General features: G+C 62.1%; 112 protein-coding genes and 2 pseudogenes (2 of these 114 cut by a window edge). 57 read left to right on the top strand and 57 right to left on the bottom strand.

The window, feature by feature from the left end; translation table 11 throughout:
- From AB7828_RS07765 to lptF, 7 genes are all read right to left on the bottom strand, one after another.
- Nucleotides 1-1,198, bottom strand: partial view of an HdeD family acid-resistance protein gene (locus AB7828_RS07765; RefSeq protein ID WP_441229846.1) — the 5' portion only. It extends 116 nt beyond the left edge of the window; only the first 1,198 of its 1,314 coding nucleotides appear in the window; the start codon lies at nt 1,196-1,198; its stop codon lies off the left edge, out of view.
- Between the two features lie 246 nt (nt 1,199-1,444).
- A complete protein-coding gene (gene rsmA / locus AB7828_RS07760) occupies nt 1,445-2,317 on the bottom strand; it encodes a 16S rRNA (adenine(1518)-N(6)/adenine(1519)-N(6))-dimethyltransferase RsmA (protein WP_089263949.1) in 873 nt (290 codons plus the stop codon).
- Entirely contained in the window at nt 2,314-3,318 is a 1,005-nt protein-coding gene (gene pdxA / locus AB7828_RS07755; RefSeq protein ID WP_231080478.1) for a 4-hydroxythreonine-4-phosphate dehydrogenase PdxA, read from the bottom strand. The genes rsmA and pdxA overlap by 4 nt, the downstream gene beginning before the upstream one ends.
- Nucleotides 3,319-3,360: 42 nt before the next feature.
- A complete protein-coding gene (locus AB7828_RS07750) occupies nt 3,361-4,290 on the bottom strand; it encodes a SurA N-terminal domain-containing protein (protein ID WP_414716906.1) in 930 nt (309 codons plus the stop codon).
- A gap of 94 nt (nt 4,291-4,384) precedes the next feature.
- Complete coding sequence (locus AB7828_RS07745) at nt 4,385-6,835, bottom strand: LPS-assembly protein LptD (RefSeq protein ID WP_441229845.1); 2,451 nt, start codon at nt 6,833-6,835, stop codon at nt 4,385-4,387.
- Between the two features lie 50 nt (nt 6,836-6,885).
- Complete coding sequence (gene lptG / locus AB7828_RS07740) at nt 6,886-7,983, bottom strand: LPS export ABC transporter permease LptG (RefSeq protein ID WP_231080480.1); 1,098 nt, start codon at nt 7,981-7,983, stop codon at nt 6,886-6,888.
- Nucleotides 7,980-9,149 (bottom strand): LPS export ABC transporter permease LptF, encoded by a 1,170-nt coding sequence (gene lptF / locus AB7828_RS07735; protein WP_068731073.1) that lies wholly within the window; start codon nt 9,147-9,149, stop codon nt 7,980-7,982. Before lptF ends, lptG begins: the two co-directional genes overlap by 4 nt.
- A 504-nt stretch (nt 9,150-9,653) precedes the next feature.
- On the opposite strand from lptF, the gene AB7828_RS07730 reads away from it, so the two are divergent.
- From AB7828_RS07730 to AB7828_RS07720, 3 genes are all read left to right on the top strand, one after another.
- Nucleotides 9,654-11,156, top strand: a complete 1,503-nt coding sequence (locus AB7828_RS07730; RefSeq protein ID WP_441229844.1) for a leucyl aminopeptidase — start codon at nt 9,654-9,656, stop codon at nt 11,154-11,156.
- A gap of 9 nt (nt 11,157-11,165) precedes the next feature.
- Nucleotides 11,166-11,618 carry a DNA polymerase III subunit chi gene (locus AB7828_RS07725; RefSeq protein ID WP_175366132.1) on the top strand — a complete coding sequence of 151 codons (453 nt, stop codon included), beginning with the start codon at nt 11,166-11,168 and terminating at the stop codon, nt 11,616-11,618.
- 84 nt (nt 11,619-11,702) lie between these two features.
- Nucleotides 11,703-12,296, top strand: coding sequence for a hypothetical protein (locus tag AB7828_RS07720; protein ID WP_246297406.1), 594 nt, complete (start codon nt 11,703-11,705; stop codon nt 12,294-12,296).
- Between the two features lie 40 nt (nt 12,297-12,336).
- Here the strand turns inward: AB7828_RS07720 and AB7828_RS07715 are convergent, their stop codons facing one another.
- From AB7828_RS07715 to AB7828_RS07705, 3 genes are all read right to left on the bottom strand, one after another.
- Nucleotides 12,337-14,199 (bottom strand): ABC-F family ATP-binding cassette domain-containing protein, encoded by a 1,863-nt coding sequence (locus AB7828_RS07715; protein ID WP_439077380.1) that lies wholly within the window; start codon nt 14,197-14,199, stop codon nt 12,337-12,339.
- Between the two features lie 85 nt (nt 14,200-14,284).
- On the bottom strand, nt 14,285-14,461 hold the full coding sequence (locus tag AB7828_RS07710) for a hypothetical protein (protein ID WP_175366131.1): 177 nt from the start codon (nt 14,459-14,461) through the stop codon (nt 14,285-14,287).
- 180 nt (nt 14,462-14,641) lie between these two features.
- Complete coding sequence (locus AB7828_RS07705; protein ID WP_068731077.1) at nt 14,642-14,905, bottom strand: sulfur globule protein precursor; 264 nt, start codon at nt 14,903-14,905, stop codon at nt 14,642-14,644.
- Nucleotides 14,906-15,184: 279 nt separating this feature from the next.
- On the opposite strand from AB7828_RS07705, the gene ndk reads away from it, so the two are divergent.
- Both ndk and AB7828_RS07695 read left to right on the top strand, forming a co-directional pair.
- On the top strand, nt 15,185-15,607 hold the full coding sequence (gene ndk / locus AB7828_RS07700; RefSeq protein ID WP_068731078.1) for a nucleoside-diphosphate kinase: 423 nt from the start codon (nt 15,185-15,187) through the stop codon (nt 15,605-15,607).
- An 83-nt stretch (nt 15,608-15,690) separates the two neighbouring features.
- The gene (locus AB7828_RS07695; protein ID WP_089263957.1) at nt 15,691-16,524 is read left to right on the top strand and encodes a TerC family protein; all 834 of its coding nucleotides are present in this window, start codon (nt 15,691-15,693) and stop codon (nt 16,522-16,524) included.
- A gap of 75 nt (nt 16,525-16,599) precedes the next feature.
- Here AB7828_RS07695 and AB7828_RS07690 read toward each other — a convergent pair whose 3' ends face one another.
- Nucleotides 16,600-17,754 carry an autotransporter outer membrane beta-barrel domain-containing protein gene (locus tag AB7828_RS07690; protein ID WP_441229843.1) on the bottom strand — a complete coding sequence of 385 codons (1,155 nt, stop codon included), beginning with the start codon at nt 17,752-17,754 and terminating at the stop codon, nt 16,600-16,602.
- Between the two features lie 463 nt (nt 17,755-18,217).
- Here AB7828_RS07690 and AB7828_RS07685 point away from each other — a divergent pair, with 463 nt between their 5' ends.
- A complete protein-coding gene (locus tag AB7828_RS07685) occupies nt 18,218-18,418 on the top strand; it encodes a cold-shock protein (RefSeq protein WP_441229842.1) in 201 nt (66 codons plus the stop codon).
- A 119-nt stretch (nt 18,419-18,537) separates the two neighbouring features.
- On the opposite strand, the gene AB7828_RS07680 is transcribed toward AB7828_RS07685, so the two are convergent.
- On the bottom strand, nt 18,538-18,921 hold the full coding sequence (locus AB7828_RS07680) for a hypothetical protein (RefSeq protein WP_093758309.1): 384 nt from the start codon (nt 18,919-18,921) through the stop codon (nt 18,538-18,540).
- A 285-nt stretch (nt 18,922-19,206) separates the two neighbouring features.
- On the opposite strand from AB7828_RS07680, the gene AB7828_RS07675 reads away from it, so the two are divergent.
- The gene (locus tag AB7828_RS07675; RefSeq protein WP_441229841.1) at nt 19,207-21,174 is read left to right on the top strand and encodes an adenylate/guanylate cyclase domain-containing protein; all 1,968 of its coding nucleotides are present in this window, start codon (nt 19,207-19,209) and stop codon (nt 21,172-21,174) included.
- A gap of 57 nt (nt 21,175-21,231) precedes the next feature.
- Nucleotides 21,232-21,813, top strand: coding sequence for a TetR/AcrR family transcriptional regulator (locus AB7828_RS07670; RefSeq protein ID WP_441229840.1), 582 nt, complete (start codon nt 21,232-21,234; stop codon nt 21,811-21,813).
- Here the strand turns inward: AB7828_RS07670 and AB7828_RS07665 are convergent, their stop codons facing one another.
- Both AB7828_RS07665 and AB7828_RS07660 read right to left on the bottom strand, forming a co-directional pair.
- Entirely contained in the window at nt 21,814-22,764 is a 951-nt protein-coding gene (locus AB7828_RS07665) for a fatty acid desaturase (protein WP_441229839.1), read from the bottom strand.
- A gap of 20 nt (nt 22,765-22,784) precedes the next feature.
- On the bottom strand, nt 22,785-23,822 hold the full coding sequence (locus AB7828_RS07660) for an alpha/beta fold hydrolase (protein WP_441229838.1): 1,038 nt from the start codon (nt 23,820-23,822) through the stop codon (nt 22,785-22,787).
- A gap of 336 nt (nt 23,823-24,158) precedes the next feature.
- Between AB7828_RS07660 and AB7828_RS07655 the strand changes: the two genes are divergently transcribed.
- Nucleotides 24,159-24,983, top strand: a complete 825-nt coding sequence (locus tag AB7828_RS07655; RefSeq protein ID WP_441229837.1) for an alpha/beta fold hydrolase — start codon at nt 24,159-24,161, stop codon at nt 24,981-24,983.
- Nucleotides 24,984-25,039: 56 nt separating this feature from the next.
- Here the strand turns inward: AB7828_RS07655 and purN are convergent, their stop codons facing one another.
- Nucleotides 25,040-25,693 (bottom strand): phosphoribosylglycinamide formyltransferase, encoded by a 654-nt coding sequence (gene purN / locus AB7828_RS07650; protein ID WP_441232210.1) that lies wholly within the window; start codon nt 25,691-25,693, stop codon nt 25,040-25,042.
- Between the two features lie 4 nt (nt 25,694-25,697).
- Nucleotides 25,698-26,771, bottom strand: coding sequence for a phosphoribosylformylglycinamidine cyclo-ligase (purM, locus tag AB7828_RS07645; protein ID WP_441229836.1), 1,074 nt, complete (start codon nt 26,769-26,771; stop codon nt 25,698-25,700).
- 168 nt (nt 26,772-26,939) lie between these two features.
- Here purM and AB7828_RS07640 point away from each other — a divergent pair, with 168 nt between their 5' ends.
- The 5 genes and pseudogenes from AB7828_RS07640 to AB7828_RS07620 all read left to right on the top strand — a co-directional run.
- Complete coding sequence (locus AB7828_RS07640; RefSeq protein WP_068731090.1) at nt 26,940-27,494, top strand: CDP-alcohol phosphatidyltransferase family protein; 555 nt, start codon at nt 26,940-26,942, stop codon at nt 27,492-27,494.
- A gap of 46 nt (nt 27,495-27,540) precedes the next feature.
- Complete coding sequence (locus AB7828_RS07635) at nt 27,541-28,218, top strand: DnaA ATPase domain-containing protein (protein WP_089263968.1); 678 nt, start codon at nt 27,541-27,543, stop codon at nt 28,216-28,218.
- Nucleotides 28,219-28,374: 156 nt separating this feature from the next.
- The gene (locus AB7828_RS07630; RefSeq protein ID WP_320444374.1) at nt 28,375-30,576 is read left to right on the top strand and encodes an RNA degradosome polyphosphate kinase; all 2,202 of its coding nucleotides are present in this window, start codon (nt 28,375-28,377) and stop codon (nt 30,574-30,576) included.
- A 12-nt stretch (nt 30,577-30,588) separates the two neighbouring features.
- Complete coding sequence (gene ppx / locus AB7828_RS07625; protein ID WP_175366120.1) at nt 30,589-32,094, top strand: exopolyphosphatase; 1,506 nt, start codon at nt 30,589-30,591, stop codon at nt 32,092-32,094.
- 138 nt (nt 32,095-32,232) lie between these two features.
- A pseudogene (locus AB7828_RS07620) lies at nt 32,233-32,523 on the top strand (hypothetical protein); the annotation flags it as partial.
- A gap of 13 nt (nt 32,524-32,536) precedes the next feature.
- Here the strand turns inward: AB7828_RS07620 and rnd are convergent.
- The 3 genes from rnd to AB7828_RS07605 form a co-directional block, all read right to left on the bottom strand.
- Nucleotides 32,537-33,685 carry a ribonuclease D gene (gene rnd, locus AB7828_RS07615; protein ID WP_309945700.1) on the bottom strand — a complete coding sequence of 383 codons (1,149 nt, stop codon included), beginning with the start codon at nt 33,683-33,685 and terminating at the stop codon, nt 32,537-32,539.
- 101 nt (nt 33,686-33,786) lie between these two features.
- Nucleotides 33,787-35,262 carry a protein adenylyltransferase SelO gene (locus tag AB7828_RS07610; RefSeq protein ID WP_441229835.1) on the bottom strand — a complete coding sequence of 492 codons (1,476 nt, stop codon included), beginning with the start codon at nt 35,260-35,262 and terminating at the stop codon, nt 33,787-33,789.
- A gap of 50 nt (nt 35,263-35,312) precedes the next feature.
- A complete protein-coding gene (locus tag AB7828_RS07605) occupies nt 35,313-36,992 on the bottom strand; it encodes a methyl-accepting chemotaxis protein (protein ID WP_441229834.1) in 1,680 nt (559 codons plus the stop codon).
- On the opposite strand from AB7828_RS07605, the gene AB7828_RS07600 reads away from it, so the two are divergent.
- From AB7828_RS07600 to AB7828_RS07585, 4 genes are all read left to right on the top strand, one after another.
- A complete protein-coding gene (locus tag AB7828_RS07600; protein WP_158596856.1) occupies nt 36,964-37,191 on the top strand; it encodes a hypothetical protein in 228 nt (75 codons plus the stop codon). The genes AB7828_RS07605 and AB7828_RS07600 overlap by 29 nt on opposite strands.
- 309 nt (nt 37,192-37,500) lie before the next feature.
- Entirely contained in the window at nt 37,501-39,273 is a 1,773-nt protein-coding gene (gene aspS / locus AB7828_RS07595) for an aspartate--tRNA ligase (RefSeq protein ID WP_441229833.1), read from the top strand.
- 67 nt (nt 39,274-39,340) lie between these two features.
- On the top strand, nt 39,341-41,650 hold the full coding sequence (locus tag AB7828_RS07590) for an NADP-dependent malic enzyme (protein WP_089263974.1): 2,310 nt from the start codon (nt 39,341-39,343) through the stop codon (nt 41,648-41,650).
- Between the two features lie 197 nt (nt 41,651-41,847).
- Complete coding sequence (locus AB7828_RS07585; RefSeq protein ID WP_089263975.1) at nt 41,848-42,303, top strand: DoxX family protein; 456 nt, start codon at nt 41,848-41,850, stop codon at nt 42,301-42,303.
- A gap of 7 nt (nt 42,304-42,310) precedes the next feature.
- Here the strand turns inward: AB7828_RS07585 and AB7828_RS07580 are convergent, their stop codons facing one another.
- The 4 genes from AB7828_RS07580 to AB7828_RS07565 all read right to left on the bottom strand — a co-directional run bounded on the left by AB7828_RS07580 (nt 42,311) and on the right by AB7828_RS07565 (nt 46,287).
- Nucleotides 42,311-42,868 (bottom strand): dihydrofolate reductase family protein, encoded by a 558-nt coding sequence (locus AB7828_RS07580; RefSeq protein ID WP_175366116.1) that lies wholly within the window; start codon nt 42,866-42,868, stop codon nt 42,311-42,313.
- 22 nt (nt 42,869-42,890) lie between these two features.
- Nucleotides 42,891-43,835 (bottom strand): polysaccharide deacetylase family protein, encoded by a 945-nt coding sequence (locus tag AB7828_RS07575; protein ID WP_068731103.1) that lies wholly within the window; start codon nt 43,833-43,835, stop codon nt 42,891-42,893.
- Nucleotides 43,836-43,985: 150 nt separating this feature from the next.
- The gene (locus tag AB7828_RS07570) at nt 43,986-44,561 is read right to left on the bottom strand and encodes a glutathione peroxidase (RefSeq protein WP_089263978.1); all 576 of its coding nucleotides are present in this window, start codon (nt 44,559-44,561) and stop codon (nt 43,986-43,988) included.
- A 97-nt stretch (nt 44,562-44,658) separates the two neighbouring features.
- The gene (locus tag AB7828_RS07565) at nt 44,659-46,287 is read right to left on the bottom strand and encodes a L,D-transpeptidase family protein (protein ID WP_441229832.1); all 1,629 of its coding nucleotides are present in this window, start codon (nt 46,285-46,287) and stop codon (nt 44,659-44,661) included.
- Nucleotides 46,288-46,516: 229 nt separating this feature from the next.
- On the opposite strand from AB7828_RS07565, the gene AB7828_RS07560 reads away from it, so the two are divergent.
- A complete protein-coding gene (locus AB7828_RS07560; RefSeq protein ID WP_093759059.1) occupies nt 46,517-47,032 on the top strand; it encodes a CreA family protein in 516 nt (171 codons plus the stop codon).
- A gap of 36 nt (nt 47,033-47,068) precedes the next feature.
- Here the strand turns inward: AB7828_RS07560 and AB7828_RS07555 are convergent, their stop codons facing one another.
- Nucleotides 47,069-47,314, bottom strand: a complete 246-nt coding sequence (locus AB7828_RS07555; protein WP_441229831.1) for a hypothetical protein — start codon at nt 47,312-47,314, stop codon at nt 47,069-47,071.
- Between the two features lie 333 nt (nt 47,315-47,647).
- On the opposite strand from AB7828_RS07555, the gene AB7828_RS07550 reads away from it, so the two are divergent.
- From AB7828_RS07550 to AB7828_RS07535, 4 genes are all read left to right on the top strand, one after another.
- Nucleotides 47,648-47,809: a hypothetical protein gene (locus AB7828_RS07550; RefSeq protein WP_170849659.1), complete on the top strand. Its 162-nt coding sequence runs from the start codon at nt 47,648-47,650 to the stop codon at nt 47,807-47,809.
- Nucleotides 47,810-47,857: 48 nt separating this feature from the next.
- Complete coding sequence (locus tag AB7828_RS07545; protein ID WP_093758326.1) at nt 47,858-48,244, top strand: hypothetical protein; 387 nt, start codon at nt 47,858-47,860, stop codon at nt 48,242-48,244.
- A 176-nt stretch (nt 48,245-48,420) separates the two neighbouring features.
- The gene (locus AB7828_RS07540) at nt 48,421-48,870 is read left to right on the top strand and encodes a nuclear transport factor 2 family protein (RefSeq protein ID WP_441229830.1); all 450 of its coding nucleotides are present in this window, start codon (nt 48,421-48,423) and stop codon (nt 48,868-48,870) included.
- Complete coding sequence (locus AB7828_RS07535) at nt 48,870-49,706, top strand: SDR family NAD(P)-dependent oxidoreductase (RefSeq protein WP_244558278.1); 837 nt, start codon at nt 48,870-48,872, stop codon at nt 49,704-49,706. The genes AB7828_RS07540 and AB7828_RS07535 overlap by 1 nt, the downstream gene beginning before the upstream one ends.
- Before the next feature lie 15 nt (nt 49,707-49,721).
- Here the strand turns inward: AB7828_RS07535 and AB7828_RS07530 are convergent, their stop codons facing one another.
- From AB7828_RS07530 to pdxR, 3 genes are all read right to left on the bottom strand, one after another.
- Nucleotides 49,722-49,967 carry a DUF6719 family protein gene (locus AB7828_RS07530; protein WP_089263984.1) on the bottom strand — a complete coding sequence of 82 codons (246 nt, stop codon included), beginning with the start codon at nt 49,965-49,967 and terminating at the stop codon, nt 49,722-49,724.
- Nucleotides 49,968-49,980: 13 nt separating this feature from the next.
- Nucleotides 49,981-50,133, bottom strand: a complete 153-nt coding sequence (locus AB7828_RS07525; protein WP_165826841.1) for a hypothetical protein — start codon at nt 50,131-50,133, stop codon at nt 49,981-49,983.
- A 121-nt stretch (nt 50,134-50,254) separates the two neighbouring features.
- On the bottom strand, nt 50,255-51,748 hold the full coding sequence (gene pdxR, locus AB7828_RS07520) for a MocR-like pyridoxine biosynthesis transcription factor PdxR (protein ID WP_441229829.1): 1,494 nt from the start codon (nt 51,746-51,748) through the stop codon (nt 50,255-50,257).
- A 118-nt stretch (nt 51,749-51,866) separates the two neighbouring features.
- On the opposite strand from pdxR, the gene AB7828_RS07515 reads away from it, so the two are divergent.
- Nucleotides 51,867-52,574 (top strand): pyridoxamine 5'-phosphate oxidase family protein, encoded by a 708-nt coding sequence (locus AB7828_RS07515; protein ID WP_441232209.1) that lies wholly within the window; start codon nt 51,867-51,869, stop codon nt 52,572-52,574.
- Between the two features lie 41 nt (nt 52,575-52,615).
- On the opposite strand, the gene AB7828_RS07510 is transcribed toward AB7828_RS07515, so the two are convergent.
- On the bottom strand, nt 52,616-53,398 hold the full coding sequence (locus tag AB7828_RS07510; protein ID WP_441229828.1) for a cobalamin-binding protein: 783 nt from the start codon (nt 53,396-53,398) through the stop codon (nt 52,616-52,618).
- 113 nt (nt 53,399-53,511) lie between these two features.
- Between AB7828_RS07510 and AB7828_RS07505 the strand changes: the two genes are divergently transcribed.
- Both AB7828_RS07505 and AB7828_RS07500 read left to right on the top strand, forming a co-directional pair.
- Nucleotides 53,512-53,910: a PaaI family thioesterase gene (locus AB7828_RS07505; RefSeq protein ID WP_089263986.1), complete on the top strand. Its 399-nt coding sequence runs from the start codon at nt 53,512-53,514 to the stop codon at nt 53,908-53,910.
- Between the two features lie 173 nt (nt 53,911-54,083).
- Nucleotides 54,084-54,716, top strand: coding sequence for a GNAT family N-acetyltransferase (locus tag AB7828_RS07500; RefSeq protein ID WP_089263987.1), 633 nt, complete (start codon nt 54,084-54,086; stop codon nt 54,714-54,716).
- An 89-nt stretch (nt 54,717-54,805) separates the two neighbouring features.
- Here AB7828_RS07500 and AB7828_RS07495 read toward each other — a convergent pair whose 3' ends face one another.
- Both AB7828_RS07495 and AB7828_RS07490 read right to left on the bottom strand, forming a co-directional pair.
- Nucleotides 54,806-55,105: a hypothetical protein gene (locus AB7828_RS07495; RefSeq protein ID WP_089263988.1), complete on the bottom strand. Its 300-nt coding sequence runs from the start codon at nt 55,103-55,105 to the stop codon at nt 54,806-54,808.
- Nucleotides 55,106-55,231: 126 nt separating this feature from the next.
- On the bottom strand, nt 55,232-55,915 hold the full coding sequence (locus AB7828_RS07490; RefSeq protein ID WP_089263989.1) for a DUF2161 domain-containing phosphodiesterase: 684 nt from the start codon (nt 55,913-55,915) through the stop codon (nt 55,232-55,234).
- 128 nt (nt 55,916-56,043) lie between these two features.
- Between AB7828_RS07490 and AB7828_RS07485 the strand changes: the two genes are divergently transcribed.
- Nucleotides 56,044-56,523, top strand: coding sequence for an MgtC/SapB family protein (locus AB7828_RS07485; RefSeq protein ID WP_093758331.1), 480 nt, complete (start codon nt 56,044-56,046; stop codon nt 56,521-56,523).
- Nucleotides 56,524-56,787: 264 nt separating this feature from the next.
- Nucleotides 56,788-58,893, top strand: coding sequence for a DEAD/DEAH box helicase (locus tag AB7828_RS07480; RefSeq protein ID WP_439064028.1), 2,106 nt, complete (start codon nt 56,788-56,790; stop codon nt 58,891-58,893).
- A gap of 141 nt (nt 58,894-59,034) precedes the next feature.
- Here the strand turns inward: AB7828_RS07480 and fabG are convergent, their stop codons facing one another.
- From fabG to AB7828_RS07460, 4 genes are all read right to left on the bottom strand, one after another.
- Complete coding sequence (gene fabG / locus AB7828_RS07475) at nt 59,035-59,715, bottom strand: 3-oxoacyl-ACP reductase FabG (protein ID WP_441229827.1); 681 nt, start codon at nt 59,713-59,715, stop codon at nt 59,035-59,037.
- Nucleotides 59,716-59,727: 12 nt separating this feature from the next.
- On the bottom strand, nt 59,728-60,945 hold the full coding sequence (locus tag AB7828_RS07470) for a multidrug effflux MFS transporter (RefSeq protein ID WP_441229826.1): 1,218 nt from the start codon (nt 60,943-60,945) through the stop codon (nt 59,728-59,730).
- A 46-nt stretch (nt 60,946-60,991) separates the two neighbouring features.
- Entirely contained in the window at nt 60,992-62,140 is a 1,149-nt protein-coding gene (locus AB7828_RS07465) for an MFS transporter (RefSeq protein ID WP_441229825.1), read from the bottom strand.
- 225 nt (nt 62,141-62,365) lie between these two features.
- The gene (locus AB7828_RS07460; protein WP_068736841.1) at nt 62,366-62,953 is read right to left on the bottom strand and encodes a TetR/AcrR family transcriptional regulator; all 588 of its coding nucleotides are present in this window, start codon (nt 62,951-62,953) and stop codon (nt 62,366-62,368) included.
- A gap of 199 nt (nt 62,954-63,152) precedes the next feature.
- On the opposite strand from AB7828_RS07460, the gene AB7828_RS07455 reads away from it, so the two are divergent.
- The 4 genes from AB7828_RS07455 to AB7828_RS07440 all read left to right on the top strand — a co-directional run bounded on the left by AB7828_RS07455 (nt 63,153) and on the right by AB7828_RS07440 (nt 69,553).
- Entirely contained in the window at nt 63,153-64,361 is a 1,209-nt protein-coding gene (locus AB7828_RS07455; protein ID WP_093758336.1) for an efflux RND transporter periplasmic adaptor subunit, read from the top strand.
- Between the two features lie 126 nt (nt 64,362-64,487).
- Nucleotides 64,488-67,718: an efflux RND transporter permease subunit gene (locus tag AB7828_RS07450; RefSeq protein WP_093758337.1), complete on the top strand. Its 3,231-nt coding sequence runs from the start codon at nt 64,488-64,490 to the stop codon at nt 67,716-67,718.
- A gap of 193 nt (nt 67,719-67,911) precedes the next feature.
- Nucleotides 67,912-68,619, top strand: a complete 708-nt coding sequence (locus tag AB7828_RS07445; RefSeq protein WP_093759064.1) for a GrlR family regulatory protein — start codon at nt 67,912-67,914, stop codon at nt 68,617-68,619.
- A gap of 67 nt (nt 68,620-68,686) precedes the next feature.
- Complete coding sequence (locus AB7828_RS07440; protein ID WP_441229824.1) at nt 68,687-69,553, top strand: tetratricopeptide repeat protein; 867 nt, start codon at nt 68,687-68,689, stop codon at nt 69,551-69,553.
- Nucleotides 69,554-69,558: 5 nt separating this feature from the next.
- Here the strand turns inward: AB7828_RS07440 and AB7828_RS07435 are convergent, their stop codons facing one another.
- On the bottom strand, nt 69,559-70,032 hold the full coding sequence (locus AB7828_RS07435) for a ClpXP protease specificity-enhancing factor SspB (protein ID WP_441229823.1): 474 nt from the start codon (nt 70,030-70,032) through the stop codon (nt 69,559-69,561).
- A 148-nt stretch (nt 70,033-70,180) separates the two neighbouring features.
- Here AB7828_RS07435 and AB7828_RS07430 point away from each other — a divergent pair, with 148 nt between their 5' ends.
- Complete coding sequence (locus AB7828_RS07430; RefSeq protein WP_441229822.1) at nt 70,181-70,462, top strand: hypothetical protein; 282 nt, start codon at nt 70,181-70,183, stop codon at nt 70,460-70,462.
- Nucleotides 70,463-70,479: 17 nt separating this feature from the next.
- Here the strand turns inward: AB7828_RS07430 and AB7828_RS07425 are convergent, their stop codons facing one another.
- The 7 genes from AB7828_RS07425 to AB7828_RS07395 form a co-directional block, all read right to left on the bottom strand.
- Nucleotides 70,480-71,061 carry a CPBP family intramembrane glutamic endopeptidase gene (locus AB7828_RS07425; protein WP_320444345.1) on the bottom strand — a complete coding sequence of 194 codons (582 nt, stop codon included), beginning with the start codon at nt 71,059-71,061 and terminating at the stop codon, nt 70,480-70,482.
- 199 nt (nt 71,062-71,260) lie between these two features.
- Nucleotides 71,261-72,289, bottom strand: a complete 1,029-nt coding sequence (locus tag AB7828_RS07420) for a Bug family tripartite tricarboxylate transporter substrate binding protein (protein WP_441229821.1) — start codon at nt 72,287-72,289, stop codon at nt 71,261-71,263.
- Nucleotides 72,282-73,421, bottom strand: coding sequence for a mandelate racemase/muconate lactonizing enzyme family protein (locus tag AB7828_RS07415; RefSeq protein WP_120292421.1), 1,140 nt, complete (start codon nt 73,419-73,421; stop codon nt 72,282-72,284). Before AB7828_RS07415 ends, AB7828_RS07420 begins: the two co-directional genes overlap by 8 nt.
- A gap of 7 nt (nt 73,422-73,428) precedes the next feature.
- Nucleotides 73,429-74,382, bottom strand: a complete 954-nt coding sequence (locus AB7828_RS07410) for a hydroxyacid dehydrogenase (protein WP_309945745.1) — start codon at nt 74,380-74,382, stop codon at nt 73,429-73,431.
- Between the two features lies 1 nt (nt 74,383).
- Nucleotides 74,384-75,289, bottom strand: a complete 906-nt coding sequence (locus AB7828_RS07405; RefSeq protein ID WP_120292425.1) for a fumarylacetoacetate hydrolase family protein — start codon at nt 75,287-75,289, stop codon at nt 74,384-74,386.
- Between the two features lie 16 nt (nt 75,290-75,305).
- The gene (locus tag AB7828_RS07400; RefSeq protein WP_441229820.1) at nt 75,306-76,445 is read right to left on the bottom strand and encodes a mandelate racemase/muconate lactonizing enzyme family protein; all 1,140 of its coding nucleotides are present in this window, start codon (nt 76,443-76,445) and stop codon (nt 75,306-75,308) included.
- A gap of 57 nt (nt 76,446-76,502) precedes the next feature.
- Nucleotides 76,503-77,477 (bottom strand): Bug family tripartite tricarboxylate transporter substrate binding protein, encoded by a 975-nt coding sequence (locus AB7828_RS07395; RefSeq protein WP_441229819.1) that lies wholly within the window; start codon nt 77,475-77,477, stop codon nt 76,503-76,505.
- 121 nt (nt 77,478-77,598) lie between these two features.
- Between AB7828_RS07395 and AB7828_RS07390 the strand changes: the two genes are divergently transcribed.
- Complete coding sequence (locus AB7828_RS07390) at nt 77,599-78,303, top strand: GntR family transcriptional regulator (RefSeq protein WP_441229818.1); 705 nt, start codon at nt 77,599-77,601, stop codon at nt 78,301-78,303.
- A gap of 9 nt (nt 78,304-78,312) precedes the next feature.
- On the opposite strand, the gene AB7828_RS07385 is transcribed toward AB7828_RS07390, so the two are convergent.
- Entirely contained in the window at nt 78,313-78,774 is a 462-nt protein-coding gene (locus AB7828_RS07385; protein ID WP_441229817.1) for an MEKHLA domain-containing protein, read from the bottom strand.
- 330 nt (nt 78,775-79,104) lie between these two features.
- On the opposite strand from AB7828_RS07385, the gene AB7828_RS07380 reads away from it, so the two are divergent.
- Complete coding sequence (locus AB7828_RS07380; RefSeq protein WP_441229816.1) at nt 79,105-80,088, top strand: Bug family tripartite tricarboxylate transporter substrate binding protein; 984 nt, start codon at nt 79,105-79,107, stop codon at nt 80,086-80,088.
- Between the two features lie 30 nt (nt 80,089-80,118).
- Nucleotides 80,119-80,913 carry a class II aldolase/adducin family protein gene (locus tag AB7828_RS07375; RefSeq protein ID WP_068736808.1) on the top strand — a complete coding sequence of 265 codons (795 nt, stop codon included), beginning with the start codon at nt 80,119-80,121 and terminating at the stop codon, nt 80,911-80,913.
- A 232-nt stretch (nt 80,914-81,145) separates the two neighbouring features.
- Here AB7828_RS07375 and AB7828_RS07370 read toward each other — a convergent pair whose 3' ends face one another.
- The 3 genes from AB7828_RS07370 to AB7828_RS07360 all read right to left on the bottom strand — a co-directional run bounded on the left by AB7828_RS07370 (nt 81,146) and on the right by AB7828_RS07360 (nt 83,589).
- Complete coding sequence (locus AB7828_RS07370; RefSeq protein WP_441229815.1) at nt 81,146-81,463, bottom strand: NIPSNAP family protein; 318 nt, start codon at nt 81,461-81,463, stop codon at nt 81,146-81,148.
- 33 nt (nt 81,464-81,496) lie between these two features.
- On the bottom strand, nt 81,497-82,471 hold the full coding sequence (locus AB7828_RS07365; RefSeq protein WP_441229814.1) for a Bug family tripartite tricarboxylate transporter substrate binding protein: 975 nt from the start codon (nt 82,469-82,471) through the stop codon (nt 81,497-81,499).
- A 218-nt stretch (nt 82,472-82,689) separates the two neighbouring features.
- Nucleotides 82,690-83,589, bottom strand: a complete 900-nt coding sequence (locus tag AB7828_RS07360) for a helix-turn-helix domain-containing protein (RefSeq protein WP_441229813.1) — start codon at nt 83,587-83,589, stop codon at nt 82,690-82,692.
- A gap of 334 nt (nt 83,590-83,923) precedes the next feature.
- On the opposite strand from AB7828_RS07360, the gene AB7828_RS07355 reads away from it, so the two are divergent.
- Both AB7828_RS07355 and AB7828_RS07350 read left to right on the top strand, forming a co-directional pair.
- Nucleotides 83,924-84,346, top strand: coding sequence for a group III truncated hemoglobin (locus tag AB7828_RS07355; RefSeq protein WP_089264012.1), 423 nt, complete (start codon nt 83,924-83,926; stop codon nt 84,344-84,346).
- An 84-nt stretch (nt 84,347-84,430) separates the two neighbouring features.
- The gene (locus AB7828_RS07350) at nt 84,431-84,652 is read left to right on the top strand and encodes a hypothetical protein (RefSeq protein WP_184517314.1); all 222 of its coding nucleotides are present in this window, start codon (nt 84,431-84,433) and stop codon (nt 84,650-84,652) included.
- Nucleotides 84,653-84,746: 94 nt separating this feature from the next.
- Here the strand turns inward: AB7828_RS07350 and yghU are convergent, their stop codons facing one another.
- Nucleotides 84,747-85,619 carry a glutathione-dependent disulfide-bond oxidoreductase gene (yghU, locus tag AB7828_RS07345; protein WP_441229812.1) on the bottom strand — a complete coding sequence of 291 codons (873 nt, stop codon included), beginning with the start codon at nt 85,617-85,619 and terminating at the stop codon, nt 84,747-84,749.
- A 197-nt stretch (nt 85,620-85,816) separates the two neighbouring features.
- On the opposite strand from yghU, the gene AB7828_RS07340 reads away from it, so the two are divergent.
- Entirely contained in the window at nt 85,817-87,064 is a 1,248-nt protein-coding gene (locus AB7828_RS07340) for an MFS transporter (RefSeq protein WP_441229811.1), read from the top strand.
- A 20-nt stretch (nt 87,065-87,084) separates the two neighbouring features.
- Here the strand turns inward: AB7828_RS07340 and AB7828_RS07335 are convergent, their stop codons facing one another.
- Together AB7828_RS07335 and blaBJP are read right to left on the bottom strand one after the other, a co-directional pair.
- Nucleotides 87,085-87,489 carry a GFA family protein gene (locus AB7828_RS07335; protein ID WP_092143724.1) on the bottom strand — a complete coding sequence of 135 codons (405 nt, stop codon included), beginning with the start codon at nt 87,487-87,489 and terminating at the stop codon, nt 87,085-87,087.
- Between the two features lie 96 nt (nt 87,490-87,585).
- Nucleotides 87,586-88,473: a BJP family subclass B3 metallo-beta-lactamase gene (gene blaBJP, locus AB7828_RS07330; protein WP_441229810.1), complete on the bottom strand. Its 888-nt coding sequence runs from the start codon at nt 88,471-88,473 to the stop codon at nt 87,586-87,588.
- Nucleotides 88,474-88,651: 178 nt separating this feature from the next.
- Here blaBJP and AB7828_RS07325 point away from each other — a divergent pair, with 178 nt between their 5' ends.
- Complete coding sequence (locus AB7828_RS07325; RefSeq protein WP_439064013.1) at nt 88,652-89,635, top strand: zinc-binding metallopeptidase family protein; 984 nt, start codon at nt 88,652-88,654, stop codon at nt 89,633-89,635.
- 199 nt (nt 89,636-89,834) lie between these two features.
- Here AB7828_RS07325 and AB7828_RS07320 read toward each other — a convergent pair whose 3' ends face one another.
- The gene (locus tag AB7828_RS07320; protein WP_441229809.1) at nt 89,835-90,818 is read right to left on the bottom strand and encodes a Bug family tripartite tricarboxylate transporter substrate binding protein; all 984 of its coding nucleotides are present in this window, start codon (nt 90,816-90,818) and stop codon (nt 89,835-89,837) included.
- A gap of 997 nt (nt 90,819-91,815) precedes the next feature.
- Here AB7828_RS07320 and AB7828_RS07315 point away from each other — a divergent pair.
- Nucleotides 91,816-92,106, top strand: a complete 291-nt coding sequence (locus tag AB7828_RS07315; RefSeq protein WP_441229808.1) for a hypothetical protein — start codon at nt 91,816-91,818, stop codon at nt 92,104-92,106.
- 84 nt (nt 92,107-92,190) lie between these two features.
- Here AB7828_RS07315 and AB7828_RS07310 read toward each other — a convergent pair whose 3' ends face one another.
- Nucleotides 92,191-93,522 (bottom strand): aspartate aminotransferase family protein, encoded by a 1,332-nt coding sequence (locus AB7828_RS07310; RefSeq protein WP_439061675.1) that lies wholly within the window; start codon nt 93,520-93,522, stop codon nt 92,191-92,193.
- A 147-nt stretch (nt 93,523-93,669) separates the two neighbouring features.
- On the opposite strand from AB7828_RS07310, the gene AB7828_RS07305 reads away from it, so the two are divergent.
- Nucleotides 93,670-94,218, top strand: coding sequence for a cupin domain-containing protein (locus tag AB7828_RS07305; protein WP_093758353.1), 549 nt, complete (start codon nt 93,670-93,672; stop codon nt 94,216-94,218).
- Nucleotides 94,219-94,239: 21 nt separating this feature from the next.
- Here the strand turns inward: AB7828_RS07305 and AB7828_RS07300 are convergent, their stop codons facing one another.
- The gene (locus AB7828_RS07300) at nt 94,240-94,866 is read right to left on the bottom strand and encodes a TetR/AcrR family transcriptional regulator (protein ID WP_441229807.1); all 627 of its coding nucleotides are present in this window, start codon (nt 94,864-94,866) and stop codon (nt 94,240-94,242) included.
- 239 nt (nt 94,867-95,105) lie between these two features.
- Between AB7828_RS07300 and AB7828_RS07295 the strand changes: the two genes are divergently transcribed.
- From AB7828_RS07295 to AB7828_RS07280, 4 genes and pseudogenes are all read left to right on the top strand, one after another.
- Entirely contained in the window at nt 95,106-95,381 is a 276-nt protein-coding gene (locus AB7828_RS07295) for a hypothetical protein (RefSeq protein ID WP_441229806.1), read from the top strand.
- 23 nt (nt 95,382-95,404) lie between these two features.
- Nucleotides 95,405-96,616, top strand: a complete 1,212-nt coding sequence (locus AB7828_RS07290) for a patatin-like phospholipase family protein (protein WP_441232208.1) — start codon at nt 95,405-95,407, stop codon at nt 96,614-96,616.
- Nucleotides 96,617-96,670: 54 nt separating this feature from the next.
- Entirely contained in the window at nt 96,671-97,171 is a 501-nt protein-coding gene (locus AB7828_RS07285; RefSeq protein ID WP_231080521.1) for a hypothetical protein, read from the top strand.
- A gap of 76 nt (nt 97,172-97,247) precedes the next feature.
- A pseudogene (locus AB7828_RS07280) lies at nt 97,248-97,397 on the top strand (cupin domain-containing protein); the annotation flags it as partial.
- Nucleotides 97,398-97,402: 5 nt separating this feature from the next.
- On the opposite strand, the gene AB7828_RS07275 reads toward AB7828_RS07280, so the two are convergent.
- Entirely contained in the window at nt 97,403-97,651 is a 249-nt protein-coding gene (locus AB7828_RS07275; RefSeq protein ID WP_441229805.1) for a DUF2442 domain-containing protein, read from the bottom strand.
- A 203-nt stretch (nt 97,652-97,854) separates the two neighbouring features.
- Between AB7828_RS07275 and AB7828_RS07270 the strand changes: the two genes are divergently transcribed.
- The 5 genes from AB7828_RS07270 to AB7828_RS07250 all read left to right on the top strand — a co-directional run bounded on the left by AB7828_RS07270 (nt 97,855) and on the right by AB7828_RS07250 (nt 102,877).
- Nucleotides 97,855-98,214, top strand: coding sequence for a hypothetical protein (locus AB7828_RS07270; RefSeq protein ID WP_441232207.1), 360 nt, complete (start codon nt 97,855-97,857; stop codon nt 98,212-98,214).
- Between the two features lie 220 nt (nt 98,215-98,434).
- Nucleotides 98,435-99,691, top strand: coding sequence for an amidohydrolase/deacetylase family metallohydrolase (locus tag AB7828_RS07265; RefSeq protein WP_309945776.1), 1,257 nt, complete (start codon nt 98,435-98,437; stop codon nt 99,689-99,691).
- Nucleotides 99,692-99,937: 246 nt separating this feature from the next.
- On the top strand, nt 99,938-101,410 hold the full coding sequence (locus AB7828_RS07260) for an amidase (RefSeq protein ID WP_441229804.1): 1,473 nt from the start codon (nt 99,938-99,940) through the stop codon (nt 101,408-101,410).
- A 69-nt stretch (nt 101,411-101,479) separates the two neighbouring features.
- On the top strand, nt 101,480-102,427 hold the full coding sequence (locus AB7828_RS07255; RefSeq protein ID WP_441229803.1) for a Dyp-type peroxidase: 948 nt from the start codon (nt 101,480-101,482) through the stop codon (nt 102,425-102,427).
- A 48-nt stretch (nt 102,428-102,475) separates the two neighbouring features.
- Complete coding sequence (locus tag AB7828_RS07250; RefSeq protein WP_441229802.1) at nt 102,476-102,877, top strand: DUF1330 domain-containing protein; 402 nt, start codon at nt 102,476-102,478, stop codon at nt 102,875-102,877.
- A gap of 42 nt (nt 102,878-102,919) precedes the next feature.
- Here the strand turns inward: AB7828_RS07250 and AB7828_RS07245 are convergent, their stop codons facing one another.
- Nucleotides 102,920-104,383, bottom strand: a complete 1,464-nt coding sequence (locus tag AB7828_RS07245; protein ID WP_120292476.1) for an L-lactate permease — start codon at nt 104,381-104,383, stop codon at nt 102,920-102,922.
- A gap of 107 nt (nt 104,384-104,490) precedes the next feature.
- Nucleotides 104,491-105,168: a nitroreductase gene (locus AB7828_RS07240; protein WP_089264031.1), complete on the bottom strand. Its 678-nt coding sequence runs from the start codon at nt 105,166-105,168 to the stop codon at nt 104,491-104,493.
- Nucleotides 105,169-105,432: 264 nt separating this feature from the next.
- Here AB7828_RS07240 and AB7828_RS07235 point away from each other — a divergent pair, with 264 nt between their 5' ends.
- The 6 genes from AB7828_RS07235 (at nt 105,433) to AB7828_RS07210 (ending at nt 112,436) form a co-directional block, all read left to right on the top strand.
- Nucleotides 105,433-105,891 carry an ester cyclase gene (locus tag AB7828_RS07235; RefSeq protein ID WP_441229801.1) on the top strand — a complete coding sequence of 153 codons (459 nt, stop codon included), beginning with the start codon at nt 105,433-105,435 and terminating at the stop codon, nt 105,889-105,891.
- Nucleotides 105,892-105,955: 64 nt separating this feature from the next.
- The gene (locus AB7828_RS07230; RefSeq protein ID WP_441229800.1) at nt 105,956-106,492 is read left to right on the top strand and encodes a hypothetical protein; all 537 of its coding nucleotides are present in this window, start codon (nt 105,956-105,958) and stop codon (nt 106,490-106,492) included.
- A 54-nt stretch (nt 106,493-106,546) separates the two neighbouring features.
- Nucleotides 106,547-107,818, top strand: a complete 1,272-nt coding sequence (ihpA, locus tag AB7828_RS07225) for a divalent metal ion exporter subunit IhpA (RefSeq protein WP_441229799.1) — start codon at nt 106,547-106,549, stop codon at nt 107,816-107,818.
- Nucleotides 107,815-108,825: a divalent metal ion exporter adaptor subunit IhpB gene (gene ihpB / locus AB7828_RS07220; RefSeq protein ID WP_441229798.1), complete on the top strand. Its 1,011-nt coding sequence runs from the start codon at nt 107,815-107,817 to the stop codon at nt 108,823-108,825. The genes ihpA and ihpB overlap by 4 nt, the downstream gene beginning before the upstream one ends.
- 21 nt (nt 108,826-108,846) lie before the next feature.
- Complete coding sequence (locus AB7828_RS07215) at nt 108,847-112,068, top strand: efflux RND transporter permease subunit (RefSeq protein WP_441229797.1); 3,222 nt, start codon at nt 108,847-108,849, stop codon at nt 112,066-112,068.
- A complete protein-coding gene (locus tag AB7828_RS07210; RefSeq protein ID WP_441229796.1) occupies nt 112,068-112,436 on the top strand; it encodes a hypothetical protein in 369 nt (122 codons plus the stop codon). Before AB7828_RS07215 ends, AB7828_RS07210 begins: the two co-directional genes overlap by 1 nt.
- Before the next feature lie 65 nt (nt 112,437-112,501).
- Here the strand turns inward: AB7828_RS07210 and AB7828_RS07205 are convergent, their stop codons facing one another.
- Nucleotides 112,502-113,299: a lytic transglycosylase domain-containing protein gene (locus AB7828_RS07205; protein ID WP_441229795.1), complete on the bottom strand. Its 798-nt coding sequence runs from the start codon at nt 113,297-113,299 to the stop codon at nt 112,502-112,504.
- Between the two features lie 180 nt (nt 113,300-113,479).
- On the bottom strand, nt 113,480-113,525 hold the final stretch of the coding sequence (locus tag AB7828_RS07200) for a hypothetical protein (protein WP_441229794.1). 518 nt of this gene lie beyond the right edge of the window; 46 of the gene's 564 nt are visible here — the last part of the coding sequence; the start codon falls outside the window, past its right edge — the gene reads right to left on this strand; the stop codon is at nt 113,480-113,482.

Genomic DNA, 113,525 nt, shown 5'->3' with positions numbered 1-113,525 from the left:
CATAGTCGAGGATCAGGCCGGGCGTCCATGCCATTGCTTCGGCGCGGCGTCGCAATACGCTTGCAACCCACAATTCGGGCGTGGCCACGGCCTGGAAAAATGCACGCCAAGGCCGATCGGTGCGTCCAAGCACACCTTCGAGTGCCGCATCGAGCGCGTGTGCCACGGCGGTCGAGCAGTTGCGGCTGGTGAGGTTATAGGTCGTATCAACGCGGTATGTGCGCCAGAAGTGGCGGACGCGAACGCGGTCGATGCGCGTGAAACGGATATGTTCAGTGGCCTCGCACCATCCTTCTGCTTCCTCGGCATAGCTCGGCTGAAAACGGCCGGGCAGGTCGTTCTCGACGCCGGCACGCAGCACCCGGCCGAACTCGTCCGGTGCCCGGTCGATTTCGACGGCGGGGTAGTGGCTGACATAGACATTGGGCGCCAGCTCAAGTGCCGCATGGCCGGTAGAAACAATCCCATTGGCATCAACGGCGGCAATGTAGCGATCCATCAGCGGACGGCGCCGCGCGCTGCGGCCCGGACCTGCGGGTGTCCAGACATGCACGACGAGATCGTCCTTGCCGGCATCATCCGGCGTGGCGGGCACCCACAATGCGGTCGGAAACGCGCCGCCCACCAGCATCGAGATCGGTGCATCCGGTGGCAATCGCCGCAAGCGATTTGCCAGCAACGTCGTGCTCAGTCCCGACACGATCAGGAGCGCGCCGATGTTAAAGCCGATCGTGCCCTCGTACCAGGTCGGCCATGGTTCCAGCGTGGTGGCGGCCAGCATCAGTTCGATCACGCCAGCACCGATTGCCATCCGCCAGTTCTCGAAGCGCACCACCCAGGCACTGACGATGCGCGCGCTGCCGTCGAGCAGCAGCACGCCGCCCAGCAGCATCGCGATCAACAGGTTGGAATGACGCGGCTGCGCGATGATAATAACGGCCGGTACGATCAGGATAACGGCCTTGGCGAATTGATAGGGCCGGCGCGTGACGGCAAGCAGCGCAGCCAACAGGCTGACAATGCCTTCTAGCAGCAGCAGGTAGCCGAAATAGTGCGGTCGCACGATCGTGCTGCCATCGAACGCGTCGATCACGATAGCGAGGCCCAAGGCGGCCCACAGCACGCCGATCGCAAGCAGCAACCGCCAGCGCCGTTGCACCACTTCCGCGCCCAGCAGGAGGAGCAGCAGACGTATCATCGGTTGCCCATGATCCCAGTTTCCAGGGCCAGATATAGCCAGCGGATGATTAATGTTTTTATGCGAGGAGCCCGGCTCTGGTCGGCATCTATGCTACGATGGGACTGATGTGGGGCGCAGGCGCGCTGATCGGCCCGGTCTTCGCCGGCGTTGCGATGCAGGGACTGACGCACGGACTACCAATGTTCGTGGCGTTCGTTTGCGCCTGCTTCAGGTGCGCGGCAATCTGCAGTCCTGCGCGCGACATCAGGGCGCCGGCGTGATGCTCTTTGTCTTTCTGATCTCTGATAATTCGCGTGCCATTGCGACAAAACCTGACACCGGAACCGTCTCGGCACGCCGGGTAACATCGACATCGGCAGCTGCGGCGAGCCGCTCCGGATCGACGCCGAGGGACTTCAGGCTCTGCCGCAGCATCTTGCGGCGTTGGTTGAAGGCTGCGGCCGCCACCTGTTCCAGCAGGCGTCGTTCGCAGGCCTCTGGCTCCGCGCGGGGAACGAGGCGCACGACCGATGACGTCACCTTCGGGGGCGGCGTGAAGGCGGCCGGCGAGATGTCGAACAGGATTTTGGTGTCGGCGCGCCAGTTCGACAGCACACCGAGCCGACCATAGGCCTCGTCATCTTCGACCGCAACGATGCGTTCGGCGACCTCGCGCTGGAACATCAGCACCATCATGTCGTACCAGGGCGGCCACGGCTCGGTGCACAGCCAGTCGATCAGGAGCTGCGTACCGATATTATAGGGCAGGTTGGCGACGATCTTGGCGCGCTCGCCCGATAGCATCGGGCGCGGATCGAAGGTCTGGGCGTCGCCGATGACGATCTCGAGCCGACCAGGATAGTGCGCGGCGATTTCCTTGAGCGGGCCGAGCGCGCGCTCGTCACGCTCGACGGCGATGACGCGCCTGGCGCCCGTCGCCAGTAATGCACGGGTGAGGCCGCCGGGGCCGGGGCCGACTTCGATGACCGTGCAATCTTCCAGCGGGCCGGCGGCGCGGGCGATGCGTGCGGTGAGATTGAGATCGAGCAGAAAATTCTGGCCGAGCGATTTGCGCGCCTGCAGATCGAAACGTTTGATGACGTCACGCAGTGGCGGCAGATCGTCGATCCCGCTCATGCGGATTGCGTCGCGGCCATGCGAGCTGCGAGTTTGAGCGCGGCGATCAGGCTCGACGGATTGGCGCGTCCGGTGCCGGCAATATCGAAGGCCGTGCCGTGGTCCGGCGAGGTCCGGATGAAGGGAAGGCCGAGCGTGACGTTGACGCCATCATCGAAAGCGATGGTCTTGATCGGGATCAGGGCTTGGTCGTGATACATGCAGATCGCGCAGTCATAGGTCGCGCGGGCTGCCGGATGGAACATGGTGTCGGAGGGCAAAGGCCCGCGTGCGTCGATGCCTTCGTTCTGCAATACGGTGACCGCGTGCATGATGAACGCCTGCTCCTCATCTCCCATCGAACCGTCTTCTCCGGCATGCGGATTGAGGCCAGCAATTGCCAGTCGTGGCCGCTTGATGCCGAAACGGGTCTTCATGTCGTTGACCACGATGCGTGCGGTGGCAGTGATCAGCGGGCCGCTCAGTTGGGCAATAGCATCGCGCAGCGAGACATGGATCGTGACCGGCACCACGGCCAGTTCGGGCGACCACAACAGCATCACCGGCAGCGGGACCTTTCCGTCGCGGGCGGCAAGCTCGGCGAGAAATTCGGTGTGACCTGGATGGGTGAAACCGGCGCGATAGAGCACACTCTTGGCGATCGGATTGGTCACGACGGCGCCGGCATGGCCGGCTTCCACGTCCGCGACCGCCTGACGGATCGAGGCAATGGCTGCGGGTGCGCTGGACGCGTCAGGACGACGGGGAGGCGCGGTGACCGTCTGCCCGATCGACACCACCGGTAACGCGTCAGCAAACGTCTCAGCGGCACCGGCGGGCGTTACATCGGCCAGCCTGACGTCGAGGCCGAGCGTCTTGGCACGTTCCGCCATGAAGTCTCGGTCACCAAGCAGATAGAACGGGGGCAGGTCGAGTTCGTGCCGACGCAGCCAGGCAGCGATGGCAATGTCCGGGCCGATGCCGGCCGGTTCGCCCAATGTCAGCGCAAGAGGTTTGGTCATGGTGCCGCCCTAAGCCAGTCGCGGCCTAAGCCGGATCGGAAACTACCGATATTCGATCATCGCCGCTTTGCGCACTTCCTGCAGGTAGGATTTCGACTTCGCTTCGAATTTGTCGGCAAACATCTTATCGCGGACTTCCCGCTTCTTCGGTGTATCGACCTTGGTTGGCTTGCGCGCGCACAAGGCGACCATTTCGACACCCTGGCGGGTCACTTCCGGAGGCGTGAGACGTCCGATCGGGGTCTTGTCGAGCAGTTCTCGCAGCGACGGCGGCAGATCGGCAGAGGTCTTGACGACCGTATCGCGGATGGTCGCATTCTGCATCGACTTGAAGGTACGGTTAGCGTCTTCGCAGCTCTGGATACGCTCGCGTAGCCCTTCGGCTTCCTTGTGCCGCGCTTCCATCATGCCGGACGCCGCTCCGCGGGGCACGACCAGCACAACCGGTCGCATCTGATATTCGAACGCTTCGGTCATCGCGTCGCCGCCGGCGCTCTGGACGGCTGCATCGACTTCCTTTTCGCCGACCTGCAGGCTCTGCTTGAAGCGCCCGCGGACAATCGCGTTCCAGACCATGTCGGCCTTCAATCGGCTTTTCAGCGTGTCCGGGCGGATGCCTTTGGACGCCAGTGACTGCACCAGCTGATCCGGCGTGAGGCGCATGCGCGAGCTCATGTTCTGAAATGCGCCGTCGACTTCCGAAGCACCGGGATCGACGCTGTATTTCTTGCCTTCCTTGATCTTCACCTTTTCGCTGATCAACTCCTCGATCACGTCCTGGCGGCTGTTCGTCTTCGCGCCGGACAGTGCATTCAACTTGGTGCGTTGCTCGATATCGAAATTGGTGATGGGCTCGCCATTGACCATAACGGCGACGGATTGGGCCCGAGCCGGCGATCCCGCGCAAATGAAAAGGGTAACTGCCGTCGCCAAAGTGGCTTGCAGAACGCGTCCGGAAATCATCGTACCCATCATTGTCTAAACCGCGGTGTCAAAGCTCTCTTGAAAGCAGAATTCGCATACATCGCGACGGAAAACGGATATTTCACGGCACAAAGGACCGATACTAGTAAGTGCCGCCGGTTCCGCTCGCAGACGTGGTATTGCCAATTGTTCGCAAGCCAAGCTGGAACATGAATGTATGGCTCAGAACGGGCGGCGTGCTCAGGTTACTCACGTAGTTGTAGGACGTGACATAGTTGACGCCGAGCACGAAACAATCGTCAACATAGCCGGCACCGACCGTGTACTGGTTGATCTTGTTGGCCTCGAGATCCCAGCGCGCACCACCGGTGACCACCCAGTTCGATGCCAGTTTGATCGAACCGGTACCGAGAAGGCCTTCGCGGCGAGTGAGGTAACCGAGATCAACCTGCGGCGCATAGTTGCCGTAGAGCATGCTGATCGACCAGCGGTCGAAGCTGGCGCGACCCTCCGCCTCAAAGCGCGAGATGTTGCCGGTTGCCTCGTCGATGCGAGCGCGGGTGCTGAAGGTGTAGGTGCGGTTCGGTGAATAGGCGACGCTGGCGACATAGTCGGACCGTGCCTTGGCCAGTCCCGAGTCAACGCCGGTATTGATGACGTCGGCCACGGCGAACGAGTTCAGACCGAACAGCTGATACGACTGCCCGAACAGGACTTTGACGGAGCCGCCGCGGTCGAACTGTGTGGTAGCCTGCACGCCCACATTGGCGCGGCCACCGCCTTCGACCCGGTCGTAGCCGGAGAACTTGTTGACGCTGAACAGGTTGCTGGCGTCGAAATTCAAGCTCTGCGCGTCTTCATTCGGCAACTTACCGGCATAGGTTTCGTTCGGACGAATGATAACCTGCGCGATCGGCTCGAGGGTGGTTGTACCCCATGGCTGAACGTTGATGAACGGATAGCGATATTCGAGTCCGACGGTGGGCATTACCCGCAACGCGGTCGTGTCGCCGGTCGGCAGGAAGTTGGACACGCCGGGCTGGTTCGAGATCGACGCGTCGATCGCATCGACGCGCAGGATCGCGAACGGAGTGAAGATCTGGCCGAACGAGTCCGTGTAGGACCGACGCCACTGTGCTTCACCGGTCACACGGGTATAAGTGCCAGGAACGCCGTTCATCAGGCAATTGGTTGGCGTCCGTGAGGCCGTATCCGCTGAGAGAATATTGCAAGGGCTCAAGCCGGTCAGTGGATCAATCTTACTGTTGATTGCAGTGAACGAAGCCTGATCACGGCTCAGGCTGGTCATGTTGAACTTGTAACTGAACTCGCCGCCCAGAATGTTCTGGTTGAGCACATTGTTGTAATCGATCACCGGGTGAATGACCGGGACCTGGCTCTGGCTGCCGGAGAAGCTCAGGTAGTAGATCGTGCGAGCATCGAAGAAACTGCGCTTGCCAACGCCTGTCAGATAGAGTTGCGAAACGGCTTCCGTCTGCAGATTCAAAAACGAGGCATAGGGATCCCGGTACATCGACAGCCGGTAGTCCTGCAGGAAGTTGTAATCGCTGAGTGCGACCGCGTCCCAGCCCCAGACCCATTTGTCGTTCAGCGCGAACTGGCCTTTGGACTCGACTCCGCCGCGCCAGTCTTTGTCGCCGACCGTGTTGGCGAAGGCGCTGCGATCCTGCTGATTGATGCCATAGGCACGGATCTGGTAGGCGCCATCCATCAGGCGCTGCCGGAACTCTCCTTGCATCAACAGGCCCTGCTTGCTGGTGTAGCGTGGCGAGATGGTTGCATCGTAATCAGGCGCGATTGCCCAATAGAACGGGGTTTCAACGCCGAAGCCTGTATTGGTGTTCTGCGTGAAGCCCGGCATCAGGAAGCCGGTCTTGCGCTTCACCGTCGGATCGGGCGTCGAAAAATACGGGATATAGGCGAGGGGCACGCCGAAGAACTCGATCCGGGCGTCCTCGAAATACATCATCTTTTCGGTCTGGTCGTGGATGACACGGGCACCCTTGACCTGCCACAGCGGCGGCTTCTTCGGATCTTCCTTACAGGCGGCGCAGGCCGTGTAGACACCGTTCTGGAACACGGTGTAGTTGCCGGCGGTGCGCTCGGCGCGTGTCGCGGCCATGCGCGTCGCATCGGCGGTATCGACGCGCAGCGAATCCACGAAACCGTCGCGGTAGTCGTCGCTGAGATCGAGCAGGTTGGCATAGGTGATCTTGCCGTCGGCGTCCGTCATGCGGACATTGCCTTCGGCGTGCAGGCGCTTGGTCTTCTGGTCGTAGATGACCTTGTCGGCTTCGACGGACGTACCGTTGTAATACATCTGCACGCTGCCGACTGCGGCGACGCGCGAGTTGTTATAGTCGTAATTGACCTCGGTGGCCTGCACCAGCATCTGCCCGGTCTGGGCGGCAGGCGGCGGCTTAGGCCGGGTGGCGGGGCGATTGTAGGTGAAACTCTGGGCAGCCGCCGGCGTTGTCGTCGCGACGCCAAAGCCAGTCGAGAGACCCAAAACGGTTGCGAGCACCGGGGCCAGTACGCCAGACGTGCAAAACCGGTCACCGCGCGTGGTCATGCGCAGCTTCCAATCAAATGCCTGCTCACGGAGGGCGGCAAACACAGCCACTATCCGTCCTCCTGGTACAACAAGGCCAAAAAGCCGGTGAGGCCGCCCACACACACAGGCAGCCACGCCGCAGCAATCGGATGCATCAACTCAGCCTTGCTCAAATCTTCCGTAACTTTCGACAGGACGTAGAGCAGAAAGCCTGCGCCCACGCCACTCAAAACCATCTTCTGGACACCGCCCATCCGAAAGAACCTCAGGCTCACGGAAGCAGCCAGCATCACCATCGCAACCAGCAAAAACGGCTGTGCGATAAGCTTATGATACTGCAAGCGATACCCCGCCGTCGCGAAACCCGAACTCTCTGAGGATTTGATATACGAAGGAAGTTGCCAAAATGACACTGTTTCGGGGGTCGAAAAACTGTTTCTGACCTGCAGCGGGGTCAGGGTCGTGGCCAGGTACATGCTGTCCTGCTCGACCACGGGCGAATCGAGGGTGTAGCGTCGCACCCCTTTGAACAACCAGCGGCCGGGCTCCAGCGATGCCTCGCGAGCTTCGATCCGTTCCTTGAATTGGGATTCGGTGTCGAACCGGAACACGGTCAGGCCGGTCAGGCGGACGCCTTGCTGCTCGCTGCGGGCGGCATTGATGATGGATTGGCCCTCGCGGTTGACCTGGTTGATCCAGAAGCCGGAGGCGTCCTGGACGCCGCCGCCCGGCGCATCGCCGAACATCTGGGCCTCCATCCGCTTCGATTCCTCGCGCAGGTTGGCCGACAGGGGATTGTAGCCCACAGTCGCCAGCACGCCCAGGACGAGGGCGCTGGCCAGTGCAGGGGAAATAAACTGCCAGGCCGAAACGCCGGCGGCGCGGGCGACCACCAGTTCGAGCCGCCGCGATAGCGCGAGATAACAAGTCATGGCGCCGATCAGGATGCAAAACGGCATCATCTTCTCGAGCAACTGGGGTACCCGGTACAGCGATGTCTGCGCCACCATCAGAGCGGAGGCCGAGGCCAACCCGGAGGTGCGCCTGACCATCTCGATGTAGTCGACCAGCACCAACAGCATGAAGATACTGGTGAACACGCCCAAGGCCGCCACCAGGAAGCGACCGGCGAAATACCTGCCAATGGTGTTGGTGATCATGCTCATGCGGCGGCCGGCCGTCGGAAGAGGCGCAACAACCGCTCGTTGGATCTGTTGATTGCTTCCACCAGCTTCGCCGGCGGCTCCACGACAATCCCGGCTGAGATGATCCAGAAGCTGACGCCGATCGCTGTCGCCAGCAGGGCATATTGAAGCGGTGCGGCGAAGTCCGATTTCGCTGCCACGACGGAACAGGCAAAGCCCGCCATGCGCAGGCCGAACACCGCGGCAATTGCGCTGCCCATCGAGAAGTTGCGGCTCTGCCGCGTCGTCCGTGGTGAGCCCAGGAATGCAAAGGTCAAGGCGGCAAAGGCAAGCGGATAGATCGGCGCCATCAGGCGGTCGTGCATCTCGGCGCTGAACTGCCGCGGCACCTGCTTGTAAAGCGGGTCATCCACGGGCGGCACCATCAATTCCCAGAGATATCGTTCACGAATTCCGTAGGTGACGTCCTGGCTGCGATTGGAGAACTTCGACATATCGAAAGCGTAGCGGCCGAACGCTACCATGGCGGGGTCGGTCTTGCCTGTCTCGAAACGCTGCAGATTGCCGTCTTCCAGGATCAGGAACGAGCCATCCTTGTTCTTCAGCACCGTGCCATGGTCCGCGATAATGGTGACGCGCTCCTTCGGGTCGCGGCGATCATCCACGAAGATGCCAACCAGTAATCCGCCGGGCTGACGCTCCCGGACGCGGATAGTCAGGTTCTGGTCGAGCTGTGCGAAGCGGCCTGGCTGCAGGATATTCGCCAGAACATCGGCCGTGATCTCGGCGTCCCAGCGCTTCAGCCGGCGCATACCATCCGGTGCCAGATATGAGCCAATGAAAGCCACGAGCAACGATACGACCATTGTCGCGAACAGGAAGGGACGAAACAGCCGTCGCGGCGACAGGCCGGCGGCATTCATCACGATGATTTCGGAGTCGGTCGCGAGCTTGGTCAGGGTGTGGGACACCGCGATCATCAGGGCGATTGGAGCAATGATCAGAACGAGAACGGGAATCGCCAGGCTGGTGACGCCGAGGAAGGTCAGAATGGTCTGACCCTGGCTCGTCATCAGGTCGATTCCGCGCAACGCTTGCGTGATCCAGATCACACCCGTCAGGCTGACCAGAACCACCGCAAACGACGCCAGCGTCGTGCGGAAAATATACCTGTCGATAGACCCCATCGGTCCGATCAATCCCCATTCCGGCCATTAAAGCCGCCCGCATGCCCAATCCCGCAAGGGGACCCCCAAAAGGACATGCCGCGATCCTCACAAGCCCATCATCTCACTTAGCATCCCTTTGATTGGTCAACAAAATGGCCGGGGGATGGCTCGCTCAAGATATGGTTAATTATGTGCCTGATGTGTCCCTTGGGCCACTGAAATGCTTCGCAACCCGCGTGGCGACGAGGAGGCGTATCCGTCGGTGGGGCCTATTCGTTGGCAAGACCGTCGCCTAAGGCCAGAGTCGACACATTCGGACACAGGCAATGCCCGAATCGTGGGTTACGGGCGGTTTGGTTTCCCTCGGGGGAAACACAAGAAACTATCGATCCTTGGCGGTTTCGGTCAGAACCTGTCTTGACGGTTCACGCCGCGACGACAACAAAACACTTGAACCCCGCCGCACTGACCGGATTCCGCGCCGACCCCTGCGACAGCCCTGATCTTCTGGAGGAATTTGCCATGTCCGACGCCGTCAAGGTCGGCTTCGTCCCGTTTGCCACTGCTGCGCGCGGTGCTCTTGTGGTGTTCTGCGACGAAGCGCTGAAATTCGGTCCTGCTGCGACCAAGGCTCTCGGGGACGCCGCAGCAACTGTGAAGCGCGCGGCTACAACCAGCAAGTTCAAGGGCAAGAGCGCGTCGACGCTCGACATCCTGGCCCCAGACGGCATCAAGGCGTCCCGTCTCATCGTGATCGGCACCGGCAAGCCGGCCGATCTGAAGGAGACCGATCTGCTGAAATTTGGCGGCGTGCTCGCCGGCAAGGTCGGCGGCAACAATGAGGCGGTGACCGTCATCGCGGAGCTGGCTTCGGGTGCAATGACGCCGGAGCAGGCGGCATCGGTCGCCTCCGGCGTATTGCTGCGCGCCTACAAATTCGATCGTTACAAAACCAAGAAGAAGGATGCCGACGAGACGCCCGGCAGCGTCGCGGTTTCGTTGTCCGTCGGTGACGTCGCTGCAGCCAAGAGGGCCTTTGTGCCGGGCAATCATATCGTCAACGGCGTCGTGCTGGCCCGCGAACTCGTGAATGAGCCGCCGAATGTGCTGTTTCCCGCCGAATTCGCGCGCCGCGCAGGTGAGTTAAAGAAGCTCGGCGTCACGGTCGAAGTGCTCGACGTCAAGGCGATGACCAAGCTTGGCATGGGCGCGCTGCTCGGTGTGTCCCAGGGATCTGTGCGTCCCGGCCGCATGGTGGTGATGCGCTGGAACGGTGGCAAGAAGGGCGAGCAGCCCGTCGCCTTCGTCGGCAAGGGCGTCACCTTTGATACCGGTGGCATCTCCATCAAGCCGGCCGGCAGCATGGAAGACATGAAGGGCGATATGGGCGGCGCAGCCTGCGTCGTTGGCCTGATGCATGCACTCGCGGGCCGCAAGGCCAAGGTCAATGTGGTCGGCGCCATCGGCATCGTCGAAAACATGCCGGATGGCAACGCGCAGCGTCCGGGCGACATCGTGACGTCGATGTCCGGTCAGACCATCGAAATCATCAACACCGACGCTGAAGGTCGCCTCGTACTGGCCGATGTGCTCTGGTATGTGGCGAAGAAGTTCAAGCCAAAATTCATGGTCGATCTGGCGACGCTTACCGGTGCGATCATGGTCGCGCTCGGTACCGAATATGCTGGCATGTTCTCCAACAATGATGAACTCGCAGAGCGTCTGTCCACCGTGGGACAGACCACCGGCGAACGTGTCTGGCGGATGCCGCTCGGTCCGGAATACGACAAGCAGATCGACTCGCAATTCGCCGACATGAAGAACACCGGCACGCGCAATGGCGGCTCGATCACTGCGGCGCAGTTCCTGCAGCGTTTCGTCGACGATACGCCGTGGGCGCATCTCGATATCGCCGGCACCGCCATGGGCGCGCCGAAGACAGAGATCAATCAGAGCTGGGGCTCGGGTTACGGCGTGCGGCTGCTGGATCGGCTTGTGGCCGACTATTACGAGGCGAAGAAGTAGTCCGACACGATGACCGAGGTCCTGTTCTATCACCTGCAGAACATGACGCTGGAGAGCGTGCTGCCGCCGCTGCTCGAGAAGTCACTCGAGCGCGGCTGGCGTGTCGTCGTGCAATCCACGTCAGAAGAACGCGCCGATGCGCTCGATGCGCATTTGTGGACCTATCGTGATGATTCATTTCTGCCGCACGCCACCTGGCGTGTGGCGGACGCTGCGGATCAGCCGATCATTCTCGCGATCGAAGAGGGGAATCCCAATCGTGCCCAGGTCCGGTTCCTTGTGGACAGCGCAGCAGTGCCGGCGGATGCCGACGGCTATGAGCGCATGGTGCTGGTATTTAACGGTGACGATTCCGATGCGCTCGCTGCAGCGCGAGCAGCCTGGACTGATTGTAAGGCGAGGGGCTTTACGGCCACTTACTGGCAGACCGATGAACGTGGCCGGTGGCAGCGCAAGAATTAGCTGCCGATTGGCGATCTGCTGCAATTAATGATAATTGTAGATTTCCTCACCGGTATCTGCCGCTGTGTCATGGTGGTGCCGCAAATGAATGATGTTACAGGCGCTTATCGCCTGTCTTGGGGTTGCGTAATCGTGCGACAAGAAAAGCTTCATCGAAACGGTCTGCTCGTGCTGCTGCTTGCTGCGCCATTGCTTGCTGGCTGCGCCGGCGTGGGCGGTGACGCATTCTCCACGGACCTGCTGTCCAAGGATGCCGACTGGTTCTCCAAGCCAGGTCGCGTGTTCATCAAGAATGTTTCGATTGAGACGCCGCCGCTGTCGCCTGAGCAGGCCGTCAGTCCGCAGGATCTCATCAGCGCTGACGGTGCGTGCCCGGGCATGGCGCCGCGTGATGCCAACGCGCTTGCCGATGGTACCGCAGGTGCGCCGGTTCAAACTGGCGTCGTGGCGCTCGGCCATACCGAATGCGACGTGGCGCGTGGTGCAGGCGCACCCGACAATGTCAGTCTCTCGACCAGCCCGCGCGGCGATCGCGTTGCCGTGCTGACCTATCTGCGCGGTCCGCGCGCTGGCATCTATACGTTTACCGCCGGTCGTCTGACCGTGGTCGAACGCGGTCCGGAAGTTGAGCAGCCGAAGACCGCGCGTCCGAAGGCGAAGAAGCGCGCCGCGACCTGATCTTTTCGTGATGATGTCGAAGTAAGCGACGGCTGCGTTTTCAGCCGTTCGCTTCTTCATGCAGAGAACTCGCGCTCAGCCATTGCTCTTCGGCGCGTTGCAATGCGTCCGCCGCAGCGGCGCGCGCTTTGGTGAGTTGCGTGGCCTGCTTCGGATCTTTCTTGAACAGGTCAGGCAATGCGAGCGCAGTATCGATCTTGGCGATGATGGCGGTGATCCGCTCCATCTCGGATTCTGCTTCGGCGACCTGCTGCTTGAGCGGGACCTTCTTTTCTTTAGGCTTCGCCAGCTTTTCGCGGTCCGTGTTTGCGCGGTCGCGTGTCGGCGCGCGCATGCCGCGGGCTTGCATGACGACTTTGCGATAGTCGTCGAGATCGCCGTCGAAATTGGTGACGGTGCGGTCGGCCACGACCCAGAGCTGGTCTGCGCAGGCCTCGATCAGATAGCGATCATGCGAGACCATGATCACCGCGCCAGGGAATTCGTTGATCGCTTCGGCAAGTGCCGCACGGCTGTCGATATCGAGATGGTTGGTCGGTTCGTCCAGGATGATCATGTTCGGACCGTAGAAAGTCGCGAGCCCCAGCAGTAACCGCGCTTTTTCGCCGCCGGACAGGCTTTTTACGATCGTATCTGCGGCTTTGCCGGAAAAGCCGATATTGCCGGCACGCGCGCGGATTTTCGATTCCGGCATGTCGGGCATCAGCTTGCGCACGTGATCATAGACGGAGTTGTCCATCACCAGCTCGTCGAGCTGATGCTGGGCGAAGTAAGCAATCGACAGTTTGTCGGCGCGCGTAATCGATCCCGAAAATGGCTTCAGCTTGTTTGCCAGCAGCTTGACCAGCGTCGACTTACCGTTGCCGTTGGAGCCGAGCAGGGCAATGCGATCCTCGGTATCGATGCGAAGTGTCACCTGATTGAGCACCGGCTTGCCGGGCTCATAGCCGACCGACACATTGTCCACCGCGAGAATCGGCGGCGACAGGATCTTCTCGGGCGCAGGGAAGACGATCTCGCGCACGTCTTGCGTTACTAGCGCCGAGATTGGCTTCATGCGCTCAAGCATCTTGACGCGCGATTGTGCCTGACGTGCCTTGGAGGCCTTGGCCTTGAAGCGATCGACGAAGTCCTGCAGCCGCTTGCGCTCGGCTTCCTGACGCTTGACGTTCTTGGCGTCGAGCGCCTCTTTGTTGGCGCGGAACTCTTCGTAATTTGAGTAAGTCCCGCGATAATGCACGAGCTTGCCACGGTCGAGATGCAGGATCTCGTTCACCGACGTATCGAGCAGGTCGCGGTCATGGCTGATGACGATGACCGTGCGCGGATAATTAGCGAGATGGTCCTCGAGCCACAGCGTGCCTTCGAGATCGAGATAGTTGGTCGGTTCGTCCAGCAACAACAGATCCGGCGCCGAGAACAGCGTCGCTGCAAGTGCCACGCGCATGCGCCAGCCACCGGAGAATTCAGAACAGGAGCGCAACTGGGCTTCCGCCGAAAAGCCAAGGCCGCTCAGGATCGCTGCGGCGCGAGCGGGCGCGGAATGCGCATCGATATCCACAAGGCGGGTCTGGATGTCGGAAATGCGCTCCGGATCGGAGGCGGTCTCGGCTTCCTTCAGCAGTGCGTCGCGCTCGATATCGGCTTTCAAGACGACGGAGATCAGGCTTTCGGGGCCGTCCGGCGCCTCCTGGGCGAGGCTGCCAATACGCCAGCGGGGCGGAATCGAGATACTTCCGGTTTCGGTGGCCAGATCGCCGCGAATGGCGTGAAAAAGCGTCGATTTACCGACGCCGTTGCGGCCGACGAAACCCACGCGGGCTCCCGGCGCAATCTGTACCGTGCTCTCGTCAATGAGCAGGCGTCCGGCAATCCGGATCGAAATGTCTGTGATGGAAAGCATGCGGGGTTGTCACCGCTGCGACGCACAAAGGCAACCCCGATTTGCTCGCTGCTGGTGCGAGGAAGGTCAATTATGCCGTCAGCGGCTACCGCTTTTCGTCCTGCTGCCGCATCCGGTCGATCAACGTCTGGAGATGGGAGGGCAGGGTGTCATCATCCGACCCGATATCACGGCGCAACCGCTCGCCGATGGCATTGCAGATCGCCACGCTGGTGGTGCGGTCGATGTGTTCTTCGCCATCATTGATGAACTGGTTCTGCATTGTCTTCCCGGCGCTCGTGGCAGTTGAATGACACTAAGGCAAGTCGTCCGGGCCGAAATTGTTTCAAGATTTATGGATTTGAGGCTGTTTGAGTCAAAATTCGATGAATCGTTGATGGATCTGCCAAGAAAAAGCCCGGCCGAGGGAACGGCCGGGCGGTATTTCTCTGCTCGTGGAGCGTCAGTAGCAGCGATTGACCAGTCGCCAACGCGGTCCCCACGGGGTCGGAACGACCCGGCGGACGAGACATCCGCCGCCGCCATAGCCGTAAACCGGCCCGCCGACGAAGCGTGGTCCGCCCCAGCCGCGATGCCAGCCGCCGCCATGCCAGCCACCGCCGTGCCATCCGCCGTGGCCGCCCCAGGCAGAAGCCGAGGTCGGAGCCAGCGCCGCGGCGCCCAATGAGGCCGCTGCAACCAAAGTCAGTGCGATCTTGCGGAACATTCTCATCTCCTCTGGTACGGCGCGTGTTGCGCCTGCCGTGAACATGGCACCGGGGGCAAATGCCGTTGGCCGGGGTCATTGCAGGCAGTCTAGGAGGAGGAAGCTGAACCGGATCGCGCCAATCCTGTCAGGAATGGTTCATGTGGATGACATCTAGGTAATTTCGAGCGCCGGATCTGCCAAAATAGGGCCTGCGACATTTGGACGGATCGCTTGCCGTTCCCGGATAGCGTCGATATAAGCCGCCATCTTCCAGCGACTGTTATTCAAGGATAAATCATGGCTATCGAGCGTACCTTTTCGATTCTGAAGCCCGACGCGACCGAGCGCAATCTGACCGGTGCGATCAACGCGCTGATCGAAAAGGCCGGCCTGCGGATCGTCGCGCAGAAGCGCATCCGCATGACCCGCGAACAGGCCGGCACTTTCTACGCCGTTCACAAGGAACGCCCCTTCTTCGGCGAACTGGTGGACTTCATGACCTCGGGTCCGGTTGTCGTGCAGGTGCTGGAAGGCGAGAACGCCGTCCTCAAGCATCGCGATGTGATGGGCGCAACCGATCCGTCCAAGGCTGCTGATGGCACCATCCGCAAGCTTCACGCCAAGTCGATCGGCGAGAACTCGGTGCACGGTTCGGACGCTCCGGAAACTGCAGCGATCGAGATCGCACAGTTCTTCTCGGGCAACGAGATCGTCGGCTAAACTTCCAGCCGAATTGACGACCGGTCGGCGCGCGGGGGCGCGCCGGCCTTTCCAATCAAAACGAACAAACAAAGGGGCGCGCTGTGGACTGGTTGCTGCATATTCTCGATCCGGCGACGATCAAGTCGGTTTTCGTTCAGTTTCAGGTCGAAATGCAGCAGCCCGCATTTTGGGTAGCCGTCGGCAAGATCATCTGGATTAACGTTCTGCTGTCTGGCGACAACGCCCTCGTGATCGCACTGGCCTGCCGTGGTCTGGAACCGAAGCAGCGCATGTGGGGCATGATCCTCGGCGCCGCTGCCGCCGTGATCCTCCGTATCATCTTCACCGGCATCGTCGCCTCGCTGATGGCGCTGCCCTATCTCAAGCTGGTGGGCGGCCTCGCACTGATCGTCATCGCAGCCAAACTGCTGGTACCCGAACCGGAAGAAGAGGACGGCGTGAAGGCCGCCTCGCATCTGTGGGCCGCTGTGCAGATCGTGGTCGTAGCCGACATTGTCATGAGCCTCGACAACGTCATTGCAGTTGCTGCCGCAGCCAATGGCAGCGTGCCGCTGCTGATCCTCGGCCTTGCCATCAGCGTCCCGCTGATCGTCGCCGGCGCGGCGCTGATCATGGCGCTGCTGACCCGTCTGCCCGTTCTGGTCTGGCTCGGTGCGGCCCTGCTGGGCTGGGTCGCCGGCGAAGTGATCGCGACGGATCCTGCGGTTCTGCCGCTGATGCACAGCTTCTTCAGCGGTTCGGTCGGCACTGGCCTCGACAGCCTGATGTCATCGCTGGGCCTTGGCGTTCGTTTCACCAATGGGGGACATGGTGGCGAGATCGTCTGCGGTCTGATTGGTGTCGCTGTGGTGCTCGCTGTCGGAACGTTGTGGCGTCGTCGCAGCATGGCAGGGCACGCCGAGCAGGCGGCCTAACTCAATAAAAACGCAAAGCGGGCGAGGGGCATTTGCCTTTCGCCCGCTTTTTTTGTTTCTGGAATCTGACGGTTTCTAGAACTTGAATTCGACGCCCAGCGTTCCTTGGTGGGACTGCGAATAGGCGCGGAACTTGCCGTCATAATTGAGATAGAGACGCGCGGTGTTGCTGAGGCTCAGCGACGCCGATGCGCCGGCGTCTGCGCCGTACTGGCTTTCGCCGATCCCCTGAACGGTGATGCTCTCGGAACCCAGGCTAACCGTGACGTTGCTAAAGCGCTGATGCACGTTGTCGACGAATTTGGCATAGCCCGACAGATCCAGAATCTTCTGATCAAATATCCAGTAACGGCCGACTTCTGCGCCAATCAGGATACGCGCACGCTCGGCTGAGGCGCCGCTCGCGTTGACAGGATTGAGGCCGCCAAGCTCCTGCATCGCGCCGGTTGTCGCGCGGGTGTATTCGAAGGCAGCCTTGGGCACGATCCGTGCCTGTTCGTAACTCCAGTAATAGCTCAGCTCAGTGAGCGCGCCGTCGATCCGCGCATTGTAGCCGGCGCTCGCGAGCCCCAGGCCCGTGTCGCGGCGCGAGGTGATGTCGCCGAAGCCGTGCACCAATGCGATTGCCCAGGTCCATGCACCTTGGTCAACCGACGCATTGAGGCCGATTTGCGTGAGGTCGAGCGTCGCTGATTGCAGCGCCAGCGGAACGTCGATCGTGGTGTGGCTCTGGTCCACCGACAGCCCGACATTGACACCCGGCATCAGCCGCGCGCCGATCCCGGCGACGCCGCCGATGGTCCGGCGCTTGTCGCCGACGAAATCCCCGATCGTGCCGGTATGGGCGCCGACACCATAGAACTCGGCCCAGCTTCGGAAGCGCGGCGTCTCGGTGGTCTCCGACGCACCGCCGCCGCCGGGATTGGCGCGCGACGCGCGGTTGAAGCCGTAGCTCGCCTGATCGCCGAGGCGCCGCAGGAACTGGCTACCGAGATCGCCAATGGCAATACCTGCGGATTGCCCGGCATTGAAGTCGGTCGATGATGGCAGCGGTGCGGCTGCTGGCGGTGGCGTCGTCGGTGGCGGCGTGGTTGGGGGCGGCGCGACCTGGGCGGATGCAAGCGAAGGCGCAACGACAAGGGCGACGGCAAGGCCGAGTACAATGGTCCGGCGTTGCCGACTGGCAGCCGGGCGCCTGTCCGTTTGGGCGTATCGCGATGGATCGCGCATTGTTACTCGTTTCGAAATTGTCGCTGCAGTGCCGTTCGACTGCGGCAGAGCATACGCGATCCAATGAGCATTGCCGCTGCGCATTGAGCGCCTCCGGTGGCGATTGACGCGTATTGTTGTGCGATTGCCACAGCGGATTCGTGTCGCTTTTCATCACGTTATGGCCATTCACGCAGAGCGGGCCGACGATGTTTCAATCCGGTGCGTCTGCTCATGGGTCCGGTCAGCGGCTTTCGATAGGTACGCTTGAACGCGGCCGGTGATATCAAAACCTCTGCCGTAAAAAGCCAAAGACTTGCGTAGCCAAAATTTTCATGTTGGAATTCTTGCGCAATCGGATTGAGGCCGTTCGACTGTGCGTTTTGCGAGCAGGACATTCAGCAGACACCGGGAAGCCCGCATGTGGCGTGGTACGCATGATGCGTGGCCGCGTCTTTTTTGTATCTAGATCGGGAGACAGACGATGCAGAAGGGCACCGTCAAATGGTTCAACCCCGCCAAGGGTTATGGCTTCATCAAGCCGACTGTCGGCGACAAGGATGTCTTCGTGCACATCTCCGCCGTCGAGCGCGCGGGCCTCACCCTTAATGAAAATCAGACCATCGAATACGACTTGGTGGAAAATCGCGGCAAGGCGTCTGCCGAGAACCTCAAGGTCTCATAACCGAGTTTTGCTGTGCCGGCCCTGACATATGGGCCGGCCGACTGATGTAACTCCGGCGCAAGCCGGGCCTTTTGTAGCTCCGGTGCGGATCGCGCCGAGCGGGCGAGGTTATGCCCGCACTATCGCTTCTTTGGCTTCTTCGCCTTTTTGGCCGTTTTCTTGGCGGGTACAGCCTTCTTGGCGGCCTTGTCCTTTTCGGCGTTCTGAGCCTTCATCGCTTGCGCTGCTTCTGCGATCTGAAGTGCTTCAACGGCCTTACGCATCGATCGTGCATAGCTATCGGCGGCATTATCGGCGGACATCTGAAGGCGCTTGGCGGCGGCCATGCCTTGCTCGGTCGCGTCCTTCGCCAGTTGCTTGAAACGGTCCTTGGCGGTCTTGTCCTTGGCCTTGGCGGCCAGGCCCGCATAGCGATCGCGTTGTGCCTTGACAGCTGCCATCAGTGTCTTGTTTTGCTGCTTAGCAGTCTGCCGGATGATCACACCCAGATCGGCGCCCGTCATTCTTCATTTCCTTAAGTGACAGCCAGAATAGTCAATTGTTTCAATTATGCAGTTGCCATTGAGGCATTGCAATCGTCGCAGTTCGTGGCGCTGGCCAGCGTGCTGGGCGAGGTGAGTTCATTGTCCGATGTCGTAAGCACAGATCGGGTTTCTTTACCGTAAAGATACTCGGCAATTGCGCTTGCGTGACGGAATCATGATACCGCGAGACTTCCCGTCCGGCGCAGCCAGGTCTGGCCTGTCGATATGCGGTGCCAGATTGGCTGGCGTGTGGAGCATCCTGCGATGACGGTGCCGGCGAGATCGCGTTTTCGGATTGGCTTCAGGACATCGATCATTGCGCTGTTCGTCGGCGTCGTCCTTACCGTCGGCCTGGCGCTGGTTTATCTCAGCTTCAGCAGGGTCAACACGATCATCCGGACGGCGGCTTCGTCGTATCTCAGCGTGGTCGCGCAGGCTGCAACCGATCGCATCGATGCGCAGCTCAAGAGCGTCCATGACAATCTGGATATCCTGCGTGGCATCACATCGGTCCAGTCCGCGGAGCTCAAGAATAACCCGCGGCTGAACATCCTGCTGGCGTCGATGCTGCGCAACAACAAGCAGCTCTTCAGCCTGTACATGGGATATGAGGACGGCTCGTTCCTGGAAATGGACCTGATCGACCGAACGGGAGCTGGGGTGAAAGCGCGCTTCGGGGCGCCGGACGGGGCCAGATTTCGCCTGTTCACGATCGTGAAAGCAGGCGATTTTGGACCGCTTCAGACCACGACCTCCTATCTCGACGATGCGCTGCAGCCTTTGGCAAGTTTGCCCGGACCGGTCGATTTCGATCCTCGCATTCGGCCGTGGTATCGTGGCGCCTTCGAGCCCAATGCCAGTCTGCTGACCGAGCCCTATATTTTCTATCAGACCGGTGACATCGGCTACACGCTGCGAATGCCCATCGTGGAGGGGCAGCGGGGTGTTGTGGCCGGCGATATCCTGCTCAGTGAAGCCGAGGCCATGCTGCGCAAGCAGCAGCTCGGGCATTCGGGCGTGGCCTACCTGTTTGATGATGCCGACCGGGTGCTGGCGCATCCCGAGATGTCCCGCTGGCTTGAAGCCACGAGCGTGCCGAACAAACTGTCGGAGCTGCCGCGACTGAGCGATGTCGATACGATCGGCGCTACTGCGGCCATCAAGGCGTGGCGCCAGACCGGCGTTGAGCAACAGTTCTTCGATGACGGAACCGGGCGTGCCTATGCGGCGGCATTCAGGCCCGTAGAGATGGCTGGATCGGCCAATCTTCGCGTTGGCTTCTTCGCGCCGCTCGATGAATTCTATGCCGAGATAGAGCAGGAGAAACGCACGCTCTTCATTCTCGCATTTTGTTTTGTGCTCGCGGCCGTACCGATTGCGTTCTGGATCGGCAACAAGCTGTCGCTCTCCCTGCGAATTTTGGCGCGCGAGGTCGATCGCATCCAGAACTTCCGGTTTTCGTCGATGCCGCAACTGCGTTCGCCGATCCGCGAAATCGACGATCTCGGCCGATCGGTCTTCACCATGCGCACACTGGTGCAGACATTCTCGAATTTCGTTCCCAAGCGTCTGGTTCAGCAACTGGTCGAAACCGGCACGGCCATGCAATTGGGCGGAGAGCGCCGCGAAGCGACCATCCTGTTCACAGATGTCGAGAATTTCACGGGAATGACGGAGAACGAAGATCCGACCCGGGTGATGCTCTACACATCGCGCTATTTCGCTGCGATTTCGGACGTCATTGCGACGCATCAGGGCACGGTCGATAAATATATCGGCGATGCCGTGATGGGGCTGTGGAACGCACCCGTCGAGCACGCCAACCATGTCGCGCAGGCTTGCGCCGCTGTGCTCGATTGCGTCGAAGCCAATCGGAAGCTCAATGAGGAATTCGAGCGTGAGGGCTGGCCCGTCTACAAGACCCGGTTTGGCCTGCATGTGGGCGATGTCATGATCGGCAATATCGGGTCGCCCGACCGCATGAACTACACGGCGCTCGGCGCGACCGTAAATCTCGCGTCACGGCTCGAGACGCTGAACAAGGACTACGGAACCAGCGTCCTGGTCAGCGAAGCCGTCAAGGAGCGGGTGGACTCGCTGTTTCTTTTCCGCAGCGTCGCCCGGATCAAGCCGAAAGGCTTTGCCGCCGAAGTGCAGATCTATGAGTTGCTCGGCGCGCGAGACCAACATTCCGTCGCCGCGTCTGATCGCCACGCCAATTTCCCTGTTTGATCGATGGGGGCCGCGCTATAGTGAACGCATGGCAGCCGACAGAGAAATATTGCGACGATGACCGAGGTGACCCCGGTGCGGCGAGGTCGTCCTCGATCGGTCGAGACCGAGGATGCGATTCTGGACAGCGCCTATCGCATGATGGCAGCCCAGGGGCTCGCTGCGACGACCATCGATGCGATTGCGCGGGATTCCGGCGTCTCCAAGATGACGATCTATAAATGGTGGCCGTCGCGCGAAGCGGTGCTGATCGATGCATTCCTGCGGCAGGCGTCGACCATGCTGCCGCTTTCCGAGAGCGGCGATCCGTTCACGCGCATCACGAAACATGCCGCCGCCTATGCCGTGGCGCTGAACAGCGATTTTGGCAAGGTACAGCTCGCTGTCATTGCCGAATGCATCTCGCGGACGGGTTCAGCGAAAATCTTCTCCGAACGCTATCTCGGTATCCGCCGGGACATATCGCTGGCGATTATCAAGGACGGCCAGAAGGACGGCAGCATCGTTGCTTCGGAGCCAGCCGGCGATCTCTATGACCGGATCTATGGCACGCTGTTTTATGAGTATGTCTTTGGATTTCGGCCGCTGACGGCCGACTATGCGCGCAAGCTCGTCAGATCCGTATTTTCGGCGCAATAGTCAGATGCCGCCTTGCCGCGCGCGGCGAAACCAGCGCCAGGTTTCGCGCGTGACGGCCCGGTAACCCTGACCGCGATGCGCGATGCGCTCGTCGATGATGGCATTGAGCTTGGGCAATGCGTGGAAGGGGACGGACGGGTAGGCGTGATGCTCGACATGGAATGGCATATTCCAGGTGAACCATTTCGTCAGCGCGTCGGTGTAGGTCGTGCGGGTGTTCTCATAGGCGCTGCGGGTACGCTCGCAGCCGGTGTGTTCGGCATAGAGATAGGGCCGCAGGAAGAGCTGGCCGACATAGAGCGGGACGAGCCAGCACCACAGCAGCATCGTGCTGCAGAGCGCGATAGAAGCGATCAGCAGCGCCAGATAGACGAGGGCATAGATGCGGGCTTCGCGCACCACCATGCCTTGCTTGGATTCCGGGATCCACGGCGCCACGGCTTGTCCGGTCAGAGCACGGCGGACCAGCAGACGGATCCGATTGGTCAGTTGCACGATGCCGGTATAGGCGATCGCGAGTCTGGTGTCGGACGAGGGGATGGTCGCGGTGACGAGCTCCGGGTCGCGGTCGGGATCCTGTGTGAAGCGGTGATGATCCCAGTGAAACAGCGCATAGTGCTCATAGGGCAGAACGATCATCAGCGATGAGACATGGCCGAGGATCTCGTTGAGCCGCCGGCTGGTGAACACAGTCTTGTGCGCAGCCTCGTGCACCGCCATGAACAGGAAGGCGATGAGATAACCCTGGATGATGATCAGCGGAATCGCCCACATCGCGCCGTAGCGGGTGGCGACCTGCCAGATCAGTGTTCCAACCAAAGCGATCAAGGCATAATGGCTGATCGAGCGAATGAGCCCCGGAAGATTGGCCCGAACCGACAGGTCCTTCAACTGTGCAGGCGTTAGGGCGCGGGTTTCGATCTTGCCATGGCCAACTGCATCCATCGTCATCGGTTCGTTCCGTTCTCGGTTCAGGCGTCGGCGGCGAGCAGCGCGGAGACTTTCGTGTTGATGAAGGCTGCGTCGGTTGGAATCTTGACGGGATTGCCGGCGCGGTGTCCGTGCAGCGAGGGGATCGGACACAGTTCGGCTGCGCGCGCGTTGATCAGCAACGGGAGTTCGTCTTCGTTGTCGCCGACCTGAAAATAATTGTCCGTCTGCCCGGGCATCAGCAGAACGCGCGCGGTGATCGCAGCCATGGCCTTGCGGAAGTCGCCGCCGAAGGCGTCGCAGCGGCTGATATCGCCATTTTGCCAGGTCCAGAGTTGAGCGAGCAGATTGTTGGCGTCACGATGCGCGAAAGCGACGTCCCATGATCGCACCAGATAGTCTTCCAGCGAGGTGAAGCCGGCTTCGCGCCAGATTTCGTCGCGGTAGAAGCCATGCGACATTGCCCAGCCGGCATAAACCCGCCCCATGGCGCGAAGTCCGGCAGATGGTTTCGAAACGAAGCGGCCATCGACAAAGGCAGGATCGGTGGTCAAAGCGGCCCGCACACTTTCGAGGAATACGGCGTTGAACGGCGAACAACGGGCGCTGCCGCAGACCACTGCCGCGCGTGCCACCATGTCCGAATAGCGGGCGGCCCAGTGATAGGCCTGCATGCCGCCCATCGACCAGCCATAGACCAGTGCCAGACGGGTGATGCCGAATTGCTCGGTCAGCAGGCGGTGCTGGATCGAAATAGCGTCGTGATAGCTGATGTTCGGATAGGAGCCGCCGTCCAGAGATTCCAGCGAATTCGATGGCGATGACGACAGCCCGTTTCCGAACAGATTGGGAATGACGATAAAATAGCGCTCGGGATCGAGGGCTGCTCCGGGCGTGATCAGCCACTCCGTGTCGTAGTGTTGTGCGCCGAACGAGGTTGGATAGAGGATGACGTTGTCCTTGGCTGCATTCAACTGGCCATAGGTCTTGTAGGCAAGTTGCACGTGAGGATGCCGGTGGCCGGATTGCAGCAGGACATCGCGGGCCTCGAAGATCTGGTAGTCGCTCGACGTATTCATGCTGGGTCTCCGGAAGATCATTCGACACCGGCCGATCGTACGACAAACGACCCGCTCGACAAATTTAATAACTGTACTAATGGTACATTAAATTAGGTGCGGCGCAATGCCAAAACTTCGGCATAGCCGCCCGAATAACGTGCGGTCGCCCGTCACTCATCTGTGGTGGAGCGACATCACCGTTTTGTATTCGAAACGTACAAGAGAACTGCGTCACGTTAGTCTATGCATCGGCCAGTCATCGGCGCGGCGGCGGATAGGCGGATCGGTTATCCGCACTTCCCCGCAGTGCATTCGACTTCATTTGCCCGCAACCCACTCAAAGGAGTCTGGATCATGGGAACCATCACCACCAAAGACGGCACCGAAATTTTCTACAAGGATTGGGGCACCGGGCAGCCGATCGTGTTTCATCACGGCTGGCCGCTGAGTGCGGACGACTGGGACAACCAGATGATGTTCTTCCTCAATCAGGGCTATCGCGTCATCGCGCATGACCGCCGTGGCCACGGTCGCTCCAGCCAGACCGCGACCGGCAACGAGATGGACACCTATGCCGCTGATGTTGCCGAACTCACCGATGCACTCGATCTCAAGGACGCCGTGCATATCGGCCACTCCACCGGCGGTGGTGAAGTCGCGCGTTACGTCGCGCGTGCCAAGAAGGGGCGTGTCGCCAAGGCGGTGCTGGTCAGCGCGGTGCCCCCGATCATGCTCAAAACTGAGAAAAATCCGGGTGGTCTGCCGATCGAAGTATTCGACGGCTTCCGTGCAGCGCTTGTTGCCAACCGCGCGCAGTTCTACGTCGATGTCCCGGCCGGGCCATTCTACGGCTTCAACCGGCCGGGCGCGAAAGTCTATCAGGGCGTGATCGACAACTGGTGGCGGCAGGGCATGATGGGCGGCGCCAAGGCGCACTATGATTGCATCAAGGCATTTTCGGAAACCGACTTCACCGAAGACCTGAAGGCGATCGATGTGCCGGTGCTCGTTTTGCACGGCGATGATGACCAGATCGTGCCTTATGCCGATGCGGGTGTGCTCTCTGCCAAGCTGGTGAAGAACGGCACGCTGAAGCTGTATCCAGGCTTCCCGCACGGGATGTTGACCACCCATGCGGATGTGATCAACCCGGATCTGCTCGCCTTCATCAAGAGCTGATCGACTGCGTCATGGCGGGCGAGGTGCAGGCTTCGTCCGCCATGCTCCGTTGGTGGCTAGATCACCGATGGCGCAATGAGATTGTCGTCGCTGCAGACACCGGGACTGCTCCGGGTGGCTTCACCGACGATCTGAACGCCGCCATTCGCCAACAATCGCAGCGCCTGTGGATAGATCTTGTGCTCGATGCCAAGTACGCGGGCGGCCAGTGTGTCGGCCGTATCGTCATCCGCGACGGGCACGGCTCCCTGCATCACGATCGGGCCGGCATCGGTCTCCGGAATGACGAAATGCACCGTGGCGCCGGAAATCTTGACGCCGGCGCGCAACGCTTGGCCGTGCGGATCGAGGCCAGGGAAGGACGGCAGCAGCGACGGGTGGATGTTCAGCATCCGGCCGTACCAGTGTCGCACGAATTCCGCCGTGAACAGGCGCATGAAGCCGCCGAGGCAGATCAGCTCGATCTTGTGCTCGTCGAGGGCGGCCTGCAGCAGCTTCTCGAAGCCGGCGCGATCCTTGCCGAGTGGCTTGCTCTCGATCACCAGCGTCTTGACGCCATTGGCCTGCGCAGTGGCGAGGCCGGGAGCGTCGGCCTTGTTCGAAATCACCAGCGCAATCTCGGCCGGGAAGCCATCTGCGGCTGCGGCCTCGATCAGCGCCGTCATGTTCGATCCGCGGCCGGAAATCAGGATGGCGACGCGACGCATCACGGCCTCACAGTTTGAGTTCGAGATGTCCGTCATAAACGACGCGCTCGTCGCCTGTGGCCTCGATGACGTCGCCGAGCAGCGACACGGTCTCGCCGCCCTCGCGCAGGATGTCCATCACCTGCTGCACAGCTTCGCGCTTGACGATGGCGATCATGCCGACGCCGCAATTGAAGGTGCGCAGCAGCTCAAGTTCGGCGATATCGCCTTCCTTTGCCAGCCACTTGAACACCGGCAGGACGGTGAGGGAGGGCAGGTCGATGCGAACGCCGAGGTTCTTTGGCAGCACGCGCGGGATGTTGTCGGTGAAGCCGCCGCCAGTGATATGCGCGAGGCCCTTCACGGCGCCGGTCTCGCGGATCGCGCGCAAGCAGGATTTCACATAGAGCCGGGTCGGGGTCAGCAGCGCACCGCCAAGCGTCATCACCGGCGAGAACGGCGCCTTGTCGGCGTAAGAGAGGCCCGTGCGCTCGACAATCTTGCGGACCAGCGAGAAGCCGTTGGAATGGACGCCAGACGAGGCCATGCCAATGACGGCATCGCCCACGCCGATATCCTTGGTCGGCAGCAGCGTGCCGCGCTCCGCAGCACCCACCGAGAATCCGGCGAGGTCGTAGTCGCCGTCCTTGTAGAGGCCGGGCATTTCGGCGGTTTCGCCGCCGATCAGCGCGCAGCCGGACTCGCGGCAGCCCTCTGCGATGCCAGCAACAATTGAGGCGGTGGCTTCTGGGTCGAGCTTGCCGCATGCGAAGTAGTCGAGAAAGAACAGGGGCTCGGCGCCCTGGACCACGAGGTCGTTGACCGACATCGCGACGAGATCGATGCCTATGCCGTTATGGATGCCGGCCTCGATGGCGATCTTGACCTTGGTGCCAACGCCGTCGGTGGCGGCGACGAGAACCGGATCCTTGAAGCCGGCGGCCTTGAGGTCGAACAGTCCGCCGAAGCCGCCGATCTCGGCGTCAGCGCCGGCACGGGCGGTTGCGCGAACCATTGGCTTGATGAGGTCCACCAGACGGTTGCCGGCATCGATATCGACGCCCGCGTCCGCGTAAGTGAGGCCTTTTTTCTGGTCGGTCATGCCGGGTATCCTGCCGGAGCTGCGAAACTGTGTATTTTCGGCTGGTTACGTCGGAATCCCCGCCTGCGCAATGGCTCGTAAACGCTATCCCGATTACTATGTAGGCGGTAAGCCGGTCGGAGCCCCCAAGCTCGGATTGCGAAACAGGCCGGAGCCGGGAAGCGCCGCGTGAGTATCCCCAATTTAATCACCCTCGGGCGTATCCTGCTGGTGCCCGTGATCGTCTGGGCGATTGCCTCGAACCAGATGGAAATCGCCTTTGCAATCTTCGTGATTGCGGGGGTCAGCGATGCCGTGGACGGCTTTCTCGCCAAGCGTTTCAACATGGCCAGCGAACTCGGTGCGCTGCTCGACCCCTTGGCCGATAAGGCGCTGCTGGTCTCGATCTATGTCTCCCTGGGGATATGGGGGGCAGTTCCGCGTTGGATCGTGATTCTCGTGGTGTCGCGGGATATCATGATCGTGGGCGCCGTGATTGTGTCATGGTTGTTCGGCAAGCCGATCCCGATGAAGCCGCTGATGGTGTCAAAGCTCAATACGGTGGCGCAGGTGGCGTTCGCAGCCTTGGTCCTTGCTGCTCTCGGATTTGGTTTCAAATCCTCGCCTTACGATTTGATTTTAATGGGCTTTGTGACCGTCTTGACGCTGCTCTCTGTGTCCTTCTATCTCGTCGAGTGGATGCGACACATGAGCACCATCGAACCCGGTCAAGAGCCCCGGTAAACCGGTATTCGTGACGTTCGCCGGCCGAGCCGGCAGGAGTATTTGCGTGGTCGCCCGCGTCCAACCCCGTCAATTGGCGTTCGCGCTGCCCCATGCGGAGAGTCTGTCCCGCGACAACTTCCTTGAGGGCCCGGCCAATGCCGAGGCGCTGGGACTGATCGACTGCTGGCCGGACTGGCCGAACCGGGTAATGCTCCTTGTCGGCCCGGAAGGGTCCGGCAAGAGCCATCTGGCGGCGATCTGGGCCGAGGAGGCCGGCGCGCGCTCCACCATGGCGCACAGCCTGACGGCTGCGACGGTTCCGGCTGAGTTGGTGACCAACGCACTGGTGGTGGAGGATCTCAATGCCGGTGCCTTCGACGAGCGGGCGCTGTTCCACCTTCTTAATCTGGCACGTCAGGACAACGCCTATGTGCTGATTACGGCGCGGGTCGCCCCGGCCGCCATGGAGGTCGAGTTGCGCGATCTGCGGTCGCGGCTCCGTGCGATCCCGGTAGTCAATCTGCTGCCACCGGATGACGGGTTGTTTCGGGCGCTGATCGTGAAGTTTTGCGCCGACCGCCAGCTCAGCATCGACGAGAGCGTGGTCAGCTATGTGGCCAGCCGCATCGAGCGGTCATTCGCCGCCGCCCGCCATACGGTGGAATTGCTGGATAGCGAGGCGCTCCGGCTTGGGCGGCCGGTGACCCGTGCATTGGCTGCGGAACTGCTGCGCGACGCCTGACTTAGCCTTGGACGTCAAACGCGGCGCGTCGAACGGTGCCTTGACGGCGCGGCAGGCAGGTTCCTCAATGTCATCGAAGCGTCATGCAACTGACGCAATGTCCGCTGTGATTTGCCGGCACTATAGCGCTGCTTGAACTGGATGGATTGCTGTCTCATGGACTCCGCAGAAGAGATTGTTATTGAAGAGAAAAAGGGCGAAGCGAAGCCGGCAGAGGTGGTCGCGTCGGGTCCCGAGCGCTTCATCAATCGCGAGCTGTCCTGGCTGCATTTCAATCGCCGCGTCCTTGAGGAGTCCGTCAATCCGGGCCATCCGGCGCTGGAGCGCGTCCGCTTCCTGTCGATTTCCGCAAACAACCTTGATGAATTCTTCATGGTCCGCGTCGCTGGCATCAAGGCGCAGGTCCGCGAGGGAATCAGCGAGCGCAGTCCGGACGGCCTGACCCCGGCCGAGCAACTGGTGCTGATCAACAGCGCGGTCTCCAAGCTCGGCAGCGACCAGCAGGCGATCTGGCGCGACCAGCGCGGCATGCTGGCCGATGTCGGAATCGTGCTGCTCGACGGCAAGGAGGTCAGCAAGGCCGACCGGACCTGGATCGAGGACCACTTCCTCCACAACATTTTCCCGCTGCTGACGCCGCTGGCGATCGATCCGGCGCATCCGTTCCCGTTCATTCCGAGTCTGGGCTTCACCATCGCGCTGCATCTGTCGCGGGTGTCCGACGGCAAGACGATGAACGCGCTGATCCGCATGCCCGGCAAGATCGATCGCTTCATCCGCCTGCCGACCCCCGGCAAGGACGGCGCGGTCCGCCTGATCACGCTGGAACAGGCCACTGGCCTGTTCATCGCGCGTCTATTCCCGGGCTACACTGTTCAGGGGCAGGGTGCCTTCCGCATCATCCGCGACAGTGAACTTGAAGTCGAAGAAGAGGCCGAGGATCTGGTCCGGCTGTTCGAGACTGCGCTGAAGCGTCGCCGCAGAGGGTCGGTGATCCGCCTCGAAATCGAAGCCGGCATGCCGGCAGAACTCCGTGCCTTCGTGCAGCGCGCGCTGGCGACCTCGGATGACGAAATCCTGCTGGTCGACGGCATTCTCGCCATGAACGAGGTCTCGCAGCTCACACGGCTCGATCGGCCCGATCTCGAATTCGTGCCCTATGTGCCGCGTCATCCGGAACGTGTCCGCGATCATGGCGGCGACATCTTTGCGGCGATCCGTCAGAAGGACCTGATTGTCCATCATCCCTATGAGTCCTTCGACGTCGTCGTGCAGTTCCTGCAGCAGGCCGCGCGCGATCCGGATGTGGTGGCGATCAAGCAGACTCTGTATCGCACCTCCAACAATTCGCCGATTGTCCGCACGCTGGTGGAGGCCGCTGAGGCCGGTAAGTCGGTAACGGCGCTCGTCGAACTGCGTGCGCGGTTTGATGAAGAGGCCAATATCCGCTGGGCTCGCGATCTCGAACGCGCCGGTGTCCAAGTGGTCTATGGCTTCCTGGAATTGAAGACCCACGCCAAGCTGTCGCTGGTGGTGCGCCGCGAGGGCGGCTCGCTCACGACCTATGTGCACACCGGCACCGGCAACTATCATCCGGTCACAGCGCGCATTTACACCGATCTGTCATATTTCACATCCGACCCGATCATCGGTCGCGATGCCGCACGCGTGTTCAATTATATCACCGGTTATGCCGAGCCGAGCGACATCGAGAAGATGGCTGTATCGCCGCTGACCTTGCGCGGGCGCATGCTCGAACACATCCGCGGCGAAGCGGCATTCGCCCGCAGCGGCAAGCCGGGTGCGATCTGGCTCAAGATGAATTCGCTGGTCGATCCGGAAATCATCGATGCGCTCTATGAGGCGTCGAATGCCGGTGTATCCGTTGAACTGATCGTGCGTGGCATCTGCTGCCTGCGGCCGGGCGTGCCCGGCCTGTCCGAAAACATTCGCGTCAAGTCGATCATCGGCCGCTTCCTTGAACATGGTCGAATCTATTGCTTCGGTATGGGCAATGGCCTGCCGAGCCCGAAGGCGGCGATATACATATCGTCGGCTGACATGATGCCTCGCAATCTGGATCGCCGCGTCGAGGTTCTGTGTCCGCTGCAGAACCCCACCGTGCATACCCAGGTGCTCGAGCAGATCATGGTGGCCAATCTCAAGGATACGGAACAGAGCTGGCAATTGTTGCCGGACGGGTCGTCAACGCGTATGAAGGCAGCGAAGGGCGAGGAACCCTTCAATGTGCACAATTACTTCATGACGAATCCGAGTCTGTCTGGCCGTGGAAAGTCGCTTGAGAAATCATCCCCGCGCCGGCTCACCCGCCGTTCGGAGCGTCACCAATCCTCGTAAGGAACCAGCAACGTGGTAGCGCGTGCCAATCAACGCGCGACCAGCGTCGCCGTCATCGATATTGGCTCCAACTCGGTGCGTCTCGTTGTCTACGAGTCGCTGACACGAAGCCTTGTTACGCTCTTCAATGAGAAGGCGCTGTGCGGTCTCGGCCGCGAAGTGCAGAGCACCGGGTTGCTGGCCAAGGACGCTGTCGACAAGGCGCTGACGGCGCTGCGGCGCTTCCGTGCGCTGTGCAGGGTCATGAAGGTCGGTCGCGTCTACGCCATCGCGACCGCTGCGGCTCGCGATGCGAGCAATGGACCTGCCTTCATCGCAGCAGCCGAGAAAATCTGCGGCTGCGAGATCCAGATCATATCGGGGCCGCGCGAAGCGAAGCTCTCGGCGCTGGGCGTAATTTCAGGCGTGCACAAGCCGGATGGCCTGGTTGGCGATCTCGGTGGCGGTTCGCTCGAATTGATCGATGTCAAAGGCAATGCGGTCCGGCAGGGCGTGACGCTGCCGCTCGGTAGTCTCGCATTGCAGGACGCCTCACAAAAATCGCCGAAGAAGGCCGAACGCATCGTCAAGCTGGCGCTGGCTGACGTCGCGCAGCTCAAGGCGGGCGTAGGTCGCAATTTCTATGCGGTCGGCGGCACCTGGCGTGCATTGGCGCGGCTGCACATCATCCAGAGCGGCTATCCGCTACGTGTGATGCATGGCTATTCGATCCCGGCCACCGAAGCGCTCGATTTCGTGCGCCGCTTGCGCCGGCTCGCAACAGCCAACATTCTTGCCAACATCGAAGCCATAGCCGAACAGCGCCAGCCGCTGCTGGTCTACGCGGCGCTCGTGCTCGAATATGTCATTCGCACCGCCAAGCCGAAGACTATCGTGTTCTCGACCTATGGCGTCCGTGAAGGCTTGCTGTACGAAATGCTGCCGCAAGCGCAGCGCATGCAAGATGGTCTGGTCGGCGCCGCGCAGACCATGAACGAGTTGCTGTCGCGTTCGGCCCGCCACGCGCAGGAGCTGAGCGACTGGAGTGATCGGTTCGCCCGTGTCGCCAAGCTCAAAGAGACCGACGAGGATCGTCGGCTACGCCGGGTGGCGTGTCTGTTGTCCGATATCGGCTGGCGCGTCCATCCGGATCATCGCGGCGAGCAGACGCTCAGTTTGATCACGAACGGCAATTTCGGCTCGGTCGATCATCACGGTCGCGCATTCCTCGCGCTCTGTGTGTACTACCGCTACGCAGGATTCGGCGCCGAGAACGAGCCCCCGGAGCTGGTCCGCGCGCTTGTCTCGCCGGCACAGGTCGAACGCGCCCGTTTGCTCGGCGCGTTATTCAGGGTCGCGCATCTCATTTCGGCCGCGCGGCCGGGCGTGCTGCCCGCCACGCATTTCGCCACCAAGGATCGCAAGATGATGCTCGTCTTCGAGCATCGCATGGTCGATCTCGTCGCCGACCGCGTCGGCAGCCGCTTCAAGCAGCTCGCACGATTAGTGGGGAAGTCCGGGACGATCGTCAGGCGATAGCCACCGTCGCTCATTCTGAATGACACTACTGATTGCAGCGCGGCGTGACTCTCGGTTTCCGTGCGTATACTCTTTTCCGGTGCGGCCGTTTTGGTCCACGCGGCAAGTACATACGATTTCCGGACCGGGAGAGTCGAAATGTCAGCCCTTCTGATCAACCTTATCGTTCAACTGGTTGGCGGCGCGATTGGCGGAAATGTTGCCGGCGGTGCATCGAAGTCTGTCGATCTTGGTACAATCGGCAACACGATCGCAGGTGCAATAGGTGGCGGCGTTGGCGGTCAAATTCTCGGAATGCTGATTCCTATGCTTTCAAACGCATCGGCAACCACCGATATCGGTTCGCTGATCGGTCAGGTGGCCGGAGGCGGTGTCGCGGGTGCGGTGCTGACGGCAATCGTCGGAGCCATCAAGAACAGATCGGCGGCGTGGACGACGCAGCCTACGCGCGATCCACCCGGATCACCCGGCCTTTTTCCATCGCCAATGCAAGGCGGCCATGCTTGAGCGCCAGGGCGGCCTCGCCGAACAACTCACGCCGCCAGCCGTGCAGGGCGCCGACGTCGGCATTGTCGTCGGTGGCGATCTGCTCGAGATCGTCGACGGTGGCGATGACCTTGCTGGCGACGGCGTGACGTTCCGACGTCATGCGTAGCAGCACTTTCAGCAGTTCGACGGTGGCCGCGCCATTGGAATTGCCGCGTGGCTTCTCGATCTTCGGCAACGTGGCGGGATCGCGGGCGATGCCACGCTGGACGGCGGCAACAATGTCGCTGCCCCACTTGGAGCGATCAAAGCCCTTCGGCAGTGAACGCAGATTGGCAAGCTTCTCCAGTGACGTCGGCGCATGGGTCGCGATATCGCCGACGGCATCGTCCTTCAGCACGCGCGAGCGCGGCACATCGCGGCTCTGCGCTTCCTGTTCGCGCCAGGCCGCGACTTCCATCAGCACTGCGAGCTCTTTCGGCTTGCGGACGCGGGTCTTCAGCCGTTCCCAGGCGCGCTCGGGATGGAAATCATAGGTCTTTGGCGAGGTGAGAATTTCCATTTCCTCGCTGACCCAATCGCTGCGGTCGCGCTTCTTCAGGTCGGCATCGAGCTTGGCGAAGACGTCGCGCAGATGGGTGACGTCGGAGACGGCGTAGTGCAGCTGCTCTTCGGTCAGCGGACGGCGCGACCAATCGGTAAAGCGGTGGGTCTTGTCGGGGCGGTGGCCGGTGACGCGTTCGACGAGCTGGTCATAGGCAATGCTGTCGCCGTAGCCTAGCACCATGGCTGCGACCTGGGTGTCGAAGATCGGATGCGGCACCACGCCGGCGCGGTGTACGATGATTTCGATGTCCTGCCGCGCGGCATGGAAGACCTTCAGCACGGCCTCGTTGGCCATCAGGTCGAAGAACGACGTGAGGTCGATGCCCTCGGCAAGCGTGTCGATCACCACCGCGTCTTCCGCGCTGGCCATCTGGACCACGCAGAGCAGCGGGTAATAAGTGGTCTCGCGGAGGAATTCCGTATCGACCGTAATGACGGGGTGCTTGGCAAGTCGCTCGCACGCGGCGGTCAGCTGGGCAGTGGTCGTGATCAGTTCCATGGACGGTCCATAACGCTTTTGCCAAGGCGTTCGGCCGAAAAACCTGTTGAGTCAAGGTGTTTCGGGCAGATTGGAGGTCTGCTCCGATAGAATGAGGGTGTTTAGGTGCCGCAGAAGGTCTTCAGTACGCGCTGATCCGGCTCCGGCGGCTCGGCGTAATCCGCCATCTCCGGTTGATCTTCATAGGGTTTCGCCAGCACGGCCAGCAATTTCTCGAACGGCGCGTAGTCGTCGGCCAGCGCCGCCTGGATCACCGCCTCGACGCGATGATTGCGGGGGATGAAGGCTGGATTGATCGTCTGCATGGCCTGATGGCGGGTACCGGCGTCCTGCGACTCCCGGCCGAGTCGTGCCCGCCAGTTCACGGCCCAGGCGTCAAACGCCGTCGGATCGATGAACAGTCCGCGGACGGCTTCGTCGCTGTCTGCGTCAACCGCGGCGGCGCCGAGGCGGCGGAAGGTCAGGGTGAAATCGGCCTGATTGGCGGTCATGGCGGTCAGCAGATCCTGCGCCAATGCGGCATCGTCCGGCTGGCTGGTGAACAGCCCGAGCTTTCGGCGGAGACCGGCCTGATAGGCCGTGTCGAAAATATCGGAGAATTCGCCCAATGCGGCCTGCGCGATCTCGATGGCGGTCTTCTCGTCGCTGTCGATCAGCGGCAGCAGCGTCTCGGCGAAGCGCGTCAGATTCCACAGCGCGATGCGCGGCTGGTTCGCATAGGCGTAGCGGCCCATCTCGTCGATCGAGCTGTATACCGTCGCGGGATCGTAGGCGTCCATGAAGGCGCAGGGGCCGTAATCAATGGTCTCACCGGATACCGAGCAGTTATCGGTGTTCATCACACCATGGATGAAGCCGACATGCAGCCAGCGCGCGACAAGTTCGGCCTGACGGCGGATCACCGCATCGAGCAGCGCGCGAACCGGATGTTCGGCTTTGGCTGCGTCGGGATAGTGCCGGGCGATCACATGATCGGCGAGTTGTTTCACTCCGGCGATATCCTCGCGCGCGGCAAAAAACTGGAAGGTGCCGACGCGGATGTGGCTTGAGGCTACGCGTGTCAGCACGGCACCCGGCAGCATCGTCTCACGCTGAACCCGTTCGCCTGTGAGGACGGCGGCGAGGGAGCGCGTTGTGGGAATGCCCAGGGCCGCCATGGCTTCGCTGACGATATATTCCCGGATCACTGGACCAAGCGCAGCACGGCCATCGCCGCGGCGCGAGAAGGGTGTCGGACCGGAACCCTTGAGCTGGATGTCGCGGCGCACACCGTCGCGGTCAATGACCTCGCCGAGCAGGATCGCGCGTCCGTCGCCGAGCTGCGCCACGAAATGTCCGAACTGATGTCCGGCATAGGCCATCGCGAGGGGATCGGCGCCATCCGGCACGCGCTTGCCGGCGAGGACCTCGACGCCTTCGGGACTGGCCAGCCAGTCAGGATCGATGCGGAGTTGGTCGGCCAGTGCGCGGTTCAGCTTGATCAGCCGCGGCGCTGTCACCGGCGTCGGCGCAACGCGGGCGAAGAAATTCGCGGGCAGGGCGGCATAGCTGTTGTCGAACGGGAAGTGGACTGTCATGGCCCCAAGATGGGGGGCCATGACGTGTTAGGCAACCGCTGAAAGTGGTCTCAAGCGGCGCGAACCGTGTCGAGGAACCGGTCGACTTCGTCCTTTAGGCGATTGCTTTCGAGCGACAGCGACTGCGCTGCAGCCAGCACCTGCGTGGAGGCTGAACCGGTCTCGCTGGCGCCGCGATTGACCTCGGTGACCTCGCTGGCGACCTGGGTGCTGAGCTGGGCCGACTGCTGGACATTGCGCGCGATTTCCTGGGTCGCTGCGCCCTGTTCCTCGACCGCCGCTGCGATGGCGGACGAGACTTCCGAGATCAGCGTGATGGTCGAGCCGATCTCCTTGATGGTCTCGATCGTCTCGGCACTGGCCGCCTGCATGCCGGCGATCTGCATGCTGATTTCGTCGGTGGCCTTGGCGGTCTGCGACGCCAGCGCCTTCACCTCGGCGGCGACAACGGCGAAGCCGCGGCCGGCGTCACCGGCGCGCGCGGCCTCGATGGTGGCGTTGAGCGCCAGCAGGTTGGTCTGTTCGGCAACGGCGGTGATGAGCTTCACGACGTCATCGATCCGTGCAGTGGCCTGCGTGAGTTTGGTAATGCTTTCATTGGTCTTCTCGGCCTGCAGCACGGCGGTCGAAGCGATACGATTCGATTCATGAACCTGGCGGCCGATTTCATTCACCGACGAGGTGATTTCTTCCGTTGCCGCGGCCACCGACTGAACGTTGCTCGACACCGTATGCGATGCAGACGCTGCCGAGCCCGACAGGGTCATGGTGATATCCGACGTGCGGGTCAGCGTGGTGGCGGAGGCTTCGAGCTCGGTCGAGGCGGATGAAAGCGAACCAACCAGCTCGCTGATCATCGACTCGAAGTTGCTGGTCGCCTTCGTGATGGTTTCCGCACGGGCGGCCTTGATGGCGGCCTCGGCACCGGCAGCCTGATCCGCAGCACGCTTGGCGATGAGGGCGTCCTTGAAGATCTGCAATGCGCTGGCGATGCGTCCGATCTCGGTGCTCTCGCCCTGATGCGGGATAGCGGCCTCCAGCTGCCCATCGGTTAGCTGGCCCATCGGCTTCAGGATCGAGGCGATGCCGCCGGAGATGTCGCGCACCAGATACATGGCAGCGCCGAGGCCGAGCACGACCGAGGCGCCGAGAATGATAACCATCATCCAGATCGCGTTGGCATAGGTAGCGTTGGCATTGCTGCCGGCCGCTTCGGCACCTTTGTCGTTCAACTCGACGAGCTTGGCCAATGTGCCGTCCATGGCGCGGCCGGTCGGGACGACCTTCTTGGCGTTGATCTCTTTGGCGGCGTTCACGTCGCCCTTGTTGGCGAGGGCCTGGACGTCGTTGCCCGCGGCGATGAAAGCCTTCCATTCTGCGTCGAGCTTGTCGGCCAATTCGCGCTCTGCCGGCGATGACACCAGCGGGGCATAAGCCTTTGCTGCCTTTTCAAAGTCCGATTTGCGGGCGGCGAGGTTCTTGTCGACATCCGGACGGTCGGCATCGGCCACGATCAGGTGGTCGCGCAGCACAGCGCGATACCGCGCCGACTGAACGCGCATCTCACCGATCCAGCGGACGCTCGGGAGCCATTGCGTCTGGATATCCTGGGTCGCTGCGTTGATGGCTCGCATCTGCATGAAGGCGAGGGTGCCGATGCCCGCGATCACGACGAAAAGAAAAGCAACAATGACAAACAGCTTGGTACTGATCGAATATCTGGCGAGCACGAACATATTCCTCGGCGGTTCTAAGGCTGCGACGCCGGTCAGCCGAAATGGCGGCTGCCTTGGGTTGCGGCAGGGCAAGAAGCAGCAAGTTCCAGTTGAATCACCTGCCTTCAAAACGGGCTGGGTTCACGGCAAGACAGTGAATGGTGGTCGTCAACGTTCAGTAAATTTTGACACAAATACCGCTTTAAGTAGTTGAATCTGGTGCTGAAATACCGACGCGACGTATCCGGGTGCCGATGGTGCTTGACCCGAGGTAGCTGGTTATTGCGTGTGCAATCATGTAGTTCCCGCGTTGCGGGAGGTTTTCCGATCGCTCGATTGCATTTGGAAATGGTAGTCCGAAATTCATCGGTTGGAGGCCTCCGGTGATGCAGTCGCGGCCCGCAAATTCGGGCGATTTGATCGCCGAGCTTTGGTTGCCGCGTCGGATGCGGTCGGGTAAACCCTGCGCTTCGCGCTTGATCGCGAACCCGATTCCGCCCTCTGACGTATTTCCAGGATACCCATGCATCGCTACCGGTCTCACACCTGCGGCGCGCTCCGCGACAGCCATATCGACCAGACCGTTCGCCTGTCGGGGTGGTGCCATCGTATCCGCGACCATGGCGGCGTGCTCTTCATCGATCTGCGCGACCATTACGGCCTGACGCAATGCGTCGCCGATCCGGACTCGCCGGCGTTCAAGGTCGCCGAGACGCTGCGTTCGGAATGGGTCGTGAAGATCGACGGAAAGGTGCGTCGTCGTCCTGGCGGCACCGAGAATGCCGAACTGCCCACCGGCGATGTCGAGATCTATATCGATGCCATCGAGGTGCTCGGCCCCGCAGCCGAATTGCCGCTGCCGGTATTCGGCGATCAGGACTATCCGGAAGACATCCGGCTTAAATATCGCTTCCTCGACCTGCGTCGCGAGAAGCTGCATCAGAACATCATGACCCGCGGCGCCATCGTCGACTCGATGCGCAAGCGGATGAAGGAGCAGGGCTTCTTCGAATTCCAGACGCCCATCCTCACCGCGTCGTCGCCCGAAGGCGCGCGCGACTTCCTGGTGCCGTCGCGCATCCATCCCGGCAAGTTCTACGCGCTGCCGCAGGCACCGCAGCAGTACAAGCAGCTGCTGATGATGTCGGGCTTCGACCGCTACTTCCAGATCGCGCCATGTTTCCGCGACGAGGATCCGCGTGCCGACCGTCTGCCCGGCGAATTCTACCAGCTCGATCTCGAAATGAGCTTCGTCGAGCAGGAAGACGTGTTCGCGGCCGTGCAGCCGGTCATCACCGGCGTGTTCGAGGAATTCGCCAAGGGCAAGCCGGTCAACAAGGACTGGCCGAAGATCCCTTACGCAGAGTCGCTCCGCAAATACGGCACCGACAAGCCGGATCTGCGCAACCCGATCGAGATGCAGAACACGGCGGAGCACTTCCGCGGCTCCGGCTTCAAGGTGTTCGCGCGCATGCTCGAAGACGACAAGAATCAGGTCTGGGCGATCCCCGGTCCCGGTGGCGGCAGCCGTGCATTCTGCGACCGCATGAATTCCTGGGCGCAAGGCGAAGGCCAGCCGGGCCTCGGTTACATCATGTGGCGTGAAGGCGGTGAGGGCGCTGGTCCCTTGGCCAACAACATCGGACCGGAGCGCACTGAAGCGATCCGTCAGCAGCTCGGCCTGAAGGCCGGCGATGCCGCGTTCTTCGTCGCGGGCGATCCCGAGAAATTCTACAAGTTTGCAGGTCTCGCACGCACCAAGGTCGGCGAAGAGCTCAACCTGATCGACAAGGAGCGCTTCGCGCTGGCCTGGATCGTCGATTTCCCGATGTACGAGTACAACGAGGACGACAAGAAGGTCGACTTCTCGCACAACCCCTTCTCGATGCCGCAGGGTGGCATGGATGCGCTGACAGGTCAGGATCCGCTGACCATCAAGGCTTTCCAATACGACATCACCTGTAACGGCTACGAGATCGCGTCGGGCGGCATCCGCAACCACAAGCCCGAAGCTATGGTGAAGGCGTTCGAGATCGCCGGCTATGGCGAGGAGACGGTGATCGAGCGCTTTGGCGGCATGTATCGCGCCTTCCAGTACGGCGCGCCGCCCCATGGCGGTATGGCGGCAGGCGTCGATCGTATCGTGATGCTGCTCTGCGGTACGAACAACCTGCGCGAGATCTCGCTCTTCCCGATGAACCAGCGTGCTGAAGATTTGTTGATGGGCGCACCGTCAGAGGCTTCGCCGAAGCAGTTGCGTGAAGCGCATATCCGTCTCAATCTGCAGGACAAGTAGTCCGGCAAACCAACAAGAAGAAACGCCCTTCTACCTAACTTTTGTTTTATGACGCGCGGGAGCACGCATGTCTTCTTCATCTTCTGACGATCTCTCGCGCGCGGCGCTTGCCTATCACCGCCTTCCCAAGCCGGGTAAGCTCGAAATCCAGGCTACCAAGCCGCTTGCCAACCAGCGCGATCTGGCGCTGGCCTATTCGCCGGGCGTGGCCGCGCCGTGTCTCGCGATCGCAGCCGACCCCAATGAAGCGGCGTCGCTGACCTCGCGCGCCAATCTCGTGGCCGTCGTCTCCAACGGCACGGCTGTCCTCGGTCTCGGCAATATCGGTCCGCTGGCGTCGAAGCCGGTGATGGAAGGCAAGGCGGTCCTGTTCAAGAAGTTCGCCGGCATCGACGTGTTCGACATCGAGATCGCCGCCGACACCATCGAGCGCGTGGTCGAGGTCGTCTCGGCGCTGGAGCCAACCTTCGGTGGCATCAACCTCGAGGACATCAAGGGTCCGGAATGTTTCGAGATCGAGGCGCAGCTTAAAGAGCGCATGAAGATCCCGGTGTTTCACGACGATCAGCATGGCACCGCCATCATCGTCGGCGCCGCGATCAAGAATGCGCTGCTGCTCAACGGCAAGAACATCAAGAACGTCAAGATCGTCTGCTCGGGTGCTGGCGCTGCGGCGATCGCCTGTCTCAATCTTCTGGTGTCGCTGGGCGCGCAGAAGAAGAACATCTGGGTCTGCGATATCGACGGTGTCGTGCATGAGGGCCGCAACACCCTGATGGACCGCTGGAAGGCGGTCTATGCGCAGAAGACCGATGCGCGCGTGCTGGGCGATGTCATCGCCGGCGCCGATATTTTCTTGGGCGTCTCCGCTCCGGGCGTGCTGAAGCCCGAGATGGTCAAGGCGATGGCCGACAAGCCGCTGGTGATGGCGCTGGCCAATCCGACGCCGGAGATCATGCCGGACGAAGCGCGCAAGGCACGCCCGGACGCGATGATCTGCACCGGCCGGTCGGACTTTCCGAACCAGGTCAATAACGTCCTTTGTTTCCCGTTCATCTTCCGCGGCGCACTCGATTGCGGGGCGACGGCGATCAATGAGGCGATGAAGATCGCTGCCGTCGATGCCATCGCGCAGCTTGCGCAAGACCCGCCATCGGATGCCGTGACCGCCGGCTTCGACAACGAGACCCAGGGCTTCGGTCCGGGGTCGCTGATCCCGAGCCCGTTCGATCCACGCCTGATCCTGCGCATCGCGCCGGCCGTCGCTAAGGCGGCGATGGAATCCGGCGTGGCCTCGCGCCCGATCGCCAATTTCGAGGAATACACTGCAGGTCTCGAGCGTTTCGCATTCCGCTCCGGTCTGGTGATGAAGCCGGTCTTCGCGAAGGCAAAGACCCAGCCGGTGCGCGTGATCTATGCCGAAGGCGAAGACGAGCGCGTGCTGCGCGCCGTGCAGGTGGTGCTGGAAGAGAAGCTGGCGCGTCCGATCCTCGTTGGCCGTCCGTCGGTCGTTGAAGCCCGCATCAAGCGGTTCGGTCTGGCGATCCAGGCCGGCCAGGATTTCGACCTGATCAATCCCGAGGACGATCCGCGTTATCGCTCTTACGTGCAGTCCTATATCGACGTGGCCGGCCGTCGCGGCGTGACGCCGGATGCGGCGCGCACGGTCGTCCGCACCAATGCGACGGTGATCGCCGCGCTCGCCGTGATCCGCGGCGAAGCGGATGCAATGATATGCGGCGTCGAAGGCCGCTACATGAGCCATCTGCGCCATGTGCGCGAGATCATCGGCTTCCTGCCGGGCGTCAGCGATTTTGCAGCGCTGTCGCTGATGATCACGAGCAAGGGTGCGCACTTCATCGCTGATACGCAGGTGCGTCCAAATCCGAGCGCGGAAGAACTCGCGGAAATCGCGGCGCTCGCTGCCAACCACGTGCAGCGCTTCGCCATGAAGCCGAAGATCGCTTTCGTGTCGCATTCTGACTTTGGCAGCTACGATACGGACTCTTCGCGCAAGATGCGCCGCGCCGCAGCATTGCTCCGTGAGAAGCATCCGGAAATCGAGTCCGATGGCGAAATGCAGGGCGACACCGCGCTGTCGGAAGCGGCCCGCAAGATCGTGCTGCCGCATTCGAAACTCGAAGGCTCGGCGAATGTCCTCATCATGCCGACGCTCGATGCCGCCAATGTCGCCTATCAGATGATCAAGACGCTGGCGGATGCGCTCCCGGTCGGCCCGATCTTGATCGGCCCGGCCCGTCCGGCGCATATCCTGACGCCGGGGGTGACAGCGCGTGGTATCCTCAACATGACGGCGGTTGCGGCTGTCGAGGCGCAGGAGCGGGCTGGGCGTCCGCAGGCGAGCCTGTTCGGCTAGCGCGTTCAGTCAGCCTCGCGCTGGCTGGATGCTTCCCGGCCATTGCGCTTTTGGATAGTTAGCCAATCTGAGAAGCATCGCGACAAATGGATGACGCCAACGAGGTCATCCATTTGTTCGTTTGAAAAATGTGATGGAATGATCATACTCGTCACGTATTTCGACAAGTATTCATTGCAGTCCAGCGAGGCCGACCAATGCCAGCGTTTATTACTTTCGGGCGCATTCTCTTTGCCGTGATCTTCATTGCGTCCGGCGCATCCAAGTTTCTCGACCTCAGCGCAACAGCAGATGCGATCGCGAACAAGGTTATCCCGACGATCCCTGCGGTCGTGACGCCCTATGCGACACAGCTCGAAGGGCTGGCGGGCATGGAATTGAAGCAGATTCTTGCAATCGCCGTTGCGACACTGGAACTGGTCGGCGGTATCCTCGTCGCGCTGAATCTGGGCGCGCGCTTCTTCGCCCTGGTGCTGGTGCTGTTCGTGATGGCCGCAACGTTCTACTTCCACGACTTCTGGAACCTGACCGGCCCTGAGGCCAAGAACCAGATGATCCACGCGCTGAAGAACCTGTCGCTGATCGGCGGCCTCTTCATGATCGCCGGTATCGGCCGCAGCGCGCGGCTGCCGGGCGGCTACAACGAAGTATAGTCCTCGCTCAGGACACCCGCCGCCAGGCCGTTACTGTGACTTCATGCGCGGAGTCGAGGATCTGGACCTCGCTCGCTTGCAGGCCGTGACTGGAGAGAATGTCCTGCGGTGATCGTTCGGGGACGCCGGGGAAGCATCCCTCGCCGCCGGGCAGGCGGACATGCGGCGCCTGCGACAGCCAAAACACGTCGATGCGATCAAAGAACATCTCGAATACGCTGGGGCCGCCGATGACGGCGACGGTGCCGGCATGAACGCCCGCATGCGCGCAAGCGTCTTCGAAAGATGCGCCGGCCGGATTCCACAGCGTGGCTTTGTTGTTTTCGGGATCGGGGCCTATGGCAGCGATGCTGCGGCTGACGATGATGCGCTTGCGTTTCGGTGAGTTCGGCTGATCCTCGAACGAATGCCTGCCGTGCACGATCAGGTCGGCACGGTCGAGACCTGCGGTGAAAAAGGCGAGGTCGCCGGGAAATTTGAGGGTATCGGGCATCACGCCACTGGCATCGGCGAGCATGCCGTCCGCCGAGACGATGACGTAGCCGTTGAAACGAAATGCGGGCATCAGGGGCGTCGACGAGTCCTCATTATTCCGAGATCGTCTGGACGACGCTGTTCACAGGACGGCTGCTGACCGTCGGCAGCTTGGCGTCCTTGACGATCGCTTCATCATAGGACGCGATGGTCTGTACGGGCGCCTTGGCCCGCATATGCACGACCTTGTAGCCACCGGCCTTGAGCTTGCGCAGCAGGGTCGGCAGCGCTTCGGCGGTGTGCTTCTGGAAGTCGTGCATCAGGATGATACCCTTACCGAGCTTGTCGAGCTTGGTCATCACATTGGTGATGACCTGTTCGGACTTGCGCGTCTTGAAGTCGAACGAGTCGATGTCACAGGAGAAGATCGCCATGTTGCGCGTGCCGAGATAGGTGACGATTTCCGGCGGGTGCTGCAGCGCCGGAGCGCGGAAGAACGGTGCGGGGGCTGAGCCGAGTGCCCACTTTACCGCGCTGAAGCCTTTCTCGATTTCATCAATGCGCTGCTGCTGGGTCAGTTTCTTGTTGGTCAGCGCGATATGAGCCCAGGTGTGTCCGCCGATGGTATGGCCGGCCGCAGCGACCTGCTTGAGCACCTCCGGATAATAGGTGGCGTGCTTGCCGATCGGGAAGAACACCGCCTTGACGCATTCGTCGGCGAGCGTCTTCAACACAGTCGGCGTCGTAGTCTGCCATGGACCATCGTCGAAGGTCAGCACCACTTCCTTGTCGCGCAGGAAGTCGAGCTGCTTGAAATGTTCGAAGCCGAAGCCCGGACCACCCGTCGTGTCGATCTCGACCACACGGCTGACGCCGAGCGCATCGGGATTGGCGCAGGTCGATTTGGCGGGGGCAGGTGCAGCCGCGGGCGCCGGTGGCGGCGCAGGCGTTGCCGCGGGGGCGGGGGCAGCAACACCGGCTTTGGGTGCCTGCGCCTGTGCGCCTGCTGCCCACAATGAAATAGCGCTCGCAAAAATCAGACCTGCCGCACTGCGCATCACGTCCCCCTTGACCTGCGACCAGCGTCGTCAGCGAGGTGGTCGGGCTGATCCAGATGGTCGTGGCCGCAATTCTAGCGCGATTTCAGGCGGTACCGCTATGGCAACGGCCCTTATCCCCAGTCAGTGGCTGGATCGATATTGAACCGCTCAAGCCGCGGTCAGGGCACGTCCGACGGCGGTCTTGATGCGTGTATCGGTCGGTTCGAATTCGGAGGCGAAGGAGTCGGTGAGATAGCCATCGCGGCCGACCAGATATTTGTGGAAGTTCCACCGCGGCAGGTCGCGCGGCCGTGCCTCTGCCGCCCATTTGTAGAAGGGGTGCGCGTTCGGTCCCTTCACGACGGTCTTGGCGGCCATCGGGAAACCGATGCCGAAATGTCCCTCGGCAATGTCGGCGATCTCCTTGGCGCTGCCCGGCTCCTGTCCGCCGAAGTCATTGGACGGTACGCCGACAATCATCAAGCCGCGCTCGCGGAACTCGGTCCACAGTGTCTGAAGCCCGGCATATTGCGGGGTGAAGCCGCATTGCGAGGCGGTATTGACCACCATGATCGGGCGGCCTGCATAGTCGGCAAGTTTGATGTCGCCACCCTTGAGGCCGGGAAACGCGAAGCCATAGGCGGTCATGCGGCTCACGGCGCCTTGCGCCGAGGCGTGACGCGCGACCGCCACAGCACTTGCCGCGCCCAATACCGTTGTCAGTATCTGCCTGCGATTGATCATCGCCATTCGTCGTAGCCCAGCCTGTGTCGCGAGCAGAGTAGCGTCATCTCCGAGATGACGCACTCAACAAGCTGTTACAGGGCCGGAGTGAACGAGGCTAGCGCAGCGGCACCACGAATTCGGTGCCCTGGCCGGTCTCGCCGCCGGCGGCAATGCCCTGATCGGACACCACGATGGAGCCGCCACTCGCGAGCGCTTCGGTAATCTGTGCCATGGCGTCCGCAGGGATCGTCAGGCGGTCGAGCGCTTCGGCGGCGCTGTTCGGCAGCGGCCGGGTTTTCACTTCAACCGCGCCAGTGGATTTGCGGCGTCGCGAAACATTGTCATCCTCGTCGGCGCGATGCGGCACGGCAGGCAGCGAGACTGCGGTCCAGTGAAATGCCTTGGCATCATCCTTGTCGATGCGGGCGGTAAAGATGTGAGTGCCGAGCGGGCGATCGCTGGGCTTGATCGCGATCGGCGTCTCGAACAGCGGCGCGAAATTCTGCCGCACATAGAGCTTGCCGTCCTTGCCGCTGACCAGCACGGCAATCTGGCCGGAGCGCTTTGGCGTCGCATCGGCAGCGGGCGCCGTAGGCATCTCGGCCTTGGCTGAATCGGCGGGGCGCGTTTCGTCCTTCTTGACGTCGGGCACACTGGCGGCGACCGGTGCGACATCAGCTTTTGCGATTTCCGCCTTCGGCGCTTCCGTCTTGGCAGGTTCAAGCTTGGCTGGCGCTTCCGCGACGGTCTCTGCCGATTTGACCTCGGGGGGCGGCAATTCGACGACCTTGGCGATCGCGGCGTCGAGATCGCGGCGCGTCATGATCTCGGGCTCGGCGGCTTTGACGGCGCTTTCGACCTTTGCAGGTGTGGCGTCCGACATCACAGTCGCGGGCGCCGGTTTTGCCATCGCATTGCTGGCATCGGCGGTCTGGGTCTTGTCTTGAGTCTTGGCGCGGTCGGCGGCGGATGGCCTCAGACCAAGGTCTTGGGGCTTCGCATCTGCCGATACCTTATCAGCCTTTGGCGATGTCTGGACGTCTTGAGGCGCCGCTGCCGCGACCGGACCCGGCGCGATTTTCTGAGTGGCGAGCAGCGGATGCGAGATTTCCGCTGGGGAGATTTCACCGGGCGCGATGATCACGCGGGCACCCATGCGGGTCCAGCCCCAGATCTTGGTCGCAAAGGCCATCGGCATGCGGATGCAGCCGTGGGACGCCGGATAGCCTGGCAGCGCGCCGGCATGCAAAGCAATGCCCGACCAGGTGATACGCTGCATGTAGGGCATCGGCGCGCCGCTATAGATGTTGGAGCGGTGCCACTTGTTCTTCTGGATGATGCTGAACACGCCCATGGGCGTCGAATGGCCGCGCATGCCGGTAGAGACCGGCGTTTCCGCGAACAGGCCGTTGGCGTCGAATACCCGCAGGGACTGTCGTTCGATCGAGATGGCGATCACCAGCGGGCCGACCGGCTTTGCGTGTTCCTTGACCTGCTTCTCAAGCTTGGCGCCAAGGCGCTTCAGCTTTTTCTGGCGCTGCTGCGGTTGCGGCGCTGGCGGTTCGATCTCCCGCATGATCATCGGGTTTTCGTCGGTCCAGAACACCGCAGCATCGGCAGGCGCCGCCACGGTCATGCCGGTCATGGCGACGAGTGCGATCCGCAGAAAGCTGCCGGAAAAGAATGTGCTGCCCAGAAAGCGGCTCTTGTCCGTTGATCCCCGCGACAATTGAAATGCACTCACGTCCAATATCCTCGAATCCATCTGAAAACATTAGTCTCGCAGGCGCGAGATGGGTTCACCAGCATGAGTGATCTGGCTACCGCTGAGTCGGGATCAGCCTAGCAAAAAAGCCTCACATTGAATTAACAGAGGGGCATCCTGGCTTCCGAATCCGGTTGGAATGCCTACATATTCTGGATCGGTCACGGAGAGTTGCATGACGTTTAATGGATCTGGCGCGCTCACCAAGATGCTGCGACGCGGCGTTTTGGCGCTTTCGGCATTCGCGGCGTTGGCAATTGTCCCGGCGCAGGCTGCGGATGAACCGGATCTGATCTTCCGGCGCTCCACCGTGTTCAAATGGCTCAGCCCGAACGACAAGCTGGCGACCTATGGCGTCGACGACCCCGAAGTCGACGGTGTCGCCTGCCACTTCACGGTGCCTGAAAAGGGTGGCTTCAAGGGCTGGCTCGGTCTGGCCGAAGAAGTTTCGGACATCTCGCTCGCGTGCCGGCAGATCGGCCCGATTACGTTCAAGGCCAAGAGCGATCAGGGCGAGGATATGTTCCGGCAGCGCCGCAGCCTTTTCTTCAAGAAAATGCAAATCGTCCGCGGCTGCGACGCCAAGCGAAACGTGCTGGTTTACATGGTCTATTCGGACCGGATCATCGAGGGTTCGCCGAAGAACTCGACGTCATCAGTTCCGATCATGCCCTGGGGGCAGTCAGACGCCGCCGTGCAGAAATGCGGCGACTTCATCAAATAAGCGAGCTATTGGCCGCTAGAACTTGGCTGTGCTTCGCTATTCAGCGGAGTGGGTGACGACGCGTTTCGTGCGCAAGCGGTCCCATGACTGCTGCGGCTGCGGGTCACGATAGCCCACGAGCTGGACCAGCTGCTGCGGATAGCACTCGTTGCCGTGCGAGCCGTAGCCCTGCTGCGACATGGCGCCTTGGCATTTGGCGCGCGTGTGTACCGTGGAGACCAGTGGCCGTCCGAGGGCGCTGATCGGGGTATCCTTGTCAACGTCGTTGTTGCCGGTTCCCACGACTGCATTCCTTCTCTTCGAGGTGAACAGAAACGCGCAGTCGCCTGAAAAGGTTGCATACGCTCTCCTGAAGTCGCTTTAGCCGCGTTTCGGTTCAGTTTTGTTAAGGGCGTGCGACAGCCGGACGAACTTTCGAGACATCCTTTCCAAGGCGTTCTTTCTAAGCCGTTCGCAGATTTGCCGCCCGGATTGTGTCGTCGGCATGGGCGCCACGAAACAATTCGACGGGGGACGAAACCATTTTCCTCTTGGGCCGCAGACGTGCCGAAACCCGCATTGGCTATCCATTTGTCAACGACGCGGCGGGCAGCGCTGCCGAACTGGAGACGTCAGATGCGTACCATCAGCTTCATCCTCGCTTTCGCCTTCATCCTGGCTGGCCCGTCGATGGCCGGTTCCATTGAGGGTAACCTGCCGGGTATCGGCACTTTCGCCTTTACCGGTTCGCCCGCGATCAGTGCTGTTGCGCCGATGGTTGTCGCCTACGCGCGCTGATTTCGATCGCGGGCGGATAACCCGAGAAACAACAAGAAAAGTTTTGAAATGACTAGACCACGTATTCTGACTGCCATTGTTGTCGCTGCCGCCCTTGCGAGTTCCATCACGGGAAGTGCGGCGCAGGCGCAGATCTGGTCATGGCGGAAATTGCCGGACCAGCGTGGCGAGTTCGTTCGTTTGTGCTCGCCGCATATGGTCGGGCGCTGGGCGCATCCGGAAGAAGTGTGCGGCTGCCTGCATGACCACGCCGTGGCAACGGTGGAAGACGCTGATTTGCGCGAGGCACTGCTGCGGGGCATCAGTGAGCGCGGCGTACCTACGATCGAGAAGGACTGGATCCCGGCATCGAAGCAGTCGATGATCAGCGCGACCTTCACGCAGATCGCGAAGCCGACCCTGCAATGCATGTATGATCCGGCGCCGCTGGATTGAACCACTCAGTTAGTTCGCGCGATCTTTTTGCGCTGCGTCGTCGCGCCAAAATGATCGCGGATTTCTGTCTTTCCCTCTCGTCATCCCGTTACTGCCGATGATAGCGTTTTTGCTACACCACCGTTAGGTGGGTGGATTCGCTACTAATTGAATTGGTGGGAACCGAGGGATTTTTTATGCGATTTGTTTCGATCGGCTTGACGTGTGTCTTGATATTTCTGACCGGCGCGGCGTTAGCTGCAGATGCCAGCACCCAGGAAGCCAACAAGAAAGCCGTCGTTGAATTCTATGAGAAGGGCCTCAACCAAAAGGACTTCGAGGCGGCATCCAAATATTTCGGTCCGCGTTATGTTCAGCACAATCCCAACGCGGCTGATGGTGTCGAGGGCTTCAAAGGCTTTATCGGTTTCCTGCGGGAGAAATTCCCGGACTCGCATAGCGAGATCAAGCAGGTCTTCGCCGACGGTGATTATGTGATCCTGCATGTCCATGCCGTGCGCGAAAAGGGCACGCGCGGTAACGCGATCATCGACATCTTCAAGCTTGAGAACGGCAAGATCGTCGAACATTGGGATGCCGTTCAGCCGATCCCGGAAAAATCCGCTAACACCAACGGCATGTTCTGATGGATATGGCGCAGCCCCAGCGTGACGATCGATTGAAAGGCAAGGTCGCCATTATCACCGGTGCGGGTTCCCGCGGCGATGGCATTGGCAACGGACGTGCCGCAGCGGTGTTGTTGGCGCGGCATGGCGCGCGCGTCGCGTTGGTCGACACCGACGTAGACGCTGCCGAAGAAACCGCGCGATTGATCGCTGTGGAGGGCGGCATCACGCAGATCTATGACGGCGATGTCAGTGATCGCGCGTCATGCGAGGCGATCGTCGAACGCACCGTCGAAGGCTTTGGCCGTCTTGATATCCTCGTCAACAATGTTGGCCTCACCGGGCCGCGCGGCGACGCCATCGAGGTCGACGACCGCGCCTGGGACGGCGCCATGCGTATCAACGTTGCCTCAATGATGCTGATGGCGAAGTATGCGATTCCGGAAATGATGAAATCCGGCGGCGGCTCGATCATCAACCTGACGTCGATCGCCGGCCTGCGTGGTGGCCACCCGAGCTTGTTGTATCCAACGTCGAAATCGGCGGTGATCGGCCTCACCAGAGCGATGGCGGCACATCACGGCCGCGACGGCATTCGCGTCAACTGCATCGCGCCCGGCACGGTCTATACGCCGATGGTGGCGTCGCGTGGCATGAGCGATGAGATGCGCAAAGCGCGCGCAGCGGGCACACTGCTGGGCACCGAAGGGACCGGCTGGGATATCGGCTATGGTGTTCTGTTTCTTGCCAGCGACGAGGCGCGCTGGATCACAGGGATTACGCTAGCGATCGATGGCGGTGCGAGTGTGGGCCAGACCGGTTCACCGGTGCCGCCAAGCGAGCCGCTGCGACATTGATGAGCATGTCTTGGACTAGCGCGTCTTGGTGCCCGCGCGGGGAACGCATTTGCGAACACGCGTCACACCGGACGTGGTCAGCGTCGTGCCGGACACTTCCTTGATCTGGCCGGTGGGGCAAGAGCCGTCATCGACCAGAATGCGCTGGCCGAGGCGGACATCAACAATGTCCTGTTCGCGGTTGACCTGATCGATCGCAAGCGCCGGCGTCGCTAACGCAAGCGAAGCCAGAATTCCTGATAGCCAAATTGCCGAGCGCATTGTGCGACCTTTATTACTTGTTCTGGATCTTGAGGCCGTCGGGGCCGACATTGATCTGCAGCCCGCTGGGTTCTTTCTTGGTCTGGTAGAGATTGTAGCCGAGCACGCCGATGCCGACGATCAGCGCGCCGATGATCAGGTAGAGCACGTTGCGATTGCCGGACATGAGGTCTCCGTTGGGGGCAGATCTGCCTGCTGGGCATTTTGTCTGCCTGGATTGTAGGGATGCGCATCCGATTCTAGAAGCGCAGCGGTTGCCGGCATTGAGTGCCAGCCAGCCTCAAGTTTTAGCCCCCCACGCGGGTTCCACGCGTCTTTGCTGCAGGCTTGCGGTGGGCGCGCAAACTCGCCGCTGAGGCTTTCGCCAGTCTTTCCGCCGATGTGACAAGCTCACGAATGGGATGGCCGGCGAAGCCGAGCACGAAGCCCGGCGCAGGGCGGGCGCGCAGATAGGTGTCAGCCAGCAACCAGCCCTCGACGCCGGCTGCAGCCTTGGCCTTTGCGGCGATCTCAAGCGACGTCGCGGGCGCGAACTTCGCCACCAGATGCAGGCCCTGTGACGGCACCGGCACGGTCAGTTGCCCGTCCGACGCATCCGTCAACGTCGTCGCCAGAGCGTCGCGCGCCTCGCGATAGATGTTCCGCATCTTGCGCAGGTTGGCCGCGAAGGCGCCGGAGTTCAACATGTCGGCGACGGCGCCTTCCATCAATGTGCCGGGAAAGCGGTCCATCGCCGCGCGCGCCGTCGTGACCGGGCCAATCAGGCGTTCGGGCAGGGCGCAGTAGCCGATGCGCAGACCGGGAAACAGAGTCTTGGCAAACGTGCCCATATAGATCACGCGTTGCAGGTGATCGATGCCGGCGAGCGACAGCAACGGCGCGCCGTCATAGCGAAACTCGCTGTCGTAATCGTCTTCGAATATCCATGCGCCGGCGTCCTTCGCCCAGTCGAGCAATTCAAGACGCCGCGGCATCGCCATTTGCACGCCGAGTGGAAATTGATGCGAGGGCGTGACATAGGCCGCGCGCGCAGATGGCGCCGTGGCACGGCCCCTGGCGACGATCAGGCCGAAGTCATCGACCGGCACCGACACCGGCCGGGCGCCGCAATGTTCGATCGATTTTCGTGCGGCGGGGTAACCGGGGTCCTCGCACCAGATCTGTTCGCCTGGCTTGAGAATGGCTGACAGCACGATGCGCAGCCCGTGCTGTGTGCCCGATGTCAGCACGATCTGATCGGGATCGCAGCGTAGCCCACGCGCCGACAGAAGATGATTGGCGATGGCGGTGCGTAGTTCATGACTGCCGCGGGGATCGCCGTAGTGCAGATGCTCGGCGCCGAAAGCGCGCAGGCGGCGGCCGGCGAAAGCGCGAAAACGGCGCAGCGCCTGTTCGTCGATATCGGTACAGCCGAGAGCGAGCGTGCCCCGCTGCGGCGCGTCGATGGCAATGGCCTTGGCTGGCTTGCTGTTGGTCCGCGTCGGAATCCGCGCGGCGACGAAGGTGCCGGAGCCGACGCGTGCGACGGCAAAGCCATCGGCGATCAGACGCTCATAGGCATTGGTGACGGCATTGCGTTGAAAACCGGTTTGCTTCGCAAGGATACGCGATGGCGGCAGAGCTTCGCCGGGTTTGGCAACGCCGCCGGTGATGGCATGGCACAGCGCCTGATAGAGCCGATCCTGCGAGGACGATCCTTCGGTGATATGTGCGCCCGTGAGATCGAGCGGTAGCTCGGGTTTCGGAATTGGCTTCGCCAAATTGGTCGGAATTTTTCGCATGGAATTGGCACTATCGCAGACCAAATGCGGCGGTACAACACATTCGAACACTTCCAATTGACGGGGGATTGCCGTGACCACAGCCGAACTGAAGACCGCTGAACCGACGAACGCAGACATCGCGTCATATCCGCTCACGGCGCGCAATCGCGTGAAGCGACGCCATGACCGCGGCTTCTACGACCACGAGACCGTGCATAAAATTCTGGACGCATCGATGATGTGCCATGTGTCCTACGTGATCGACGGGCAGCCCTATTGCACGCCGACCTTCTTCTGGCGCGAAGGCACGAAACTGTACTGGCACGGCAGTAGCGCGAGCCGCATGCTGAAGAACCAGACCGCGCAGCAACGCGTCTGTCTCACGGTGGCCTTTCTCGACAGCCTCGTGCTGGCACGTTGCGGCTTCAATCATTCAGCGGACTACCGTGCGGTGATGGCATTCGGAAACGCTTATCTCGTCACCGATCCCCACGAGAAGGAGCAGGCTGGCATCGCGATGGTCGACCGTTTCTTTCCGGATCGTACCGCCAGTCTGCGCGAGACCACGGCGCAGGAGATGAAGGCGACGTCCTTTATCGCCATGGAGATCGAGGAGGCGTCGGCAAAAATTCGCGCCAAGGGCGTGGCTGACGATGACGAGGATTACGAACTGCCGATCTATGCCGAGCGCATTCCGGTGAGGACGGTGATTGGTGCGCCGGAGCCGTGTCCGCGGCTCTTGCCCGGTGTCGAACGACCGGCCTCCTTGCAAGCATATTCGGAAGGCCGGCTGCTCGAAGATGCACTGACCGATGCCTATTTTCTGCAGTACCCAAAGGGGTAAGGGGCGAGCATCTCAGATGACGGCGTCGGTGCTCGTGCCGGTTACGGCCACAGCGCCGCGACGATCGCGTCGAATCCGTCCGTCAACGCTGCTGGTCCCGGTTGCAGGATCAGCGGCGATTTGATCTCATAGATGCGATTGTCGCGCACGGCAGGAATCGTGTTCCAGCCCGGTCGCTGCCGGATTTTATCGGGCACGACTTTCTTGCCGCACCACGAGGCGAGGATCACATCGGGGGCCGCGGCAATCACGTCGGCTGGCATGACGATGCGATCCTTTGCTGCCTTCTGATGTCGAAGCAGCGGAAAAGCGTCTTCGCCGCCGGCGATCTCGATCAGTTCGGACACCCAGCCGATCCCGGTAATCAGCGGATCGTCCCATTCCTCGAAATAGACGCGCGGTCTGCTCAGTCGCAAGTTTGCCGCAGCATTGACGCTGGAAAGTCGCAGCTCGAATTGTACCGCCAGTTGCTCTGCGCGTTCGCTGGCGTCCACCATCGCGCCGAGCGTGCGGATCATCGCCAGAATGCCAGCGATGTCGCGCTGGTTGAATACATGAACGGCGATGCCGGCGCGCGTCAGGTCTGCGGCGATCTCGGCCTGCAGATCGGAGAAGCACAGCACAAGGTCAGGATCGAGTGCGAGGATCTTTGGCACATCGGCTGAGATGAACGCGGACACCCGCGGCTTCTCGCGCCGGACCTGCGGAGGCCGCACCGCATAGCCGGAGACGCCGACGATGCGATCCTGTTCGCCGAGCAGATACAGCGTCTCCACGGTCTCTTCCGTGAGGCAGACGATCCGGCGTGGCGGGAAGTGGCGCATGACGTCGATATGCCTGTTAACAAAGAGCTTGTCACGGCATGGTGTTGTGTCGTGAAATTTCATCAAGCCCGCATGATGATGGGCAAGACAAACCGCAGGGAGTTGAGGCCAGCATGACGCCGCTCGACAAGATCCACAGCCTCGCGATGCCGTTTTCCGTCTCGATGGGTGTGACCTTTACCGACGCCGACCAGGAACGCGTCGTTGCCACGATGCTGGTGCGCGAGGACTTGTGCACACTCGGCCATACGATCCATGGCGGCGCGGTGATGGCGCTCGCCGACGCGGTTGGTGCGGCGGCGACGGTCATCAATCTGCCGGAGGGCGCCAAGGGAACGACGACCATCGAGAGTAAGACCAATTTCACAGGCGGGGCGAAAGCAGGAAGCACCGTGCGCGCCATCGCAACGCCGGTTCATCGGGGGCGCAGAACGCAGGTATGGCAGACCCGAATCGAGACCGAAGAGGGCAAGCTGGTAGGCGTCGTGACGCAGACCCAATTGGTGCTGTAAAGCGGTGGTATGCCGCGCTTAAGGTTTTGTTAATGCTGGATAATTGCATGGCTCACCTGCAGTGGGCGCTGGCAGGTGCGGCATCTGCGCCCTTGTATTTTATGGTGCGTCGCACAATATAGGGTGTCTAGGGAATCGACGCTTTCCTCGAGGGCAACTTGAGGATTTTGACCATGTTAGACGCAGCCACCACCATTGCCATTTCGACCAGGGCTCCGGCCCGCGGACATGTGCGTGTCCTTGCAGCCCGCGAGCTGCCGCTGTTCCGCGATCATCTCTTGAGATTGGACCGCGAAAGCCGCCGCGATCGTTTCAACGGTTCGCTCGACGACGAATGGGTCGCACGTTACGCCGAGAAGTCCGTCAATACCGGCACCGTCATTCTCGTTTACTTCGAGGATGGCATCGTACGCGGCGCCGCTGAACTGCATCAGGCCGACCTGTCGCCGGACTCGCTGCCCGAGATCGCCTTCAGCGTTGAATCGATCGTGCGCCGCAAGGGCGTTGGCAGCATCCTGTTCACCAAGCTGATCGCCAAGGCGCGGTCGATGGGCTACGCGAGGCTGCGTATTACCACCGGCGCGCAGAACGATGCGATGCGCGCACTGGCCAACAAGTTCGGTGCGCACCTGTCGTTCCGGCACGGTGAATCCACGGGAGTTATAGACCTGCGCGATCCCATGGGCGCAGGTGTCGCGCCGCAGCCCAAGACCTCGGCGCTCGATGTGGCGCGCGCGGTGGCCGACTATAACCGGGCTTACTGGGGTCTGTGGTTGAAGCTCGCCGGCTGGGGCAAATCGTCCTGAGCCAAGAAACTATCGCGACAAAGAAAAAGGCCTCGTGGTGAACGAGGCCTTTTTTGCGACTGCGGGGAGGGCTGTGAGCGCCCTCAAAATCAGATGCGCTTGTCGTTACCGAATTTGCGCGTCACGCGACGTTCCACGACCACCGAACGCTGAGCACCTTGCTCGCCTGCGATAACGCGGGTCACGCGCAGCGTGCCGGTCGAACGATTGGCCTTCTTCACTTCAGCCTGCACGGCGTCGAACGGCATGCCCATCAGCGAGGCGGCGATCTCCGCCTGCTGATCGAGATCCTCGGTGATACCCATCGCGGCGAAGATGGCTTCTTCCAGGGTCGGGGGATCGCGCCGTACGCGCCGCGTTCCATATTTCGTGTTCCAGTCTTCGCTCATCGCTCGCCTCAGTGTTGATTTGCGATACCTAAGGGAGCTGTTGTTGCATTGCAATATGGAATTACCGCGACAAAGCAGCCATGCAAACTTGTTCCCGGAAAACGAGAAAGAGTTTGGTCAGTAGCTTTACGACAAAGCGGATGGCGGGGCGGTATCCCGTTGGGGTTGCGGCCAACGTTTCAGCGCCGCGTAACCCGCATCGGTGAGCGCGTAGGTGCCGCGCGCCGGACTTTCGAACCAACCATAGACGTTGCGATGCAGGATCTTCTGCGCATCCGGATAATCCGGCGTGAGCTCACGCACCTTGCGCGGACCGACGACGAGCATCGCTGCGCAAGCGAGCGCCTGCTGACGATAGGCCGTCATGATCGGCGCGCGCGTGCTGCCGCCAAGGGCAGGATCGCCTTGACGTTTCTTGTGTTCGGTAACGAGGCGTGAACGCTTCTTCGGATTGCGTCGGGGCGCGACAGTGGCAGGCGCGACGAGAACCTCGACACCGCCGGCTTCCGTAATTCCGAGCATGCCGAAACCGAGTCTGCGGCACAGGTTGCGGTAGCGCGCATCGCTTTCGCGCCCCTTGCCGCGGATGGAGAGCTTGGCGGCGACCCAGACTTCATCACAGGCGCCGGCGCGATCGACAGCCTGCAGGATCAGTTCGAGATTGAAGCTGAGCTTGAGCTCGCCGATCACGACGATTGGCGGATCATCGCCATTCAGCGCCACGAGATCGCAACCTGATATCTCGCCTTTGACGGTAAAGCCAAGGCCTTCGAGGAAGCGTTTCACCGGGAGGTAGAGCGAGGTTTCCAAATCGAACGTCCAAGCCGAGGTCCATGAGACGATGCGCCGCTGCAACCGCGACTCACCGGCGGAGTTTATCCGGGTTGGCCCGCGGCGACACCCGAGGCGCCTTATCCCTGTGCGATCGGAGACCCGCGGTGAAGACCCTTCTGGAAATGTCGGACAGCTTTCGTCTGTTGCCGCATCTGATCGCTATGTCGATCGCTTATGTTCTAGCGCTGCCCATCGGCTGGAATCGTGAGCGCGCCGAGCGCAGCGCCGGGCTGCGCACCTTTCCGCTGGTCGCGCTCGCCACTTGCGGCATCGTCCAGGCGACCGAGGGGTTTCTGAACGGTCATCCCGAAGGCACAGCGCGCATTATCGAAGGTCTGATGACCGGCATGGGGTTTATCGGCGGTGGCGCCATTTTGAAAGACAACGGCTCGGTGCGTGGTACCGCCACAGCAGCCAGTCTGTGGGCAACCGGCGCAACTGGCGCTGCCGTGGGCCTCGGCGCCTATGATGTGGCGGTCGTCATCTCGCTGTTCACCTTCCTGACACTTTGGCTCCTGGTACCTTTCAAGCAGGAGGGGCCAAAGACGGAAGAGGACGTTAAAAAGCCTCCCAGCGAAATTTGAGCGACAAAATACCGGTGCTGGCGCAATTCTGTGAGGGTTAACCTCAATTCGCCCGATTTCGCCGGCACATGGCAGCAATGATTGGCCTTTTGCTGCGAAGCAGCGTAAAGCTCCGTCGATCCCGATACGCACCGGACTCCTGGACCCGACGTGACCGCCAACTGAAGGGCGGCAGATTCGTTTCCGTTTGGTCCCAAGTATTGATCCCGTGGATCTCAATGAGTCCGACCGCGACGCGGTCCGCTGCAACCAAGGTTTACATCTGTGTCATTTCTCTCGACTGGTCCGTCGCTCGCCCGCGCGTTGGCTGAGCGCAACTACAATGAATCCACCCCCGTCCAGGCCGCTGTCCTCGCTGACGATGCTGTCGGTCGTGATCTTCTCGTGTCGGCGCAGACTGGCTCCGGCAAGACCGTCGCTTATGGTCTGGCGATCGCCGAAAATCTGCTCGAAGGCGCGGAGAAGCTGCCGAAGGCTGGATCGCCGCTGGCGCTGATCGTCGCACCGACGCGCGAACTCGCGCTGCAGGTGCATGGCGAGCTGACCTGGCTCTATCAATATGCCGGCGCACGCGTCGTTTCCTGCGTGGGCGGTATGGATCCGCGCAAGGAGCAGCGCGAGTTGGCCGCAGGCGCGCACATCGTTGTCGGTACGCCCGGACGTCTATGCGACCATCTGCGTCGCAATCGCCTCGACGTCTCCGAACTGAAGGCCGTGGTGCTCGATGAAGCCGACGAAATGCTCGACATGGGCTTTCGCGAGGACATGGAGTTCATCCTCAAGACCACGCCGGCATCCCGCCGTACGCTGCTGTTCTCGGCGACGCTGCCGCGCGGCATCGCCAATCTGGCCAAACAGTATCAGCAGCAGGCGTTCCGCGTCGAAGTCGCTGGCACCGAAGGTGGCCACTCCGACATCGAATATCGTGCGATCCGAATTTCGCCGAACGACGTCGAACACGCAGTCGTCAACGTGCTCCGCTATTTTGAATCGCCGAGCAGCATTGTGTTCTGCAACACCCGCAACGCGGTGAACCATCTGCAGACCGTCCTGCTGGAGCGCGGCTTCTCGGTCGTCGCTCTCTCGGGCGAACTGTCCCAGAACGAGCGTACTCACGCGCTGCAGGCGCTGCGCGATGGTCGCGCACGCGTTTGCGTCGCTACCGACGTGGCTGCGCGCGGTATCGATCTTCCGAATCTCGGCCTCGTCATTCACTCAGACCTGCCGAACGATCCCGAAGTGATGCAGCATCGTTCGGGTCGTACTGGGCGTGCCGGCCGCAAGGGCGTCAGTGTTCTCTTGGTGCCTCCATCGCGCCGTCGCCGCGCCGAGATGCTGCTCAATCTCGCTGGCACGGATGCCGTCTGGGGATCAGCGCCGACCGTCGAGGAAATCCGTGTGCTCGATCAGCAGCGCATGCTGCAGGACACGTTGTTCACTGAAGAGTCCACCGAGGACGATCTGACGCTGGCGCGCGCGATGCTTGCCGAGCGTTCGGCCGAGGAGATCGCAGCGGCGCTTGCGCGGCTGTATCGCTCGCGTCTGCCGTCGCCCGAAGATGTGCAGGATCCCGGTACGTTCCGCGGTCGCGAAGATCGCCCCGGCAGCCGTCGCCGGGACGAAGAAGGCGCTCCGGTCCGCAAGACCCCGAAGAAGAGCGAACCGATGGGCGAGGGCGCCAAGTGGTTCCGCGTCGCCATCGGCCGGCAGAAGAATGCCGAAGCGCGTTGGTTGCTGCCGATGATCTGCCGTCGCGGCGGCATCGAGAAGGCCGATATCGGCGCGATCAAGATCTATGACGGCAATTCGGAATTCGAGATTTCGGCAGCCGCGGCTGAGAAGTTCGCGACCATGATCAAGCGTCCGGACAAGGAAGACAATATCCACATCGAGCCGCTAGCTAACGGTCCGGAAGGCGCGGTCGCATCGAGCCGCACGGCGCCGGAAGATCGCGACTATTCCAACAAGCGCCCGCGCAAGCCCAGCTTCAGATCCGATGGCGACCGTCCGGACTTCAAGGACAAGGGTGCCTATAAGGAGAAGTCCTGGAAGGACAAGCCGAAGAGCGACAAGCCTTACCAGGGCGACAAGCCGCGCTACGAGGGCAAACCGCGTTTCGACGACAAGCCGAAGTATGAAGGCAAGCCCAAGTTCGACGGCAAGCCGAAATACGATCCGGTGCGCGCCGACAAGCCGGCTTATGCAAAGCCCCGCAGCGAAGACACGCGTTACGAAGGCAAGCCGAAGTTCGAAAAGAAACCACGCGCGGACAAGCCGCCCTACGTCGCCAAGGCCAAGCGCGATGGCGGTGCGCCAGCTGCCAAGCCGGCTTTCGGCAAGAAGAAAAAGATCTGGGGCAACGCCGGGTAGTCTGGGCTCCGACCTCATGGTGAGGAGCGCGCTACTTTAGCGCGCGTCTCGAACCATGAGTTGGTGATATGCAATCATCCTTCGAGACGCGGCCAAGCGGCCGCTCCTCAGGATGAGGGCGGAGCGTGGGACAAATAGTGGCTAAACCCGTCCGCTTACCGGCAGCAGCGCGCCGGTCAACGCACTCGCCGCATCGCTCGCCAGGAACAGGATCACGCTGGCGAGTTCGTCCGGCGTGACCCACTTTGAAAAATCGGCATTGGGCATATCGCGGCGGTTCGCGGCTGTGTCGATCGTCGACGGCAATACGGCATTGACCGTGACCTTGCCCTTCAGCTCGGCGGCGAGCGTTTCCGTCAGCCGATGCACGCCAGCCTTCGAGGCGGCGTAAGGCCCCATGCCGGCGCCGGCCTGTAGCGCACCCATCGCACCGATATTGATGATCCGTCCGGCCTTCGACGACGTCAGATGCGGGATTGCCGCGCGCGAGGCATTGAGAGCCGTGAGCAAGTTGAGCCGATGCATCGTCTCCCAGCTCTTGTTGTTACCGTCGGCAATATTCTCGAAGGTGAATGCGCCGGCGATATTGATCAGCACGTCGATCTTGCCGAATTGTTTGACCACTGCAGCGATGGCGGCGTCGGCTTGCGCGGCATCGGAGAGGTCGACGCCGCCGATCTGTAAACGATCTGACGTTGAGGCTGGCGTCCTGGCGGAATGGTCGATGGCGGCAATGGTTGCACCGCTCTTAACGGCGCGTTCGAGCACGACCTGACCCAGCGCACCGGACGCTCCGGTGATGACGACGATCTTTCCGTTCATGGGGAACTCCTGTTACGCGCGATGATCCTGCCCGGAATTGGCCTTGGGTAATAGCCACAGATAGATCGCGCCGGCAGCGAGCGCCATGCCGGCCATCAGGCCGGTCATCACCAGCGCCGGGTGTCCGAACGGTTCGAACACCGCGATCATGGCGCTGGCGAAGGCGCCCATGACCATCTGCATACATCGCATCACGCCGGCTGCCGCTCCTGCCACATGCGGCAGATTCTGCAAGGCTTCGTGGTTGGTGCTCGGTGCAAGCAGGCCGAAGGAAAAGATCGTGAGCGCCATCAGCGGCATCAACGACAGCGTCGTGATGGCGCCGGCAGGCACCAGAGCGACCGCTGCAACGGCGCTGGCGATCATCAGCAACAGACCGGCCATGATGATCTTGCGTGAGGCCACATGGCGGCGGCTTAGGCTCCCGCTGATCAGCGACGCAACCAGCACGCCGCAGGAGGTCAGCCCGAACAGCAGCGCAAACATCGTGGTGGAGAGACCGAGGCTGCCGATCAATACCGACGGCGCGCCGGAGATGAAGGCGAACATGCAGGCAAAGGCGAAGGCATAGAGCAGGGAGAAGCCGACGAAGATGCGATCGGACAGCACCATGCGATAGCTTTCGATCAATTGCGCGGGATTGAGCGAGCGGCGTTTCTCGACCGGCTGGGATTCATCGAGGCTGATGGCGCCGACGATCAGCAGGATAAGTCCCACGGCGGCCTGCACCGCGTAGATGGTGCGCCAGTCACTGACGGTCATCACCCAGCCGCCCAGCACCGGCGCGATCATCGGGGCGATACCCAGCACGGCGGCGATCTGCGACAGCTTGTGGCGCGCCGTGCCGTGTTCGAACAGGTCGCGCACGATGGCGAAGGGCAGGATCGCGCAAGCGCCTGCGGCGAGGCCCTGCAGCAATCGAAAGGCAAGCAGCACGGTGAAGGATGGCGCGAGCGCGCAGGCGCCGGCCGCGATCGAGAACAGCAGCAGTCCATCCAGCAAGGTTGCGCGGCGCCCGAAGCGGTCAGCCAAGGGACCGCATATCAGCGGCGAGATCGCAAAGCCCGCCAGGAACAGGCTGAGCGTCAGCGGCCCGCGTCCTGCGGCGTCGGCGAAACTCGCCTCGATCGCCGGAAGGCCCGGCAATCCCATGTCGATCGAAAGCGGTGGCAATGCTGTCAATGTGCCCAGAAAGGCGGTGAAGGCGAAACTGTCGCGCCTGAGGGCCAAAATCGATTCCTTGAAAATGCGAAAAAGTGTTTATGCCGTCGCGGCGCTATTCTGCCGGACTGATTTGCGCCGGCAAGATCCGGCGGTCAATGAGACTGCTCAGCGTGAGCCCAAGCCCGACCATGGCAACGAGCGCTGCGAGCAGCGGAAGCTGCGCATAATGCATGCCGGCATTCAGCGCCACGCCGCCGATCCATGCGCTGGTGGCATTGCCGAGATTGAACGCGCCCTGGTTCAGGGTCGAGGCGAGGTTCGGCGCATCCGTGGCGGCATCGACCACCCAGATCTGCAGCGGCGAGACCAGCGCGAAGGCGATACCGCCCCACAGGATCAGCAGCACCAGGGTCGGAAGCGTCATGTGCACCACAAGCGCAAGTGCGCCGAGCACGATGACGAGGCAGATGAATGCACCGATGATGGTCGAGAGCAGGTTGCGGTCGGCGAGGCGGCCGCCGATCAGATTGCCGATGGTGAGACCGACGCCGATCGCCAGCAGTGCGCCGGTCACGCCATGCGGCGTGAGGCCGGTGACCTCTTCGAGCAGCGGCGTGATGTAGGTGAACAGGCTGAACATGCTGACTGAAGCCATGGTAGAGATCAGCATCGGCAGCAGCACCGGCCAGCGGCCCAAGGCGCGAAACTCTTTCGCCAGTCCGCCGCGTGTGCCCGGCATGCCCGATGGAACGAAACGCGTGATCGCGAGGAACGCAACGATACCGATCACCATGACCGCCCAGAATGCCGCACGCCATCCGGCGGCCTGTCCCAGAGCTGTGCCGAATGGCACACCGAGCACATTGGCCAGCGTAAGGCCGGCGAACATCAACGACACCGCTTGCGTGCGCTGCTCACGTGGCACCAGATTGCTGGCAACGACGGCGCCAATTCCGAAGAACGCGCCATGGGCAAAGGCAGTGACCACGCGCGCGGTCATCAGCAACCAGTAATCCGGCGCGAGGGCGCAGCCGAGATTACCGATCGTGAACAGCGCCATCAGAGCCAGGAGAGCAGTCTTGCGCGGGATGCCTGCGGTCACCATTGCCACGATGGGTGCGCCGATCACGACGCCCAATGCATAACCCGACACGAGATAGCCGGCTTGCGGGATGGTCACCGACAGGCTGCGCGCGACGTCGGGCAGCAGGCCCATGATGACGAACTCGGTCGTGCCGATGCCGAAAGATGCCGCAGCCAATGCGAGAATAGGAAGGGATAGTCGGATGGGTATTCTCCTGAGCGGAAATATTGCGATGCAATATCAGGAGATGTGCCACGACCTCAGCGATTTGGCGACCGCCTCGCGGGGGAGGCAGCATTGCGCGCCTCGGTCATCAAACTGTCGAGAGGCGTTTCGATGGAGCGGCTGTCAGCGGACAATAGGCCGGCAGTGCGATCTCAGCATAAAATGCAGGCGGACGGCTCAGACCGGAGGCCAGCTGCGCATGGCCATGTCGGCGAGTTTTCGCAATTGCTCGCGCGGTGCGCCGCCTGCGGCTTGCACGGCCATGCCCTGCAAGATGGCAGACACGTAGCGAGCGAGATCGCCGGCATCCGCGTCGGCTGGCAGATCGCCTTCGGCGAGGGCGCGTGTGAAGCGAAGGCGCAGATCGTCCTCGCTCTTCGAGCGACGCGCCATCAGTTCCTGCTTGATCGTCTCCGCGGCATCACCGCAGCAGAGGGCGCCCTGGACCGCGAGACAACCGGGATTCCTGGGATCAGTCACCGCCTCAACGGATTCGTAGAGGATATGTTCGACCGCTTCGCGGGCCGTGGCCTTCTCCAGGCCGGTGCGGAAATAGCCGCCGGGGCCATCGACGTAGCGATCCAGCGCCTTGCGGAACAGATCTTCCTTGTTGCCAAACGCTGCATAGAGACTGGGCTTGGTGATGCCCATGGCTTCGGTGAGGTCGGCCATCGACGCGCCTTCGTAACCCTTGCGCCAGAACACATGCAGCGCGAGGTCGAGGGCCGTGTCGGTATCGAATTCACGAGGACGTCCCAGTGCCACGACGGGCCCTCCAAAGTTTTCTACCGTTCAGTAGATAAGTCTCTTGACAGTGGATGTCGATAGTCCATCTATACCGGACGTTACGAATGTGTGCGTTGCAGCGAGATGCCCGGCGGGACCGGCCAGACGCGGAATGTACAGCTTAGCTACTGAAATGACAGGGCTTTACAAGGCCTACGCAGATTAAATGGGGTTCACAATGGCACATAATCTCCCTCGCAAGATCGCTTTTGGCGCCGGAATCGCGTTGGTAGCGGTCGCCGTTGGCGGCGGTGCGGCGCTGATGAATCTGTCCAGCGTTGCAGCTCAAGCCGAGTCCGGTGCGGTTGTTCCCGCTGCTGTTCAGGCTTCGGTTGCCCTGGTGGAAGCCAAGGCCACGGCGCCTTCGGACGAGTTCTCGGGCCGCCTTGAGGCCATCGAGCGCGTGGAGATTCGCTCCCGCGTCGCAGGCGCCGTCCAGGAGATCCACTTTCGCGAAGGCGCGCTGGTCAAGAAAGATGACCTGCTCGTGCTGATCGATCCGGCGCTCTACGCCGCAGATGTCGATCGCGCCCAAGGGCAGGTGTCCGCGTCGCGGGCGCGCCTGATCCTGACTAAGGCCGATTTCGACCGCGGTCAGCAACTGACCAGCTCCAGCATCACCCAGCGCGACCTCGACAATCGTATCAATGCGTATCGTGAGGCCGAAGCCAACCTCAAGGCTGCAGAAGCCGCGCTCAAGACCGCCGAGCTCAATCTCAGCTACACTGAGGTGCGCGCGCCGGTCGCGGGCCGGGTCGGCAAGGTGGAGATCACCGTCGGCAACCTGATTTCGGCCGGCCCGTCCGCGCCGCTGCTGACGACGCTGGTCTCGGTCAATCCGATCTATGCAAGCTTCAATGCCGACGAACAGGTGGTGTCGCGCGCGCTGAAGACGCTGGCAGACGAGAAGACGCCGGGCGATATCGACCGCATCCCGGTTCACATGACCACCGTCACTGATAGCGCACCGGTGAAGGGCCGCATGCAGTTCATCGATAATCAGGTCGATCCGCGCAGCGGCACGGTGCGGGTGCGTGCGATGTTCGACAATGCCGATGGTCGCTTGATGCCCGGCCAGTTCGCGCGGCTCACAATGGGCCAGCCGAAGGCAGAACAGACGCTGCTGATTAGCGAGCGGGCAGTTGGCACCGACCAGAACAAGAAGTTCGTCATGGTGGTCGATGCCAAGGACAAGGCGCAATATCGCGAAGTGATCCTGGGGCCCTCGGTTGATGGCATGCGCGTGATCCTCAACGGCCTCAAAGCCGGTGAACGGATCGTCGTCAACGGACTTCAGCGCGTGCGGCCGGGTGTGACCATCAAGCCGGAGATGGTGGCGATGAACGCCGCGTCTCTCGTCTCGATCAAGGCCGTCGCGCAGAACTGATAACGACCGCCCTGTCCGCAGGCGGGCAGGGCGCTCTTCCTAATACACAGCACGTCATCGAGGTCGAGCGATCGGCCGCGCGGGGCCCTTGTATCCCGCAGGTCTGGATCATCACGGAATAGCGCCATGAACTTTTCAAAATTCTTTATTGATCGTCCGATCTTTGCCGGCGTGTTGTCGACGGTGATTTTTCTCGCCGGCCTGTTGTCGATGCCGGTGCTACCGATCTCCGAATATCCGGAAGTCGCGCCGCCGACCGTGGTGGTGACAGCGAATTATCCCGGTGCCAATCCAAAGGTGATTGCGGAAACGGTCTCGACGCCGATCGAAGAGCAGATCAATGGCGTCGAGAACATGCTTTATATGAGCAGCCAGGCGACCACCGACGGCAGGATGACGCTCAACGTCACCTTCCGCCTTGGCACCGATCCCGACAAGGCGCAGCAGCTGGTGCAGAACCGCGTCTCGCAGGCCGAGCCGCGCTTGCCGGCGGAAGTGCGCGCGCTGGGCGTGACGACGATCAAGAGCGCGCCAGACCTCACCATGGTCGTACATCTGCTGTCGCCGAATGACCGCTATGACATGACCTATCTGCGTAACTACGCCGTGCTCAACGTCAAGGATCGCCTCGCGCGCATCGAAGGCGTCGGTCAGGTTCAGCTGTTCGGCTCGGGCGACTACTCCATGCGCGTCTGGCTCGATCCGCAGAAGGTCGCCGAGCGCGGTCTGTCGCCCGGCGACGTGGTGCGTGAGATCCGTGCGCAGAACGTGCAGGCGGCAGCGGGGCAGGTGGGCGGTTCGCCCAATGAGCCAGGCCTCGATCTACAGCTCTCCATCAATGCACAGGGACGCCTGCAGACCGAAGAAGAGTTCGGCGAGATCATCGTCAAGAACGGTGACAATGGCGAGGTGACGCGGCTGCGCGACATCGCCCGTATCGAACTCGGCGCCGCCGACTATGCACTGCGCTCGCTGCTGAACAACAAGTCCGCAGTGGCGGTTCCGATCTTCCAGTCGCCCGGCTCGAACGCGATTCAGATTTCCGACAACGTGCGCAAGACGATGAAGGAGCTGAAGGAAAACATGCCGGACGGTGTCACCTACGACATCGTCTACGACCCCACGCAATTCGTTCGCGCCTCGATCGAGGCGGTGATCCATACGCTGCTCGAGGCCATCGCACTGGTGGTGCTCGTCGTCATCCTGTTCCTGCAGACGTGGCGAGCCTCGATCATCCCGCTGATCGCCGTGCCGGTATCGGTGGTCGGCACCTTCGCCGTGATGCATGTGTTCGGCTTTTCGGTGAATGCGCTGACACTGTTCGGCCTCGTGCTGGCCATCGGCATCGTCGTCGACGACGCCATCGTCGTGGTCGAGAATGTTGAGCGCAATATCGAGCGCGGGCTCGATCCGAAGAGCGCAGCCTATCAGGCCATGCGCGAAGTGACCGGCCCGATCATCGCGATCGCACTGGTGCTGGTCGCGGTGTTCGTGCCGCTGGCCTTCATCACCGGCCTGACCGGGCAGTTCTACAAGCAGTTCGCGCTGACGGTGGCGATCTCGACTGTGATCTCCGCCTTCAATTCGCTGACACTGTCGCCAGCACTCGCCGCGCTGCTTCTGAAAGGCCATGACGCGCCGAAGGATGCGTTGACGCGCTTCATGGACAAGACGCTCGGCTGGTTTTTCGTCCGCTTCAACCGCTTCTTTGCCAGAAGCTCCGACGCTTATAGCGGCGGCGTGAAGCGCGTCGTCTCGCGCCGCGCGGCGGTGATGGGAATCTACGTTCTGCTGATTGGTGTTACCGGGTATCTGTTCCACGCAGTCCCGGGCGGTTTCGTGCCCGGTCAGGACAAGCAGTATCTGGTCGGGTTTGCGCAGCTCCCCGACGGCGCTACGCTGGATCGTACCGAAGAGGTGATCCGTCGCATGGGCGAGATTGCGCAGAAGGAGCCCGGCGTCGAGAATTCGATCCAGTTTCCGGGCCTGTCGATCAACGGCTTCACCAACTCGTCCAACTCCGGCATCGTCTTCATCGGTCTGGATGCGTTTGACAAACGCAAGGATCCGAGCCTGAGCGGAAATGCCATTGCGTTGTCGCTGAACAAGAAGTTTGCCGGCATTCAGGACGCCTTTATTGCCATGTTCCCGCCGCCGCCTGTGTCGGGTCTTGGCACGATCGGTGGCTTCAAGCTGCAGATCGAGGATCGCGCCGGTCTCGGCTATGAGGCGCTGAACGACGCCACCAAGGCTTTTATCGGCAAGGCAATGCAGCAGAAGGAGCTGGCCGGTCTGTTCTCAAGCTATCAGATCAATGTGCCGCAGCTCTATGCGGATGTCGATCGCACCAAGGCGCGGCAGCTCAACGTGCCGGTTACCTCGGTGTTCGACACGATGCAGATCTATCTCGGCTCGCTCTATGTGAACGACTTCAACAAATTCGGTCGCACCTATTCGGTGCGCGTCCAGGCTGACGCCAAATTCCGGGCGCGGGCCGACGATATTGGCCAGTTGAAAGTTCGCTCCGACAGCAACGAGATGATCCCGCTCTCGACGCTGCTGCGCGTTAAGGAAAGTGCAGGGCCGGAGCGCGCCATGCGCTACAACGGTTTCCTGTCGGCCGACATCAATGGCGGCGCTGCGCCCGGCTATTCCACTGGCCAGGCGCAGGACGCCGTGGCGCGTGTCGCCAAGGAGACGCTGCCCAAGGGCATCGACTTCGAATGGACTGAACTGACCTATCAGGAAATAATCGCCGGCAATTCGTCGCTGATCGTGTTCCCGGTGGCGATGCTGCTGGTGTTCCTGGTGCTCGCCGCGCAATACGAAAGCCTGACACTGCCATTGTCGATCATCATGATTGTGCCGATGGGCTTGCTGGCGGCGATGTTCGGCGTCTGGTTGACCAAGGGCGACAACAACGTCTTCACCCAGATTGGTTTGATCGTGTTGGTGGGTCTGTCGGCGAAGAACGCCATCCTGATCGTGGAGTTTGCCCGCGAGCTGGAATTTGCCGGGCGGACACCGATCCAGGCCGCGATCGAGGCCAGCCGTCTGCGGTTGCGGCCGATCCTGATGACGTCGCTGGCCTTCATCATGGGCGTCGTGCCGCTGGTGACGTCCACTGGCGCAGGCTCGGAGATGCGTCATGCCATGGGTGTCGCGGTGTTCGCCGGCATGATCGGCGTCACGGCCTTCGGCATCTTCTTCACGCCGATGTTCTATGTGTTGCTGCGTGCCATGGCAGGCAACCGTCCGCTGACCCAGCATGGCGAAGCGACGGTCGATCAGGCGGCGCCGCTGGCACCGGGATCGCACGAAGCAGAATCGCGCCCGCATGCCACATCGCATTCGTGACGCGCGGGAGGCGTAAGGTAACGCCTGACGAGGGCTGCTGGTCCACGGATGCGCCGTTTCGACCCATTCTGAGGCGAGGAATTGCGTAGCCTGCGTCCAAGACTGTTGGAATCGCCCCCAATTGGCCGGGTGCGCTTTCCTCCACTGCACATCTTCCGCTACAATGCGAAAGGCACTGCAGGGGAATGACAGGTTGCGGACGGGCTTCTACAAATGCGAATACCGGGTTGATGAGGCGGTCGGTCGCAGTGTGATGTTTGTCGAGCATGGCAGCATGCTCGGCGGCAATTCCGCTTTTGCCCATATCGGCAGCTATGAGCTCCGGGGTGACGAGGTGGTGGCGGAGATCGAGAGCCGCCGCCACATGAACGATCCCAACTATCCCTCGCTGCTCGGCCAGGATGTGGCGACCATCAGCGTCACCGGCCGGCCCTATGGCGACACCTATCGTTTTCAGGGTTCGTCGCCGCAAATGCCGGGTGCGAAATTCGAGTCGGTCATGACGACGATCGATGACGGCGAGATGCCTCCGGCCGGACCGATCGGTGCGGGTGGCATCGCCAACGGGCTGTATTCGATCCATCTGCGCACACTTGACGGCATCGATGGCGGGCTCAACGGCGTGATGCTGCTGCATGACGGCCGCATCCTCGGCGGAGACGCGTTCTTCTATTATCTCGGCGCCTATTCCTCCGCGGACGGACGCTGGAAGGGCGAGATGCTCAATCAGGAGCACACGCCGGCAAAGGGCGAGAACCCGGTCTTCGGCGGCCATGAAATCGGTATCGGCTTTTCCGGCACCTGCGACGAAACCGGCGCCGAACTGGAAGCCACGGCGCTGGCCGGCAAACGGAGCCTGCGGTTGCAGGCAGTGCTGAAGCTGATCCGCAAGGCCGTGTAAGTTCCAGGCTGGCGCACGGCTTGATGGGTTGCGCGCCTGTCCGTAATGTCACCGGCGAATGACACAGATGGCGACGAAAACCATGACCCAGCGTATCGGTGCGACGCCTCTGATCTGTTTGCTCGGTATCGCCGCCGGACTGGCTGTGCTGTCCGCGCCGACGCGTGTGCAGGCCCAGTCCGCCGATCTGGTTCTGTGCGATCGCCTCGCGGCCGATCCTGCCGATCCCGACAAGCCTGCCGATGTGAAGGGCGTGGCCGATATTGCCAAAGCCGATATTGCCACCGCCATCAAATTCTGCCGGACCGCGTCCGGCGGGTCGCGCCGTGCGATGTTCCAGCTCGGGCGTGCTTACGCGGCCAATGCGCAGGCAGCTGAGGCGCTCGCGGCATGGCGCAAGGCGGCTGACAAAGGCAGTACCTCCGCCATGGTCGAACTCGGCGTCGCCTATGGCAACGGAACCGGCGTCGCGCGCGACGAGGCGCAAGCGCGCAAACTGTTCGAACGCGCGGCTGAAGCCGGCAATCCGCGCGGTGTCAGCAATCTTGCGGCACTATCCGGAGGCGCAGGCGCGGGTTCAGACCCGGTGCGTGCACGGCAATTGCTGGCGAAATCCGCGGAGACCAATGCCGAGGCGCAATATCAGCTCGGCATGATGCTGTCGGAAGGCATCGGCGGCGCGAAAGACGATGTTGCGGCACGCAGCCTGTTCGAGAAGGCGGCAGCACAGAACCATGCGGGCGCGTTGGAGCGCATGGGCGCGTTCGCGCAAAGCGGCCGCGGTGGTGCGTCGGATAAGGATGCCGCGAAGGCCTATTATGAGAAGGCCGCAGCGCTCGGCGACGACGATGCGAAGAAGGCGCTAGAACGCATCAAGTGCCCTTATGTGCTCAAGGACAAGCGCGGCAACGTGGTCAGCAATATGTGCTTCTGATCAGCCTAGCCTGACTGCGGTCTGTCGCAGGCGCGCGCCGGCGTACCCACGTCGAATTCGCGCCGGTCATTCACCGACGGATCAACGAAATAGGTGACGGCGTTGAACGGCACCGTGACGCGCGACTTGATCCCCTTGAACCACAGGTTGACGCTGAAGCGATCCGCGGTGACGTTCAGTCGCTCGAACTGGTGCTGCAGCACGAACGTCATGTCTTCAGGATATTTGGCGCGCTGGGCATCGGGCACGATGACGCCGTCGAACGCGGTTTTGAAAGTGATTTCGTAATAATGACGGCCCCGCAGACCGCGTCTAGCGACGTCGGCAAGCGTGAATCTCACCTCGGCATATTGGGCGAGCGGGTCGGTGGTGCAGGGCTGCTGTGCTGCCGCGTGTGATGTGAGCGCGGCCAGCATCATCATGGCAGCGGCGAGTGATGCGGCGAGGGTGCGGATGTCGCGAGGCAAGGACGGGGTCATGATCCTTTGTCGCGGCGGGAGTGAGCGGGTTCATGACGCTCGACCATGGCAGCGATTTTCTGCCGCATGCGTCCGCAACCATTTGTTTGAAATTGGCAGCCTAAACTCCCGGCTCTGAGTCGCCTTTTGCGTTTCCCTGGAGCCGCCTGTGAACGAAAGCCTGATTGCCATCTGTCAGTTGTTTCTGGTGCCGCTGACCATCCTGTTTGCCGCGGTAGGTGTGGCCAATGCGCGCTTCGTCAAACTGCTGGTGTGCTTATTGGGCGTCGGTCTTGCCAGCCTCTGGCTTTATCGCATCTATCTCTGGACCGGCCTGTCGGTGATCGATCGCCGCACGGCTTACGGGCTCGCGGGAGCCTTCGCGCTATGCTGGGTGCTGACGCTGCTGCATCAGATCAAGAGCAGCTTCGGTGGCGGATACGATCGCTAGGCTCAGGCAAATCTGAATCAGGCCAGCCCGAGCGAGAAGGCCAGCGTGCCGATCGCGGCATGCGACAGGATCACCGGCCAGATGTTGCGCATTCGCAGATAGGCGAACCCCCAGACGATGCCGACCAGGAACGTGTTGAGCAGCAGCACGCTATCGCCATAGGCGATGTGGATCAGCGAGAATACCGCCGAGGAGTAGATCACATAGGTCCATGGCCTGACCTGCAATCGGTCGGTCATCAGTTTCGGAATCGATCGGCACACGACTTCCTGGCAGGGGCTCGAGACCAGGACATAGAACGGCGCAAAGCTGAGCCAGACCGGTGGCTTGTGGTCGAAGGTGAGAAACCGGGTCTGCGCCACCATGATCGCCGCAATGCCTGCCGTGATCGCGGCACAGAACAGCCAGTGCCTGATGTCAGAGGGACGGCTGAGGCCGAGTTCCGCGACCGAGAAGCCGGCCAGAAGGCACAGCGCGATGCACAGCACGGACACCAGCAGCAACGCGGGAATGCGATATTCAAACGGCAGAAAGCCCCAGTGAATGGCGAGACCAGGCGCCAGCAGCAGCGCGGCAAATCCCGGCAGTGGAGCGATCAATCGCCATTGAAATCGTTTCTGTCGTAAAACCGTCATGATGTTCTATAGCTGAAATCATGTGGTGGTTTAAGGGCGGAGTGGCGACACAAGGCCGCGAGCGACGAAAGCGTGATCGTCGATATGGTGGAACGCGCCGGCCGAAGCGGCGCACTTTGAACGTCGATTAATGACAATGCCGGCGGCGGATTGCCACGACCCTCTATTCCGGTTTGATGCCGGCGTCCTTCACGACCCTGGCCCATTTCTGGATCTCGGTCTTGATGTGTTCCGCAAACTGGCCAGGCGTCCCGCCCACGGGTTCGACGCCTTGGTCGATGAAGCGACGCCTGACGTCCTCTTGCTTGAGGATCGCATTCATTTCGGTATTGAGCTTGCGCACGATCTGGTCGGGCATGCCCGCGGGACCGACGACGCCGAACCAGACATTGACCTCGTAGCCGGGCACGCCGGCATCGGAGACGGTGGGAACGTCGGGCGCGAGTGTCGATCGTATCTTGCTGCTCACTCCAAGGGCACGAAGCTTTCCGCCGTTCACCTGCGGCAGCACATTGGGCGTGTTGTCGAAGGCAACATCGATATGGCCGCCAAGCATGTCGTTCACCATCGGCGCGCTGCCCTTGTAGGGAACGTGCACGATGTCGATGCCTGCGAGGCTCTTGAACAGTTCCATCGACAGATGGTTCGAGGAGCCGATGCCGGTCGAGCCGTAGGTCACCTTGCCGGGATTCTGACGTGCGTAATCGATCAGCTCCTTGATGGAGTTGATTAGCAGGGACGGTTTGACGACCAGCAGATTCGGCGTCTGCCCTGCAAAGACCAGCGGCGTGAAGTCCTTCACGGTGTCATAGGGCAGGTTCTTGTAGATGCTCGGATTGGAGCCGAACGGGAAGGCGATACCGAGTAGCGTGTAGCCATCGGGTGCGGACTTGGCGACCGCTTCGGTGCCGATCAGCGTGCCGCCGCCGGGCCTGTTCTCGACCACGACGGGAACGCCGAAGGCGTCCTGCAGTTTCTGCGCGAAGATCCGCCCGAGCGTGTCGTTGAAGCCGCCGGGCGGATAGGGGACGATATATTTGATGGTTTTGCTGGGATAGGTCTCGCCCGCTGGTGCTGTCGCTTGCGCATGAACGCAGGCGGTGCCGGCCAGCAGGAGAATGAGCGCGCGGCAGGCGAAGTGAACGAGACGCGAGGCGCGCACTACAACTTCAGCCCGTCGCGGATCAGACATAGCAGGGACCCTCGATCAGCGGATGTGCATTGATGAAGGCTTCGTCGATCTCGACGCCGAGGCCTGGGATCTCCGACGGAGCGACGCAGCCATTGGCGTCGAGTTTGCAGGGAATGCCACCAACTTCATCCCGGAACGGATTGTGCTTGGCGACGTCGCCTTCGAAATAGCCGGGGTCTTCGACAGCGGCGAGCACGTTGATGGTCGCCGCCATGTTGATGCCAGTCGCCGAGGTGTGCGGATTGAAGGAGAGCTTCCACGCCTGGGTCATGCCGGCGATGCGCATGGACTCGGTGACTCCGCCGGTCTTCGACAGGTCAGGCTGCACGAAACTCACGGCGCGGTCCTCGATCAGGCGATTGAACTCGTAGCGCGTGAAGTGGTTCTCGCCGGCGGCGAGCGGCGTCGAGCCCATCGCGGCGGCGGCCTGATAGGAGCGATAGTCGAGTGCGGGGAACGGTTCCTCGAGCCAGCCGATCTGCAGATCGTCATAGGCCGGCATCACGCGGCGCACATCGTCGAGCGTGTAGCCGGTATTGGCGTCGACGAGGATCTCGATGCTGTCGCCAACAGCCTTGCGCACGGCCGTGGCGCGGGCGACGTCATCGCGCGGATTATCGCCGACACGCAGCTTCACCGCGCGGTATCCTTTCGCGACGTAACCCTGCGCTTCCTCGGCGAGCGACTCCGGCGCCTGCCAGCCGAGCGAGATGCCGCCGGCATAGGCCTTGATCGGCTTCGACGCGCCGCCGAGCAGTCTGTAGAGCGGCCAGCCGGCTGCCTTGGCGCGGATATCCCACAGCGCGAGATCGAGACCGCTTAGCGCCATGGCCGCGGCATAGCCCATGCCATGGCTCGACAACTGCATCTGATAGACGCGGTGCCACACTCCGACGACATTCATCGCGTCCATCCCGATGACGAGTTCGGCGATAGTCGTGTCGATGAGTTTGGCGATCGCACCCGGGCAGCGGCCGTGATGCGCTTCGCCCCAGCCGGTGATGCCCTCGTCGGTCGTGACCTTCACCAGCACTGCGTCACGCTTGACAGCGCGGCCAATGCCGAGACGGACGTTTTGTCCCTGTGGGACGCGATAGGAAATCGGAACGGCTTTGATCGCACTAATCTTCATGGGAGCCTCACGCTGCCTTGTGATCGGGATTGACGAGATTGAGCGGTTGTTCGCCGCGCAGAATGCGCAGCATTTCTTCGGCAGCACCGACTGCCATGCCGCGGCTGCTGCTCGCGGTGATCGCTGCCGAATGCGGCGTCAGCAGCACGTTCGGACAATCGAACAGAGTGTCATCCGCAGGCAGGGGCTGGATGTCGAACACATCGAGCGCCGCGCCGCCGAGTTTGCTCGCCTTGAGCGCGGCGATCAGCGGGGCGTTCTCGACGACGGCGCCGCGCGAAACGTTGACCAGAACCGCATCGGGCTTCATCTGGCCGATGCGCGCGGCATTGACGAGGCCGCGCGTTTCATCGGTCAGTGAACAGCAGATCACGAGGGCATCGCTGCGCGCGAACAATTGATCCAGCGAGACTTCCTCGACATCGGCGGGAAGCGATCCCTTGCGCCGCGATGTGCCGATCACCTTCATGCCAAAACCTTGCCTGGCAATCTGCGCGACGCGGCGGCCGATCGTGCCGACGCCAAGAATGCCGAGTGTCGAGCCGTTCAGTTCAGTGAAGGTCTCGGCTGTCGCGCGCGACGCGCCCCAGCCTTTATCGCGTATCAGTCCGTTCATGAGATGGATCGGACGCCGCAGATGCAGCAGCGCCGACATCGCATATTCCGCGACTGCGCTCGTGTTGCTGCCGGGCAGGTTGGCGACGGCGACACCGTGCGCCGTGGCCGCATCGACGGGGATGAAATCGAGGCCGACGCCGTGACGGACCATGCCCTTCAGGCGCGGCGCGTGATCGACGATGTCGTCGGGCAGTTTTGCGCGTACGATGATGCCGTTGGCGTCTTTCGCCCATGCGCGCAGCGTGTCCGGCTTGGTATCGGGCGCCGTGATCAGCCGCGCATGCGGCGACAGGATCGCTTCGCCATCGGCATGCATCGGGTTAGTCAGGAGAACGGTGGGCATGTCAGGCATCGAAAGCCGGTCCTTCGGTAATGGGATTGGCGAGCTGGCCAAGTCGCTCGACACTGGCGGTCACGGTCGAGCCGGGTTTCAGCCAGGCTGGTGGCTTGTGCATGGCCGCGACGCCAGCCGGCGTTCCGGTCGCAATGACGTCGCCAGGCTCAAGCGGCCCGCGATGCGACAGCCAGGACACGAGGTCGGCAACGCCGAAGATCATGTCCTTGGTCGATCCCTTCTGCAGTACCTTGCCGTCGATGGTCAGCGACACCTGCAGCGCCTGCGGATCGGCGATCTCGTCAGATGAGGCGAGGAACGGTCCGAACGGGCCGAAACTCGAAATGTTCTTGCCGCGGTCGAAATGGCCGTCGGCCTTGATCATTTCGCTGGCGCTGATGTCATTGAAGCAACCATAGGCCGCGACGCATTCGAGTGCTTGTTCCTTCGAGACATTCACGGCGCGCTTGCCGATCACGGCGGCGAGTTCGGCCTCATAGGTGACGCCGCCGATCCCTGCGGGCAGGATGATCGACCGGCCGGCGGCAATGACCGTGCGCGCAGCTTTCATGAACAGGACCGGTTCGGATGGCGGGACGATGCCACGTTCGGCAACCGCGTCGCGATAGTTGTGAGCGATCCCGAAGATGCGCCGCGGCGCGGGGAGCGGCGCCAGCAACGTCACTCGGTCCGCAGTCAACCGCGCGGCATCGGCCAGCCCGTGAGCCGTGATGATGCTGACGACCTTGCCAAGACCTGCGTCGAGAAACGCCTGAATTTGTGGTGCTATGCCGTTGAGGCCCACCCGCATCGCCGGGTGAGCCAGATCGATGACAATATCAGTCGGACGCGTGGCGTCGCCCACAAGGACGCCGGCGCGCGTCAGGCCGGACTCGACGAAGGTGACAAACTTCATGCGTGCGTCCTCGTCATCACGCTACGCGATACTTGTCGATCACCGCGCGGTCGACCTCGACGCCGAGGCCTGCGCCGGTCGGGACAGCGATGACGCCGTTGACCTGCTGGATCGGTGTTTTCGCGAGATGGTCGCGGAACGGGTTTTCTTCCTGTTCAAATTCGAGCATCGGCGGCATCGGGAACAAGCTGGGCGGCTGGTTCGGGATCGAGGCGAGGAAGTGGATCGTGGCGGCGAGGCCGACCACCGAGCCCCAGGCATGCGGCACGCATTCGACGCCATGGGTGCTGGCGAGCGCTGCGATCTTCTTGCATTCGGTGATGCCGCCGGCGGCGCAGACGTCCGGCTGCACGATGTCCATCGCCTTGCGCACGATGGCGTCGCGAAATCCCCAGCGGGTGAATTCGTTCTCGCCGCCGGCGACCGCCATGTCGAGTGCGCGGGTGACTTCGATATAGCCGTCGATATCCTCCGGCGAGATCGGCTCCTCGAACCATTCGATATCGAGCTCTTCGAGCTTGCGGCCGAGCTTGATCGCTGCGGGCACCGTGAGGCAGTGATTGGCGTCGACCATCAGCTTGATGTCGGAGCCGATGGCTTCGCGCACGGCCTTGACGCGCTCATAGTCGCGCTTGATGGAGCCGAGGCCGATCTTCATCTTGATCGCCTTGAAGCCGGCCTTCTTGTAACCGACGGCTTCCTCGACTGCTTCATCGATAAGACGTTCCATGTCGGTGAAGTATAGGCCCGTCGCATAGCAATCGACTTCGGTGCGGAAGGCGCCGCCGATCAGCTTGTGCACCGGCTTGTTGCAGGCCTTGCCGATGATGTCCCAGAGCGCGATGTCAATGCCGCTGATGGCGGCGATCGACATGCCCTTCGGGCCATAGTCCTTGATGCGGTTGTAGAGATCTTCCCAGATCACCTCGACATCGAAGGGATCGCGGCCGATGACGCGCGGCGCCAGCTGGGTGTCGATGAAGGCCTTGGCGACAGCGGAGGGGCCGTAGCATTCGCCCCAGCCGACGATGCCGTCGCTCGTTTCGATTTCAACGAGGCAGGTGCCACGCGTCGTGTAGAGCCAGCCGCGTGAGGACGTGAACGGACGCTGCACGGGAGCGGCGACGACATGGCAGGTGATCTTCTTGATATCCAATGTGGTGTCCTCGTCGAGATCAATCAGGTGGATGCGGCCGGCGGGTGCCGGTCGCGTTTATTCTTTCGGGAAAGTTTGCGCGGCGACCTTGCCGATCGCGGCGGCGACGCCGTCGACTTCCTTGGCGAGCGCGTCGCCGGTCACGTCGTCGACCAGGAAGACGTTTTTCTTGGCGAATTCCTTGAAGCGCGGGTCCTGGATGGCGGCGCGGAATGCGGTGGTCAGCTTGGCGCGGACATCGTCAGGCAGGTTCGCCGGGCCGACCACATAGGCCATCTGTACGACGGGCCCATATGGGAAGACGTCGATGCCCTTTTCCTTGAAGGTCGGGACATCCGGAAACATTTCGAGCCGCTCATTGGCGAAGATGCCGATGGGCGTGAGCAGTTTTTCCTGGATCTGGCCGAGCGTTTCCGACGGCTTGAGCACACCGGAGTCGACATGTTGTCCGATCAGATCGGCAACGACTTTCGAGCCGCCGGTATAGGGAACGTTGACATAGTCGACGCCGGCCGCACGTGCCGTCATCGATGCGAAGATGTGGTTGAGATTGTAGTTGCCGGGCGTGCCGATGGTGACCTTGCCGGGCTTCGCCTTCATGTTGGCGATGTAGTCGGGGAGGGCCTTGATCGTGCCGGTGGAAGGCACGAGCAGCATCAGGGGATCGGTCGAGACGCGCGCGATGTGGGTGAAATTGCTGTTGGTGAGTCCGTTCGCTTTGTTCTGGGCGATCAGCGCCAGCGTCGAACTGGTCCCCATGCCGATCGTGTAGCCATCCGGAGCGGAACTCGCGACGCGTTTCATACCGATGACGCCGGTGGCGCCGACGACATTCTCGATCACGATCTTGATGCCGTGCTCGCGCAGGATGGGGTCCAGCGCACGTGCGGCCACGTCGTTGGAGCCGCCAGCATTCCACGGCACGATGAAGGTGATGTCCTTCTGCGGAAAGTTGGATTGCGCGTGAGCAGGCAGGGACCAGCATCCCAATACCAATCCGAGCGCGGCAAAGCTGACGCGTTGAACAAACATTGTTTTCCTCCCATTTTTGGTGTTTGTTATAACAAACATCTTTAGGGGTCAATGGAACAACTCACCGCGGTTGCGGGACATGAATTTGCGGGACTCAATGGGGTGAGGTAGCGAGCACAGAATGACCGCACTGAAACGGATCGAACGCGAACCGCTCTGGGACTTGGCGCATGCGCAGCTCCGGGACGCGCTGCTGGCTGGCCGTTTCGCGCCGGGCACGGTGCTGACCTTGCGCGCGCTCGCGGAGAGCTTCGGCACGTCGATCACGCCTGTACGTGATGCAGTCACCCGGCTCGTCGCACAGGGCGTGTTGCAGCAGGGACCGCGCAATGCGGCGATCGTCCCGCATCTGACTGCGAGTGAACTCGCGGATCTGACCGTGGTGCGCTGTGCGCTGGAGGGACAGGCGGCGCGGGAAGCCGCGACCCGGCGCAGCGCGGCAGGACTCGAACGTCTGAAGTCACTGCTGGCGACGATGCAGTCGCTGATCGCCGCAAAAAATCTCGAAAGCTATCTCGACTATCATCGCCAGTTTCACTTCGAGATCTATGCGATGTCGGGCGTCCCGATCCTCGTCGAGACCATCGAGAATATGTGGCTGCGCTGCGGCCCGGCGCTGTCTTTCGTGATTCCCGAATATGTCGTGCTGCTGAAGGGCTGGGATCACCACACGGCGGCGCTCAAGGCCATCGTCGCAGGCGATGCCGATGCCGCCGAGCGCGAGATTGTCGCCGATATCACCGAGGCGGCCGACTATCTCGCAAGCCTTGCCGATGCCAACGGACAGTTGCGCCGGCCGCTGCGCGAGGCGCTGGCGACGTCGTAGCTGCCGCGCTCACACATCCGTCCATGACGTGAACAGCGCTGCCTGACCGCATCGCTCGCCGTTCTCGTCTCTCAGTTCCCAGACGATGCCGCCTTCGATCCAGAAGCGCCGGCCGGATTTTGCGATCCGCAGGCCGCGATAATTGTCGATGAAGCCGTTACGAGCGACGGCATCGAGCAGGCGCTGGCGCTCGTCGCGGTTCGGCGCTTCTGCCGAGAGGCGCGACGGGATGGTGATGAATTCCTCCCAGCCATATTCGAAGCAGCGCTGTGCGGTTCTATTGGCATAGACGAAGACCGGATCGGCGGCGGTACTATGTGCGAGCACCGCGAATGGTGCGTCGCTGTAGAGCCACGCTGCATCTTGCGCAGGCGCCAACAGGGACTTCCCGATGGTGCGGAGATAGCTCCCGGTGAGGAGTTTGAAGAAGGGTGCATCGAGTGCGAAAGCAGGGGGCGTCGGAGCGGTCACGGGACTCTCTCGGGGATAGGCTATGAGGACATAGCCCGCATAGCTCTATACGACATCGGCAGCGAAAGCGGTGCTGACTGCCCCGGAATGCATGGAGCAGCCGCTATCGGTCGGCAGGAAGGATCAGGTCGTGATCAACCTGTTTTCGAACGCCACGGTGCATATTGATTCACCGAGACGGCTGCGTCCCCTTCGTCGATTGCGCGTCCCGTGTAATCCGATAGCTGCCCGGCTTATTTAGTCGTCGCATCGGCTGGGCTCTTGTTTTAGCCTCTCCCGAAAATGTCGTTCCAGGCGAAAGCCCAATGGACCGGCGCAAAGGGAGAAAACGTGAGCAACAACAAGAAGGGGCGATGGTTTGCCATCGCCGCGGTCCTTGCCGCATCGCTGTTCGCCGTAGCGCCAGGGCAGGCGCAGCAATATCCCGAGCGCAACATCACCATGGTCGTGCCATTTCCGCCCGGCGGAACGACCGACATCGTCGCGCGCATCCTCACCGAACAGCTCAGCACCGAACTCGGCAAGCAGGTGGTGATCGAGAATCGCGGCGGCGCCAGCACATCGATCGGTGCGCAAGTCGTGGCCGGCGCCGACAAGGACGATTACACGCTTCTATTCGCCAGCGCGACGACCTTCACGACCAACCCGCATCTGCTGGCCTCCATCAAATACAAGCTCGAGGACTTTGCGCCGGTCGCGATGGTGGTGAAGGTGCCGTTTGCCTTCGTCGTGAAGAAGGACTTTCCGGCCGCCGACGTCGCGGCGTTTCGTGCCTATGCGCTGGCCAATCCGAGCAAGGTCAACAATGCCACCAACGGACCGGGTAGCACCGTGCACCTCATGGGTGAGATCGTGGCCCGCGGACTCGGCGTGAAGCTGCAGCATGTACACTATCGCGGTGCTGCGCCGGCGATGAACGACATGCTTGCGGGCATCGTCGACAGCAATGTAGAGGCGCTGACCAATACCGTGCCAAACCACAAGGCGGGCATGTACCGCGCGCTGGCGGTCTTGTCCGAGGAGCGCCTTCCGCAATTGCCTGATGTGCCGACCTTCAAGGAGCTCGGATTCCCCTCGATCGTCGGCGCGACATGGTTCGCAGTCTTCGCGCCCGCGGGTACGCCGCAGCCAGCACTGGACAGGTTGAGCGCTGCCATCACCCGCATCGTCAAGACGCCGGAATTTGCAAAGAAGATGGAGCCGATCGGCAATCAGCCGTGGTCGATGACGCCGGCAGAACTCGAAACCCATGTGAAGAGCGAGCGCGACCGCCTGGGCAAACTCATTCGCGAAGCCAACATCACGGTCGACTGACCGCATGAACAAGATCAAGGGAGAACATCAATGAATGCAGCCGTCAGCTCACCCGCCGTGAAAGTCGTCCGTTCGGTGCAGGATCAGGTCAGTCCCGAGGAGTGGCAGTCGCGCGTCAATCTCGCAGCCTGCTACCGTCTCACGGCGATGTACGGCATGACCGAGATGATCGCCAACCATATCTCCTGCCGCGTGCCGGGAACGGAAGATCAGTTCCTGATCAATCCCTATGGCATGCTCTATGAGGAGATCGATGCGTCGAGCCTCGTCAAGATCGACCTCGACGGCAACACGCTGTTCAACGCGTCCGACTACGCTGTGAATGCTGCGGGCTTTGTGATCCACAGTGCCATTCACATGGCGCGTCACGATGTCGATTGCGTCGCGCATACTCATACCGTGGCCGGCATGGCTGTATCGGCGATGGAATGCGGGTTGTTGCCGGTGGCGCAGACCTGCATGCGCTTCCTTCATGTCGCCTATCATGACTTCGAGGGCATCGCGGACAATCCAGAAGAGCGGGAACGACTGATCGCGCATCTCGGCAATCACGAGGCGATGGTGCTGCGCAATCACGGCCTGCTGGTGGTCGGCAAGACCATCGCCGCGGCTTTCAACGTACTGTTCCGGATGGAGCGGGCCTGTCAGGTTCAGGTTGCAGCGCTGTCGTGCAACACCAAGCTGATCACGCCGCCACAGAAGGTCCTGCAGGATACCTATGACCGCATGAAGCCACGCGACAATGTTCCGGGCCTCAGCGGCGAACTGGCCTGGCCGGCGCTGCTCCGCAAGCTCGACCGGGTCGATCCGTCCTATCGCAACTGAGCTTGCGCTAGAGTCTGATCCATCTTCGATGGATCAGACTCTAGCTATTTTCTCTATGAGAGCATGATCTTGTCCGAAAACCGGTGTCCACTTTTCGGGATCATGCTCTAGCAGGCTCCGCGGCTGCCGGGCCCGCAGGCGTGGCATCCACCTGATGAACGGAAGGGATGCGCGGCATCAAGAATGCGGCGCATCATAGGTTCGGCAGTCAGATGCGCGACTGCAGGTCCGCCTACGGCTTGAAGAAGGACACCGGCGTCATCAGCTGGTTCTCCTGGCTGATGAGATAGGCGGCCTCGGCGCTGATCTTCAGGTAGTCGGCCCAGGCCGGGTCCTTCTGCAGCGCCTGGCGCTTGGCCTCGCGATCGGCTGCGCTGTCATAAACCCAGATGTGCATGTAGCTGTTGACGTTGCCGGTCTCGGTTTGCATGTAGGCCAGCGGCTTGCCCAGATGGCGGCTCTGGATCTCGTAGCCGTGCTCGGCATACAGCGCCAGGTGTTTCTTGATGGTGCCGGGGCGGCAGGTGTAGGTGCGAACGTCAAGCAGCATGGGGTTTCCTCGAGCGGTGGCGGATCAATAGGGTCATTCGGCGGTGGCGCCGGACTGCTTAACAAGCACGGCCCAGCGCGCCACCTCGTCGTTCACGTATTTCTGGAATGTCGCCTGGTCGTCACCGACAGGGTCGGCGCCGAGCCCTTTCAGCCGCTCCTGGACGGCGGGGTCGGCCACGCTCTGAACGATGGTCTGCGCAAGCTTCTCGACGATCGCAGGGGGCGTGCCGGCCGGTGCGAACAGGCCGAACCACGAGCGTAAGTTCATGCCGGGATACGGGGTTTCTGAGAAAGCGGGCACGTCGGGCAAGGCGGCGTGGCGCGTGCTGCCCGTCACCGCCAGCGCCTTGAGCTTGCCACTCTGCACCAGAGAGAGAACTTCGGGCAGGTTGGCGAACATGATCTGCACCTGTCCGCCGATCATATCGTTGAGCGCCTGCGCGCCGCCCTTGTAAGCGACGTGCGTGATCTTCGCACCAGCCAGTGTGCTGAACTGCTCGCCGGACAGATGGGACGCGGTGCCCACGCCGCCCGATGCATAGTTGACGCTCGCGGCATTGGCCTTGGCGTAAGCGGCGAGTTCGCTCACCGAATTGACTGGCACCGACGGGTGCACCACCAGCAGCAGGGGCACCGACGCCAGGTTCGACAAGGCCGCGAAATCGCGGGTGAGGCTGTAGCTGAGCTTCTGGTAGAGCGATGCATTGATCGCGTGGCTCGATGTGGCCATCAGCAGCGTATAGCCGTCGGGCTCCGAGCGCGCCGCCGCGGCACCGCCGATATTGCCGTTGGCGCCGGCCTTGTTTTCCACCACGATCGACTGGCCGAGCCGTACCGACATGGCTTGCGCCACGGTGCGCGCGATCACGTCGGTGGCACCACCGGCGGCGAACGGCACGATCACGCGCAGGGGACGTTCTGGATAATCGGCCATCGCGCTGATTGAGGTGAGGGCCAATGCTGCGGCCACGACGAGGCTCCGCAACGGGATGATTGCTTTGTGCATTTTGTTTCCTCTGCCTCTTGTTTTTATGTCCTGCCGACGGCGCGCTCCGCAGATGCGTGGCGGTCGTGGCGGTGGGCGTCATGCCATGCCGACCTGCGCATACAAACGCGCAGGTGGCGACGGCAGCGCCCGGTCAGGCGTCCATGCGGGACACTCTATGCAGCCGCGCGGCGACGGCGCTAGGACGGATCAGACGTTGTGTTGGACTTTTTCGCGTGTCAGTCCAGTGGACGGCAATGCTTCCTCCGGAAGTCGCCCGGCGTGAGGCCGGTCTGCTTCTTGAAGAAGCGCGCGAAGTAGGCCGGATCCTCGATATTGAGGCGGAACGCGATCTCGGCGATGCCCGTTTCGGTGTTGCTGAGCCAGCGCTTGGCTTCGAGGACCACGCGCTCCTGCACCACCTGGCTGGCCGTGCGCGCCACAGTGCGCTTGACCGCATCGTTGAGCTGGCGCTCGCTCACGCCAAGCGCCTCGGCGTACTGGCCGATGGTACCGAAGCGCAGGTAGTGCGTTTCCACCAGCATCGCGAAACGGCGCGTGAGCGCCTGGTGTGGACCAACGCCACCGGCGGGCTCGTTGTCGGGGCACACACGGCGCAGGCGCGTGAGCAGGATCAGCAGGCTGGCCCGCACCACATCGGGAAATCCCGGCTGGCGATCGCGTGCCTCACGCTCCATCTCGCAGAGCAGTGGCAGCATGCCGTCATGCTGGGCCTGCGTGAGATAGAGCGCGCTGTTGCCGCGCGCAGGGTGGAAGAACGGAAGTTTCGCGACATCTTCGGCGCGCGGAAACATCCGCGCGAAGAAGTCGGTGCTGAAGTTCAGCACGTAACCGTGAGGCTTGACCGATGACGTCCAGGCATGGACCTGGCCCGGCGAAAGAAAGAACACTGAGTGGTCGCGCACGTCGAAATGCGCGAAGTCGAGTGTGTGCGTGCCGCTCGCCCGGGTCATCCAGAGCAGATGGTAGTAGTTGTGCCGGTGCAGGAAACCGCGCGGGATGTCGTCGCGGTCCTCCAGTCGTACGAGGTCGAAGTAGAACGAGCCTTCGCCCGCGAAATCCGAGGTTGCAAAGGTCGGAAACTCGCCGGAGCGGGCGGAGAGGAGAGCTTCGGGCAAGTGAAGGTGTCCTTGCGGTTTCGGGGCACGGTTATCAGCGTCATCCTATCGCAAAAAGCCGGAGAGTACCGGGTGTTGGCGAATGCGACACCGGACGGTCTCTCCGAGGAGTTCGGCAGCTCTATAAGAATTCTGGGTGCCGCTCCATCACACCCGGGAAGTTGCGTCGGGGGATGCTCCTGCAGGCATTTTATGGCGTTCGTTCGGAAGGGGACCTGATGGAACGGACGCAGACGGCGGGTCGTCGCAACTGAGTTTGCGCTGGATCAATTGCAGAACGGATTTCGGGCGATGGCGGTTGCCGAGCTGGCCGCCGTCGCCTACATCAGGGCGCATGACGCAGACCTCCGAAATCGGCTTCACCAGCTTCCAGCCCTCCCTGAATGAAGAAAATATCGCGCTTCTGGTGCAGACCTTTTACGGCCGTGCCCGCGAGGATGATTTGCTGGGGCCGATCTTCAACAGCGCCGTGACCGACTGGGATCATCACATCGCGCAGATCAGCGATTTCTGGTCGTCGATGATGCTGAAGACCGGCCGCTACAATGGCCGCCCGATGCGTCCACATCTCGTGCTGCCGCTGAAGGGCGAACATTTCGATCGCTGGCTTTTGCTGTTCGAACAGACCGCGCGCGAGATATTTCCGGCTGAGGTCACTGAGGCCTTCATGATCCGCGCGCGCCGTATCGCTGACAGTTTCGAGATGGGCGTTGCCTCTGTGCGCGGCGAAATCGCTGCGCCGCGACATAGCGTTTAAGCGGTAGGCACGTGATGCATAGCCGGTCTTGCGAGAGCTCGTGGTTGCGTTAGGCTGCAGCTCCAACAAACCGGGAGTCGGTCCATGAAACGTCTGTCTGTCCTCGTTCTCTTGAGCCTGTTCAGTGCTGTGCCCGCAATGGCGCAATCCTGCAACGCCGTCAGCGGCGACGGCAAGCCGCTCGCGGGCGCTGCCAAGAAGAGCTTCATGAAGAAGTGCTGCGAGGACAACGCCAAGAGCGCCGAGGGCAAGCCACTGGCCGGCGCCGCCAAGACCTCATCGGTCAACAAGTGCATGAAGGGCTGAGGCCGCAGCCCCGTGCATCCAGACGTGCAAAAGCCCCGCTGACGCGGGGCTTTTCGATTCCGGGCCGAAGCGATGTCAATTCGAAGCCTTCGCCTCAGCTCTGCGCTTCGAGCTTGTCCTGAGTCTTCGTGTCGAAGTCGCTGGCGTCATGGCGTTCGCGCAACTGGCCGGCCGGGTCGCCCGAGGTGCGATTGACCATGCGACCGCGCTTCACGGCAGGTCGTGCCGCGATGGTCTTGGTCCAGCGCTGCAGGTTCTTGTAGCTCTGCACATCGAGGAAAGTGCCGGCATCGCCATAGATCGCATTCTCTGCGAGGCCGCCATACCAGGGGAACACCGCCATATCGGCGATCGTATAATCCTTGCCGGCGAGATACTCGTTATCGGCGAGGCGACGGTCCAGCACGTCGAGCTGACGTTTCGTCTCCATGGCGTAACGATCGATGGCGTATTCGATCTTGGTCGGCGCATAGGCATAGAAATGGCCGAAGCCGCCGCCGAGGAAGGGGGCGCTGCCCATCTGCCAGAACAGCCAGGACAGGCACTCGGCGCGTTCGGGGCCACCCTTTGGAAGGAAGGCGCCGAATTTCTCGGCGAGATGCACCAGGATCGCGCCGGATTCGAACACGCGAAACGGCTTGTCGCCGCTGCGGTCGATCAGAGCTGGAATCTTGGAATTGGGGTTCACATCGACGAAACCCGAACCGAACTGGTTGCCGTCGATCCGGATCAGCCAGGCATCGTATTCCGCGCCTGTATGGCCGGCAGCGAGCAGTTCCTCGAACATGATCGTGACCTTCTGGCCGTTCGGCGTCGCCAGCGAATAGAGCTGGAACGGATGTTTGCCGACCGAGAGCTCCTTCTCATGGGTGGGGCCGGCGATGGGCCGGTTGGTCGAGGCAAATTTGCCGCCGTTTTCCTTGTCCCAGGTCCAGACTTTGGGAGGCGTGTAGGGGGCGTCGGTCATGTCAGGCAGGCTCCGGAAAAGGGGCAGGGTTGATGGTTGCCGGGGACAGGTAGGGATGAATGCAATTGCATGCAAGATGGCGAGGCGTCCTATGCCGGAAGCCGCCTTGTGCCGGGCGAAGACATGCGATGTAACGAGTCCGAACCGCCGTCATTGCCGATGGCGGCGTTTCCCTCCGTCCGAAGATTCCCCTCCCGATGAGCGACACCCCAGCGCAGACCGTCGGCGCATCGCCCACCAAACGATCCTTCGCGGCGCTCCATCACCCGGGATTCCGCGCCCAATTCATCACCTATGTGCTGGCCATGATGGCCGACAATATCGAGCATGTGATCAGCTACTGGGTGGTGTTTCAGAAATTCCAGTCGCCCGCGCTGGGTGGTTTCGCCATCGTCTCGCACTGGCTGCCGTTCCTGCTGTTCTCGGTCACGTCTGGCGCGCTGGCGGAGCGTTTCGACCCGCGGCGCGTGATCCAGTGCGGCATGGCGCTGTTCATTCTGGCATCGCTGGGCTGGGGCTATTTCTTTGTCACCGATACCCTGCAGATGTGGCAGGCGATGGTGCTGCTGGTGATCCATGGCTGTGCCGGCGTGCTGTGGCAGACGCCGAACCAGATGCTGCTCTACGACGTCGTCGGTTCCGCCGACCTGCCGAGCGCGGTGCGTCTGAACGCCATGGCGCGCTATCTCGGCGTCATGGTTGGCCCTGCGGTCGGCGGCGTGATCCTGCTCGCGCTGGGTCCGGCCTATGGCATCATGCTCAACACCATCTTCTATCTGCCGCTGGTGCTGTGGCTGATCAAGGCGCCCTATGGTCCGCGCTTTCGCACCGGCGCGCCCGCGCCTCAGCGCGCCGTGCGGGGCTTTGCGGACATCGTCCAGACCATGCGCGACGTTCGCCACCGTCCGGTGATCGTGTCCATGATCGCACTGGCCGGCGCGGCATCGTTCTTCGTCGGCAACGCCTATAGTTCACAGATGCCGAGCTTCGCCAGTGATCTCGGCCATGGCGATCCCGGCATGTCCTATAGCATGCTGCTGGGGGCTGACGCAGCTGGTGGCCTGCTTGCCGGCCTGGCGCTGGAGGGCAGGCAATTGCTGGCGCCGAAGCCGCGTACGGCGATCATTCTGGCGCTGCTCTGGTGCGGTGCGTTGGCGATCTTCGCGCTGACCGGTCACTACGCCATTGCGCTGGTGTTCCTGTTTGCGGCGGGATTCCTCGAATTGTCGTTCAACGCCATGGCACAGAGCCTCGTGCAGCTCGATGCCCCCCTGGACAAGCGCGGCCGCGTCATCGGTCTGTTCAATATGGCGAGCCTGGGCTTGCGCGCCTTCAGCGGCATCTCGGTCGGCGTCGTCGGCAGCATGATCGGGATCCATTGGTCGCTGGCGCTGTCGGCGCTGGCGACCATGATTGTTGCTGGAGGCCTGCTGGCGCTGCCCTAGCGAGGAAAAACCTCGGCGTCCTACCAGTCGACCAGCCGGTCGTCGCCGCCGAATGCTGCCGGCATGGCGGCGTAATGCGGCAGGCCGTCGCGGACCGGAGCAATTGCTTCGCTGCAATTGATATGCAGGCTCGGCTTGAACGCGTCTCCGAGCAGATAGCCGTTGATGCTGCGCATGCCGATCCCGTCGAGTTCGATAATCAGCCGCGTGGCACATTTTGCGCAACTGAGGCGCGGGGTCGTCTTCAGCGCGAACGACGTCGTGTCGCCTTGAACGACTTCTACACCGTCAGCTGGATAGACGGCCTCGGCCACATAGGCCGCGCCGTGGACGGTCTGGCAGTCGGCGCAGTGGCACCAGAAATGGGCGATGGGGTCGGCTGAAATCCTGAGCTTCACGGCGTTGCAGGGGCAAGCGAGTTCCATAGGCACACCTCATCTGATGCGCAAAACTACCAGCCGACTGCAATCGCCGACAACCGCCGCGGCTTGCGACAAATCGCTCGCCGTGGCTGGCAGTCGCTATTTGCCGCTTTGCAGCGCAGCCGTTTGCTTGGCGAGCTGCTTGTCGAAATCCTGTTCGAGCACTGCAGCGTAAGCGGCAAGCTCGCCCGGTTTCACGAACGGATTCGGCGCGCCGTCCTTCATCGCCGCGCGCTTGGCCTGCATGCCATAGACTTCCGGATGCGGTCCGAGCAGCACGTCGATTTTCATGGCCTTGGCCTTGGCATAGGTCGACCGATAATCGTCGACGATGCCGGCATGGGTTGGATTGCCGACAAGCCGGTTCAGCGCCACGGTGCCACTGCAGAAGAACAGGACCTCACGGTTCTCGCTGCCGTTCTTCACGGTCATTTCCCAGCTCGTGCAGCCCGGCGAATGGCCGGGCGTTGCATGCGCCGTCAGCGTGGTGCCGCCGAGCGTGACCTTATCGCCTTCGGTGACGGTGCGATCCACCTTGACCGGCGGGAAGCCGATATCGGTGTTCTTTTCATCGCCCGGATAGGTGCCGCTTTCGAGCAATGGCTTGTCCCGTAGGCCTGCGATCAGTTGCGCGCCGGTGTCCTTCTTGATCTCCGCAAAACCGCCGGTGTGATCGAAATGGGCATGGCTGTTGAGGATGATCTTGATGTCGCTGACCTTGAAGCCGAGCTTCGCGATGTGGTCCTTGATCATCCCCGTCGATTGCGGGACGCCGGTGTCCATCAGGATCAGGCCGTCGGATGTCTTGATGAGATAGACCGCGATGCCGTCGGTGCCGACGTAATAGATGTTGTCGATCAGCTGAAACGGCTCGAAGGGGGCGGTCCACTTGACCATGACCTGCGCCAGAAAATCCTTCACCGTCTGTGCCTGCGCGCTACCTGCAAATAGCGCCAGAGCGCAGACGGCGCCTGCGAGCGTCTTCATGATGGCCTCCCGGTTCGATTTTTATTGGTTCTTTTAAACGCCGGGATTGAAGCGCGATTTGGGCAGGTCCCTCAAGCGCCATTCCTGCATGCCGGCATCGCGCATAACAGGCACGGCCGGGCGGCGAATGTTGCGAGCGCGTTGAACCATCCCGGCCGTTTTGGGTTAGACTTCACCCATGAAACAACTGATCTGCCCCAACTGCCAGACGCGCGTCTTCTTCGAGCAGAGCGATTGCGTGCAGTGCGGCGAGGCGCTGATCTTCGACACCGCGCGGTCCAATGTCGTCAGCGCCGCGTCGGTCATGTCTTGCGCCAATCGCAATCTGATCGCCTGCAACTGGGCCACGGATGACAGCGATCCGTTCTGTCCGTCCTGCCGGCTTACGCGCACGATTCCCAATCTGGTGTCGGATCGCAATGTCGCGCTCTGGAAGCGGGTCGAACAGGCCAAGCGGCGTCTGACCTACGACCTGATGCGGCTCAGACTGCCCCTTGCCGTGTCGAGCGGCGCGCATATCGCGTTCGACATTCTCTCGGACGAGACCGCCGGACATCCGATCATGACCGGGCATTTGTCGGGGCTGATCACGATGAACCTCTCGGAAGCTGACGATGCCGAGCGCGAGGCGCGGCGCGCGGCGTTTCGCGAACCGTATCGAACGCTGCTCGGGCATTTCCGCCACGAGGTCGGGCATTTTTACTGGGAAGCGCTGGTCGATCAGTCGCAGCTCATCAGTCCGTTCCGTCTGATCTTCGGCGATGAAACCCGCGACTACGGTGAAGCACTCGCTGCCTATCACAATCGCGCCGATCGCTCCTGGAATAGCGATGCCTTCATTAGCGAATATGCGACATCGCATCCGTGGGAAGACTGGGCCGAGACCTTTGCGCATTTCCTGCACATCGTCTCGACGCTGGACACCGCGTCTTCGCTGCCGCTGTCACTGGACGAGCGCTCGCGTCATACGCTGGACGATCCCTATCTCGAGCGTGACTTCGAAGCGCTGCTGTCGCTGTGGGATGCTGTGTCCTACAGCATGAACGAACTCAATCGTTCGATGGGCATGAGTGACGCCTATCCGTTTCATCTCACACAGGCGGTGAGGGGAAAGCTGCATTTCGTGCATCTGGCGATTTTGAAAGCCAGAAGCGAAAGCTGAGAGGCCTTATGCGGTCATTCCGGGGTGGGGCGAAACGCGAAGCGGTTCGGCGCGAACCTCAGCCACTCCAATTGGAGTGGCGGGGAATCTTGATGTGTTCATCACTCTTCAGCGCGGCGGAAGGAGGGACTCTCATCTTGAGATTCCGGGTCCGCGACCGCCAAGTGGCGCTCGCGTCCCGGAATGACGAGGTTGGCGCTTACTGCTCCATCTTGATGCCGGCGTCCGTGATCACCTTCTTCCAGCGCGCGATTTCGTCGGTGACGAAGGCGCGGAATTCATCCGGGGTGGTGCCCATGGGGACGATGCCCTGATCGTCGAGCTTCTTCTTCAGGTCGGGATCGGTGAGCGCCTTCTTTGCCTCCGCGGCTACGCGATCCACGATCTCCTTCGGCGTGCCAGCGGGCGCGATGATGCCGGACCAGGTGCCGGAGACGAAATCAGGCACGCCGGCTTCCGCCATGGTCGGCACGTCGCCGGCCGCCGGTACGCGCTCCTTGGCGGCGACGGCGAGCGCCTTGGCATTGCCGGACTTCACCTGCGACATCAGCGGGCCGATGACGTCGAACATCACATTGATCTGGCCGCCGACCGTATCCTGCAGCGCGCCGGACGTGCCCTTGTAGGGAATGTGCTGCAGATTGATGCCTTCGCGGCTCTTCAGCATTTCCATGGTCAGATGTGCGGCCGACCCAATGCCTGACGAGGCGAAGTTCAGTGAGCCGGGCTTCGCCTTGGCGAGCGCGATGAACTCCTTCATGTCCTTGGCGGGCAGGGACGGCGTCGCGATGAGGATCAATGGCGTGACCGAGGTCAGCGACACATAGGTGAAGTCCTTCATCGCATCATAGGGCAGCTTCGGATTGAGCGTCGGGTTCACCGAATGCGCCGCGATCACGGTGCCGAAGGTGTAGCCGTCGGGGGCTGCCTTGGCGACGGCGTCGGTGCCGATGGCGGCATTCGCGCCCGGCTTGTTCTCGATGACGATCGGCTGGCCCAGCGCCGCCGACATCTTTTCGGAAACGAGGCGCGCCATCAGATCGGTATAGCCGCCCGGCGTATAGGGCACGACCATGCGGATCGGCCGGTTCGGCCAGCTCTGCGCAAAGGCAGTCTCGGCGCTGCCGGCGCAGGCGGCCATAACGGCGATCACGCTCGCGGCGCGGACGAAGCTCTTCATCATTTCATTTCCTCGACTGCCGGCGCGCTCCAAGGTGGCGGGAGCGCCAAAGCGCCTGCCTCGGATCGCAGACCGTTCTTCTTGTTGTCTGCCCGTTCTGCGCCGTGACGGATGTCGCGGGATGCAGAGTCCCGTAGGCAGGCTACCGCATCGCACGGTAACGGGGAAAGTAGACGAAAGGCCGCTAACGTCTGCTGCCGCAGCGTGGAATTTGTCGATGTGAGACGCGGATACTTGTGACCAAGGAGCATGTGACCTCCCGTGATGACGTTGTTGATTACTGTGATGCAGGTGAGGGACGAGCGTGCGCCGTCCTTGCCCGCGCCTGTGCGCGTGCGTGGCGGTCCCGGTGCTCTCCCTCAAGAATGAGGGAGATGAAGCGCCGAAAGGCGCGACTTGGTAACAGTGCCGCAGCGTGCTGCACGGATCGCCGGACAGCAGAGGCCGCGGAAACGCCTTTCGACGCTCCATCGTGGCGATTTCTGTCCCCGGGACCGTTCTTCCGGGCAAAGGCGCAGAGCTCCGCACTCCGCTGATCCCGACGGTTTCCCGCCGTTCACCAATGCCACGTCCAGCCAGCATGAGTGGCAGACCCCCGTAGTGGGGCCGGACGGTGACCCAAGGCCTCCCGAGTGCGCGAGGGAACGTCTCCCTCCCGCCCGCAGGCGCCACATCCCGCCCCGCGCTAACAAGCGTCCCTGGCAACGCCCCTCAAAGTGGGACGGGATGCAGGGGAATATAATCTGCATTGGGATGGCGTCAAGGATTATTTTCAGTATTTCTTGAGGGCGTTCGGGTGCAGGGCGTATCACGTGCCCGTCCTCGTGAAGATGTGATGACCGATATCGGGCGACTCGTCGCGACGTGATCGGTTGCGAGCTTTGTTGTTCGCGGCATCAGACCGGATGGTCACAGTTGATCGCTAAAATGGCGCGCGACGTCGACCCGTCGGCGCGCTCCGACCTTGGTGCGTGCGCATCCTCAAGCCCATGAGCCCGCGATGCGGATCCAATTCCGCAAGACCTCAATCAGATCTCGCAAGCGAACACTGGGACTGGCCGCCTTCGGCCTGATCGTGGACGCGATCGTCAGCCATCCCCGCGTCGACGTGCCGGCGATGGTGAATGTCGCGATGATGTCGCGTTTCGCCGTAGCGCCTGTCATGGCATCGCTCGGCAGTTTCTCATGGACGACCAGCACTGGTTCGAGCAACACCGTCGCGACGACGCCGGTGATGAGCGCGGATCATGTGACACGGATGTGCGCGCGGGCGCATGGCAGCGCAAGTTGATTGACAAGCGGATCTCTTGAACAACAAGGCCCGGATGAAGCAGGGGCTTCATCCGGGCCGTGTTGGATCGGATCGTGTGTGGACTCAGGCGACGCGCTTGATGGCGTCGCTCAGGATCGAAACGATCTCGTCGATCTGGTTCTTCTCGACGATGAGGGGCGGCGACATCGCGAAGGCGTCGCCGCTCTGGCGCAGATAGAGTCCGCGGTTGAAGCAGTCGACCATGACGTCATAGCCGCGCGCAGCCGGTGCATCCTTGCGGGGTGCAAGTTCGACGGCGCCCATCAGGCCGCAATTGCGGATGTCGATGACATTGGGCAGGTCCTTGAGCGCGTGCAGGCTATCGCGCCAGTAGTCGGACAGCGAGGCACCGCGCGTCAGCAGTCCCTCGCTCTTGTAGATGTCCAGCGTCGCGATGCCCGCGGCGCAGGCGACCGGATGCGCCGAATAGGTGTAGCCATGGAACAGCTCGATCTGGCTTTCCGGCCCGGTCATCAGCCCGTCGTAGATCTTGCGGCTGGCGAACACGGCGCCGCAGGGCACGGTGCCGTTGGTGATGCCTTTCGCGGTGGTCATCAGGTCCGGCGTCACGCCGAAATAATCTGCGGCGAAAGGCGTGCCGAGGCGGCCGAAGCCGGTGATGACTTCGTCGAAGATCAGCAGGATGCCGTGCTTGGTGCAGAGCTCGCGCAGGCGCTGCAGATAGTTCTTCGGCGGCGGCAGCACGCCGGTCGAACCGGGCACCGGCTCGACGATGACGGCAGCGATCGTGTCGGCGCCATGCAGGGCCACCAGTCGCTCGACGTCGTCGGCCAGTTCGGCGCCGTGCTCCGGGAGGTCCTTCGAGAAGGCGTTGCGTGCGAGATCGTGGGTGTGGCGGATGTGATCGGTGCCGGGTAGTTGGGCGGACGAGAAGGCGCGGCGGTTATTGACCATGCCGCCGACCGAGGTGCCGCCGAAGCCGACGCCGTGATAGCCGCGCTCCCTACCGATCAGGCGCGTGCGCGAGGCCTGGCCGTTGGCGCGATGATAGGCCAGCGCGATCTTCAGCGCCGTATCGCCCGACTCCGAGCCGGAATTGGTAAAGAAGATGCGGTCGAGGCCGGCGGGCGCGATCTCGGCCAGACGATTGGCGAATTCGAAGGCGAGCGGATGGCCCATCTGGAACGCGGGGGCGAAGTCGAGGGTGGTGAGCTGCTTCTCAACGGCACTGGCGATCTCGCGGCGGCCGTGGCCGGCATTGGTGCACCAGAGGCCAGCCGATCCGTCGATCACCTTGCGGCCGTCTTCGGTGGTGTAATACATGCCCTGCGCGGATGCGAACATGCGCGGTGCCGCCTTGAACTGGCGGTTGGCCGTGAACGGCATCCAGAACGACTCGAGTTGTAGCGTGTTCGGAATCTGATGAACGGTCACGGCGCGGCTCCCTTGGCTGATTCAGCATCTGGATCATGTTCGCCCGAATGCAACAAGTCCTTTTCTCGATCTGATTAACCTGTTGATTTTATTGAATGGGCCGGGTCATATTTGTTCGATCCGAAACACTCGCAACAGGGATTTGGCGTGAGTATCGATCTAGGCGAACGGCTGCGCTTCGTGCGCGGGCGTCACAAGCTGTCGCAGCGTGAACTGGCCAAGCGCGCGGGCGTGACCAATTCGACGATCTCGCTGATCGAGTCCAACCAGATGAACCCGTCGGTCGGCGCGCTCAAGCGTATTCTCGATGGCATTCCGATGGGGCTCGCCGACTTCTTCGCCATCGAGCCGGACCGGCCGCGCAAAGCATTCTACCGCTCCGACGAACTGACCGAGATCGGCAAGACGCCAATCTCCTATCGTCAGGTTGGCGACAATCTGTTCGGCCGTAGCCTGCAGATCCTGAAGGAGCGCTACGAGCCGGGCAGCGACACCGGACGGGTGCCGCTGGTGCATGACGGCGAGGAGGGCGGCATCGTGGTGTCAGGCCGGCTGGAAGTCACCGTCGACGAGGAGCGGCGCATCCTCGATCCTGGCGACGCGTATTATTTCGAAAGCCGCCGTCCGCATCGCTTTCGCTGCGTCGGCGCGAAACCCTGCGAAGTGATCAGTGCGTGCACGCCGCCGACGTTTTGAGGACCTAAGCTCACGCCCGGGCTAACGGGAAGTATCGATTCCTCGCATCAGCAGGTCGATACTGGCATCGGTGAAGACCGCGACGTCGATCTGCCTTCGCGTTCCAAACAACAGTGACCACACGGTCAACAGCAGCGCGGGGCTCATCACGATTTCGGTGAATGTGCTTGCCTGCGACGGGCGGAATTCGCCGGCCGCGACTCCCGCTTCGATCACCATTCGGAACTGGTCGATAACCGGCCGCATGAACTCGTCATAGTGCCGGTCCACGAGGTCGGGGAAACGGGAGCCGTCGGCGATCAGGAAGCGGAGTGTTTCGCGGAAAGGTCTGTCCTCGGCAATCTTGCGATACACGAAGACCATGAGTGCGCGCAGGCGCGCGCTGTATGATCCTTCCAGCGTCCCGGCATAGCTTTCCAGTTCGGGAAAGAACGCCTGGGACTTGTATCGGATCATCTCGTCGAACACGCGCTCCTTGGTTTCGAAATAGAAATAGATCGTGCCCTTGGTGACGGACGCGCGGGCGGCGACATCCTCCAGCCGGGTGGCGGCATAGCCGTTTTTGGCGAATTCCTCGAAGGCCGCGTCGAGGATCTCGATCGGTCGTTCCGCTTTTCGACGGGCGCGCTTCTTCAGCTCAGCATTCATGGGGGCAGGATAATCGATCCCTTACACGGGTGCTATTGACTTTTGAGTCAGTCAACAATAGTGAGTGATTGCTCACTTAACGCGCGCGGTCAAATGCATAGTGCTTTCAAAATGATGTCTCCGTTGCCAGCCGATGCGGCCGGCACTGCAGATCGGCGACGCAAGCTGATCGAAACCGTGGCCACAGCGAAAGCGAAACTGATTGCCCATCAGGCGCCCGACCGGGCGAGGGCTGCATGATGAATGCGGATAGTGACGCATCGCCGCCGCGACTGTTCCGTGGTGCCCGTGTCCGGATGAGCGTTCTCGGTCGTGAGCGGCATCCCAAATACGGCGATCGCCAGGGAGTCATCGTGGGCCGCGGCTCGCCGAGCAGTTGGCGGGTGAAGTTCGACGAGCGTACGACCGTCCAGGCGATCCACCGGGACTACCTCGAACTCGTCGCTCAACCCGCGGCGGCATCCCTTCAGGTCGCCCAGCGACGTAGTTCTATGGACGGGGCGTCGAACCCGTGAGCGCTCTCCTGACCGAACATGTCATGCATGGCTACCGTTGGCGGCCGTCGGTTTCGTTGCTTGTCGTTGCGGCGCTGAGCCTTCTGGTCGCCGGATGTTCGTCGCTGCCACGGACGCCGCATAGCGCCGCGGATGCATCCAGTGCGCGCGTCCTCGATCTTACGGACCTGCGCCGTTATGCGGACGAACCGGCCTCGACGTTTCGAAGTGGTCAGAACCAGGTCGTGTTGCGGGGGCCTCGAACCTATCTGGCGCTGTCCGGAGGCGGGGCGGACGGCGCCTATGGCGCCGGCGTGCTCAATGGCTGGACCGAGGCAGGGACGCGCCCGTCGTTCTCGATGGTATCCGGTGTGAGCACCGGCGCACTGATCGCGCCCTTCGCGTTTCTCGGTCCCGACTATGACGCGACCTTGCGTGACGTCTACACCAGCGGCGTTGCCGCGAGCCTGCTCGATGCACCCAATCCGTTCAATGCGATCTTTGGTTCTGGCCTGTTCGGCAATACGCGGCTGCGCGAGCTGGTGGCGAAGTATATCGACGAGACCTTTGTCGCGGCTGTCGCAGCCGAACATGCGAAGGGGCGGATGCTGTTCGTCGTCACGACCAACCTGGACTCCCAGCGGACCGCCATCTGGGACATGGGACGGATCGCTTCGCTGCGTACGCCCGAAGCACTGAACCTGTTCCGGGATGTTGTCGCGGCTTCGGCGAGTCTGCCCGTGGTGTTTCCGCCGATGCTGGTGACCGCGGAGGCGAACGGCAAGCGCTTCGAGGAGATGCATGTCGATGGCGGCGTCACCGCGCCTGTCCTGACATTGCCGGAGGCCTTCCTGCTGCGCGACGCCACATTCGCCAGGGCAGAGAAGCTGCAACTCTACGTCCTGATCAACAACAAGATCGAACGGGAATTTCAGGTCATTCCCAATTCCACCATCGAAATCGCTGCGCGGGCGTCATCGACCGTGACGAAGATTCAGACACGGTCCATCCTTTACAACACCTATGCCTTCGCCCGCCGCAACAAGTTCGGATTCAATCTGACCTATATCGAGGGCGATCGACCGCCATCGCTGATGTCCGGCTTCGACACCGCCTATATGCGCGCGCTGTTCCAGTACGGTTACGAGAGGGCGCGGGGCAATCGTCTCTGGTCGAAATCCCCGCCCTCCGACGATCAGGATTCCGTGGCGGCGTCACACACAGCAATCACGCGGCAAGTCGCAAGCGGCAACTGATGCGCGACGCGACGTTCAAACCCGGCACATGCGTGCTGAAACAGGAGTGACCTCATGAGACTTTCCATGCTTCGCAAGATCGTTTCGCCCCGCCGGCTTGCGCTGGTGTCGATCCTGCTCGTCGCCGCCTCAGGTTCGGCGGCGGCGCAGTCGCTGCCGTTCACAGGCCTTACCGGATCCTGGGCAGGCGCAGGAGCAATCTCGCTGTCCGACGGATCCAAGGAGCGGCTTCGCTGCAAGGCGACATACCAGGTCAGCAATGGCGAAAGGCGGCTTCTGCAGAGCTTGCGTTGCGCGAGCGACAGCTACCGCTTCGATCTCAACAGCGACGTGGTCAGCCAGGATGGCACCATCGCCGGAACATGGAGCGAAACCAGTCGCGGAATCAGCGGAAGCATCGCAGGCAGGGAGTCCGGCGGCCTCATCTCGGCCGTCATCGACGCGCCGGGCTTCTCGGCCAGCCTGTCGCTCTCGACGCGCGGCAACAAACAGTCTTTCTCGATATCGTCCGAAGGCGACATCCGGAACGTCACCATCAATATGAGCAGAAACTGATCGGGGATCGCGTCGCAGCGATCGCAGGTGTTTCACAGGGGCACGTTGCGGGGCGAGGTAGGGTGCAAGTGCCGATGGCTCGCGAGAGGTGAGCGTCCACGAAGAACGACGCATCCTCGCTTCCGGCGATGCCTGTTGTTTCTAAAGCCGACGCCCGCATCGCTTTCGCTGCGTCGGCGCGAAACCCTACGAGGTGATCAGCGTCCGCACGCCGCCAACGTTTTGAATGATCTAAGCTGCGCTCTCCGAGCGATGCGTGAGGTCACCACGACCGGCGATCAAGCCGGCGATTGAGATATCCTCGTCAAGGGCTTCCCAATGCAGACCGTGGCGGCCGATCTCGACCTGATTGCGCTGCTCGGGCGTGGCATTCCGCAGGCGCGGATACCAAGCGAGGGGAACGCCGAGCGTTCGCCCGTCGGTCAGTTCGACCCACATGCTTGCGTCATCGAAACGGACGCTGGTTGCCGAAATGGTCATGCCACGCTTTCAGGATCAGGTCGCGATATGGCTTTCGCGTGATGTTCCGTGAGTGTAGCCCGGATCACGTGAAGTGCAACCTAGGGTGGATTCCTGATGCACGGCGAGGTCACGGACGACACAACGAGTCCCTTGTATCGACCTGAGCGCGGCGCACCCGAATTTGAATGGCCGCCCGCGCCCCAAATCTCTATGCTGTGGGCATGTCGCGATTCATGTGTCTATTGATTGCTCTCGTCCTGTCGCTCACTTCCGCCGTTGCGTTGGCGGCGCCGGCGAAAAAGAGGCCGCAGCAATGGAAGGGCTACGGCTTCCTGCCGGGCTATCACCAGCCGCTGAACAACAGCGTTCCGCTGTTCATGCAGAAGCGCGCGGACCTGCTCATGGCCAAACGCGATCGGCGCCATTGGTACATCGACCGTACCCCGGTCTATTATCGCTGGTCCGACGGCGAGAAGTATTATTTCGGCCGGCCCGGCTTCTATCGCGGCCAGTACAATGGCGGCAGCATGGGCCCATGCTGGACGCGAACCCCGATCGGACCGATCTGGAATTGCGGCTAGGCGAGGCGAGGCGGCGCATGCCGCAGCACCGGATTCCTGTGAAAGCTTTCGGTCGACATTGTCGCGACCCTCATTAAATCATCGCAGCGACTATCTGTTGCTCCTGTTTGATCGCGGCGGAGTTCAAAAGCGCCGTGAAAGCAAAATCAACGAAAACACATTTCGAGTTCCGACCACTATCTTCGCCTGACAGGACTTTGGTTCAGGGGCGGAGATATCAGTGGCTAAGATTTCACGACGTGACGTGTTGGCAGGTGGCGCGGCCATGCTTGGGTCGCTTGGCGCATCCGGGGGGACGTTCGGCCAGCAGCCCACTGAGAATTTCGATCTCGTAATCCGGGGCGGCGAGGTCATCGACCCCAGCCAGAATCTGCGCGGCATTCGCGATATCGGCATCAAGTTCGGGCAGGTCGCCGCCGTCGAGCCGAGCATTCCTGCGGAGCGGGCCAAACAAAGCATCGACGCCAAGGGCAAACTGGTGACGCCCGGCCTCGTCGATCTTCACACCCATGTCTATCCCTATGGTTCGGCGATCGGCATTCCGCCCGACGAGCTTGTGCCGTTCTCGGCGACGACAACCTATGTCAGCGCCGGAGATGCCGGCGCCAACACGTTTGCCGGGTTCAAGCGCGACGTCGTCGGACATTCGCGCAGCCGGCTGTTTGCCTTCGTGCACATCTCGACCATCGGCCTTGCGGGCTTTCCCGTGGGCGAGTTGCTGAATATCGACTATGCGAATGTCGATGCCGCGGCGCGCACCATCGCCGAAAATCCCGATCTCGTACTCGGCGCCAAGGTGCGCGAGACGCTGGCATTCGTCGGCAATAATGGCATCGAGCCGTTGAAGCGCGCCATTCTGGCCGTCGAACGCTCGGGCACCAAGGGGCGGGTGATGTGCCACATCGGCAATGCACCGGGCGATCTGTCGGTGCTCGTCGATACGTTGCGTCCCGGCGACATCCTGACTCATCCCTACAGCGCACTCGGCAACAACACGGTGCAGAACGGCAAGGTGCTTCCGGCGCTGCTGGAAGCGAAGAAGCGCGGCGTCATCATCGATGTCGGCCATGGCGCCGGCAGCTTCGACTATGACATTGCCGAAGAGGCGATCCAGCAGGGGCTCGTGTTCGATACGATTTCCAGCGACGTCCATGTGGCCGCGGCGAATACACCGAGCCGGCCGTATCTGCCCTGGGTGCTCAGCAAGTTTCTCGCGCTTGGCTTCTCGCTCGACCAGGTGATCGCGGCCGCCACGATCAAGCCGGCCAATGTCATCAACCGTGTGCCCAAGCTCGGCACGCTGCAGGTCGGTGCGCCCGCGGACGTGGCCATTCTCGAACTCGTCGAAGGTCCGGTCGAACTGCTCGACACCTCGAACAAGCCCCGCACCGGCAAGGCCTATCTGAAGGCGGTCCAGACTGTGCGCGGCGGGGTCCCGTTCGGACGGCCGTATTCTCTGCCGTTCTCGGCAAACTGACGAGAGCGGCGTGGTGCCCGGGTGAGCGAAGTGACACCCGGGGCTATGCTGGCCCGGCTATGGTGCCGCACGCTGACGTCCTGCTGGAATTTACCGCTGCCGCCGGAGGCGCGCGACGGCAATTGCCATCCGGCACGCTGGTCTGCCCTGCGTCTGCCGCGCGCTCAAGGCACCTGCCACGGCTTCCGAAAAAACCGTCATCCGGTCTAGGCTCGCACCAACCGAATCTCGAATTGGACGTGCGACATGACATTGGCGATGAGCTGGGACGAATGGGCGAAACATGACGCCGTGGCGCTGGCCGATCGCGTGCGCAAGGGCGACCTGAGGCCGGCCGATCTGGCGGCGCAGGCCGCGGCCGGCATCGCCAGGACCAATCCCGCGCTCGATGCCGTCGTCGAAGTGTTTGACGACGTCGTCGCCGATACTGCCAAGGACGGTATGAATGCCGAGGGTGCGTTCGCTGGCGTTCCGTACCTCATGAAGGACCTCGGCCCGACCCTGAAGGGACGGCTGCAGGAATTCGGCTCCATGATCATGCAGGGGCATCGTCCCGCGCAGGACAGCTTCCTGACCGGCAAAATCCGGAACGCCGGGCTCAACATCATTGGCCGCAGCACCACGCCAGAATTCGGCGTCTGCAGTTCTGCCGAGAACAAGCTCTATGTCACCCGCAATCCCTGGGACACCGACTACACCACCTGTGGCTCCTCCGCCGGCTCTGCGGCGATGGTCGCGGCCGGCGTGCTGCCGATCTCCCATGCCACGGATGGCGGTGGTTCGATCCGCATTCCCGCGGGTGTAAACGGCCTGATCGGTCTGAAGGTCTCGCGCGGCGTCTATTCGCTGGCGCCCGCGCTGTCGGATCTCTCCGGGTTGGTCTCGATCCAGGGCTGCGTCAGCCGCAGCGTGCGCGACACCGCAGCCTTCGTCGACAATTGCCGCGGCGGCGCGCCTGGCGAATTCATGCCGTTCTGGTCGCCCGCCGAACCCTATAGCGACCTGATCAAGCGGGATCCTGGAAGACTGCGCATCGCGCTGTCGCATGAGTGGGGCGACTACAAAGCGCCGCCGCATTTCGTTGCAGAGCTGGAGCGTGTCGGCAAAATGCTCGAAGGGCTCGGCCATCACGTGGAATGGGCATTGCCGGAGGTGGATTTCCGCAACGCGTTCGCCGCGCAGACGACCTGCTACATCAGCAATTTCGCGCAGGTGATCGCCGGTCATCTGGCGCGGCTCGGTTTGGATAAGCCGACCACCGATCTGCTGGAGCCGATCAACATCAAGATCTGGGAGAGCGGGCTGAACACGTCCTATACCGAGCGCAACGCGATGCAGGCCGTGTTCAATACGACGTCGCGCGCTTTCGGCGCGTTCTTCGAGCGCTACGACATCATCCTGACGCCGATCACCGCCAAGCCGACGCCAAAGGTCGGCACGTCAGAATATCTCACCACCAGCACCAATCCGTCGGTGCACGACTGGTTCGCCAATCTGTGGAAGAATTTCGCCTATACACCGCTTGCCAATCTGTGCGGCATCCCCGGCATCTCGCTGCCGCTGGCGGCGCAGGAGAACGGACTGCCGCTCGGCATCCAGGCGCAGACGCGTCAGGCGAATGACGGCCTGCTACTGCAACTGGCCGCGCAGATCGAGCGGGCGATCGACGGCAAGTGGAATGGCGGCAAGCTGCCGGCAAAGCATGTCAGCCGGCAATAGGCGTGTCGGCGTATCTTGTCTTCGTCGCGCTAAAGATACGTGGCACAGCGGATATCGAATGGATCGAACATGGTTTCAAGCTTACCGGCTCCCGTGTCCCAGTCGGTCGCTGCCAGGCTGACGCGGGCGGCGATATTCCTGGTCGTGACGATCAATCCCGGACCGGCCCCCGAGAAGGCGGTTCGTGGCTTGTGCGGCGACCTGTCCAGCCTGTTGCGCGGCGTGGGCTTCCGCAATCTCAACGGGCAGTTGTCCTGCATCATGGGGGTCGGCTCTGACGCCTGGAGTCGGGTGTTCGGAGCGCCGGGTCCGAAAGACCTGCATCCGTTTCGCGAAATTCGCGGCGTGCATACCGCCGTTTCGACACCCGGTGACATCCTCTTTCACATCCGCGCGGCGAGCATGGATCTCTGTTTCGAGCTGGCGACGCACATCATGTCGCGGCTCGCCGACGCGGTTTCGGCCGTGGACGAGGTGCACGGTTTCAAATTCTTCGACGACCGCGATCTGATCGGCTTTGTTGACGGAACTGAAAACCCTGTCGGTCAGGCCGCTGACGCGGCCACCCTTGTCGGCGATGAAGACCCCGGCTTTGCCGGAGGCAGCTACGTGATCGTGCAAAAATATCTGCACGACATCGCGCGGTGGAACAAGGTGCCCGTCGAGGAACAGGAGAACATCATCGGCCGGCACAAGCTATCCGATATCGAACAGCGCGATTCCGAGAAGAAGCCGTATGCGCACAACGTCCTGACGTCGATTGAAGAGAACGGCGAGCAGCTTCAAATCCTGCGCGACAACATGCCGTTCGGCGAGGTGGGCAAAGGTGAGTTCGGCACCTATTTCATTGGTTACGCCCGTTCCCCACAGCGCATTGAGAAGATGCTGGAGAACATGTTCATCGGCAACCCGCCGGGCACTTACGACCATCTGCTGGATTTCAGCCGCGCGGTGACAGGGACGCTGTTCTTCGTACCCACAGCGACATTCCTGGACGATGTCGATCCCGAGGCTTAACCGGTGTTCGCTTATCTGCCCGCGGCTTGCTGAAACAGGAGATTGTGCATGGGTGTCGATCTCTTGAATATCAAGGGGCTCAAAGAGATGGAGCATCAGGGCCCGGTCGTCATGGTCAATCTGATGCGATTCCGCGAGCGCTCGCTCGACGGCGATGGGTCGGGCTGGGACGCCTATCTGCGTTACAGCGCGCTGACCGTGCCGATGATCAAGGCCCGCGGCGGCACCTTGCTGTGGACCGGTGACGCCAAGGCCGTCGCGCTCGGCGAACCGGATCACCAGCAGTGGGACTATCTGGCGCTGGTGTATTATCCCTCCGTTGCAGCCTTCATCGAGATGATGACGTCACCGGACTATGAAAATCTCTGCGACCCGCACCGGACTAACGGCTGTGCCGAGCATGTGATCATTTGCACGAGCGAGGCTTACAGCAAGTTCAAGGTCGGCTGAGGGGATCGACACCGGATTCCGGCTTATTCGAGCCACCAAACCTCATATGAGCCGGGTGGCGATGAGGACGGAGATGACGAGCAGAACCGCGACGATGACCACGACGAAGGGGAGCATCGCGCGATAGGCGTCCCGCTCGTGGCCGGGGGTGCCGGCGAGATTGCAGACGATCGACATCCGCACCGGCGAGACCATGTTGAGCGATAGTGCTGCGGCATGCTGAAGCGCGACGACGGCGGCGACGTCGAGACCGGCCTCGGTCGCAAGGCTGAGCTGCGACGGCATGAACAATCCGTTGGCCGCATTGCCGCTATTGGCCAGCGCGCCGAACACGGCCGAGATCATCGGCGTGACCGTCACCGACCAGACCCCGAACGTGTCGTACATGCCGCGGGCGAGGCCGCCGGCGATGCCCGAACGCGACAGCAGTTCGGCCATCATCGAGAACACGATGACGGTAAGCACCGCGAGCCGGCCGGTCTTCCAGGCGGCTGCGATCTCCGCAGGGAAGGCCCGCTGATGGCCGTGCAGCAGGGCGGTCAACACGGCCGCCGCGACTAGCCAGGTGCCGGCGTGAAACAACGGCGCCCAGATAGGCACGCCTGCGAAAGGCTGGATGCTCCAAGACGACTGCAGGAGGTGATTGAGCGGCGGCACGAGGCGTGTCAGTGCGAGCCAGCCGATTAGCAGCGTGAATGGCAGCATGCGCCGTGCCGCAGCGGCGATCGCCGCGCGGTCCGGCTTCTCGTCGATCAGATAACGCAGCACGATGGCCGGCCCGAACGCCGCCAGCATCGCCGGCTCGGGTCCGAGAAACGCCGTCGCGACGATGGCGAGGCCGAGACTGCCGAGCAGCCAGAGCGCTTCGCTGGCGCGCTCGCGCCAGTCTGCTCCTATGCCGGCGCGCTCCGCCATGCGCCAGTAGATCGGCAGCCACAGGATGTTGAACACGAGATAGATGAGACTGGTGCGCAGCGCGAGCGCGGTGGGATCGGTTCGCGCGAAGGCGGCGCCGACCACCGCGCCGCTGCCCATGGCGCCCCACACGATCATGGTCTGGCTGATCAGCGAGAAGGCGAGGAGCTCGATCGGCTTCAGGCCGAGGCGGCGGATCAGCACCATCGTCCCCATGATGCCGATGCCGAAGCCTGTGGCGGATTCCGCGAAGGGCCCGATCAGATAGCAGGCGGTGAACAGCAGGCGACGCCGCGCATGCGCATCCGGCAGTGACGTCTCGACCGGCATCGCCGCGTCGCCGGGGCGGATTGCCATTTGCCAGAACAGCAAGCCGCCGAGAATGTAGGGCACGACGATCCAGCCGATCCATGCGCCGCGCAGCAGCGCCGTTCCAGCGTCAGCGATCCCGAACAGTTGCGGGGCGGTGGCCAGCGCGACTGCAAGCGCCGTGGCGAGACCGATGAGCGAGGCGGGGAGCGTGCCGGCGAGCCCGCTGGCGATGGCGCCGATCACCGCCAGCGCGGGCAGCGCCCAGATCAGGTAAAGCACGTTCCGCCCCCAGGTTTCTCGTTGGGGGCTGGATGCGCGGGAAAGGCAGGGACGTCAACCGCGCTGCGCGCATAGGGCGCGTGCAACGTCGATCAGCCCAGCGCTTGCTAACCGTCGAAGCCGACGAACACCGTGGCTTCCTCGACCGACTTGCGTTCGGACACCACCGCATTCGCAGGAAAGCTGTCATCCGGCCATCCGAGCGCAATGCTTTTCATGATGACCTGATCGTCGGCAATGCCAGCATGCTCTCGCACGACTGGCGACTGCATGATGCCCTGGCTGTTGATCACCGCGCCGAGGCCGCGCGACCAAGCCGCATTGACGAGGGCGGTTGCCACGGCGCCGCAATCGAACGGCGTATCGTCGCTGCCGTCCAGCACGCGGTCATAGGTCACGATCACGCAGACCGGCGCGTCGAACTGGCGGAAGCCGCGCAGCACCCAGTCCTGCCGCATCTCCTTGTCGTCCCTGGCGATCCCCATGGCCGAGAACAACTGCTTGGCGACGCCGACCTGTCTGTCGCGGTGGTGACCCGCAAACGCGTGACCGGTACGGAATTCGCGCGACTGCGGGATGCCTGCGATCATCCGTTCGGTATTGCCGGCGCGGATCCTATCGAGCGGCTCGCCGGTCACGACATAGAAATTCCATGGCTGGGTGTTCATCGACGACGGCGCGCGCATCGCCAGATTGATGATTTCCTCGATCAGCTTTTTGGGGACCGGATCGGGTTTGTAGCCGCGGATGCTGCGGCGGCCGAGAATGACGTCATCGAACTTCATAGGCCTGGAATCTCCCGGGGCGTTTTTGAATTGGGCGGGATATTCCCGGTTTCCTGGGCCGTGTGCAAGATTGACGTGAGGGGCAGGAGGCGGTCGCCGTTCAGTTGCAGGGCGGAACAGCGAAGCGTATTCCGCTGCGCAAACATCTCCATGGCGGCGGATTACGCTTCGCCAATCCGCCCTGCGATTGCTAGTGTTGTTGTTCAATCCCATCATGCCGGGCCGAGGGCGATGAACACACGCAGCGATCATCTTGAAAAGCCAATGACGTTCGACGGCGTGACGCTCACGCCGCAGAAGGAGGTGGTCCGTGCCTTCTACAAGGATATGTGGGACCATGCGGATGTGACTTTGATCCCGCAAATCTTCCATGAAGATTTCACCTTCAGGGGATCGCTCGGACCGGTGCTGGTCGGACATGCCCAGTTCGCCGACTATGTCCGCTGGGTCACCGGCGTGCTGCAGAATTATACGACGGACATTCTCCTGATGATCGAGGAGGGCCATCGCGTTTCCGGCAAGGTCTACTTCCATGGCGTTCAACGCGAAGCGATGTTCGGCAATCCGCCGACAGGAAAGCTCGTTGGTTGGCTTGGAGCGCCGATCTTTTCGTTCGACGGGCCGAAGGTGCGTGACCTCTGGGTGCTCGGTGACATCTACGGCCTGCTCGGACAGATCAGGACAGAAGGCATTCAGGGCAACGAATTTTCCACGTCTCGGTGAGACTGGCCGAAGCGCACTCAACCCGTCCGATTGAGTTCCTCTCCTGCAGCGACGTCCCGCGATCATGACCATGTGGCCAGACGTCGCGCTTGCCACATTTGCGATCTGGTTACTGGTTAACGTGGTAACACGCAGGCAATACGTACCCTGCGCATACCCCCACGTTGTTACATTGTTGCGGATCGACATGAATCGCCGATCCGTGCTACCTCGCTCGCAGAGTTTGAAAGAGACGCTGAAAGTGACGATTTTCGCCCGCATCTTCCGCCATGGCCTGCTGCGCATCTCGCGCAAGGCGTTGGTGATGGTCGTGCTGGCGACGTACATTTTCGCCGGCGCTATGCACGGTCTCTGCGAATTCGATGTGACCAATCCGTCCGGAGCGACGACCGTCTCGCTCGCGGAGAAGGCGACCGGCCATTCCGACAAGGGAGTCGTCGCGGACAATCACTGCCACGGCTGCTTCTCTGTGGCGGCACAGCCGCTTGTCTTCGCGGCGATGCCCGTCTCCATCGAGACCCGCACTGCGGTTTTCCACGATGTCGAGCGTCGCAGCCTGCCGCGCGGGATCGATCCTCCCCCACCCAAATTCCTGACCTGACCGTCATCGCCGGGCGCTTGGCGCCCAGACTCCGTCATTCGTCAGGTTTCCATCATGTTCTCGAAGATCGCCACGCGTTTCGCGTGCGCGGCTGTGCTCTTCGTCAGTTCGTCGCTGACGGGGGTAGCTCATTCGCAAACCCTCACCATGGGTGCTGCGCTTCAACGCGCGCTCGCCGCCAGCCCGCGTCTGACAGCCGCCGAGCGTGACGTCGGAATCGCGCGTGGCCAGCGCATCCAGTCCGGCGCGCTGATCAATCCGGAGATTTCGTACGAACAGGACAATTCGTTCGGTTCGGGCGCCTACAGGGGAACCCGCTCGGCGGAGACCACGCTGCAGGTCAGCCAGATGTTCGAGCTGTGGGGCAAGCGCGATGCGCGCATCGCTTCCGGTCAGGCGGGCCTCGATGCTGCGGGCATCGGACGCCAGGCCGTCCGGCTCGAAGTGCTGTCGGAGACCGCGATCGCCTTCGTGAGCGTGCTCGGCCTGCAGCGGCGGATCCAGATACTCGACGAACAGATCGAGGCGATCGACAAGATCTCGCCGCTGCTGCAGCGGCGCGTCGAAGCTGGCGCCTCATCCATCGCAGAGACCGGACGCGCCGAGGTCGCATCGGCACTTGTCAAGGCCGACCGGGAGCGCACCAGGTCGTCACTCGCGAGCGCGCGCCGCGAACTGGCGATTCTGATGGGCGATAGCGCGCCGAAATTCGCGGCCGTCTCTGGACGGCTGGACGCGTCCGGCAAGCCGCCGACCTTTCAGTCGGTGGTCGCGGCGATTGATGCGAATCCGCAGCTCGTCCGCTGGAAGGCGATCTATGCGCAGCGCAACGCCGAACTGCTGCTCGCCCGGTTGAAGCCCTATCCGGACGTCACGGTATCCGCCGGATGGCGCCGCTTCAGTGAGACCGGCGACAACGCCGTTCGGCTTTCGCTGTCGGTGCCGATCCCGGTGTTCGATCAGAACCAGGGCAACATCCTCTCCGCGCAGGAAAGCCTCGCCAAGACCGCCGCCGAACGCCAGGGCAACCGCAACATGCTGATCGTGGTGGCGGGCCGCGCCTACGACTCGCTGCAGGGCTCGCTGCGCGAACTTGCCATCCTGCGCGAGACCGCGATCCCCAAGTCCAGGGACGCGGCCGATGCGATTTCCGAAGGCTACGGGCAGGGACGTTACTCGCTGCTCGAAGTGCTCGACGCGCAGGCCAGCGTCGCGCAGGCGCGCCTGCGCGAGCAAGAAGCCCAGCAGAATTTCCACGTCGCCGTCGCCACCATCGAGGGGCTGGTCGGCAATCCGTTTGCACTGGCGCGGGGGAGCGCACGATGAACAAGCCAATCATGGTCCTGGTGAGCGCCGCCGCGATCTTCGCGCTCGGCGCCGGGGTCTACGCCACCGCACCGAGCAAGTCCGACACGCAGACCGCGGCTACTTCCAAGGCTGCCAGGCAGGGCGACAAGACTAAAGGTGAAAAGGCGAAGGGTGAGAAGGGCCACGACGAGAAAGGCCACGGTGACGAGGGCGTCGTGGAAATGAGCGACGCGCGCGTCGCCTCGTCGAACATCGAGATACTCTCCGCCAAAAGCGAGACGCTGCACGACTCTCTGGTGCTGAACGGCATCCTGCAGCCCAATCAGGAAACGCTGGTGCAGGTGACCCCGCGCTTTCCGGGCGTCGTGCGCGAGATCAAGAAGCGCATTGGCGACACCGTCGAGAAGGGCGAACTTCTCGCGAAGATCGAGAGCAACCAGAGCCTGAGCGTCTATGAGATGCGAGCGCCGATCTCGGGGACGGTGATCGACCGCCAGATCTCGCTCGGCGAATATGCCTCCGAGCAGAAGCCGGCCTTCATCGTCGCCGACATCTCGACGGTCTGGGTCGATCTGTCGGTCTACCGTCGCAACCTGCCGCGCGTCCGGATCGGCGACAGGATCCTGATCGACGTCGGCGATGGCGGAAAGCCGATCGAGGCGAGCCTGTCCTACATTTCGCCGGTTGGCAGCAGCGATACGCAGAGCGCGCTCGCGCGCGCCGTCGTGCCGAATATCGACATGCGCCTGCGAACCGGCCTGTTCGTCTCGGCACGCCTGATCCTGTCGGCCAAGCCGGTCGCGATTGCCGTTCGGGCGTCGGCGATCCAGACGGTCGAGAACCGCAGCGTCGTCTTCGTCCGTAGCGGCGACAAGTTCGAGGCGCGCGACGTCGAACTCGGTGCGCGCGACTCCGACAATGTCGAGATCCTGTTCGGACTGCTCGACGGCGACAGATACGCGGCGAAGAACAGCTTCATCGTGAAAGCGGAGCTCGGAAAGGGATCGGCGTCCCATGAACACTGAGCTCGCTCCGGGAATTCAACCATGATCGACAGGCTTCTCGCATTCTCCGTGCACCAGCGCTGGCTGGTCATGATCGCCGTGTTGATGATGGGCGCCCTCGGCGTCTGGAACTTCACACGCCTGCCGATCGACGCCGTCCCTGACATCACCAATGTCCAGGTTCAGATCAATACCAACGCTCCGGGCTTCTCGCCGCTGGAGGTGGAGCAGCGCATCACGTTCCCGATCGAGACGGGGATGGCCGGCCTGCCGAACCTCGTAAACACGCGATCGCTGTCGCGCTACGGCCTCAGTCAGGTCACCGTCGTGTTCAAGGACGGCACGGACATCTATTTTGCGCGCCAGCTGGTCAACGAACGCGTCCAGCGGGTGAAGGACTCGCTGCCGACCGGCATCGAGACGGCGATGGGACCGGTCTCCACCGGCCTCGGCGAGATCTACATGTACACCGTCGAGGCGAAGGAGGGGGCGAAGAACGCCGAAGGCAAGCCTTACACGCCGAGTGACCTGCGGACCGTGCAGGACTGGATCATCAAGCCTCAGCTCCGCAATGTGCAGGGGGTCAACGAGGTCAACACCATCGGCGGCTTCGAGAAGCAGTTCCACGTGCTTCCGGATCCGGCCAGGCTGATGGCCTACCGTCTGAGCTTCCGCGACGTGATGACGTCGCTCGCCAACAACAATGCCAATGTCGGCGCCGGCTACATCGAGAAGAACGGCGAACAGTATCTGGTGCGCACGCCCGGACAGGTCGCCGATGTCGAGGAAATCAGGCAGATCGTCATCGGCTCCCGCAATGGCGTCCCGGTCCGCATCCTCGACATCGCGGAGGTCAAGGAGGGCACTGACCTGCGCACCGGCGCGGCGACCGTCGACGGCAAGGAAGTCGTGCTCGGCACGGCGATGCTGCTGATCGGCGAGAACGGCCGGACCGTGGCGCAGCGTGTCGGGCAGAAGCTGGAGCAGATCCAGAAGTCGCTGCCGGAAGGCGTCTCTCTCCGCGCGATCTACGACCGCACCCATCTGATCGATGCGACCATCGCGACCGTCGAGAAGAACCTGGTCGAGGGCGCGCTGCTCGTCATCGCGATCCTGTTCCTCATCCTCGGAAACTTCAAGGCGGCCTTCGCCACCGCGCTCGTCATTCCGCTGTCCATGCTGTTCACCATCACGGGCATGTTCGAGAACAAGGTCAGCGCCAACCTGATGAGCCTCGGCGCCATCGATTTCGGCATCATCATCGATGGTGCCGTCATCATCGTGGAGAACTGCCTGCGTCTGCTCGCCCATGAGCAGGCGAAGCGAGGGCGCCTGCTGAGCCGCGAGGAACGCTTCGAGACGATCATCGAAGCTTCGCGCGAGGTCATCAAGCCCAGTCTGTTCGGCACGCTGATCATCGCTGTGGTCTATCTGCCGGTGCTCACGCTGACCGGCGTCGAAGGCAAGATGTTTACGCCGATGGCGCTGACCGTGCTGATGGCGTTGCTGGGTGCCAGCATCCTGTCGATGACCTTCGTTCCGGCCGCTGTCGCGCTGTTCGTGACCGGCAAGGTTTCCGAGAAGGAGAACTGGTTCATGCGCGCCGCGCGCAGGACTTACGTGCCGCTGCTCGATCTCGCGATCCGTCTGCGCGTCGTCGTGGCGGCCGCGGCCGTGGCGCTGGTTGTCGTGAGTGGATACGCTGCGACGCGGATGGGCGGCGAGTTCATCCCCAGCCTGGACGAGGGCGACGTGGCGATCCAGGCGATGCGCATCCCCGGAACCAGCCTCACGCAATCGCTCGAGATGCAGATGGCGCTCGAGCGGCGGCTGGCCAGGATTCCGGAGGTGAAGGAATCTTTCGCCCGCACCGGTACCGCGGAGGTGGCGACGGATCCGATGCCGCCGTCGATCTCGGACGGCTATGTCATGCTCAAGCCGCGCGACCAGTGGCCCGATCCAAAGAAGTCGAAGCTCGATCTGATGAAGGAGATCGAGGCCGCATCCGAGGAGGTCGCAGGCAGTCTTTACGAACTCTCGCAGCCAATCCAGCTTCGCTTCAACGAATTGATCTCGGGCGTGCGCAGCGACGTCGGCGTCAAGATCTTCGGCGACGACCTTGGCGTGCTCGCAGCGATCGCGGGGCAGGTGCAGTCGGCGCTACAGAACATCCAGGGCGCCGCAGACGTGAAGACCGAGCAGGTCGCAGGGCTTCCGGTGCTGACGGTCAAGCTGGACCGCAAGGCGCTGGCGCGTTTCGGCATCAGCGTCTCGGACGTGCAGAACCTGGTCGAGATCGCCGTGGGCGGCAAGACCGCCGGCCTGGTGTTCGAGGGCGACCGCCGCTTCGATCTCGTCGTGCGCCTTCCGGACGAACTCCGGACGGATATCGAGGCGATCAAGGCGCTGCCGATCCCGCTGCCGCCGCTGGAGGGCCAGCCGAGCCAGAGCAAGGCGATGCCGGCGGCGTTCGGCACCTCGCCGCTGGCCCAGATGCGTTACGCGCCGCTGTCGGAACTGGCGGAGATCTCGGTCGCGCCGGGCCCGAACCAGATCAGCCGCGAGGACGGCAAGCGCCGTATCGTCGTCTCCGCCAATGTACGCGGACGCGATCTCGGCTCCTTCGTCGGCGAGGCGCAGCAGCAGATCGCGCAGAAGGTCAAATTGCCCGCGGGCTACTGGATCGGTTGGGGCGGCCAGTTCGAGCAGCTCGTCTCGGCGACGCAGCGCCTGACCATCGTGGTTCCGATCGCGCTGTTGCTGATCTTCCTGCTGCTGTTCATCAGCCTCGGCTCCGTGGCTGACGCGCTGCTGGTCTTCAGCGGCGTACCGCTGGCGCTCACGGGTGGCATCTTCGCGCTGCTGCTGCGTGACATTCCGCTGTCGATCAGCGCGGGCATCGGCTTCGTCGCGCTCTCGGGCGTCGCGGTGCTCAACGGTCTTGTCATCATCACCTTCATCGCGCGGCTTCGCCTTGAAGGAAAGAAGGTGGTGGAGGCCGCGCGCGAAGGCGCGCTGACCCGGTTGCGGCCTGTGCTGATGACTGCGCTGGTGGCATCGCTCGGCTTCGTGCCGATGGCGATCGCGACGGGGGCGGGCGCCGAGGTGCAGCGCCCGCTCGCGACCGTTGTCATCGGCGGCATCGTCTCGTCGACCATCCTCACGCTGCTCGTTCTTCCCGCGCTCTACATCCTGTTCCGCCGGGAATCGTCACCTGCCCATGTGGAGGCGATTCCTGTCCACGCCACTCACGGAGACCATTGATGAAGACAATCCTGCTCGTCCTATCCGCGCTGTTGCTGGCGGTTCCGGCGATGGCGCAGCACGCCCATCAGAAGGGGCCGAATGGCGGACCCATGGAGGATGTCGCCGGCGTGCATGTCGAGATGATCGCTGCGGGGAAGGTGCTGACCTTCAACATCCTCGACGAGGCCAACAAGCCGCTCCCGGCCAGCGGCTTTTCCGGTGCCGTGCTGCTGACATCCGGAAGCGACCGCGAGACGCTGCCGCTCGTCACCTCCGGGACTGCATTGAAAGCCGAAGCAAAGGGTGACATCGCCAAGGGCGCGTCGGTGAGCGTCACGCTGAAGACCGCCGACGGCAAGTCCGGGCAGGCGAGGTTCAAGAACTGAGGGGATCAATCCCGGATGACGCAAGAGCTTCATCCCGGCGGCGCTTGCTCGACCCAAACTACGCGCTATTTATCGCTATCGGATGCCATCAGCAGGAACTTGCGCTTCAGCGCGTTGACCCTGGAGACGTAACCCGCAACGGAATGGTCGCCGCATCGCTCATTGGCCGTCATCTGGAAGCGACGGCGTGCATAAGCGGTGGCGGGTCCTCCACCGCACAGATGGATGAAGGCGGCGAGATCCTGCACCTGTTGCGGGGTCGGCGCCACGCCGCCGGCGCGCGCGAGGACGGCGGCGACATTGCGGTCCAGATAGATCGATGCGAGCTCGGTGGCATGGCTCGGGATGGCACGAATATAGGGGCCGAAGCCGCAGCCCGTATCCTGAACCGCGTTCGCCCGGATGCAGAAGCGCGAAACTTCGGCATAGGCCGGGTCGGTCATTTGAAAGAGACCGACGGCGCTGGATGCGGGCCGATAGATCGCGAACGGATTGAAGCTGAACCGCCAGCGCCAATAGGTGCGATCCAAGGGATTGCCGGAACTCTCGACCTGCGCCAGCGCCGCGAGCAATTCGGGCGTGATCGACCGCGTCGAAAAGGCGCGAAACAGCGGCCCGTAATGCCGCCACGTCTCGGCCGGCTCCTTGTCCAGCCTGTGGCCGACAAAGAAGAACAACTCGGTCGGCTTGTGGATCACGTGATAGATGAGGTTGGACAGCACGAGGGTGACAAGCACGATTGCGACGGCGCCAGTGATTTGAATGGCGCGCGGCAGTTTCGCGAGCGTCCGTTGCGCCGAGCGCAGGCTGCGCCGCCAGCGGCGACGGCGTTTGGCGCTGAAGATGAACGAGACCTTCGTCATGGCTGATGGCAGCGCGCTAATCCGCCTGCGGCTTGCTGATGCCGAATCCGGGCTACGCTTGCTTTCGCGATACGCAGTCGCCCCGCTTCACAGCGGCAGCAAACATCTCGACGTTGGTGAATTACGCTTGCTGGTTGGATGTCGCAGTGAAGGCCAACGCATTGACGTTGGTGCATCCGATTACTGGTTCTGGATGGAGACGCTCATTCCGCTCAGGTCGAAATCG

Source organism: Tardiphaga sp. 215_C5_N2_1, assembly GCF_052076055.1.
Taxonomy (GTDB): domain Bacteria; phylum Pseudomonadota; class Alphaproteobacteria; order Rhizobiales; family Xanthobacteraceae; genus Tardiphaga; species Tardiphaga robiniae.
Note: the sequence above shows the minus strand (reverse complement) of the source record. Positions and strands in the feature narration are given on the sequence as shown.

Bases quoted from the DNA above. Each gene is read 5' to 3' on its own strand.
- AB7828_RS07210 (WP_441229796.1), top strand. From the start codon at position 112,068: ATGAAGACAATCCTGCTCGTCCTATCCGCGCTGTTGCTGGCGGTTCCG.
- lptF (WP_068731073.1), bottom strand. From the start codon at position 9,149: ATGGGGTCTATCGACAGGTATATTTTCCGCACGACGCTGGCGTCGTTT.
- AB7828_RS07355 (WP_089264012.1), top strand. From the start codon at position 83,924: ATGACGCAGACCTCCGAAATCGGCTTCACCAGCTTCCAGCCCTCCCTG.
- AB7828_RS07235 (WP_441229801.1), top strand. From the start codon at position 105,433: ATGACGTTCGACGGCGTGACGCTCACGCCGCAGAAGGAGGTGGTCCGT.
- ihpB (WP_441229798.1), top strand. From the start codon at position 107,815: ATGAACAAGCCAATCATGGTCCTGGTGAGCGCCGCCGCGATCTTCGCG.
- AB7828_RS07525 (WP_165826841.1), bottom strand. From the start codon at position 50,133: ATGTCCGGCAATCGCAACGTGCTCTACCTGATCATCGGCGCGCTGATC.
- AB7828_RS07505 (WP_089263986.1), top strand. From the start codon at position 53,512: ATGACGCCGCTCGACAAGATCCACAGCCTCGCGATGCCGTTTTCCGTC.
- AB7828_RS07710 (WP_175366131.1), bottom strand. From the start codon at position 14,461: ATGCAGAACCAGTTCATCAATGATGGCGAAGAACACATCGACCGCACC.
- AB7828_RS07320 (WP_441229809.1), bottom strand. From the start codon at position 90,818: ATGATGAAGAGCTTCGTCCGCGCCGCGAGCGTGATCGCCGTTATGGCC.
- AB7828_RS07230 (WP_441229800.1), top strand. From the start codon at position 105,956: ATGACCATGTGGCCAGACGTCGCGCTTGCCACATTTGCGATCTGGTTA.
- AB7828_RS07205 (WP_441229795.1), bottom strand. From the start codon at position 113,299: ATGACGAAGGTCTCGTTCATCTTCAGCGCCAAACGCCGTCGCCGCTGG.
- lptG (WP_231080480.1), bottom strand. From the start codon at position 7,983: ATGAGCATGATCACCAACACCATTGGCAGGTATTTCGCCGGTCGCTTC.
- AB7828_RS07750 (WP_414716906.1), bottom strand. From the start codon at position 4,290: ATGGGTACGATGATTTCCGGACGCGTTCTGCAAGCCACTTTGGCGACG.
- AB7828_RS07500 (WP_089263987.1), top strand. From the start codon at position 54,084: ATGTTAGACGCAGCCACCACCATTGCCATTTCGACCAGGGCTCCGGCC.
- AB7828_RS07535 (WP_244558278.1), top strand. From the start codon at position 48,870: ATGGATATGGCGCAGCCCCAGCGTGACGATCGATTGAAAGGCAAGGTC.
- AB7828_RS07730 (WP_441229844.1), top strand. From the start codon at position 9,654: ATGTCCGACGCCGTCAAGGTCGGCTTCGTCCCGTTTGCCACTGCTGCG.
- pdxR (WP_441229829.1), bottom strand. From the start codon at position 51,748: ATGCGAAAAATTCCGACCAATTTGGCGAAGCCAATTCCGAAACCCGAG.
- AB7828_RS07590 (WP_089263974.1), top strand. From the start codon at position 39,341: ATGTCTTCTTCATCTTCTGACGATCTCTCGCGCGCGGCGCTTGCCTAT.
- AB7828_RS07365 (WP_441229814.1), bottom strand. From the start codon at position 82,471: ATGCACAAAGCAATCATCCCGTTGCGGAGCCTCGTCGTGGCCGCAGCA.
- AB7828_RS07325 (WP_439064013.1), top strand. From the start codon at position 88,652: ATGAAACAACTGATCTGCCCCAACTGCCAGACGCGCGTCTTCTTCGAG.
- AB7828_RS07290 (WP_441232208.1), top strand. From the start codon at position 95,405: ATGCATGGCTACCGTTGGCGGCCGTCGGTTTCGTTGCTTGTCGTTGCG.
- AB7828_RS07580 (WP_175366116.1), bottom strand. From the start codon at position 42,868: ATGCCCGCATTTCGTTTCAACGGCTACGTCATCGTCTCGGCGGACGGC.
- AB7828_RS07375 (WP_068736808.1), top strand. From the start codon at position 80,119: ATGAATGCAGCCGTCAGCTCACCCGCCGTGAAAGTCGTCCGTTCGGTG.
- AB7828_RS07435 (WP_441229823.1), bottom strand. From the start codon at position 70,032: ATGACCCCGTCCTTGCCTCGCGACATCCGCACCCTCGCCGCATCACTC.
- AB7828_RS07450 (WP_093758337.1), top strand. From the start codon at position 64,488: ATGAACTTTTCAAAATTCTTTATTGATCGTCCGATCTTTGCCGGCGTG.
- AB7828_RS07575 (WP_068731103.1), bottom strand. From the start codon at position 43,835: ATGCGCAGTGCGGCAGGTCTGATTTTTGCGAGCGCTATTTCATTGTGG.
- AB7828_RS07610 (WP_441229835.1), bottom strand. From the start codon at position 35,262: ATGACAGTCCACTTCCCGTTCGACAACAGCTATGCCGCCCTGCCCGCG.
- AB7828_RS07705 (WP_068731077.1), bottom strand. From the start codon at position 14,905: ATGTTCCGCAAGATCGCACTGACTTTGGTTGCAGCGGCCTCATTGGGC.
- AB7828_RS07390 (WP_441229818.1), top strand. From the start codon at position 77,599: ATGACCGCACTGAAACGGATCGAACGCGAACCGCTCTGGGACTTGGCG.
- AB7828_RS07670 (WP_441229840.1), top strand. From the start codon at position 21,232: ATGACCGAGGTGACCCCGGTGCGGCGAGGTCGTCCTCGATCGGTCGAG.
- aspS (WP_441229833.1), top strand. From the start codon at position 37,501: ATGCATCGCTACCGGTCTCACACCTGCGGCGCGCTCCGCGACAGCCAT.
- AB7828_RS07685 (WP_441229842.1), top strand. From the start codon at position 18,218: ATGCAGAAGGGCACCGTCAAATGGTTCAACCCCGCCAAGGGTTATGGC.
- AB7828_RS07715 (WP_439077380.1), bottom strand. From the start codon at position 14,199: ATGCTTTCCATCACAGACATTTCGATCCGGATTGCCGGACGCCTGCTC.
- AB7828_RS07350 (WP_184517314.1), top strand. From the start codon at position 84,431: ATGAAACGTCTGTCTGTCCTCGTTCTCTTGAGCCTGTTCAGTGCTGTG.
- pdxA (WP_231080478.1), bottom strand. From the start codon at position 3,318: ATGACCAAACCTCTTGCGCTGACATTGGGCGAACCGGCCGGCATCGGC.
- purM (WP_441229836.1), bottom strand. From the start codon at position 26,771: ATGACCGACCAGAAAAAAGGCCTCACTTACGCGGACGCGGGCGTCGAT.
- AB7828_RS07275 (WP_441229805.1), bottom strand. From the start codon at position 97,651: ATGACCATTTCGGCAACCAGCGTCCGTTTCGATGACGCAAGCATGTGG.
- AB7828_RS07370 (WP_441229815.1), bottom strand. From the start codon at position 81,463: ATGCTGCTTGACGTTCGCACCTACACCTGCCGCCCCGGCACCATCAAG.
- AB7828_RS07530 (WP_089263984.1), bottom strand. From the start codon at position 49,967: ATGCGCTCGGCAATTTGGCTATCAGGAATTCTGGCTTCGCTTGCGTTA.
- AB7828_RS07260 (WP_441229804.1), top strand. From the start codon at position 99,938: ATGACATTGGCGATGAGCTGGGACGAATGGGCGAAACATGACGCCGTG.
- fabG (WP_441229827.1), bottom strand. From the start codon at position 59,715: ATGAACGGAAAGATCGTCGTCATCACCGGAGCGTCCGGTGCGCTGGGT.
- AB7828_RS07240 (WP_089264031.1), bottom strand. From the start codon at position 105,168: ATGAAGTTCGATGACGTCATTCTCGGCCGCCGCAGCATCCGCGGCTAC.
- AB7828_RS07340 (WP_441229811.1), top strand. From the start codon at position 85,817: ATGAGCGACACCCCAGCGCAGACCGTCGGCGCATCGCCCACCAAACGA.
- AB7828_RS07720 (WP_246297406.1), top strand. From the start codon at position 11,703: ATGAATGATGTTACAGGCGCTTATCGCCTGTCTTGGGGTTGCGTAATC.
- AB7828_RS07690 (WP_441229843.1), bottom strand. From the start codon at position 17,754: ATGCGCGATCCATCGCGATACGCCCAAACGGACAGGCGCCCGGCTGCC.
- AB7828_RS07335 (WP_092143724.1), bottom strand. From the start codon at position 87,489: ATGGAACTCGCTTGCCCCTGCAACGCCGTGAAGCTCAGGATTTCAGCC.
- rnd (WP_309945700.1), bottom strand. From the start codon at position 33,685: ATGGAACTGATCACGACCACTGCCCAGCTGACCGCCGCGTGCGAGCGA.
- AB7828_RS07665 (WP_441229839.1), bottom strand. From the start codon at position 22,764: ATGACGATGGATGCAGTTGGCCATGGCAAGATCGAAACCCGCGCCCTA.
- AB7828_RS07560 (WP_093759059.1), top strand. From the start codon at position 46,517: ATGCTGCGACGCGGCGTTTTGGCGCTTTCGGCATTCGCGGCGTTGGCA.
- AB7828_RS07295 (WP_441229806.1), top strand. From the start codon at position 95,106: ATGAATGCGGATAGTGACGCATCGCCGCCGCGACTGTTCCGTGGTGCC.
- rsmA (WP_089263949.1), bottom strand. From the start codon at position 2,317: ATGAGCGGGATCGACGATCTGCCGCCACTGCGTGACGTCATCAAACGT.
- AB7828_RS07680 (WP_093758309.1), bottom strand. From the start codon at position 18,921: ATGACGGGCGCCGATCTGGGTGTGATCATCCGGCAGACTGCTAAGCAG.
- AB7828_RS07420 (WP_441229821.1), bottom strand. From the start codon at position 72,289: ATGTCTGATCCGCGACGGGCTGAAGTTGTAGTGCGCGCCTCGCGTCTC.
- AB7828_RS07215 (WP_441229797.1), top strand. From the start codon at position 108,847: ATGATCGACAGGCTTCTCGCATTCTCCGTGCACCAGCGCTGGCTGGTC.
- AB7828_RS07675 (WP_441229841.1), top strand. From the start codon at position 19,207: ATGACGGTGCCGGCGAGATCGCGTTTTCGGATTGGCTTCAGGACATCG.
- AB7828_RS07315 (WP_441229808.1), top strand. From the start codon at position 91,816: ATGCGGATCCAATTCCGCAAGACCTCAATCAGATCTCGCAAGCGAACA.
- AB7828_RS07585 (WP_089263975.1), top strand. From the start codon at position 41,848: ATGCCAGCGTTTATTACTTTCGGGCGCATTCTCTTTGCCGTGATCTTC.
- ihpA (WP_441229799.1), top strand. From the start codon at position 106,547: ATGTTCTCGAAGATCGCCACGCGTTTCGCGTGCGCGGCTGTGCTCTTC.
- AB7828_RS07415 (WP_120292421.1), bottom strand. From the start codon at position 73,421: ATGAAGATTAGTGCGATCAAAGCCGTTCCGATTTCCTATCGCGTCCCA.
- AB7828_RS07540 (WP_441229830.1), top strand. From the start codon at position 48,421: ATGCGATTTGTTTCGATCGGCTTGACGTGTGTCTTGATATTTCTGACC.
- AB7828_RS07440 (WP_441229824.1), top strand. From the start codon at position 68,687: ATGGCGACGAAAACCATGACCCAGCGTATCGGTGCGACGCCTCTGATC.
- blaBJP (WP_441229810.1), bottom strand. From the start codon at position 88,473: ATGAAGACGCTCGCAGGCGCCGTCTGCGCTCTGGCGCTATTTGCAGGT.
- AB7828_RS07410 (WP_309945745.1), bottom strand. From the start codon at position 74,382: ATGCCCACCGTTCTCCTGACTAACCCGATGCATGCCGATGGCGAAGCG.
- AB7828_RS07395 (WP_441229819.1), bottom strand. From the start codon at position 77,477: ATGTTTGTTCAACGCGTCAGCTTTGCCGCGCTCGGATTGGTATTGGGA.
- AB7828_RS07255 (WP_441229803.1), top strand. From the start codon at position 101,480: ATGGTTTCAAGCTTACCGGCTCCCGTGTCCCAGTCGGTCGCTGCCAGG.
- AB7828_RS07545 (WP_093758326.1), top strand. From the start codon at position 47,858: ATGACTAGACCACGTATTCTGACTGCCATTGTTGTCGCTGCCGCCCTT.
- AB7828_RS07250 (WP_441229802.1), top strand. From the start codon at position 102,476: ATGGGTGTCGATCTCTTGAATATCAAGGGGCTCAAAGAGATGGAGCAT.
- AB7828_RS07300 (WP_441229807.1), bottom strand. From the start codon at position 94,866: ATGAATGCTGAGCTGAAGAAGCGCGCCCGTCGAAAAGCGGAACGACCG.
- AB7828_RS07630 (WP_320444374.1), top strand. From the start codon at position 28,375: ATGGACTCCGCAGAAGAGATTGTTATTGAAGAGAAAAAGGGCGAAGCG.
- AB7828_RS07660 (WP_441229838.1), bottom strand. From the start codon at position 23,822: ATGAATACGTCGAGCGACTACCAGATCTTCGAGGCCCGCGATGTCCTG.
- AB7828_RS07655 (WP_441229837.1), top strand. From the start codon at position 24,159: ATGGGAACCATCACCACCAAAGACGGCACCGAAATTTTCTACAAGGAT.
- AB7828_RS07455 (WP_093758336.1), top strand. From the start codon at position 63,153: ATGGCACATAATCTCCCTCGCAAGATCGCTTTTGGCGCCGGAATCGCG.
- AB7828_RS07510 (WP_441229828.1), bottom strand. From the start codon at position 53,398: ATGCGCCACTTCCCGCCACGCCGGATCGTCTGCCTCACGGAAGAGACC.
- AB7828_RS07725 (WP_175366132.1), top strand. From the start codon at position 11,166: ATGACCGAGGTCCTGTTCTATCACCTGCAGAACATGACGCTGGAGAGC.
- yghU (WP_441229812.1), bottom strand. From the start codon at position 85,619: ATGACCGACGCCCCCTACACGCCTCCCAAAGTCTGGACCTGGGACAAG.
- ndk (WP_068731078.1), top strand. From the start codon at position 15,185: ATGGCTATCGAGCGTACCTTTTCGATTCTGAAGCCCGACGCGACCGAG.
- AB7828_RS07550 (WP_170849659.1), top strand. From the start codon at position 47,648: ATGCGTACCATCAGCTTCATCCTCGCTTTCGCCTTCATCCTGGCTGGC.
- AB7828_RS07405 (WP_120292425.1), bottom strand. From the start codon at position 75,289: ATGAAGTTTGTCACCTTCGTCGAGTCCGGCCTGACGCGCGCCGGCGTC.
- AB7828_RS07570 (WP_089263978.1), bottom strand. From the start codon at position 44,561: ATGATCAATCGCAGGCAGATACTGACAACGGTATTGGGCGCGGCAAGT.
- AB7828_RS07285 (WP_231080521.1), top strand. From the start codon at position 96,671: ATGAGACTTTCCATGCTTCGCAAGATCGTTTCGCCCCGCCGGCTTGCG.
- AB7828_RS07495 (WP_089263988.1), bottom strand. From the start codon at position 55,105: ATGAGCGAAGACTGGAACACGAAATATGGAACGCGGCGCGTACGGCGC.
- AB7828_RS07270 (WP_441232207.1), top strand. From the start codon at position 97,855: ATGTCGCGATTCATGTGTCTATTGATTGCTCTCGTCCTGTCGCTCACT.
- AB7828_RS07745 (WP_441229845.1), bottom strand. From the start codon at position 6,835: ATGACCACGCGCGGTGACCGGTTTTGCACGTCTGGCGTACTGGCCCCG.